We start from the raw sequence: 115343 nt of genomic DNA on the forward strand, positions 1-115343 counted from the left end.
GGACCCATCCAAATATTTTCCACTGTTCTTTCTTCATTTAATATATTAATAATCTTTGCTATCTCTATATGCTTTGAAGGTTCTCGAATTAACTTCTCAATCTTACTTACCGTTTCATCATCCACATTACAATGATATCTCGTTATACTCCCTTCACGAGTTCTGCCAAGAAAAAAACGTGGTGCTTTCGGATTTCCTTGTTCATTTACATATTTCATTTTTCCTACTTGATCATGAACAAATAAAACCTCTGCCTGAATTACTATTAAATCAAGTTTTGAGAGCCTCATTTTTATCCTCCTTATTTACTCCATATACCATCCATTCATAATCTATTTTTCATGTTCAAAATAAAAATCCCATTCAAATACACATTACTGAATCCATCATACTAACTGATTTCTTCATTCTGTCTATCTAAATGGGATTATTTTTCGTTTTTTACTCTACTGGTTGTTGTGGCTGTACTACTTCATTCGCTCCAGCTACCCTCAACATATTTACAATATCTTTAAAACCTCTTTTTTCAGCGTATTGCAGTGGCGTCAGATGTTCCTTGTTAGCCATGTTTACATCTGCACCGTGATCAATAAGCAATTGAATTACTTTCTTATGGTTTTCACTACCATTTCCTAATACAATTGCTTCTAATAGCGCTGTTCCACCACGTTCATTTTTATAATTCACATCAATATCTGTATGCTCTAATAATTCTTTAACAACCTCTACATGGCCACGTTCAGATGCAGAAATAAGTGCTGTCCCACCTGACCTAGTCGTTTCTTTCGTATTAACTCCTGCATTAATTAATACTTTTACAATATCCGTATATCCTTCTCTACTTGCATAAAGAAGTGGATTACTTTTTTTCTCATCTTTAATTTCAATATTAGCACCTGCACCAATTAATGCTTTAACTGTCTCTACATGGTTTTGGTACGTCGCTGCAAGGACAGGCGTTTCTCCGTTGTCACCTTCTACGTTTATATTCGCTCCATCCTGAATCAACTTCATAGCTGTCTCTGTGTCTCCAAGAGTAGCTGAAAGTAACAACTGTTTGTCCATTAAATTTATACTTTTCTCTTCTTTAGATTCTTCCTGTTCTTTATGCTTCTCTTTTTTCTTTTCATTTTTCACATGAACCGGTTTCGATTCTGGTTCTTCTTGCTTATCGCAAGCCACTACCGTCATTAAAAGTCCTAATAAAATACATAATAAAATTTTTTGTTTTCTCACAACTACAGCTCCTATGAAAGATAATGTTTTCTTAACCATTCCTCCATCACATACAATAACTCTTCTTGAGTACATTTATCCATAAGCCCTTTAGATTCCTTCTTTAATCGGATTATCTTAAGCTTATACTATGTTTCTCAACCTATTGAAATGATACGCCTGATGGCCCCATCATTAACATTATGAAGCAATTAGTTTAGCACGTTTTTACCGCAATTGTATACATTTCTAAAAAGTACATAAATGATTGCTTTAGGTTACTATATTCCATTGTAACCGTTCTGCTAAAAATTTTACACCTTTTCTATATTTGCACCTGAGTAATAATAGAAAAAGACAACTATATAGTTGTCTTTTTCTATTATTAATGATGTCCACCATGATTTCCTGCTTTCGGTTTCCCCATCATCTCTTTATTCATTTCCCATTTATGCTCTGCTAGCTCTTTATACGAAAGAACTTTCCCCTTATAGTTAGATACAAAGCTCTCTGCATCTTTTTTATTTTTAAATGAAATTACATTATAAGCCATCGGTGTCGTTATTGTTTTATCATATACGTAAGTAGCGTCTTCTAACGAAATCCAATCTTTCGAATCATAATCTCGGACAAATTTCTCTTTCGTCTTTTCATCTGAGTTGATCTCCACCCATTTATACATACAACCGATATCATCAAACTTTAACGCTTTTCCATTTTCTAAAATAATTTCTGTTGCAAATTGATTATCTGTTACCCCAATTTGGCAAATATCACATTTATCATGTTTCTCATCAATGGCAACAGCTGCTGTTTCCTTTTTCCCACACCCGACTACTGTAAATACGAAACATAAACATATAACAAGTACGACATATTTTACTTTCATCAATATTCCTCCCTAGAAACCTTATACTCCACGAAAAGAATACCAAAAGGTTGTGTGAGATTTGTGAAAAAACAATGTGCTTTTTGTAATATAGGAAACAAAAAAAGATGTGTAGTTATTTCTACACATCTCTCATCACTCGCAGCCTGTAATTAACAAATCATCTTCTAACTTAACTAATAATGTATTCGCACTAATTTCCTGTCCAACTTCTACATTTACCAATCTTATATTTCCACTAATCCCGACTGCAATTTTTTTTAGCTCACCGTCATTTTTTCGGATCATCAGTAATTTTTCCCATTCATATACGTAAGAAGATTCATTAATAAAAATCTCCTCTACTTTACCTTCATAAGAGCTATAAATCTCTTCAATTCTCGTTTTCATATAACATCTACTCCCTATTTCACACTTCACTATTTTCATCTTATTCTACCATTCTTACGAGGAGCGGCTTACTTTTTAAAAATTCAAATTAACTACCGTGAACAAAATGAACAAAATAAAAATTATGCTTCTAATGATGTTATTTTTCAAATTATTTACCATTTGAATAGATGCTTTTATTATAAATAAAAAACCTTTTTCTGAATTTTTATTCTATTTTGAAAGCGCAATCATTCTTTTGAGGGGGAAATTACATGTTAGCACTACTTGGATTTGCGATGGTATTTGTCTTTATGTTTTTAATTATGACGAAACGTATGTCAGCACTAGTAGCCTTAATATTAATTCCGAGTGTTTTTGCAGTAATTGGCGGATTCTATGCCAATATGGGACCTATGATGTTAGAGGGGATTCAAAAATTAGCACCTACTGGTATTATGCTTATGTTTGCTATTTTATATTTTGGAATTATGATTGATAGCGGTTTATTCGATCCTGTCATTAGTAAGATTTTAAAATTTGTAAAAGGAGATCCTTTAAAAATCGTTGTCGGAACGGCTATATTGACTATTATCGTTTCTCTAGATGGTGATGGTACAACAACATACATGATTACAGTTTCCGCAATGTATCCACTATATAAGCGCCTTGGAATGAACCCCCTCATATTAGCTGGAGTTGTTATGTTAGGGGCGGGGGTAACAAATCTTACACCTTGGGGTGGACCCACAGCTCGTGTTATGAGCGCACTTGGACTTGAGGCTTCCGAATTATTTACACCTCTTATTCCAGGAATGATTGCTGGTGCAATTTGGGTTGTTTTCGTTGCCTACTATCTTGGAAAAAAAGAAAGAAAACGTTTAGGTATTATGGATGTACAGTATTTAAAACAAATGCAAACAATGGATGAGCAAGCTGCAACTGTCGAAGCTGCAGCGCATAAACGTCCTAAACTTCTATGGATTAACTTTTTATTAACCGCTACATTACTTGTCTGTCTCATACTAGAAGTTATGCCGTTACCTGTTTTATTTACAGTCGCTTTTGCTATTGCTGTTATGATTAACTATCCACACTTAGAGCAACAGAAAGAACGTATTGCTTCTCATGCAGGGAATGTATTAGCAGTTGTTTCTCTCGTATTTGCTGCCGGTATTTTCACTGGTATTTTATCTGGAACAAAAATGGTAGATGCAATGGCTAACAGTGTAGTAACTCTTATACCAGATGCACTTGGACCACAACTGCCAATTATTACAGCACTTCTCAGTATGCCATTCACATTTTTCATGTCTAATGATGCATTTTACTTCGGGGTATTACCTATTTTGACGAAAGCTGCTGCTACTTACGGAATTAGTGCAGCTGAAATGGGACGCGCTTCCTTACTTGGGCAACCCGTTCACTTATTAAGTCCTCTTGTCGCTTCCACTTATTTATTGGTCGGAATGGCCAAAGTTGATTTCGGTGAACATCAACGCTTCACTTTATTGTGGGCCGTTGGAACGACAATGGTTATGTTAATTACCGGAATTGTAATTGGGATTATTCCAATATAAGACGCAAAAAAACAGTAGAAGAAATAAAATCCTCTACTGTTTTTTATTATGAAGAAGCAAGAAAATAACGTCTCTCCGGTCTCCCAACACTTCCATATATTAGCTCTGCGTGGACTTTCTTCCCAAATATCAAATACTCTAAATAGCGCCTTGCCGTTGATCGGCTTACTCCAATCATTGAGCTTAACATTTCTGCTGTAATCCCTTCTTCATTAACTGTCAACATATGCTTTTTTACTTTCGCTAAAGTATAAGGATCTATCCCTTTCGGGGCATATTCTATTTGATCTCCCTTCACGCCTCTTTGAGACCATAAATATTCAATTTGTTCCGTAGATAATTGATTGTTCTTCTTTAACTGTATAATCTTTTTTTGATAGCCTTCTAGACTTGCTTTAAATCGATCAAACATTAGTGGCTTTACGATATAATCTGTTACTCCGCCCCGCAGGGCGTGCCTCACTACATCTGTTTCCGATGCCGCTGTAATCATAATGATATCTGTATCGTGCAAATGATTCCTAATATATGTGACAAGTTCCGTTCCTTGCATATCAGGTAAGTACACATCTAATAACACGAGCTGTGGCTTCACAAGCTCTAGCCATTCTTTCGCTTGTTCTCCAGTCGTTGCCGTTCCAATTACTTTAAATCCCTCAATTTTTTCAGTAAAACGACGATGAATGTCAGCAATCCGAATATCATCTTCTACAATTAATACTTCAATCTCCTCACCCATTACTATTCGCCTCTCTCTTTCGGTAGTGCAATAATAAATAACGCACCACCTAAATCCCCTTTTTCAATTGCAATACTTCCATTTAAATCTTCTACTAACTCTTTCACTTTTGCTAATCCATACCCTCGCTCTCCTCCTTCTTTCGTCGAAAAGCTTTTATAGAATATACTAGTAATTATTTCATCATGAATTCCTTGCCCTGAATCTTCCACTTCAATTAATATTTCTTCTCCAATATCAGTTACAAACATCCTTACTTTCTTATCATTCTCTTCATTTTTTTCAATTGCTTCAAATGCATTCGTAATTAAATTTCCTAAAATAGAAACGACATAATTACTCTCAATATGTGGACTTAATTTGTCTAAACCACTTTCTCTATCTAGCATAAAATCAATCTTCAACTCTCGTGCTCTATTATAAAATCCAATTAAAATTCCACCTAGCCATGGATTTTGAATCCGCTTCATAATAAATTGAACAAAATCTTGATATACCGCTGTTTCCTTATGAATAAGCTCTAAAGCATCTTCGTATGATTCTAATTGGATAAGACCTGAAAGCGTATACAATAAATTGTTATATTCGTGCGTTTGCGCTCGTAATGCCTCTGTATATTGCTTCGTCTGAGATAATTCTGCTGTTAACTGATCCATTTCAGATTTCAAACGTAAGCTCGATACAACGCCAGTTACTTTATTCTTTACTTTAATAGGTAGACGGTTCGCAATAACAGCCTGTCCTTTTATATTTAATTGACGATCAAACTGTTCTTCACCAGTTTGAAGTACATCTAGTATCGTTGAATTAGGAATTACATTTAAAATAAATTCCCCAATAATATTTTGTTGCTTATCTAGCGAAAGAATATCATAAGCTGCTTGATTGACTAAACTAATCATGCCATTTTTATCGATTACAATAATCCCTTCACGTACAGATTGAATCACTGTACTATGCTCTTCATATAAAGATGAAATTTCTTCTGGTTCCATCCCGAACATCATTCTTTTTATACTTGCCGCTAAATATATAGAGCCAATTATCCCAATTAAAAGACCTATTATTGTAATCCAAAATACCCGCTTTCCATACACTTCTACTGCTCCATGAATATCAGCCATTGAAAACCCAACAGACACCACACCAATAATTTCATTTTCCTGGTTACGGACTGGGACTTTCCCACGCAATGAAGGGCCTAATGATCCATTAGCTTTAGAAACATAAGATTTCCCTTCTAATAAAACGCCTTTATTATCTCCGCCAACCATTTTTTCTCCTATTTTATCTCGCTCAGGATGCGCATAACGAATCCCCTCTTGGTTTCCAACTACAATAAAGTCAGCCTCTGTATCAATTCGAATTTTTTCTGCGATTGGCTGAATAATAGAAGCTGGATTTTCTTTTTGAAAAGCTTCCTGAATTTCTGGTATCGCGGCAACTGTTTTCGCAACATGCAAAGCTCGTTTCCCAATTTGCTCTTCTACCGTTTCAGATAATATGTAATAAAATAAATAACTCGTTAGCATAAGTACAACTAAAATAAGTGTACTTATAGTTAATGTAATTCTCGGTTGGAGTTTTAATTTTTTAAATTTCAAAACCATTCCCCTAACATGATTAAAGATAGAATTTAAAGAATATACAGTCTCTTTAACTATACTTAATCATAACACGGTTACTCTATATTTCTTTCTTTTTCTTCTCATAAAAAAAGAAACGAAGTAAAATTATTACCTCGTTTCTTAACATTCGTTATTACACTTTAAACTTACTAATCATCTCTTGTAATTCTTCTGCCATTTGTGATAAATGGACTGCTGCTGCATTTATTTCATCTACTGAAGCTAATTGTTCTTCTGAGGAACCAGCAATATTTTGAACGCTTGCTGCATTTTCTTCAATTGTAGCTGCAATTTCATTAATAGATGCACTTACTTGTTTTGCATCTACCGTCATTTGTTTTGCTACATCTACCATGCTATCAATTTGTAAAACTGTATCATTTGTAGACTTCAATATTTCGACAAAGCTTTGCTTCGTTTCATTTGCAACTACAAGTCCTGATTGTACTTCTGCTCCAACTTGATTCATAGAGCTTACTGTTTCTTTTATATCAAATTGAATCTCTTTCACTAGTTTCCCAATTTCCGTAGAAGACTGTCCTGATTGTTCTGCTAGCTTTCGCACTTCATCTGCTACAATTGCAAATCCTCTACCTTGCTCTCCAGCTCTCGCAGCCTCAATTGCCGCATTTAACGCTAATAAATTTGTCTGTTCTGCAATATGTTGAATTACTTCAAGGATTGCTCCAATTTGTTTCGACTTATCGTCTAACAAACCAATGATTTTGTCTGACTGTGAAACAGACTCATGAATTAATTGCATTTGATTCACAGTTTGTTCAACTAACTTCCCACCATTTTCAGCTTTTTTCTTCGTATACATAGAGGCTGTAGATACTAATGAAGAACTATCTGCAACACGCTGAATTCCTTCTGTAACTTCTTCTAACAATGTTGCTCCTTCTTCAACTTCTTTCGTTTGTATTTCTGCACCACTTGATACTTGCTCTATAGCCTGTGTAATTTGTTCCGTTGCTTCGCTTGTCTGCTTCATACTAGCTGTTAATTCTTCTGAAGATGCCGCTACATGACTTGCTGAAGTGTTTATATTGGAAATGACACTTTGTAACGATGCGGCCATCTCGTTAAAACTTTCTCCTAGCTGTCCAATTTCATCTTTAGAATGAACTGTAATTGATTCTGTTAAATCACCTTCACTAATCTTCTTCGATGATATGACAAGTTGTTTTAATGGTTTAATAATAGACGCAATTATGAAGTAAATTACAATCCCACCGATTATTAGTGAAATTCCAAGAACAGTTATTGTTTTATAGAAAATAGGTTCAGCCGCTTCGATAATTTCTTTGGAAGGCATAATTCCTGCTATTTTCCATCCAGTTTTCTTATTCGTTTTAAAAGTGATATTGCGATCTTCACCATCTAATGAATAATGAAAATCCCCAGCTTCCTGTTTATACAATTCTTTACTAAGTTTCTCTTCTAATTTCTCTCCTGGCTTCATTTTCGGGTGCGCTACTACATTTTTATCTTGATCAAATATCGCTACATATCCTTCCTTACCGATATTAACCATCTTGGAAGTAGTAACGATATCATTAATGATTAAGTCAATCCCAAGAACTCCACTTTTATCCTCGTTTTGTTTTGCTAGTGTAATAACAATATTGCCTGTCGTTTTTGACTTATATGGAGCAGTTACAATTACTTCTCCGCTTTTCTTCACTGCCTCTTTATACCAATCTCTTTCTGTAGGATTATATCCATCTGGCATCTGAATAACTGGTGATTGAATGAACTGTCCATTACTAGATCCTGTATAGATTGCTTCCATTTCTGGATGCAGTTTATTGTATTCTTCTAGTTTATTTTGTATGTTTTGAATTTGATCTGCTTGGTAACTTGATTGTGTAAATAATTTCGTAAAATAAGTTGCATCTATTTTTTTACTATCCAATTCCTTATTAATTACATTATCCAAAATTTTTATATTATCTTTCGCCGAGTTTAAAATTGTTTCATTAAAATTCGTCTTCGCCTGTTGATAAGACGTCCAACCAATTACAATACTTGGAAGAATTAAAATAATAATAAATGATACAAGTAACTTTGTTTTTAAACTACTACTCCTTAATTTCCCTTGAAACATACTTCTACCCCTCCATACCGTTTTAAATGTAATTAATTAACATTTAATCTTTCTATAAAAATAATACGATTTAAATGTATCGATGAGACTCTCTATCTTTTTATACATCTAAAGAATTGATACATATCTTTTTCATTCTATATAAATTAAATAATTAAAACAATGTATAAAAATGTATATTATTCGAAATATTATAATTCATAGGAGAACCTCTAGTATTTCACTTACTAGAGGTTCTTTCCACCTTACTATTCTTTATCTTTATCTTTTTCTACTTCTTTTTTCTCATCTTCTACTACAGATACAACAGGTTTATCACTTGATAATTGTTGTACCGCTCCTTTTCCTGCAAATCCTTCTAATAGCTCTTTTAAGTCAATGCCAGAAGAAGCTTTTAACGTTTCTTGCATCGTTGCCATTAAATCAGTCGCATAACCCGCAACTTTTCCGGCCCCGCTATTTTTACCACCGCCGCCTGTATCGACAACTGTGATTTTATCAATATTACTAAGCGGACTTGCAAGTTCCTTCGCATAACTTGGAAGCATTTTAAGAACCATATCCATAATTGCCGCTTGACCATATAATTCAAATGCTTCTGCGATTTTTTGTTTCGCTTCTGCTTCTGCTAAACCTTTTAATCTAATAACATCTGCCTCTGCTGTACCTTGCGCTTTTTGTACTTCCGCTTTCGCTTGACCTTGTGCTTTTTCAATTTCCGCCTTCGCTAAACCTTCTACACGTACTTCTTCTGCACGTGCTCTCGCTTCTGCTTCAATCTTATATTGATCCGCATCGGCTTTTTTAATTTGTTTTACTTTTTCTGCTTCCGCTGATTGCTCAACAGCATAGCGATCTGCATCGGCTTTTTTCTTAACTTCTGCATCATATTGCTTTTCACGACGCGCAATTTCTTTTTCTTCTAACTCAATTTGCTTTTCACGCTCAATGATTTTAACGCGCATTTGCTCTTCTGTAACACCTTGTTGTGCTTTCGCTTGTTGTAATTCGTAAGAAAGATCCGCATCTGCACGCGCTTGTTCTTGTTCTCTCTTATAAGACTGTACTTTTAATTCTTTATGTTTTTCAGCTTCAGCGATTTGTGCATCACGTTGATATTCTGCTTCTTTTGCCTCTTTTTCAGCACGTGCTTTTTCAATACGTGCTTCTTTTTCACGCTCTGCATTCGCAATTGTTGCATCACGCTTAACTGTCGCAATTTGCGGCTGACCAAGCGCATCTAAGTATCCGTTTTTATCCATTATTTCTTTAATTGTGAAAGAAACAATGCGAAGTCCCATCTTCTTTAAATCTGTAGACGCTACTTCATGTACCTTTTGAGCAAATTGCTCTCTATTACTATACGCATCTTCTACTGTCATAGAAGATAAGATAGCACGGAGATGCCCTTCTAAAACTTCTTTTGCTTCTATTTTTAACTCTTCTGTTTCTTTTCCTAAATATTGTTCAGCTGCTGTGGAAACTTCTTCAATTGTTGATCCCACTTTAATAATAGAAACACCGTTTACTGTGATCGGTACACCTTGTTTCGTATACGTATCACGTGTACCAACTTCTAATTTATAGTTTAATAAGCTTAAAGGCTCTGCTCTTTGCATAATTGGAACTACGAAAGTACCGCCCCCGCGAATAATCTTAATCTTCTTTCCATCATCAGTGGTAACTACATTCTTTCCTCCACCAAGCCAGTTCCCTGTAACAATTAACGCTTCATCCGGACCAACCGTACGATACTTCGTAATAAATACTAAAATGAGTAGAATTAAAATTGCGAGTAAAACTCCACCGATAATTAATGGAATCGTCATGTAAATTCCCCCTTATAATTTTGGTTTCTTTAAAGAATAAGCGATGTTTTGTACAAGTAAAACACCATCTTGGACTCCCTCGATAATAACCTCTGTTCCTTGCGAAATATCTTTTTTTCCAACAGTTTTAGCTGGGATTGCATTACTTCCAAATTGGGATGAAATTAATACTTCACCAAATCCTTCTGTAGGAATTGTCGTAATGACTTCTCCTTTACAACCGATAAATTCATCCATACGTTGTACGGTATTTTGTTCTGCTTCTGCAATCGGTTTTAAAATTAGTATTTTCATGATGAAAACACCGATAAAAGATATAGCAAATGCAGCCCCCAAAATAAGAATGCTATTAAAGGAAAATAAATATTCTCCTATATAACTAAGTCCACATAACATGGCGAAAAAACTAAGTAATAAAGTAACAACGGATACAGATCCGCCCCCAAAACTAAATATCGATTCAAATATATCTCCAAAAAAGATATAAATAACAGTGAGTATAGTAGCAATAATAAATCCATATAAATAAATTGTTTCAAGTGGATAACCAAACAAAGCCATTTCTTATCCCCCTCTCTTAAACAATCCCTTTTTTGTTATGTGTATGCCCCACCTCTTTCAAAGATTATCGTTCTTAATTTTCAGTTATTTCCCTTTTAAATAAAAGCCTGTAAGACAGGCCTCTAAAAAAGAACAGGAGAAACCTATTGTGACAGGCTCCTCCTAGAAAATAACCGATATATTATATATCTATATAATATACTATTTTCCACAAAAAGTAAAGTTAAACATACATTGGAAAAGCGCTTATTTTACTGACAATTCGTATGTTCCATCGCCATTATCATATTTATATACATACAAGTAATACTTACCTGGTTTTGCATTAAATTTTGCTTCTATATGATTCCCATTAGCTTGACCGTAAGCCGCATAATTTTGCATATCTGATTCATGGTGAAGTACCCATGTCATCCCAATTCCATACTCATTTAAAACAGAAATGTCGATATCTTTCGCTGATGCTACATTAAATGTATAAACATCAGTGTGGTCCCCGCCAATAAGACCACCTTTTATCTTACTATTTAGCTCGATACGATTTGCTTCCTCTGGACGATTATTTGGTTCTGATTCTGTTAAACTTCCATCTTTAATCGTAACAGTTGTTTCGCTTCTGCTCTCTTTTCCTTTATCGTCTTTTACTCTTAACGATACTTTATAAGAACCTTCTTTTTCATATACATGTACTGGATTCACTTCTGCACTTGTGCTTCCATCTCCAAGTTCCCATAAATAAGAAACAATTTTTCCATCTTCATCGTTTGAACCATCACTTTTAAATTGAATTCCCTCTTTTACAAGCCCATTATAAGGGCCATTTATATTAACTGTTGGAGCTTTATTTTCTCCATCATCTTTCGCAATTCCATGGAAGACTACATCATATTCAAATTCATTTGAACTATTCACACGATAATTAACGAAGTAAGCTGTAACAGTTTTGTAGCCACTCCATTCTTTTTGCGCCAATTGTTCTAAAGATTCATTTACTCTTTTACTCATCGCTTTCCAATCTTCTGATTCACCTTTTGTGACACTTCCTGTATACGTACCTTCTAATGTAAATGTATTAAAGAATTGAGAATTATGTTTTGTCATTTTTGTATCTTTCATAGGCAACGTATCACTAATTTCTTTCTTCACCACTGTTAATGACTTTGTTGCATGTTCAGCTAAATAATCATCAGCTACTTCTGGTACAGTGTATGTATCTTGATTATCAATTAACTGCTGCATATACTCTTGATACTCTTTATTTAACTTAGGATCTTTACTTAGATTTTCACGATATGCATCATAATTTTTCACGTCATTCGCACGAATCAAATCTTGAATTTTATCAAATGTTTCAAACTGATGCGTATATAAGTAAGACTGCAATGCGAACGAGTAATTATAGAAATCCCAAGAACCGTATTTAGCAAATAGTGTACGCTCTGCTGTATAACGGCTTGCAGGATCAGATGATAATCCGCTAATTATACTCTTTCTTGGTACAACGTTATTCGTACGAGTAGATCCTGCGAAAAACTCTGCATTTCCTTCTTGGAACCAAGTTAACCTTTCATTTTGATACATATCTCCTCTTCCAAATAGACCTGGTACTTCATATCTTCCTTGCAGGTAATGAGTAAATTCATGACGGAATAACTCTTCTAAACTATAAATACTTTGCTCTGGTGTACGCTCATATGTAAAGAATGTACCTGTCTCTTCAATATAAATTCCACCATTGTTTGTTTCATATCCATACAATTGTCTATTTAACTGATATTCATCTGGACTATTATAAATTACAATCGTTAATACATCATCCGCATTTCCTGGCTCTAACGCTTTGTCATTTCCAATTACACGATGATACTGTGCCTTTACTTCCTTCGCAGCCCAATATAGTCTCTTAATTTTTTCTTCTGATACTTTATCTCCTGTTTTGAACACAATTGATCCATCGTCGAATGTATACGTTTTTGGTAAGTATTGCTCTTTTCCTTCTTTACGTATTTTCTCTAAATCTACTGTATTCCCGCTATAATCTTTACCATTATAATTTGTTGTAATTTGTTCTACCGCAACAAAATACGGTTCACTTAAGCGCGGGCACATATGCATTGCTTGTGTAACAACCTCTAATCCTTTATTTGGATTGCTATGAAACTTCCCTAAACGGCTAGCAAAATAAATGCCATTATTAACGAGCCATTTATTTTCTGGCGTTACTTCATTTAGAAGAGCAATACGATTTATTTCATTAATAAACCCATCTACTTTTCCATACCACATCGTTTCATTCGCTTCTTTACGAGCCTCAGTTAAGTACGACTGTATATCATAGTCAATACCTTGCATAATATCGTATATTGCTTGTCCCTTCATTCGATCATTTACATAAGTAGTATAATTATCATTGTATTGCTTTAAAATATTCGATGCGTATTGAACCGTTTCAACATCGCTTGAAGCATTACTAATTAATTTACCGTATGCAGATACGACTGTATCTTGTTCAACTGTACCAAGCTTAAAGTTTGGATTTTTTGCGATTGCTTTTAAAGCAGGTAAACATTTATCCTGGAAGCTTCTTTCATTTAAGTCGCTTAATTCACTATTATAAAATGCAAGATAAAAAGCTGAACGCAACACTTCAGTAAACGTTTGAATTCCTTTTGAATCATCTTTCGTAAATGTACTACCTCTATGAGCTAATTCATCTATAATGGCTTGCATTTTTCCTTTATCTTTATAAAAAGCCTTTGCATCTTCATTAAACTGAAATAAGTCTGTAATTTGGTGCCACTTAATACTGCCTAACGTTTCAACTAATTCTTGATCATTCATTTTGTTTAAATCAGCCATTGAATAGCTTTCTTTAACTTGCTTTACTGCAGTTTTCTTCGTAATAGATGCTGGTCGCTGTGAAAAATCTCCTACTTTTAAACGTTCTTGAAATGATAAAGTTTCATCAACTTTTGAAATATGTCCAACTTCCTCTACCGACTTTTCAATTCCAACCGGTTTCGTTTTCAACACGTTATACGGTACTTTTTCTTCCGCTGCTGCATGAGTTTGAAGTGCCCCTAACGATAAAGCCATTGTACTAATGCTAAGCATCACTTTATTGATCTTTGATTTCTTGTTCATATCCTTGCCCCCTATTTTAATATTCCATTCAAGAATTTAACATAAAATCTGGATGTAACAATATAAAATGCAATATTTCATATTATTTCTTCCTATAATTTGTACATATCGTGAACGCATTGCTCTTTACCTCCCTAAAACAAATTACATCCTTTCACGTTATAAAAAGGGGAATTTTTTGACAATTAAAAACTTAATTGTTATGATTATTATAATTGTTAACTTTATTAAATAAGGGTGGGATTCTATGATAAAAAAAGAAAACAGTGTATTTTATATCTCCTTCTTGCTAACAACATTATTCATTATATGGGGAATTACCCCAGCAAGTTGGATACAAGGCTACGATTTACAAAGTGTTACATCTTCTTTAAACTCATTTATCCTCAATAAATTTGGGTGGTTTTACTCTCTACTTATGACTACAATGATTATTTTGGCTGCTTATTTAGCATTTTCTAAGTACGGTTCTATTCGTCTTGGTAAAGATGGAGAAAAGCCAAAATATAATTATCCATCTTGGCTATCCATGTTGTTTGGGGCAGGAATGGGAATTGGACTCCTCTTTTATGGAATCGCTGAACCGATTTCACATTTTACAGATCCATTAACAGGAAAAGCAGGTACAGAAGAAAGCGCCAAACTCGCTATGCAATATTCATTTTTCCACTGGGGACTCTTTCCGTGGTCACTATACGCAATGGTCGCTTTAACAATTGCATATTTCACATTCCGCAAACAAAAAGGTAGCACTATCGGGGCTACAGTTACTCCATTATTTAATCGATCGAAAAATTCTCGTATCGGAAAAACAGTTGATATTTTAGCTGTTTTAGCCACAGTGTTTGGCATTGTACCATCTGTTGGGATTGGTGCTCAACAAATTGCTGGAGGATTAAGCTATTTATTCCCTTCCATTCATAACACTTTACTTACCCAGCTCGTACTTATAGCTATCTTCGCTATTTTATATTTAACAAGTGCACAAACTGGCTTAGATCGTGGGATTAAATATTTGAGTAACTTGAATTTCTCTCTTGCAGGTATTTTACTCGTCTCCTTTTTATTTTTAGGGCCAACCGTATTTATTATGAAATATTTCACATCTACACTCGGTTCTTATATTGGAGCTTTGCCTAGTATGGGATTAAATTTAGGAGCATTTAATGAAAAATCTTCTTCTTGGATTGAAAACTGGACTATTTTCTATTGGGGATGGTGGATTTCTTGGTCTCCATTCGTCGGTACATTCATCGCTCGTATTTCTAAAGGGCGCACAATAAAAGAATTTATTTTTGGAGTTGTATTAGTCCCGACTCTTATCTGTACATTTTGGTTTGCAGTATTTGGCGGTACCGCTATCCATATGGAAATGTTCCAATCGCTTGGAATAGCTGATGAAATTGCAAAAAATGGTACAGAGATTGGATTATTTGCTGTTATTTCACATCTACCATTCTCTACATTTTTAACGATTATCGGGTTAATTTTAGTAGCCACATTTTTCGTTACTTCTGCTGATTCAGCAACATTTGTTGTTTCAATGCAAACGAGTAACGGAAGCTTATCACCGAAAAATAGTTTAAAACTTATATGGGGATTAACAATCGCGATAATTGCCGCTATTTTATTACAAGCTGGAGGATTAAATGCACTGCAAATAGCAGCTATAATTGCTGCGCTACCATTTTCTATCGTAGTCGTTCTTATGGTTATTTCACTCTTTAAGGAGCTTCGAAAAGAAGATGTTAATTTACAAGCAAAAGAAGTTCCGCAAAAAATAAAGAAGGTTATGTAACGATTAGCACCTCAAATTACTTCTAAATCCGTAATACCTGAGGGAAAAGTAGATTAATAAAACCCATTCTTATGAAATATAATTTTCATAAGAATGGGTTTTTTACTCTATTATATAGTGTTGTAAACATGCTTTCTCCTCAAAACCTACTTTCTTGTACAACTTCATAGCACCATCATTATTCGGATTCAAACATAGTTCTATCTCTCTCATCCCTTGAAAGGAGAAAATATACTGAATTGCTCCTTGTAATAACCGCTCTCCAACACCTTCTCCATCTATATCCCCCTTAAAAAAGACATTATCATAAGCCTATTTCAAAATGAAACTGCCATGATAATGTCTTCTCAAAAACTTATATAATTATTTTACAATATAATAAGATAAAACGTTATTTACTTCTTAAATAATCTCTTTCTAAATACAAACATACTCAGTGCCGAAAGAACTAATGCTACGCCTGAAAGTAACTTTGATGTATTCGCTTGTCCACCTGTTGCTCCTAATGATTTCTTACTTTCTTCCTGTTTATTAGCAACTGGTTTATTTTCTTTCACAACTTGATTATTCATGTTTTGTTCTTGGACTACTTCGGATGGATTTACTGCTTCTTTTGAACCCTCAATTTCTTTTCCTGTTTCTTTTACCTCCGCTTTCGACTCTTCAACTCCTGTTGTTGGCTCGTCCACTTCTTCTTTCGATCCTTCAACTTCTTTTATTGGTTCTTTCACTTTTTCTTTCAATCCTTCAACTTCTTTTGTTGGTTCTTTCACTTCTTCTTTTGCTTCTTCAACTTCTTTTACCGGCTTTTTTACTTCTTCTTTTGTTTCTTCAACTTCTTTTACCGGTTCTTTCACTTCTTCTTTTGTTTCTTCAACTTCTTTTACCGGTTCTTTTACTTCTTCTTTTGTTTCTTCAACTTCTTTTACCGGTTCTTTCACTTCTTCTTTTGTTTCTTTAACTTCTTTTATCGGTTCTGTCACTTCTTCTTTCGTTTCTTCAACTTCTTTTGTTGGCTCTTTTACTTCTTCTTTCGCTTCTTCAACTTCTTTTGTTGGTTCTGTCACTTCTTCTTTTTCAACTATATTTTGGATTACCGTTCCGTTAAAACTTATGCTAATTTCATAAGAATCTAAATCAAATTTATACACCTTTTTACCTGGGGTACTCCATTTTATTACTCCTTTATTAAACGTCCCTCCCTCACTTGCCAATTGAATATTTTCAATACTTTCTCCTTCTAAATCATATACAGGAACTTGAATTTCTTCGTTTATTTTTGCATCATTTAAAATGATATTTTGTCTTCCCACGTCAATTGTAAACCACTGACCTAATTGTATTAACGGCCTTACATCACGAATCTCATTTCCAGCTAAATTTAAGCTAAATAAGTTTAGCATGGAACCAATAACCGTTACATCTTTAATATGATTGTCCGCAAGATTTAACCACTGTAAATTTTCCAATGAAGATAGTGGTGTTATATCTTCAATTTGATTATGAGATACATTCACATTATTCAATTGTTTCAAGTTTGAGATGAACTCAATATTTTTCAGACCTACTCCTTCTAAAGTGAGTTTTTCTAAGTTCGTCATGTATTCTAAACCTGTTATATCTTTTATCTCATTTCCTTTTTCTTTAAGTATCTCTAATTTTTTAATCTGTAATAAATCTTCTTTTGTGATAGGAGCGTTTAAATTCTCTCTACCTAAATTCTCTTTATTAATATGTTGTTGTAAAGTTTTATCGAGAATTACATTTTGACTTTCTTTTTGTTTTTCAACTATATTCTGTATAACCGTGCCATTAAATCTTATTTTACTTTCAGTAGAATTAGTATCTAGTTTAAATTCATATATTTTTTCTCCAGGACTATTCCATTTTATAAATCCGTTATTCAGAGTAGCCCCCTCACTTTGTAGATTAATATTTTGAAGTGGCTCTCCTTTAAGGTTGTATACTGGGATTTTTATTTCTTCATCTACACTTGCTTCATTTAAAAAGATTTTTTGTCTTTGAATGTCAATTGAAATTCGCTTACCTAATTCCTCAACAGGCCTTACGTCAAAAATTTCATTTGCTCCAAGATTTATCTCATGTAAATTTGTTAAAGTGCTCAACGGCGATATATCAGAGATATAATTCTCTTCTAAATTCAGCACTTGTAAATTTCCTAATTGAGATAGTGATGATATATCTTTTATTTCACTATCAGAAATTTCTAGTTCAATAAGATTACTCATTTTACTAATAGATTCAACATTATTAATTTTATTGTTCCCTATCCATAATAGTTCCACATTATTTAATCGATCAATTCCCGTAAGATCACTGATTTGATTATTTGCTAAGTATAATTGTTTCATAGTTGATAATGTAAATAATGGGTGGATATCTTTAATGTTATTACCGATTAAATCTAATGTTTTAATTTTTTTCATTTTACTTAATGGTGTAAGATCAGAAATTTTATTATCTCTTAAAAAAAGCATATTAATATTCTCTAACTGCTCAATTGGGTGAATACTTTCAATTGAATTAGACGTTAAATCAACGTACTTCAAACCTCTCAATTTCGAGATGGCTGATATGTCTTTTACATTAGACTCTCGTAACGTCAACTTCTCTAAGTTTGTCATATACTCTAAACCAGTTATTTCATTTATTCCTTTACCTGAATAAATGGATAATGTTTTAATTTGTAATAAATCTTTCTTTGTGATTGGCGCATCTACATTATCTCTATTTAAGTTATATTTATTAATATATTTTTGTAATTGCTTATCTAATATTACATTTCCGTTTTCATCTTGTTGCTCCTCTTTATTTTCCTTTTGTTTTTCTGGAACATTGTTCTCTAAATTCAATGTATTTACTTCAAACTGTACTTGGTACTTATTATCATAGGCCATTGTTGGAATATAAATATGCATTCGCATATTATACCTTTTTCCTAATTCCCCTACTTCAAACTGAATCACTTTCGTTCCATTTTTCTTTTTATCTTCTGATATTACTTTCACATCATGAAACACACCTGGAGTATGAATATCCTCTGTTTTCAAGTATTGAAAGAAATCACTATCACTTAACGTTGCTGTTACAATTTTCTTTCCATTCTCAATTGTTAGTTTCGGATCCTTTATATAAACAGCTGCCATAGACTCTTCATTCGTTTTATCTTTATACGCTTTAATAACAGCGTCATATGTACCATCTTCTAAACCTTGTCCAGTTTTATTCGCCTCAATTGCTACTGCCGCTAAAGCAGGTGTTGAATAAACAGCAAACGGAAGTGATAACGCCGCCGCTATAATCATTGCATTTATACGTTTTCTTTTATTTTGTTTCAACTTTACATCTCCTCCAAAATATATAATTCGAAATGTAATCATTTCTCGAATAAATGATAATGATTTTCATTATCATTGTCAACTAGAAAAATAAAAAGTTTACAAAAAAAGAACCTCTTTACAAGAGGTTATGCCATTTTCTCACCTGATTCTTCTCTAAAAAAGCTTTTCATCGCATGAAATACGTCTGCTTTTTGCTTTAAAATATAGTATCTAAAGTTTTCATCTTTAATATTTTTATAGGCTGACATGAGTGTACTATGGCGGTTGTACTGGTTCACTTCCCCATACCCAAACATATTACACTTCTTCATTAATTCTTCCACAAGCTTTACACATCTAGCATTATCTGATGTTAAATTATCACCATCTGAAAAATGGAATGGATAAATATTATAGCGGTCTGGTGAATATTTATTATCGATTAGCTCGAGTGCTTTTTTGTATACGGAGGAGCAGATTGTTCCACCACTTTCTCCTTTTGAAAAGAATTCTTCTTCTGTAACGACTTTCGCTTCTGTATGATGAGCAATAAATTCAATATCAACTGTTTCATACTTTGTGCGTAAAAATCTTGTCATCCAGAAAAAGAAGCTACGTGCCATATACTTCTCCCACATTCCCATCGATCCACTCGTATCCATCATCGCTAAGACAACAGCCTTTGAATCTGGCTTTAATACTTCATTCCAAGTGCGGAACTTTAAATCTTCTTGATGAATTGGATGGAAAGATGCTTTACCACGCATCGCATTTCGTTTATATGCGGATATCATTGTTCGTTTCTTATCGATATTTCCCCATAATCCTGTTTTTCTAATGTCATTAAATTCAACATGTTCAATCCGGTTTTCATCTATTTCTTTTCTCTTTAAATTAGGCAGCTCTAACTCTCTGAAAAACGCTTGCTCTAATTCTAAAATAGAGACTTCAGCTTCATAGTAATCTTCCCCAGCTGCATCTCCTGCTCCTTGCCCTTTTCCTGGCCCTTTTTGTTTTTGACCACCTGATCCATCTCTCGCAACGACATCACCAACTTTGCTGTCACCGTTTCCTTGCCCAACATGTTTATTTTTATCATAATTGTATCTAATCTTATATTCATCTAGAGAACGAATTGGTATTTTTACAACATCCTTGCCATTAGACATAACTATACTTTCTTCTGTTACAAGATCGGGTAAATTATTCTTAATTGCCTCTTGTACTTTTTCTTGATGGCGCTGTTGGTCGTCATATCCTTTGCGATGGAGGGACCAGTTTTCCTGTGAAATCGTATAATTTGGTTGATTTTCTTCGCCCATTCCTTTCCCTCCTTACTGTAATTGTCTTCCTGTATGAACAGCAAGCTACAAATTTTGTTCTGTAATGTGCAAGCTAGAATATTTGAAAGGTAACTGCCCATAGAAAATCATCCCATAAACATTTATAACGTTTTTCATACAATACCCCGAGCATCCTAAACAAAATTTTGCCACTCACATAATAGAAAGAAATATTCAGCCACTGATAAGAAAGAAACACAATGCATTGTTGCACACATTTTTACTTTGCAACATATTGTATTGTGTTGGCTTTTTTCGTATGAATGGTTGGTTACTCTATCATATGCATATTGTAAAAATAATTGACAATAAATTCATGAAATTGCATCTTAATTTATTACATTTGGACAAGGTATGACACTTTACACACATATGAACGGATAATAAAACGCTGTCCCGCAAAATACAAGAGACAGCGTTTTGTTATCAAACTATCGGTTTAATAAGCTACCTACATAGCGTAGTAATTCATTTGCTGAAGAAGAATTATAGCCATGCTCATCAATTAAACGCGCAACAACATCATTGATTTTCTTAAGCTGATTTTCGTCTGGTGTTTTCGTTGATGTTGTAATTTTCACTATATCTTTTAAATCAGCAAATAGTTTTTTCTGAATCGCTTCACGAAGACGTTCATGTGAATTATAGTCAAAGCGTTTTCCTTTACGGGCATAAGCAGAAATGCGAATTAAAATCTCTTCACGGAATGCTTTCTTAGCATTTTCTGAAATTCCAATTTGCTCTTCAATTGAGCGCATTAATTTTTCATCTGGACTCATTTCTTCCCCTGTTAACGGATCACGTAATTTCGATTTATTGCAGTACGCCTCGACGTTATCTAAGTAATTATCCATAAGCGTCTTAGCTGATTCTTCATATGAATAAACAAACGCTTTTTGTACTTCTTTCTTCGCGATTTCATCGTATTCTTTTCTCGCTAATGAGATGAAATTCATATAACGTTCACGGTCTTCATTACTAATCGATGGATGCTGATCCAGCCCATCTTTTAAAGATCTAAGTACATCTAACGCGTTAATAGATGGTACCTCTTTTCGAATGATTGTAGACGAAATTCGGTTAATGACATAACGAGGATCAATACCCTTCATACCTTCATCTTGATATTCGCGTTGTAATTCTTCTACATCAATCGCATTATAACCTTCTACAGTTTCTCCATCATACAAACGCATCTTTTTAATTAAATCAATATCCGGACGCTTCGGATCTTTTAAACGAGTTAAAATAGTGAACATTGCTGCAACGCGAAGTGTATGTGGTGCAATATGAACATTCGACACATCACTTTCACGAATCATTTTTTCATAAATATGTTCTTCTTCACTTACGCGTAAATTATAAGGAACTGGCATTACAATAATTCTTGAGTGTAATGCTTCATTTTTCTTATTTGCTATAAATGAGCGATACTCTGTTTCATTTGTATGCGCTACAATTAATTCATCTGCTGAAATAAGCGCAAATCTTCCCGCTTTGAAATTCCCTTCTTGCGTAAGCGATAATAAGTGCCATAAAAACTTCTCATCGCATTTTAACATCTCTTGGAACTCCATCATTCCTCGGTTTGCCTTATTTAATTCTCCATCAAATCGATACGCACGCGGATCTGATTCTGAACCATATTCTGCAATCGTAGAAAAGTCCAGACTACCTGTTAAATCTGCAATATCCTGTGATTTTGGATCAGATGGGCTAAATGTACCAATCCCTGTACGGCGATCTTCAGAGAAGAAAATACGCTCTACAACTACATCCTCAATTCTTGATCCGTATTCTTGCTCTAGACGCATGACATTTAGTGGTGATAAATTCCCTTCAATTCTAACTCCATACTCATCAAAGAAATCATCTCGTAAATGATGTGGAATTAAATGCAGTGGATCCTCATGCATTGGGCATCCTTTAATTGCAAAAATTGCTCCGCGATCTGTTCTTGAATATGCTTCTAATCCTCGTTTCAACATCGTAACTAACGTTGATTTCCCTCCACTAACAGGACCCATTAATAATAAAATTCTTTTTCTAACATCTAATCGTTTTGCAGATGGATGAAAATATTCCTCTACAAGACGTTCTAGAGCATCCTCTAATCCAAAGAGCTGATTACTAAAGAAGTTATACTTTCTTCTACCATCAACTTCTTCAATTCCGGCATCTTTTATCATATTGTAAATGCGAGAGTGTGCTGTTTGAGCCACCCATGGTCTTTCTTTCACAAGCTCCAAATACTCCGCAAACGTACCTTCCCATTGTAAACGTTCTTCTGCTGCTCGATGCTGTTCAATCTTTTTTAGAATATCCATTATAGCTCCTCCCCCATCTCCTTGTTCAATCGGATTATTATAAAAGGTATGCTAGGATGTCCTTAAACATTCTTTAAATCAAAACGAAATATATAATAGCACGCTAAAATTCTCTCCAAAATTCAAAGAAAATTCTGTATAATATAGGTATTAACGTTTTTACACTGCTATTCATTATAAATAAATTCTTTTCTTCTAAGAGCCTTACATACATTTTGGGTAATAAATAAAACTCGTGAACCGAAAAAAGTAAGGAGGATATTAGTATGAAATTATTATTAATTTTAGGTGTATCACTCACATTTCTTACAGCTATTTTTACATCCGGTTACAATGACAAACCAGGTACACATAAAAAATGATGTGCTTTTAGCACATCATTTTTTTATGCATTATTTATAATACATATTTTCCATATCATATTTGGATAGTGGTCGGCTATAATAATAACCTTGTACAAGCTTCACATTCTTTTCTTTCAAAAACTGTATTTGCTCCTTTTTTTCTACTCCCTCTGCAATTACATTCAATTCTAAAGTATGAGCTAAATGAATAATTGCAGCTGTAATATTCGTATCACGTTCATCTATATGTATACCTTCCATAAAAGAACGATCAATTTTTAAAGTATCAATTGGATATGTTTTTAAGTAACTTAAAGATGAATAGCCTGTTCCAAAATCATCTAAATGAATCTTTAAATTTTGTTCTTTTAATTGTAGTAACACTCTCTTCGATATATCTTTATGTATAAGAGCTCCTTCTGTAACCTCTATCGCTAATAAATAAGCTGGTACATTGTACTTATTTAAAGCCCGTGTAATCATCTCTATTAATGTAATAGAGCGAAAGTGTCTAGCTGAAATATTAACTGCAATTGGGACCACTTCATATCCTTTATTTAACCATTCGCGCAGTTGCTGACACACTTGATTTACTACCCATTCATCGAGCTTAATAATAAATCCTGTTCTTTCTGCCAACGGAATAAATTGGTTTGGAGAAACAAATCCTAATTCCTTATTCTCCCACCTTATTAAAGCTTCCATACTAGCTATTTTTTTCGTTTCAATATTAATTTGTGGCTGATAATATAAGAAAAACTCGTTTTTTTCTATAGCACGATGTAACTGGTTTTCTATTATAAACCTTTGTTCACGCTCACAGTCTAATCCACTACAATAAAAATGATAATGTCCTTTTCCTTTGTCTTTTGCTCTTTCTAAAGCAGCATCGACTCTCTGAAATAGTATTTTTTCATCTTCTCCATCTGCTGGAGCCATTACAATTCCAATTGACGCACTTAAATATACATCTTCTTTCTCGATTACAAAATATTCACTAATATTTTTCAGTATGCTTTTTGCAACTTCCTCTACACATTCTTTCGTTATATTTTCTATCAACATAACAAATTGATCATCGTGTTCTCTAAATAAGTGCATACCTTCTATTTTTAGATTGCTTAAACATTCTGTAACTTTTTGTAATACATTATCTCCCTCTTTATGACCAAATGTATCATTAATAAGATGAAACTCATCCAAATCTATAAATACAAGCGCAAAATTTATACTCTCATTTAAAAAAGTATTTAACTTATTTGTACATGAAATTCTATTCATTAATCCCGTTAACTGGTCATAGTAAGCTAAATATTCTGTTCGCATTTCATTTAATACTTGCCTTGTAACATCTCTCGTAACGATATACACTCCAACAATTTCACCGTTCACAATAATCGGGATAGTTCTCAAAGAAATATATAGCTCGTACCCTTCTTTATGAACATATTTCTTTGAAACAATTTGTTTTGCTTTTCCTTGCATCGATCCCTTAAATATAATTTGAAAATCTTTTTCATATTCTTTATTAATAAATTCAAAAATAAATTTATTATTTAATTCCTCATACCGGTATCCAAATATTTCATACGTTGCCGGATTTGCATATGTAACTCTCCCTATAGAATCTATAGATATAATTGAGTCATTATTATATTCCAGTAACGACTTAAATAACATTTGTTTTTCCTCTATCTCTGTCTTCTCCTCAATTTGAGCTGTAATATCTCTTGTAATACAAATAACAAATTGACATATTCCTTCTTCATCGCAGACAGGATTAAGTGAAGATTCATAATGTATCTCACCTTTTGGTAATTTGACTACATCACAAAAAGTGTGTGCTTTCGCTTCTCTCACTACTTTTTCATATTGCCTTTGCAATATCCCCGCTATATCTTTTGGTAATACTTCTGCAAAAGTTTTTCCATAGCACTCTTCACTTAACCTAGCATAATCCATTCCTATTTTATTCACATACATATATTTAAACGTTTCATCATCAATAACTTTCAATATAAATACTAAATCTTGAATAGCATGTAATAACCCTTGTCTAATTAAATCCATATCTATCATACTTAAAAAGGTATTTTGATTACTATATTCTTCCTTCATATTTATCTCAACCCGTCTTATCTATTTTTAATCATATATCCCATTCTATATGATTATGTCCTCCCTTTTAAACGTATGATCACATATTATTTTTATTTTATAAAAAAAAGTCGCCATATGGCGACTTTTAATAAACGATTTCTAAATCTAATCCAGGGTAATTTTGTTGACGGAATGCTTCATAAATTAAAATTGCTGCTGTATTAGATAAATTTAATGAACGTACTTTATCTGTCATTGGAATACGTAAACAATGATCAAAGTTTTCTTCGATTACATTAGCTGGTAAGCCGTTTGTTTCTCTTCCAAATACAAAATAGTAATCCTTCTCGCGCTTGCTATAGTCAAACGCTGTATGAGCTTTCTCGCCATACTTCGTTAAATAGAAGAATTCACCATCTTTATTTTTTTCATAAAATTCTTCAATTGAATCATAATACGTAATTTTCACGTGCTGCCAATAATCTAATCCGGCACGCTTTAACATTTTATCATCCGTTGAAAATCCAAGCGGTCTAATCAAATGTAATTCTGTTCCAGTTGCTGCACAAGTACGAGCAATATTTCCTGTATTTGCTGGAATTTCTGGCTGATATAAAACAACATGTACTCCCACGCGATATTCACCTCTGTTTTTTGTCTACTACGTATTATACCACTTGAGCGAAAAATCTCTACCCATTAATAATATGAAAGAATTTATATTTCATTCGTGGTGTATATTTACTAGAGTCTTCATAGTTCCAATAACGTCGACGGCTATTCGCTGAATGTGCATTTACAAGCGGCATACCATCTGCATCTTTTGCTACTACAATCGTCGTATGATTCCATCTTCCGTCATCCTCGAAATCATAAGCAATAACATCTCCAAGAATAAGTTCTTCTGGCCTCTCTACCGCCTCTGCTCGAAGTCCTGTTGTAGCACCTGACAAATACCAATAAAAAGAATGTGCAACAGCCCAGCTCCAACTCCACTGATTCTCCCTTTGCCACCATCCTTTACGAATATTAGGATATCCGTTCATAGGTACTTCTCCAGTATGAAGACATTGAGAAATGAAATTCGTACAATTATCAGGGAAATTACGATACATAGGATTTCGGTCACCCCACCAACGCTCTGCATATTTCACTGCCTCTAAACGATTATACTGATAAGAACCGTACTTCTCTTTCGTAATTTCCCTTTCTAATGTCTCACCCATTCTAATTTCTTCTGACACTTCAATATCATAATCGCCTATAATCCGACTATTATTTAAACAAACTCTTCGTTTTAATTGTTCCTCTTCAATATAAAATAATTCTTTATGCTTAATTAAATATTTAAAATGTATTTGATAATCAATTTCTTGATGGTCATTACTATTTAATTGTCTAATGAAAGAAACATCCGCAATTGCTTTCACTATATGTGCACTACGCCTTTGAAACAATTGTTTCTTTCTCTGTGCCATTTGTAGTAAATCCTCAGCAATACCATCCACGTCTGTTCGTTTCTCTGTGATATATGCTAAAAACTGTTGTACTTGCTTTTCAATATTCATTTTTACAGCCATTTCGTTTCCCTCCCATATTACAATATGAAAAAGGGAAATATTATCTACTCTTTTTTCTGTGCTAACAATTCAAGCCCGCGATTCATTTCATGAAGTACTTCTTCATCTTTCTCACGTTCCATCGCTTTCTCAATCGCTTCGCCTACTCCATCTCCCCCAATTTTCCCAAGTGCCCATGCTGCCGTTCCGCGCAATACCGGTCTTGGGTCATCTTTCATAACACCAATTAAATCAGGAATTGCCGATGCTTCTTTAAAATGTGCTAATGCTAAAATCGCATTTCTTTGCAGTGGCTTTTTCCCTCTCCATGACCCTGACATAATCCCATATTTCTCTTTAAAATCACGATTACTAATTGTTAAAAGTGGCGTTAATAATGGTTTAACTAGCTCAGGATCCGGCTCCATCTCAGGATGATTATGAAAATCCATTCCTTTGTTTTTCGGGCAAACAGTCTGACACGTATCACATCCATATATACGATTTCCTATTTTATCGCGATATTCTTCAGGTAGGAATCCTTTCGTCTGTGTTAAAAACGCAATACACTTCTTCGAATCTAACTGTCCCCCCTGTATTAAAGCACCTGTAGGACAAATATCGATACATTTCGTACAGCCCCCGCATTGATCTTCTATCGGCTTATCTGGCGGGAATGGAACATTTGTAATCATTTCCCCTAAGTATACGTACGAACCGAATTCAGGTGTAATAATAGCACAGTTTTTCCCACTCCAGCCAATGCCTGCACGCTCTGATACAGCTCGATCACTTAATTCACCTGTATCAACCATGGACTTCACTTCTATATCTGGAAGTTTTTCAATTAAATATGCTTCTAATTTTTGCAAACGATCTCGTAAAACAAGATGATAATCTTGTCCCCAAGAAGCACGGCAAAAAATTCCACGGCGTTCTCCACGCTTACTTAATGGTGCATTTTTTAATTTTGAAGGATATGCTAAAGCAATCGCAATAATTGATTTAGCACCCGGTAATAAAAGTTGCGGATTCGTTCTCTTCTCTATATCAGGCTCTTCAAATCCAGATTGATAATTTAATTGTTGTTGCTGGATTAAGCGCTGCTTTAATTCTTCAAAAGGAGAAGCACTCGCAAAGCCTATTTTATCTATGCCAATTGTTTTACTATACGCAATTACATCTTGCTTTAATTGTTCAAAATCCACTCTTAATCGCCTCCTCAGATGAATCCATCATCCCTTATGTAACGACTTTATTGGTTAGTAATTCACTTTTAGAATACTATTATTTACTTCTATTTTCGCATGTAATTATATTTTTCAAACATTAAAAAACGCAATGCCTCGTTTATCTCGGAAACGAAACACTGCGTTGATCACAATTTATAGAAAAACATTTAATAAAATTTGGAGCGGGTGAAGAGAATCGAACTCTCGACCAGAGCTTGGAAGGCTCTTGTTTTACCACTAAACTACACCCGCAAATATGAATTACATATAAAATATTAGAATAACTTATGTAAAGTAGTATAGCATGTTAAAAAAATAGAGGCAAGAATTTTATCGAAAAAAGTCGAAAAAGTGATGAGAGATCTCATCACTTTTTCAATTCTTTATCAATGGCCTTCTTCATACTATCGAAATCAGGGTTTGCAAGATTTCCGTTTACATATACTGAAGGAGCACCTTGAACTTTTAATTTTTGAGCACGATCTGAATCTTTACGTACTTTTTCTTTAATTTCTTTACTGTGTAAATCTTTCTTAAATTGCTCTACATCAACTTTTGGAAGTTTCTCTTTCACAATGCTAAGAAGCAAATCTTCTGTAATCCATTCTTCCGTATCTTTCTTTTGATTTTGATAAATCTCATCATAGAAAATCCAGAATGAATCTTTATCTTGTTTATAAATTGCTTCACCAGCTGCTGCACCTAAATCCGAGTCTTTTCCGATAAATGGGAAGTTAATAAAATATAACTGCACTTTGCCTTTATCAATATACTCCTCTTTTAATCGAGGTAATACTGTTACATCCCAAGTACGACAAGCAGGACATTTGAAGTCTCCAAATTCAACTACCTTAACTGGAGCATCATCTTTCCCTAAAGATTGTTGCGTAGAATAAGCAAACATCTCATTCCCTTTATCTTTTTTGTCATTTATGATGCTATACGCAATTGTTCCAATTACAATCAATACTGCGATAGAAAAAACTATACCAAGAGCCATGAGTTTATTTGATTTCATATACATTCCTCTTTAATTTCATATTCTGTATACAGCATTGTACACAATACACATAATATCAACACTTATATACGTCACGCAATGAACACGCTCACATAAATTACAAAAACACAATAATTGTGACGATATTGTGTCACAATTTGTCACAATTTATTCAAAAAAAGAAGCTCCTCTGTAGGAACTTCTCTTAACTTACTGCTTTTTTACGCGCACTATTTAACATCGACTGCTCTATTTTTATATCATGACGAATTACTAATTTCTCACTAACTGCTTGAACATACTCATCATGGCTTATATAGCCTTCTTTCTCCATTAGTCTCAACACAACATTTCGTCTCTCTACTGCTTTATCATAATTTTGGGCAGGTGAGTAATAAGCAGGTGCTTTTACTACAGCAGCCATCATTGCACTTTCAGCCAACGTTAATTGGTTCACCTTTTTACCGAAGTAAAGGTTTGCTGCTTTTTCAATTCCCCATGCTCCTTCACCATAATAAATGTTACTTACATATAATTTTAAAATTTCATCCTTCGTAAATGTGCGTTCAATTTTTTTCGTATAAAAAATCTCTTTCCACTTACGAGAAAATGTACGCTCATTAGTTAAAAAAGCATTTTTAGATAGCTGCTGTGTAATCGTGCTTCCTCCTTGCACGACACCACCAGCCTTTATATTCTCAACAGAGGCCCTAATAATTGCTATATAATCTAAACCGTTATGATGATAAAATCTTTTATCTTCTGTCGCAATAAATGCATGTGTTAATGATTCAGGCACCTCTAACTTAGCCGGTACATGTAATTTACTAATGTCACTTTTCTCAATCATTACATTTCCAATGAATAATAACGTACAACTTAACAATAATAATAATATAATGGCTTTATAAAAAAGTTTAGTCATTGGATTTAATGCAACTTTTTGATGATAGTTCACCCTAGATAATACTCGTTCTTTCATCTTGAACACCTCTTTTCCACACAGCATATAACTCTTACTTTAAGAATACATTGTTGTAAAAAAATATCCCATCGATTTCTCTTACACGTACCTTACATCATTGTAAGGTATAAAGTGAAACTTTAATGAACCCTCATCAATCAGGGTTACTGCCCAGCAAATAGTGGGATAAAAAAGTATTGTATCACAGTCCTTTTTTATCTACTATTCATCTGAAATATTGAATATAGAATATAGATTATATTCAATCACGAATAACCAATAACAGAGTAAGCCTTAAGGCTATTATATTTTCACTTTACACTTTAATTATATCATCTACAAATATATATACTTTTGACTATCTAGTAATCTTAATGTATATAACATATACATTATACGGAACAAACGTTCTACAAATCAATACTAACACTATTATTATTTTGACCTTTTTCTTAAACAGTATACAAAAAAGAGTAGTGATTTGAATGTATCTCAAATCAGCTACTCTTTTCTTTACAATCTTCCTATTAAATTATATGGCTGTACTTCCCACGTTTCATACGGAATACAATGTGTTGCTCTCATTGCATCAAGCGTTCTGGATTTCATATGAGGACGCGTTATATACTCATCTATGTTCTCTTCATTTAAATCAACAAATTTAGCCTCTTGTATTTCTTCAGGTTGAATTTTGATTTCGCCACTCACATATGCTACTTTAAAAACAACAGCTAGAATGTGCATAGAGGCATTATAATAAACCCCGGTAATTCCGATAGACTTCACCGTTAACCCTGTTTCCTCTTTTATTTCCCTACAGACAGCTTGATCGAGTGCTTCTCCTTCTTCTACCTGTCCTCCTGGCATTTCCCACGTATCAGCTCGCCAGTGTACCTTTGTTAATAACACTTCATTTTTCTCATTTGTTAAATAACCTGCTACGGCAACTATATGCTTTGGTGTCTTATGTTCCATACTAAGCCTCCTAGAAATAATGGTTATTTCATATATCCCTATAAGCATATTCCTTATCTACACCAAAATACCTTTAATAATTCATCACCTTAATTAACTTCATAAAAAAAAGCCCCTATTCGTTAAACGAAAAGGGGCTTTCATCGTATTACTCTCCTAAGTCTACGTTGTGGTAAACTTGTTGTACATCTTCTAAATCTTCTAATGCATCAACCATTTTCTCAAATTGTACTTGAGCATCTTCAGGAAGTGTAACATCACTTTGTGCAAGCATTGTTAATTCTGCAACTGTAAATTCTTCAACACCAGCACCTTTAAGTGCAGATTGTACTGAATGGAATTGATCTGGTTCAGCATACACGATAACAGCATCTTCTTCTTCTAGAATGTCACGTGCATCTACATCTGCTTCCATTAAAATTTCAAGAACTTCATCTGATGTTTTACCTTCAAGGCCGATAACAGCTGTCGCATCAAACATGTAAGCTACAGAACCGTTTACACCCATGTTACCACTGTTTTTGCTAAATGCAGCTCGTACATCTGCTGCAGTACGGTTTACGTTATTTGTAAGTGTATCTACAATAACCATAGCTCCATTTGGTCCAAATCCTTCATAACGAAGCTCGTCATAATTTTCCTCTGAACCGCCTTTTGCTTTTTCAACTGCACGATCAATAATTGTTCTTGGTACATTGTATGTTTTCGCACGTTCTAATACGACTCTAAGCGCTTGGTTTGATTCTGGATCTGGCTCGCCTTGTTTTGCCGCCACATAAATTTCACGTCCAAATTTCGCGTATATACGGCTTGTATTTGCATCTTTTGATGCTTTTTTGTCTTTAATATTGTTCCATTTACGGCCCATACTTTCCACTCTCTTTCTCGTTTTAAATCTACATAAAAATATTAATATGAAATATAATGTGTGTTCAACACATTTTTAAAAGAAATATAAAAAGTTCATTTTTGATTCATATTACAAACATAATATAAATCACTATCATTTTGTTCTTTCGACAAGTTATATTATACATGAATTCCTAAGTTTATTACGAATTTTAGCATCACATAATATAATTTAACAAAAAAGACTCTAACATTTCTGTTAGAGTCTTTTTATATTGCCGATACCGATTTCCATAATATTCCCATAATTACTTTCTATTGCTGTATAATTAAAATAGGAAAAATTTTGAAGTAAGAATGGGGGAGAATTATTATGACACATTCAAAAGAGAAAAAATCACATGCTTTTAAAGGAATAGGAGAGAAGTTAAACCCAACTATCTATCAAGTAAGATTCATGAAATTAGATGAACCAATCCAATTTGAGGCGTTTCCTGAATTGAAGGAATTAGGGGACTGGTTAAGTACTTCAACGCAAATGTGGGCGTGCCACTCAACTATTTATAAGTACAACAGAGAAGAGTTTAAAAAGAAGTTTTTAGAAATTACAAACTTAACCGTTGATAATGTATTAATATCTACTGGTGGTGTCGGATTTAACTTCATGTCACCGGGGTGGAGAAATTCTCTCTAGAGTGCTCGAAGGGAATATTGTAGAATAACGCAATTAAAAGGATAAAATTGAATGTTTATTTTTATCCTTTTAATGTTTCGCAGTTTACTCACCGTACACTTTTTGTGCTTATTTTGTCATGTAATGAAAAGAAAACACAAAAAAACTCTATACTAATTGTATAGAGTTTTTTTACGACGTTCATGATACCGATGGTCGGGGTCGAACCGACACTCCCGAAGGAACACGATTTTGAGTCGTGCGCGTCTGCCAATTCCGCCACATCGGCATAAAAGAAAAGGCGGCAACCGGATTTGAACCGGTGATAAAGGTTTTGCAGACCTCTGCCTTACCACTTGGCTATGCCGCCATATTAAATTTTATTGGAGCGGAAGACGGGATTCGAACCCGCGACCCCAACCTTGGCAAGGTTGTATTCTACCACTGAACTACTTCCGCAAAAATGGCTGGGCTAGCTGGATTCGAACCAGCGCATGACGGAGTCAAAGTCCGTTGCCTTACCGCTTGGCTATAGCCCATCGAATTCTTACTTAATTATATGTAAGTATCAATTAAATTATTTGTAATTTTTAAAATAAAAATGGGGCGACTGATGGGAATCGAACCCACGAATGCCGGAGCCACAATCCGGTGCGTTAACCACTTCGCCACAACCGCCATGTTGTGTAAATATATTTGGCAGGGGCAGTAGGAATCGAACCCACACTGGAGGTTTTGGAGACCTCAGTTCTACCTTTAAACTATGCCCCTATGTAAATGGTGGAGGGGGGCAGATTCGAACTGCCGAACCCGAAGGAGCGGATTTACAGTCCGCCGCGTTTAGCCACTTCGCTACCCCTCCGAAACTTACATGGTGCCGGCTAGAGGACTTGAACCCCCAACCTACTGATTACAAGTCAGTTGCTCTACCAATTGAGCTAAGCCGGCGTATTTTATTAAAATAAATGGTGGCTCGGGACGGAATCGAACCGCCGACACGAGGATTTTCAGTCCTCTGCTCTACCGACTGAGCTACCGAGCCTTATTAAAATGGCGGTCCCGACCGGGGTCGAACCGGCGATCTCCTGCGTGACAGGCAGGCATGTTAACCACTACACCACGGGACCATTTGGTTGCGGGGACAGGATTTGAACCTGCGACCTTCGGGTTATGAGCCCGACGAGCTACCGTACTGCTCCACCCCGCGATAATACTATTCATATAAAATTCATATGGTGGAGGATGACGGGATCGAACCGCCGACCCCCTGCTTGTAAGGCAGGTGCTCTCCCAGCTGAGCTAATCCTCCGAAGTGGTGACCCGTACGGGATTCGAACCCGTGTTACCGCCGTGAAAGGGCGGTGTCTTAACCACTTGACCAACGGGCCAATATGTATGGCAGAGAAGAAGGGATTCGAACCCTCGCACCGCGTTAGCGATCTACTCCCTTAGCAGGGGAGCCCCTTGAGCCACTTGGGTACTTCTCTGTATGGCTCCGCAGGTAGGACTCGAACCTACGACCGATCGGTTAACAGCCGATAGCTCTACCACTGAGCTACTGCGGAATAATGAAGACAATTTGTATCTTATAAAAATTCTTTCTGTAAGTCAAGAAGTTTTTAACAACATCTTGTTCAAACGTGACATGTTTATAATATACTGGATTGCGTTTTTACTGTCAAGATGTTTTCGATATCGGTTTAAGTTTCCCTTTACACTTTCCGCAGACATATTTTTTTGTATTTATTTGACGCCTTCTTACATATTGAAGTAAACACTCCATACATTCATACTTATAAATCTTTTTTTCTTTCTCTTCATTAATCATTCGTTTACAAAAACGAGGTGCATTAACTTTCTTTAACAACTCACGGAAATCTCTGTCCCTGTGCTTATACCCTCTTCCTGTAATATGCAAGTGATAATGACACAGTTCATGTTTGATGATTCCGATTAACTCCTCCTTACCATACATTTCGTAATATCGACAATTCAGTTCAATATTGTGACTCTTCAACAGATAACGCCCACCAGTTGTACGCAGCCTACTATTAAACGTTGCTTTATGTAAAAACGGCATTCCGAAGTATTGTAGCGATACTTCTTCCACTAGCCGTTGAATTTCTTCCTCGTCCACTCTCATTCCTCCTAAACAAAAAAATATTTTTACACTTTTCACGCTTCTTATACATATATTAAATAGTACATATACCCATCCTCATTCAAGACGCGTGGTTTCTAAAAACACAACATGAATAGAAATCCACTCACCAACCTCTCATCAATAGCACTTTAGATTTTTGAGAGTAGGATTAAACAAGGAGGGATTCCTATGCCTACGTGGCTAAAAAAACAGATGCAACGTGCATATTTCGAAAAAAACCGGTATCAAATTAAATTGCTAAATGAATGCTGGTTTTATTATAGCAAAATACATCAAAACTCATAATCCATTACACTTTTTATTCTATAAAAAAAAGAGCAGTTTCATCTGCTCTCTTCTCTTACTATTCAATCGGCAACATAGATAGTGCAACGCGTCCTTTTTTTGTATCAATATCATCTACCCATACTTTTACAATTTGTCCTACTGATACAACATCTAACGGATGCTTTACAAACTGTTTACTAAGCTTAGAAATATGCACTAAACCATCTTGCTTTACGCCTACATCAACAAAAGCACCAAAATCAACAACGTTACGCACTGTTCCTTCTAGTTCCATACCACGTTTTAAATCTTCTAATTTCAAAATCCCTTTTTTCAGAAGTGGTTTAGGCAACTCATCCCTCATATCTCGTTCTGGACTAATGAGTGCATCTATAATATCAACTAACGTCGGCTCCCCAACTCCCGTTTCTTGAGACAACTTAGAAATCTCTACTTCTTCCAATCTCTTTTGTAATTGCGGTTGTCCTACGTCATCTATCGATAACCCTAAACTCTTCAATAACAATTCAACATTTTTATATTGTTCGGGATGAATACCTGTCCGATCTAATGGATTTGCTCCTTCTAATATACGCAAGAAACCTATACATTGTTCGTACGTCTTTGCACCTAAACGCGGGATTTTCTTTAATTCCGTGCGCTTTGTGAATTTCCCATCCTCTTCTCTCTTTGCCACAATATTTTTCGCAACAGTTTTCGATAAACCTGAAACATATTGTAACAATGCAACCGAAGCCGTATTTACATTAACCCCAACTTGGTTAACAGCTGTCTCTACTACAAATGTTAATGACTCATTCAATCTCTTTTGAGATACATCATGTTGGTATTGTCCAACCCCAACTGATTTAGGATCAATTTTCACAAGTTCAGCCAGTGGATCTTGCAGACGTCTTCCAATAGAAACGGCACTTCTCTCTTCAACTTGTAAATTTGGGAATTCTTCACGAGCTAAATCAGAAGCTGAATATACACTAGCACCCGCTTCATTTACAATAATATAAAAGACTTCCTGTTTCACACTTTGTAATACATCTACTATAAATTCCTCTGTTTCTCTAGATGCTGTCCCATTACCAATTGCAATCATTTCAACTTGATATTTATCTATAATAGAAAGAACTTTCGTTTTTGCGTCATCATATTTACGAACAGGCGGATGCGGATAAATAACATCAATATGTAGTACTTTCCCCGTATCATCTACTACAGATAATTTACAACCAGTTCTATATGCCGGGTCTACCGCTAGCACGACTTTCCCTTTCATCGGAGGTTGTAATAATAAGTTACGTAAGTTCTCAGAGAAAATATGTATCGCTTGTTCTTCAGCTGTTTCTGTTAATTCTTTACGAATTTCTCTTTCGATTGAAGATTGAATTAATCGTTTATAACCATCTTCAATCGCTAATTGTACATAATACGCACTTTTAGAATCGTTATCACGAATTACTTTCTTATATAAGAAATTTAATATCTCATCTACTGGTGGGACAACAGAAACTCTCAATATATCTTCTTTCTCACCGCGATTCATTGCTAATACACGATGTGGTACTACTTTTTGCAATGGTTCTTCATAACTGTAATACATTTCATATATATTCTTTTCATCTTTTTCTTCACCTTTTACAGACGAAGACATAATACCTTTTCTAAAAGTAATATTTCGAATCCAACTACGATACGTAGCTTCATCAGAAATCATTTCTGCAATAATGTCTTGTGCACCTTGTAAAGCTTCTTCTGCAGATTGCACTTCTTTCTCTGCATTAATAAATTCCACTGCCTTTTTAGCCGGATCTTCTTTCTTATATAACAACAACCATTCAGCTAACGGTTCTAACCCTTTTTCTTTTGCAATCGTTGCTTTCGTTCTTCTTTTCTCTTTATATGGACGATACAAATCTTCTACTTCCTGCAACTTTGTAGCTTTAACAATTTGCTGTCTCAGCTCTCCTGTCAGTTTTCCCTTCTCATCAATAAGACGAATAACTTCTTCCTTCCTATCTTCAAGTTGCATCATATATTGCCATCTCTCTAAAATCGCACGAATTTGCACCTCATCTAAAGAGCCTGTCCATTCTTTTCGGTAACGAGCAATAAATGGAACTGTGTTACCTTCTTCTGTTAATTGAATAACATGACGAACTTGCTTTTCGCTAAAGCCTAATTCTTTCACTAACATTTTCATTAACGCTTGTCGATTATCTACCATTTCCATATACAACCGTAACCTCCTCTATAATAAAAAAAGTTGCCCTTCAAAGAGAGCAACTTAAACTGCCGATTTAAAAATCTATTAGTCCTAAACTAATTTGTAACGCTTCATCTACACGACTCATCATCACTTCATCTAAATGAGTGATTTTGTCCGTTAAGCGTTGCTTATCGATTGTTCGAATCTGCTCAAGTAAAATAACAGAATCTCTCTCAAAACCATACTTTTTCGCATCAATTTCCACATGAGTGGGTAATTTCGCTTTTTGAATCTGTGCAGTAATAGCCGCTACAATCACCGTTGGACTAAAACGATTTCCGATGTCATTTTGAATGACAAGAACCGGACGAACGCCTCCTTGCTCAGAACCAACAACTGGGGAAAGGTCTGCAAAATACACGTCGCCGCGTTTTACAATCAAAATATTACCCCCCGCTAACTAAGCGTTCTACTGTATGAGCTGCTTCATACTCCGCTAAGAAAGCTTCAGATGCAATACCAAGATTAATTTTTCCCATTTCAATATACCCACGTCGCATTGATTCATGTTGGTAGCGTTTCTTCGTCTTATGTTGACGCAATAACAATTGTGTTGCCTGGCAAATTAGTTCATGGCGATTCTTATTCTCTTGTTTTCCAATTCCGTCCAATTCCGTTACCATTTGCTTTGGCAACCGAACCACGATTTCAGTAGTTACACTTGATTCGGACACAAAAATACACCTCCACCGTCAACTACACACCCAAATATATATATGACACCTATTGTAATAATACCATTGTATGGAGCCTGTTGCAAAGACTTCCTTATTCCTTGCTTATGTTTTCCAATTCATAAACAAAACATTCATCTTCTTAAATTTTTTATCTCATAACTAACTAAAAACAATAGAACTCCTCTTCAAAACTTACGTGTAACTTATATAAAAAATGATTATAAGTAAAAAGCTTCTCATCAAAAAGAGCCTATTATCCAGCAATGAACAGTCACTCCCATGACAAGAAGCAATCATACTACCTTCTATATATTGTTCAAGTAATTAATTATCTCTACAACCTTACCATTCCGTATAAATATTCTTGGCACACGGAAACTGATCGTTGCAATAATTTCATAATTAATAGTCCCTGAATATTCCGCAACCTCTGTAGCGCTAATATACTCATCTCCCTGCCTTCCAATAAGCGTAACTTTCGTACCAAGCGGCACTTCACAAGGAAGATGAATCATGAACTGATCCATTGTTACTCGCCCTACAATTGGTACCCTTTTACCATTTATAAGCACTTCAAATCCTTGTAATCTTCTAAGCCACCCATCTGCATAGCCAATCGCTACAGTTGCAATCCATTCTTCAGTTTTCGTTCGGTAAGTGACGTTATAACTAATTCCATCACCTTTAATCACCTGTTTAATATGAGCTACTTTCGTATGCAGTGATAGCGCCGGTTCTAATTCAAATGGTAAAAAAGGACGTATTTCTACAGAAGGAGATAATCCATACATTGCAATCCCAATTCGCACTGCATTAAATGTAATCCCTTGAAAACGTAACGTGGCAGCACTATTAGCTGTATGGACAAACTTAGGATCCACTCCGAATTCTTTCAACCAACTTAACTGCTCTAAGAACGTATTATATTGCTTATCAAAATACGAAGTCTCAACCTCATCTGCCGTTGCAAAATGCGTGTATACTCCTTCTAACTCTAAAAACGGTGCACCTTCTAAACTCTTTAAAAATGCTTTCAGTTCTTTTCTTTCACGTATTCCAATTCTCCCCATACCACTATCAAAGTTAATATGGAATTTCATTACAGATGAACCATCCCAAAGTTTAATTGCTTCGTCCACCCATTCTTTTTGAAAAACAGTTAGCGCTACATCATTTTCAGCAGCTACATTTACATCACGCGGCGGCGAGGGACCTAACACTAAAATCGGCACAGTAATACCAGCCCTCCGAAGCACTAAAGCTTCATCTAAAAAAGCAACTGCTAACCTTGTTGCACCCGCTTCTAATGCCGTTTTAGCCACCGGTACATAATCGTGCCCATATGCATTTGCTTTAACTACAGCAAAAATCTCTACATCACTTGGGATGAACTCTTTAATATGCGTAACATTGTTATAAATGGCATCTAAATCCACTTCCACCCAAGTGTCACGGTAAAATGGTGCTTCTTCCATAAATACACTTCCTTATACACGATATGCGAAGCTTATTCTTTTATATGCTTCTTTTATGAAATCCACCTTCAAACTAAGAAAAGACGTGGTGCACATATATCACCACGTCTAAGAAGTTTACTTCACCTGCTTCGCTGTAACTGAACGAGCAACCATTAGTAGCTCCTTCGGCTCTAAACCTTTAGACACGAGCATATATTCTACTCCGTTATGCGACCACGTTACAGAGTCTTTCGTCAATGCACCAATCGTAAACCCAAGATCAACGGGTTCTCCACTTACACTTACCGCTGATGAAGCCTCTGCAACTTTTGCCTTTTCTTGTATTAAAGTAAAGGATTTCTTATTTCCAGTGTATGTGAGTATCGCACGCTTGCCACTGTCTGTCTTCAACTCTTTTTCATCTTGCAGAGTCATACCTTGTGGTGTATCAAGTGGATACAAAATAGCAAACGGTTTGTCTTCTTTCGCTGTTGTTTGAACATCTACCTGCGCTCTAGACATATTTTGTTTCGTATCAAATGCACCTTTATCAAATTTCGCATCGAATTTCACCTTAGAGAAATCTACTTTTACAAGAACATTTTGATCATTATCCATTAACTTCACTGAAACTGGAGCCAAATCGCTCTTCTTCAGCGTAATCTCTTGTTTCGGCAACATATTTTGATGTTGATAGTTTGTTTTTGTTTTAAAAATATAATACTTATCTGTTTTCTCGAAAGTAAGATTTTTCTTATCCTGTAAAATATCTCTTACAAGTGATTCATATAAATAAGCCTGGCTGCTATTTTGCGGCCAATCACTTTGAAAACGGAAGCTCTTATTAAGTGCTGGCGTTAATACAAATACACCTTCTTCATTTCTTAAAATGATTTGGCTCTGATCTTTTTTTGCATTCTTTAAATTCACACGATAAAAAGACGGCTCCTTATGCCAAATCTCTACATTATACTCCTGAGGCTCATTTCCTGTTTTAATAGATAATTTCGCTTCAGCTTGATAACTTTTCATCCCTTTTACTTTCGCTTCTAAATCTCTCACGACATCATCTTGTTTCTTTTCCACACAACCCGCCAACACAAAAACGGTCAACAAACCGACAAGAACTAAAAACAGACGCCTTTTCATCACTTCAGCCCCTTTGCCCCTATAAATGAATGGAAGATGTACCTTCCTTATCGCTACCTCAAATATATGAGACAAAGATATAAAATATGCAGACTAGCGTGACGAGCTTTCTAAAACAACTTGAGCAACAGCAAATGCCTTACTATGACTAATTGATAAATGAACAATATACTCTGTACTTGTAATCAGAATCGGCTTACCTCTTTCATCATTTTTCACTTCAATATCTAAAAAGCTCACTTCTTTCCCGATACCAGTACCTACAGCTTTTGAATACGCCTCTTTCGCTGCAAACCTTCCAGCTACAAACTCTGTAAGACGACTTCCTTTCAGCTCCATAGCAACATTACGTTCATTTTCTGTTAAAATACGTTCCATAAATTTAAGCTTTCCATCTAGCATTTTTTCAATACGATTTAATTCAATAATATCGATTCCAATCCCTATAATCATTTCAAAATCCCCTTCTTCTATTTAACTTTCTTCTTTCATATTGATAAGAATAACAGAGAATCTTTCTGATGCAAAAGGGGTGATAGTAACCGTATGCTAATAAGATCTAATCAGATTTCTTTACAACCGACTATTCTCACCTTACTTTTTATTCACTTAGTCATGATGATATTAGGCGACTTTTTCCTCTTCCCACTGGCAGCCTCTAATGAATATATCGCTAAAGGAGAATGGTGGCGTATCATAACTTCCCTTCTGGTACACGTAGACTTACAACATTTTCTTTCTAATAGTATTTTTTTGTTTGCACTTGGTTCTTCTATCGAAAAGCAACTCGGACACTTTTCTTTTTTTATTCTATTTTTTCTTTCTGGAATTTCTGGAAATATTTCTTCTTATATTATTATGCCTCCTGAATATATTCACGCAGGTGCATCAGGTGGTATTTTCGGACTATTAGGCGCACAATTATTTTTATTGTACAATCGATACCGCTCTTCAAAACCAAAAGAAATTGCCATTTTCTCAATTATGATACTTCTATTACTGCTATTTACTTTCTTTAATCCTTCCGCCAATCCGATCAGTCATTTAACAGGTTTAATAACCGGCGGCATTTTAACTCCTTTTTTAACAAAAAAAAACGATGGTGCAAAGCTTATTTAATATAAAAGCTTGCACCATCGATAATTTCTACATCTACCTGTTCGCTTAAATCCCTCATTAATTGAAATAAAGACTCATCCTTCATCTTCGCCTCAATCATACAATCAATTTGCGGAACACTTCCCTTTATCCTTCTTAAAAAAGATAAAAATGCGTCTACATTAATATAATCAGCATGAGCTCTTGGATCTTTCCCCTCTCTAGGGCTAGAGATATGCATTTTAACTGGCAACAAAGATGTTTCCCACGTATGAACAACACGTGCCCAATCTTCATACCAATCTTCTTGCTCATTATTCATCATATGGTGATGCAAATCAAACACGACGGGAATATCTAGTTTTTCTCCTAAATATAATGTTTCCTCTAACGTAAAAGTTGTATCATCATTTTCTAATATAATCATTTCTTGAATACCCCTTGGGACATTAGACCAATTCTCTATAAAACGCTCTAATGCAAGTTCTTTATCTTTATACCCTCCTCCAACATGTAGTACACATCGTTGCTTATGTTCAATCCCCATGCCTTTTAATAATTTTTTGTGCATCTGCAATGTCTTTACAGATTGTTTAAAAACACTCTCCTCAGGTGAATTTAGTACAACAAAATGATCTGGATGGAAATCAATTCGCATATTCATATGAATTGCATATTCACCTAATTCTTTCAATTTTTCTTTTAAAGGACGAATATAGTTCCACTCTAGCAATTCCTCATGATTCGCTAAAGGAATGAGCTTAGAACTAAGCCGAAAGAAAGATATGTCATGTCCCTTATTATGCTTTAATAAACGTAAACAATTTTCCAAATTGGAATTAGCAATTCTTTCAAGTTTACGAATTGCAGCATCACGATCATCTATTTTCTGAAACTGTGCGTACGTCATCGTTTGAGATGGGGATGCATTCTTCAAATGCACACTCATCGCAACGTAACCAAGCCTTACAAGCATATAACAGCCCCTTTTCTATCATAACTACTATGTAGTATGCACAATTACAGAAATAAAAAAAGAGAATGCCAACAAAGGGCATTCTCTTTTTTATTAAGCTTGTGGACGGCTATGATGTTTTCTTTCGCCGCGTCCATTTGAAGATCCTGGGCGACCTTGACCTTCACCTCTACGACCACGACTACCACCATCACGATTACGATCACGGTTTCCATCACGATTGCGATCACGGTTTCCGTCACGATTACGTCCATCACGGTTACGACCATCGCCACCGCCACGTCCGTCACGACTACGATTACGGTTACCATCACGGTATCCGCCTCCGTTACCGCCACGTTTTTTAGAACCGCCACCTCTTGAAACAACTGGTGGTTCTGATGTTAAAGCGATCGGAGTTGTATCCGGCTCTTTAGTCATCATTTTTAAAGCAGCAGCTACTACTGTTACAGAGTCATTCTCTTCTAACATTTCTTCTGCAATACGCTTGTAGTATGATAAGTTCTCATTTTGGATTGTGCTTTGAAGTTTTTCAGCGATTAAACGTTGTTGACCTTCTAATGCCTCATCAAGTGTCGGTGCTTCCATACGATCAACTTTACGTTTTGTTGTACGCTCGATATTTTTTAATTGTCCTGATTCACGTGGTGTTACAAATAACATTGCAATACCTTTTTTACCTGCACGGCCAGTACGACCGATACGGTGAACGTATGATTCTGGATCTTGCGGGATATCGAAGTTGTATACGTGTGTTACGCCTGAAATATCAAGACCACGTGCAGCAACGTCTGTTGCAACAAGAACTTCAATAGCACCTTCTTTAAATTTACGTAATACAGACATACGTTTCGCCTGTGTTAAGTCACCATGAATACCTTCTGCTGCATAACCACGTAAGTTTAATGCTTCTGATAATTCATCAACACGACGCTTTGTACGACCGAATACGATCGCAAGCTCTGGAGATTGAATATCTAGTAAGCGTGTTAACACGTCAAACTTTTTCTTTTCTTGCACTTCTAAATAGAACTGCTGAATGTTTGGCATTGTTACTTCTTTTGCTTTTACTTTAATGTGTTGAGGCTCAGTCATGAAACGCTCAGCAATACGACGGATTGGATCTGGCATTGTCGCTGAGAATAATAATGTTTGATGTGTTTCTGGCACATCTGTTAAAATCGCTTCAATATCTTCAATGAAGCCCATGTTTAACATTTCATCCGCTTCATCAAGAACAACAGTCTCTACGTTTTGTAAGCGAAGTGTTTTACGGTTAATATGATCTAAAATACGACCCGGCGTACCAACAATAATGTGTGGGTGTTTTTTTAGAGCACGAATTTGGCGGTTAATATCTTGACCACCATAAATTGGTAGAATACGAACACGTTTATGTTTACCAATTTTGTATAGCTCTTCTCCAACTTGAATTGCTAATTCACGCGTTGGCGCGATAACAATACCTTGAACTGCTTCTTTATTTGTATCCACTTTATCTAATAGTGGTAATCCGAATGCTGCTGTTTTCCCTGTACCTGTTTGCGCTTGCCCAATAATATCCTTACCTTGCAATGCATGTGGAATTGTTTCAGCTTGAATCGGCGTAGCCTCTTCAAAGCCCATACTTTCAACCGATTGCAGTAAAGACTCACTTAATCCTAATTCTCGAAATGTTGTCAATGTTACTTCTCCTTTTCTATCCTATACTTATCATTTAAAAAAAGGCGTTTTCCGAATTTGTGGAAAAGCCCTTTTCCTGAATGCTCACGTATATAACCGGGCGTATATTCTTCACGAAAATACTTCTAAACGTTATTACACTTTATCAATTATAAGTTTTGTATGTGTAAAAAGCAAACCCAACTGTTACCTTATTTTATATTCAGGTCCTTTTTCTTTACTTTTATTTTTTTATCATTTACTGTAAGCGCTTATTATAAGTTTCTTCTATTTTCGTGACTATCATCCCTATTTATATACACCAATTATTTCAACATCGTAATTACTTCTTCTAATTTCATACCGCGAGATGCTTTTATTAATACAACATCTTTCGCATCGACTACTGCTTGTAAATCTCTTACTAACTCTTCTTTATTATCATACGCCTTTACACGTTCATTAGGGAAATTAATTTTCGCTCCTTCAGCAATTTGAGCTCCTAATCTACCGTATGTGAATACATGTGAGATTTTTGCTGGATCGATTAATTTACCTACCTCATAATGGAACTGCACTTCTTGATTTCCAAGTTCTAACATATCACCGAGCACAACGATTTTTTTAGTAAATCCATCTAAACCATTCATTAAATGGAATGCTGCCTCCATAGCCGTCGGACTTGCATTATAAGCATCGTTGATAATTGTTAATCCACTATCCGTTTTTACAATCTCCATACGCATGCCCGTCATTTGAAGTGTTACTAAACCTTGTTTCATTTCTTCCCACGTCACACCAAAATGTGTCGCAATTGCCATTGAAGCAAGTGTATTGTACACATTATGTTTTCCTAACACCGGTAGGTAGAATGAAATATTTTCATCTCTATTCATTTTAAAATGTGTCCCAGTTGCCTGTAATGTTACAGTCGTTGGATAGTAATCGTTGGCTCTTGCATCACCAAACGTAACTGTTTCCGCTGCTAAATTCATTTCAGGAACACGATTTGTTAATAAAGGCTCATCTCCATTATATACGAACACGCCACCTTCTTGTAACCCTGTAACAATTTCTAATTTCGCTTCAGCAATTGCCTCACGAGATCCTAAATCCATTAAATGTGCCTCACCAATATTCGTAATGATAGCTGCATTAGGACGAGCTAACTTAGATAAAAATTCAATCTCTCCTCGGCTTGACATACCCATTTCTAATACAGCTACTTCTGTATTTTCTTCTAAGTTTAAAATAGTGAGAGGTAACCCAATATGGTTATTGAAATTCCCTTCTGTTTTTTGAACTTTAAACTTAGTCGCGAGAATACTTGTCACAATATCTTTCGTGGATGTTTTACCGTTACTACCTGTCACACCAACAACTTTAACATCCAATTGATCGCGATAGTTTTTCGCTAACATTTGCAGTGCAGATAGCGTATCTTCTACAAAAATAACCGGAAGATTCTCGGGTGGATTTGCTACATCTTTCATCCATAATGTAGCTACAGCTCCATTTTCAACTGCTTTATCTACAAAAGCATGTCCATCGAAACGCTCCCCTTGAATCGGAACATATAAGTTTCCTTTTTCAATTTTTCTCGTATCAATAGACACGCCTTGAATAATAGTTCCCTCATATTGCTCTGCTAATCCAGTACCATTTACCATCTGTTCTACTTGCTTTAACATTCGCTTTATCATATAGAAACGCTCCTTACATAGAGGAAGCACTATTCCTACGAATAGTGCTTCCTCCTTTTTTTGTTAGATTGTATATTTAATTTTTTGTTTTTCTTCGTGACGTTCAATCGCTAAACGAATTAGCTCTTCGATTAACTCTGGATACGGTAACCCAGTATGTTGCCATAATAGAGGGAACATACTAAACGGTGTAAATCCTGGCATAGTGTTTACTTCGTTAATATACACTTCTCCGTCTTTCGTTAAGAAGAAATCAGCTCGTGTTAAGCCTGCACCATCTAATGATTGGAACGCAATAATTGCATCACGCTTAATCACATCAGATTCTTCTTCTGTCATTTCAGCTGGAATAATTAACGCCGTATCACCATCGATATATTTCGACTTATAATCATAGAAGTCCTTTTTCGGAACGATTTCACCTACAACTGAACATTTCGGCTCATCATTACCTAGTACCCCAACTTCTACTTCACGACCTACAATATTTTCTTCTACAATAATTTTGCGATCAAATTGGAATGCCTCTACAAATGCATTCTCAAGTTCTTCACGATTTTTACACTTATTAATACCAACACTTGAACCAAGGTTTGCTGGTTTTACGAAACAAGGATATCCTAACTTATCTTCTACTTTAGAATAAGCTTCCTGACGATCTTTTTCCCATGCACTGCGAATGAAAGACGCATATTTTGCTTGTTTTAAACCAGCCTCTGCAAAGATGTTTTTCATAACAACTTTATCCATACCAGCAGATGATGCTAGAACACCATTTCCTACATAAGGAATATTCATCAATTCTAATAATCCTTGAACCGTTCCATCTTCACCGTTTGGTCCATGTAGTAATGGGAAAATAACGTCAATAGCGTTTTCCTCAGAAGCTGCAGATGGAATAATCTCTGTACTTAATGATAACGGAGAAATCGCATTTTCTGCACCACTCATTTTTAAAGCTTCAACATCTGTTACTTCACCTTCAATACGCTCACCACGTACCCATTGACCTTGTTCTGTAATATAAATTGGATGAATCTCGAATTTATCTTGATTTAACGCTTTAATAGCAGCAAGAGCCGTCTGTAACGAAACTTGATGCTCAGCTGATTTTCCACCATATAATAAACCTAATTTAATTTTTGTCACTGAAATCACCCTAACCAATTGTTTTCATTTTTCTATTTTAGCACTTTTTATAAAAATAGGTAGTTCCTATTTGAAATAAAATGTAACTTCCACAAATAATTAAATGACACCACTTATTGGTTTTCTACACTTTTTCTATTCCACTACTATACAAAGGTGAATTTTAAAATGAAATGGTAATCCTATCTAGTTATGTACCTAAAATATGTAGAAATCCCCTTTTTTGTGTATGTCACCTATTTACTAAGAAGATTGTTTGGTTAGTGTATCTTTTTGCCTTTGCTCAACAAGGCGATCTAAAGAAATATATACAATACCTGCAACTACACATCCTACAGCTAAAATTGTAAATAGAAAGTGGCCAAGTAATCGATCTAATAAAAAGCCTCCCAAAAGTGGACCAAATGCGCTTCCTGTAATCCACTGCAAACTTGCAGCGCCCATATAAGTCCCTCTCAAATGCTCAGGGGCCAAGTTTGCTACAAATGTCATCTGTACAGGCGACATAATCATCTCACCTAACGTATATATAGCATAAACGAACAGTAGTGTTATTAAAATAACTGTAGCATTTGTATTAAACTCTCCAAACCACTTCGGTAACCACCCTATAAAAAATAATCCAATCCCGAACAAACATGCACCATATAACATCGTCTTCCCGACTGGTTTATCCGTAGCCCATTTTGAAATTTGAAATTGGAATAAAACAACTAATAGTCCGTTTAACGCCATTAAATATGGATATGGATTATTCGTTCCAAAAATACGCTTCATTTCGTTATCAAAATGTAGTGGCAACATGCCTTCTGTTTGAGAAAAACCCATCGAAATGATAATACCTGCTAATAAGTAAATCATTAATGCCTTATCTCGCATTACAATTTTCCAAACTGCCCCAGATTCCTTTTCTTTATGTTCTTCCTTATCTGTCCTCTTTGGCATCGTCTCTTGAATAAGAAGTAATACAAGTAACGCATAAAATAGCATTGTAGAAGAGGCAATAATAAACACAAGATTCTTTGACAACACAACTACTGATGCTCCCATTATCGGACCAATCGCAGCACCTATATTGTGTCCCATTCGTAATAAACCATATGCCTCTGTTCTTTTTTCTGGTGCCGTTACATCTGCGACCATAGCTGATGCAGCTGGATGAAATAAAGAATTACTCAATCCTAAAAAAATAGATAAAATTGCATATGGAATAAATCCTTCTATAAATAGAAAACCGAGCATTAATAATGCATTACTTGCCATAGAAAATATCATAATCGGCTTTCTTCCATATATGTCAGCAATTCTCCCTCCTATAAGTGACCCAAAGCTTGCAGCAATTGGAGAAAGCGCCATAATAACCCCAACTTCCAACAACGAATCTACCTTATCTTTTAAATATAATGCAAAAAAAGGCATTAACATCATCATTGCAATTCCATTTAACGTCTCTCCAATAAATCGAATCCATACGTTACGGTCCATCTCCCTTAACTCACGCCACGTATTTTTCATCATTTCACCCCTTTAGTTAACCAACAATTATCTTATAATAAGTTCAGAAGAATGTAAATTTTCAAATAAAAAAATCCATTCTAACAGAATTAGAATGGATTTTTCCGCTTATAAATTCGCAACATCTTCTTCTTTTTTACTATTATTTAAAGCACTATGTTTTCGGCTATATAAGAAGTAAACCGCTATACCAATAACCATCCATATCCCAAAACTAATCCATGCTGTCCCCGATAATTGAAGCATTAAGTATAAACAGAAAATCACCGTTAATGCTGGTAAAAATGGTACAAGCGGAGCCTTAAATGCCCTTGGTAAGTCTGGATGGGTTCTTCTCATTACAATTACCGCAACAGCTACGAGTGCAAATGCTGACAATGTCCCCATGTTTACAAGATGTGCTAAAACATTTAAATCTATTAATCCTGAAATCAGTGCCGCAATAATTCCCGTTGTCCATGTATTTAAAAATGGCGTTTTAAATTTCGGATGAACTTTAGCAAGACGCTTCGGTAATAAACCATCTCGGCTCATCGCATAAGAAACACGAACTTGCCCATACATCATAACTAGCATTACTGTTGTAATCCCTGTAATTGCTCCTACTGAAATTACCCCCGCTAAGCCATCTTGTCCAATAAATTGCAGTGCAAAAGCAACTGGATCTGATATATTTAGCTGGCCGTATGGAACAATTCCTGTCAAAATAAGCGAAACAACGATATAAAGAACTGTACAAATTAATAACGATGCAATAATACCAATTGGTAAATCACGTTGCGGACGTTTCACTTCTTCTGCCGCTGTTGAAACTGCATCAAATCCTATAAATGCGAAGAATACTGTGGCCGCTCCAGCCATTACACCATCTAAACCAAATGGCATAAAAGGCGTCCAGTTTTCAGGTTTCACATAATTAAAACCAGCAAAAATAAAAATAAGAACAACTGCTATTTTAATAAATACCATAATGTTATTTACTCGTGCACTTTCACGAACACCTCTAGATAAAAGAACTGTCATCACTAAAATAATTAGAACTGCAGGTAGATCAATTATTCCACCCTTTCCTGTACCAGGAGCCGAGGAGAGAATAGTCGGAATGTGGATTCCAAACCCCTTTAATAAAGATTGAAAATATGCAGACCAACCGTTTGCTACAGCAGATGTAGCAAGTAAATATTCAAGCATTAAGTCCCAGCCAATTAAAAATGCGAATACTTCCCCCATCGTCGCGTATGTATACGTATACACACTGCCCGATACAGGAACTGAAGAAGCAAATTCAGCATAACAAAATGCAGCAAAGGCACAAGCTAGCGCGGCAATCGCAAATGATAATATAATAGCTGGCCCAGAATGTTTCGCTGCCACAACACCCGTTAGAACAAAAATACCAGTTCCAACAATTGCTCCGATTCCAAGCATAGTTAAATCTAGCGCGCCCAATGTTCTCGCTAACGTTTTTTGCTTACTTTCTTGCATTAACTTTGCAATTGGCTTCTTTTGAAAAATTTGCTTCATCTTTCACTCCTCCAAGTTTTAAATTTTCTGAAAATTTTTAATTCGCTTTTTTATTTTACTCATTACGCTTTTCCTAGTCAATACTTTTGTCGAAACAAGTAGAAATTCTTCTGAATATGCACTATCCTTATCATTCTTTCTATATATCTTTCGACAACTCTTTTTGGTATTATTATACATGTCGATTCCACAAAAAAAGGCATGCTCCCTTATTGAGAGCATGCCTTTTTTTACTTATTTCACAGTATATGAACCTTGTTCAATCCAGCTATACATATACTTTTCATCTTCTGTTTCATGTGCTTGTTTTACAATACGAAGCGGACGGAATGTGTCTATCATAACAGCTAATTCAAGTGTCTCTTTCTTCCCTATACTTGCCTCTGTTTTCCCCGGATGCGGCCCATGGGGAATCCCGCTCGGATGAAGTGTAATAGAACCTTCTTCCACACCTTTGCGACTCATAAAGTTTCCTTCTACATAGTAAAGAACTTCATCACTATTAACATTACTATGATAATATGGTGCCGGAATTGACTCTGGATGATAATCGTATAAACGTGGTACGAAAGAGCAAATAACAAAATTATGCCCTTCAAATGTTTGATGTACTGGCGGTGGCTGATGAATGCGCCCTGTAATTGGTTCAAAATCCTCTACATTAAATACCCACGGATATAAATAGCCATCCCATCCAACAACATCTAACGGGTGGTGTCCTAAAACATGTTTATGCATATAGCCTCTTGATTTTGTCATTACGACAAACTCGCCTTTTTCATCATATGTCTCTAATTTTTCTGGACCACGAAGATCTCTTTCACAAAACGGACTATGCTCTAACAATTGTCCATATTCATTTCGATAACGACGCGGCGTTGTAATTTGGCTATTTGCCTCTACAACGAGAAACTTAGTCTCTCCTTCATCTGGAATAACACGATAAATCGTTCCAATTGGGATCGTTACATAGTCGCCCTTTCTATAGTGAATCGTTCCAAACATCGTTTCAATTTTCCCTGTTCCATAATGAACAAATAACATTTCGTCGCCATCACCATTACGATAGAAATAATCCATTTTTTCTGTTGGGCTCACTACTCCAATTAACAAATCTTCATTTCCAAGTATGAAATTTCGTCCACTTATTGCATCACCACTTTTTTTATTTTCTTTCGTTCGGAAGTGGCGATGAGAAAGAGCAACATCCTCTTCATACTGCAACTGACAAGAATGCGATAATGCAGAATGACCTACTTCTGTTGGCATATAGTGATGATACAAAATGGACTGCGTACCAGAAAATCCTTTCGTTCCCATTACCTGTTCACGATAAAGCGATCCATCTTTTTTACGAAATTGTACATGTCGTTTATGAGGTAGTTCTCCCATGTGACGATAAAACATGCCCATCACCCGCTTCCTTTTCTTTTTTGATCGTATTACGTAGTGTACCTAAACCAGTAATCGACAGCTCTACAACATCTCCATCTTGTAGCCACTCTTCTGTACCAAGTTCTAAAATACAGCCTGTTCCTACTGTCCCAGAACCAATCACATCTCCTGGATATAACGTCACGTCCTCTGAAGCACGTTCAATCATTTCAGCAAATGTATAGTAAATATCTTGGCAGTTTCCCTTTGATAATAGTTTTCCATTTACATGAGCAGTCATTTCTAAATCATATCGATCACCATTACGATAAACATCTAATTCCTCTTTCGTAACAAGATGTGCTCCTAACGAAGTTGCAAAGTCCTTTCCTTTCGCCGGACCGAGACCTACTTTCATTTCTGTTGCTTGTAAGTCTCTCGCACTCCAGTCGTTCATAATACAATAACCAAAAATATATTCCTCTGCTTGCTCACGAGAAATATTTCGCCCTTCTTTTCCTATGACGCAAGCAATCTCCAGCTCATAATCAAGCTTTTTAGACTTTTTCGGACCAATTACAAAATCACCGGAACCAATTACAGCACGATGATTAGTAAAATAAAAAACCGGAATATCGTACCATTCAGGCACAACATCTAGTCCTCTTCGTCCACGAGCTGTTTTTACATGTTGTTCAAATGCGTAAAAATCTCGAATACTACTCGGATTAGGAAGAGCAGCTGTCAATTGTACTTCTTCTAAAGCATATATACCCTTATTTGGATTCTTAATATTCCGTACTACTTCTACATACTCATCAGCTCTCTCTAAAAAAGCCATCATAGAAGAAGGGATTTTCCCTTCACTAGCAAGATTCATATCTATTACTTTGTCACCTTCAAGCCATCCAGCCCGTATTTCTTTTGAAGGAAGACGAAATGTAACAAATTTCATCCTGATTCCTCCTTATAAAAATGAAATTTCCACCAGCAAAGGGACTTTTGCTGGTGGATATAAATCTTATAAGTTTCCGCGACGCTCTTGTTCTCTTTCAATTGATTCGAATAACGCTTTAAAGTTTCCTTCACCAAATCCACGAGAACCTTTACGTTGAATGATTTCAATAAATAAAGTTGGGCGATCGACAATTGGTTTCGTAAAGATTTGTAGTAAGTAACCTTCATCATCACGATCTACTAAGATCTTTAATTCTTTTAATTTATCAATTTCTTCATCGATTTTTCCAACTCGTGCAGTTAACTCATCATAATAAGTATCAGGTGTATCTAAAAACTCCACCCCATTTGCACGAAGCGCTTCAACCGTTTTAACAATATCACTTGTTAATAAAGCAAGATGCTGTACACCAGCTCCATTATAGAATTCTAGATACTCTTGAATTTGTGACTTTCTCTTTCCGTCTGCTGGTTCGTTAATCGGAAACTTAATACGGCTTCCATTCGTCATAACTTTCGACATTAACGCCGAATACTCTGTACTAATATCGTCATCATCAAAATGAATCATTTGTTTAAAGCCCATGACATTCTCGTAATAACTAACCCACTCTTCCATTTTTTCAACATTACCAACTACATGATCGACAGCAATTAAGCCAGACTCTTCAAATGGAATATTAAACTCTACCTTTTGGAATCCTGGCATAAATGCCCCTTTATAATTTTTACGCTCTACAAGCGTATGAATTGTATCACCATACGTACCAATAACTGCTTTTTTCAATGTACCGTCCTCATCTGTTAATTCCTCTGGTGGAGCAATTGCGACGGCACCACGTTTCACTGCTTCTGAGTATGCTTTATCAACATCATCAACAAGTAGTGCCACATCCTTCACGCCATCACCATGAGTCTTTACAAACTCTGCAATACGATTTTCACTACTTAAAGCTCCAGACACAACGAAACGCATATTTTTTTGCACAAGAACATAAGATACCTTTTCACGGTTTCCAGTTTCTAATCCAGAGTAAGCCACAATTTTGAATCCGAATGCTCTCGCAAGATAATAACTCGATTGCTTTGCATTCCCTACGTAAAATTCCAAATGATCTACATCACGTACTGGAAAAAAGTCCTCCATTTGTGCAGCTAGCGTATCCATAGATTTTTGTTTCATAATATCTTCATCCCCCTGTAAATAGATTAAATGGTCCATACTTAATACCAACCGAAAACGCTTCCAACATAAATAAATAGAAATTAGTTAGCAAGCTAACAAATTCTGACCTTTAAAATTTTCTATCTTTTCTGTCAAATTCCTCTTTTTTTCTTACATATAAAATTCGACTTTTTTCTCTTTGAAATAAAGTTAAACTTTAATCAGCCCTCACCAATCGGGGTTTTACTCAGTGGATTTTTGATTATTCATTGAATCAAGTTTCAACCGCAGCGTCTAATTATTCATGAATGCTAAATAATGAGGTAACTTTAATACTTGAAGGTATATAAGAAGAAAATAAAAAAGACTCCAACATATTAAATACTTACTAATACGTTAGAGTCTTTATTTTTTTTGAATAATTGTATTTATATATATCATACTAATACACTTGCAAGGAATAGAATAAATGATGTTAATATTACCGCTCCACCTAAGGATCCTAATAAATCTGTTTTTGTTACTTGAAACACTTGTTCACTGTTCATATCCCTCATTCTCCTTCCATTTTTGTTTGATTTAAAACTTCTATTATACTAATACACTTGATAGAAATACGATTAATGCTGTTAATACTACTGCTCCACTTGCTGATCCTACGAAGTCACCTTTTGTTACTTGTAATACTTGCTTTTTCATATCTTTCATTCTCCCTTCTTTTTCTTTTGTTACAAAGTTTCTATTATACTAATACGCTTGATAGAAATACGATTAATGCTGTTAATACTACCGCTCCACTTGCTGATCCTACGAAGTCACCTTTTGTTACTTGTAATACTTGCTCTTTCATATCATTTATCCTCCCTTCTTTTTCTTTTGTTACAAAGTTTCTATTATACTAATACGCTTGATAGAAATACGATTAATGCTGTTAATACTACCGCCCCACTTGCTGATCCTACGAAGTCACCTTTTGTTACTTGTAATACTTGCTCTTTCATATCTTTCATTCTCCCTTCTTTTTCTTTTGTTACAAAACTTCTATTATACTAATACGCTTGATAGAAATACGATTAATGCTGTTAATACTACCGCCCCACTTGCTGATCCTACGAAGTCACCTTTTGTTACTTGTAATACTTGCTCTTTCATATCATTTATCCTCCCTTTTCATAAGTTATCTATATGTAATTTCTAAGAAATGTTTATTTCATAGTTTTTATGTTAACGTTACATTAAATTTGATAACGTAACGTTTGTAACATTAATGTAACATAACTATTGTTACGTTGCAATATAATAACGTAAAATTTATTACACTTTTTTTACGTTTTTTTATAATAATACCTAAAAACCTTTATTTAATGCGCTTTTCACTAAACTCATGTTTGTAACATTCTTGTAATATTATAGTCATAAAGTGAAATGTAGTCATCCTCCTCTCTATTTTTGTTACAAACAGTTTATTTAGTAACACTAAACCTATCTAATCTTTACTTACTTTTAATATGAGGTAAAATACCGTCTTTCCAAGATAAGTTTATATGTTTCCTCTATATAACTATGTATAATAAAAACAAAGAGGTGGTCATTTTGAAATTAATCGCATTAGATATGGATGGTACACTACTATCATCTAATCTTGAAATCTCCAAAGAAAACCTACAAGCAATCCAAACTGCACAAGAAGCTGGCCATATTGTAATGATTTGTTCTGGTCGTGCGAAAGAGGATGCTTTAAAGCTATTGGAAGAATATAAATTATCTCTTCCAGTCGGAGCAAGCAATGGGGCTATTGTTTATGTAGATGGAAAAGTAATTAACTCTCGTTGTATACAAAACGACAAAGTGTACAAACTTGCAAAATTACTAGAATCTGACGGTTTCCCATATAAGCTATATACGAATAAAGGAGTTTATTCTCCATATACATGGCAAGATCAAGTGATGCAAGCGTTCGAAGAAAATAAGCATGCGCTCGATGTTACATTAGAGGAGCTTGAACGAATTACAGAAAAGCAAAAGAAATCGAACCTAATTACTGATTTCAAAAAAATAGAAGATGTTGTAAATAACCAAGAACTAGAAATATCTAAATTCTTCATTTCAACATTTAATGCAGCGCATCGCGCACAGCTATTAAGCGTGTTACAAGAAGACGCTGATATTATGGTTACAGCATCAGCCCCTACTAACTTAGAAATTATGGATAAGAATGGACATAAAGGAAACGGGCTACAGCAGATGGCAGCTCATTTTAATATCCCTATTGAAGATACAGTTGCTATTGGTGATAATTTTAATGATGTACCAATGTTAGAAGTAGCAGGCTTATCTGTTGCAATGGGCAACGCTGAAGAAGATGTAAAAAAACTATGTGATGTTGTAACATTAACAAACAATGAACATGGTGTTTCTCATGCAATCGAGCAATTTGTATTGAAACAAACTTCATCTAGTAAATAAAAAAAGGACTCTTTCAATTTGAAAGAGTCCTTTTTTTATACATGATGACAAGAAACAAAATGATCATCACCAACATTACGAAATTCTGGTATTGTTTTTTTACAAACATCAGTTGCAAACGGGCAACGTGTATGAAAACGACAACCCGAAGGTGGACTTGCTGGACTTGGAATATCCCCTTCTAGTATAATTCGCTCTCGCTTCACTGTTGGATCTGGTATTGGAACAGCTGATAACAATGCTTTTGTATACGGATGTAGCGGATTGGTAAATAACTCATCACGCGGCGCCGTCTCCACAATTGTACCTAAATACATAATTCCGATTTTCGTACATAAATGTTCTACTACACTCAAATCATGTGAAATGAATAAATAAGATAATCCCTTTTTCTCCTGTAACTCACTAAATAAATTAATAATTTGTGCTTGGATAGATACATCTAGTGCCGCCACAGGTTCATCAGCTACAATGAATTCTGGATTTAATACCATAGCCCTTGCGATTACGATACGCTGACGTTGTCCACCAGAAAACTCATGGGGATACCGGTCAATATGATAAGGAGCTAAGCCACATAACTCCAATACTTCAATTACCTTTTCACGAACATTTTCTTTCGTCGCTAATCCGTGGGCCAACATCGGCTCTCCAAGCGCTTCACCAATTCTCATTCTCGGATTTAATGAGCTAAATGGATCTTGGAAAACGAGCTGCATATTAGGGCGATGTTTTCTCAATTCATCCTTGGATAAAGAATGAACATCTTTCCCTTTAAACTTCACTTCCCCCTCCGTTTTTTGAACGAGACGTAAAATTGTTTTTCCTATCGTTGTTTTTCCGCTCCCTGATTCACCAACGAGACCAAACACTTCACCTTTATTAATAGTAAAACTTACTCCATCAACTGCTTTTACATGCCCGATCGTTCTACTAAATATGCCACCTTTAATTGGAAAATATGTCTTTAGGTTTTTCACCTCTAATAATGGTTCACTCATTGTTCCGCACGCTCCTCATATAACCAGCAAGCTACTTTATGATTTTCATCATTTACATTTAGATTCGGGACTTCTTTTCCACATATTTCCATACGATGCTCACAACGCCCACTAAAGTAGCAAAACTCACCTAAACCAACTAAATTCGGAACTTGCCCTGGAATAGAATATAGTTTATCTATTCGTTTTCCCATTACTGGTTTTGATTTCAACAATCCTTTCGTATAAGGGTGTTTTGGATTTTGGAATATCTCTAGTACTGGAGCTTCTTCAATAACTTTCCCGCCATACATAACGACAACGTAATCAGCCATTTCTGCTACGACACCTAAATCATGTGTAATTAATAAGATCGACGTTTTAAATTCTTCTTTCACTTGTCTTAGTAAATCCAATATTTGAGCTTGAATCGTAACATCAAGAGCTGTTGTTGGTTCATCTGCAATTAATAACTTAGGATTACAACTAAGCGCAACAGCAATCATAATACGTTGTAACATCCCACCGCTCAGTTCATGCGGATAAGAATGAACAATTTCATCAGCACGGGCTATGCCAACTTTACGAATTAACTCAATTGCTTTCTTATATGCTTCATTTTTACTAAGTAATTCATGCTCCCTTAGCGTTTCTACAATTTGCTCACCTACAGTGAAGACGGGATTTAGCGATATCATCGGTTCTTGGAAAATCATCGCAATATCATTGCCTCGTAAACTACGAAGTTCTTTCTCTTTCATTCCTAAAAGACTTTTTCCTTCATATAAAATGTCTCCACCTACTACACTGCCAGATTCAGCAATAAGCCCCATAATAGATAAAGCCGTTACACTCTTCCCGCAACCTGATTCTCCTACTACACAAACCGTTTCACCTTCTCGAACAGCAAAGCTAACATGGTTTACAGCCTTCACTGTCCCTTCCTCTGTTTGAAAGTGTGTTTGTAAGTCTTTTAGCTCTACTACCGCTTTACTCATACATTCTCACCTACCGTCTCATCTTTGGATCTAACGCATCACGAAGTGCATCACCAAGTAAATTAATTGATACAACTGTTATAAAGATTGCAAAACCAGGCGGAATCCATAACCACGGACGCTTTTGGAAATCAATTAATGAGTTAGCTGCGCTAATCATGTTCCCCCATGATGGTGTAGGTGGGACGACGCCGAGACCTAAGTAGCTTAGCGCGGACTCACTTAAAATAGATCCAGCCACACCCAGAGTTGCTACAACAATAAGTAACGGAAAAACGTTAGGAATTAGATGATGAATGATTTTTCGAGAATCTTTTAATCCTAATACATCTGCCGCTTGCATAAAGGCTTGCTCCCGCAATGTTAAAATTTGTCCTCTCACAAGACGGGCAAGTCCTGGCCATCCTACTAAACTTAAAATAATCATTACAACATATAAACGGTACTCCGATGGTAATTTCCATTCTGATAAAATTGCTCCCATTATAATAAGTAGTGGTAATCCTGGAATGGACATTAACACATCTGCAACACGCATAATTAAATGATCTACAACTCCTCGATAAAAACCAGCAATTGCTCCTAATAGAGCTCCTAGTATAACGGATAGTAGCATCGACGCTAAACCGATTGTTAATGAAATACGCCCTGCTTGCATAAGTCTAGTTAAAATATCCCGTCCCAACTGGTCTGTCCCAAGCCAATGTGACAGGCTGGGTGGTTTATTAATTTGTGTTACTTGTACTTTCCCATCAGCATACGGTGAAAAGATTGGACCAATAAAACTAAATAAAAACATAAATATTAAAACGTATAAGCCACACAGTGCCATCTTATTTTTCTTGATTTTTTTATACGCTTGGCGCCATGGTGATGATTCATTTCTTTTTTTCCGTTCTTTCTTTTTCTCTATTATGGGTGTAATAGTCTCCATATCTTCCCCCCCTTACTTCAATCGAATTCTTGGATCAACAAACGCATATACAATATCAGCTAAGAAATTAGCCATAATTGTTAAACAAGAAAGAAACATTGTAAAGGCCATTAATACCGTATAATCACGGAAGTTTAATGCTTCTAATTGAATACTCCCAATCCCTGGCCAATTAAAAATCTGTTCAATAATAATAGCTCCTGAAAATAAACCCGGTAATTCAAAAGCGAGTAATGTAATTGCTGGCAAAATTGCATTTTTCAATGCATGTTTATAAATAACGGTCCTTTCTTTTAAACCTTTTGCACGAGCAGTACGAATATAATCTTGCCTAATAACATCCAACATGCCGGTTCTAAAATAGCGTGTTAACGATCCTACACCAAGAAGCGTTAAAATAAATACAGGTAGAATCATATGACGTAATACTTCTAATATGTATGCTATCCCCGTTGAGTTACTCCCAATATCAATCATGCCACCAATAGGTAATAACTTTAAATCAACTGCTAATAATTTAATTAAAAATAGTCCGATAAAGAATGATGGAAATGACATTGCTGCAAAGACACCGATTGTTACCAATCTATCAAACCAAGAATGCTGCTTTGTTGCAGAAATAACCCCAATAATAAGAGCAATAATCCAAGTGAAAAATAAAGCTGCAGCAGCAACAATAAATGTATTCCAAATGAATTTATTAAGTAATGAAGTTACCGGTTCTTGATACTGTAAAGAAAATCCAAAATCACCATGCAAAGCATTCACTAACCAATGAAAATACCTTTCAATAATCGGTTTATTTAAACCGTACAACTCTCTTAATTCTTGAGCTCTCTCTGGTGTTAATTTTGGATTTGAATCGATATAATCACCCGGTAAGAGTGCAAATAAGAAAAAGATAATAATAGACGTACCAAACAATGTAGGAATCATTTGTAGAAACCTACGAATGATATATGTTTTCACCTTTTGTCTCCCCAATCCTATTTACTTAAAAATAGAAGAACATTTTTTCAAAACAGCTACCATTCCATTGCTGTGTGAAAAAACGTCTTCTATTATTTAGGTCAACCCTTATTGTTCAATAGATAACACTGGTAAGTTGGAACTGATGCTATCGTACTTTTCTGGATCAATTCCTTTTATACGTGCATTATGAGCATAAAGTAGTTTACGATAGTTTAATAAAATAACTGGTGGATCATCACTTAACTCTTTATACAGCTCTTTATAAATCGCTTTACGTTTTTCAATATCTGTCGTTCCTATACCTTTTACAATCAAATCATCTACTTTCGGATTATTATAACCCGTATCACTTTTTGGATTAGTTGATAAGTACTCACTTACAACTTCACTTGGATCACTAATTCCTGGTGTTGAAACTGCCGCTAAATCGTAGTCACCTTTTCCTACTTTTGAAAGCATCGTATTAAAGTCCATCAACTCTGGATTTAATTCAACACCAATTTCTTTGTAACTTTCTTTTGCAATCGGAATAAAGATGTCATTTGTTTTACCTGTATTTGATGCGTAGTATGTTAATTTTAATTTTTGACCATCTTTTTCACGAACCCCGTCAGAACCTACTTTCCAACCAGCCTCATCCAATAATTTTTTAGCCTTTTCTACGTCATGCGGATATTTATTAATACCTTCTTCTGTATATGCCCATGAAACTGGAGCAATTGGTACGTTAGCGACAGAGCCATAGCCTTGTAAAGCTGTATCCACATACTTCTTACGGTCTAATCCATAAGTAAGTGCTTGGCGTACCTTTTTATCTTTCAAATACGACTTCTTATTATTTACATAGATATAAGCAATATCACTTGATGATTCAAGATTAATATTTGCAAACTCTAATCCTTTTAATTGGTCTATATTTTCAGGGTTCGCTCTAAACCCACTATAGTCCAGTTCACCTGTTTGGAATAATTGGAATCCAGTATCACCTGATGTGATTTTGTAAATAAAGTTTTTAATTTTTGGTTTACCTGCATAATAATTTTCGTTAGCAACAAAGCGGACTTCTTGACCTGGAACATATTTTTCAAATTTATATGGACCCGCTGCAATTGGTTGCCCATATAATGCTTTTAAATAGTCTAAACTTGTATTTTGTTTATAATCTTTTCCATAATAAGCTTTTGATAGCACTGGGCCACCTAAATTCGTTAGCGCCTGTGAATTAACTTTTTCAGTTGTAATTTTAATTGTCTGTGGATCAACAACTTGGATTCCTTCAATAGAAGTTGCTTTTCCTTCTTTATATTCTTTCCCACCTTTAACAGCATACTGAGCAATATCCAATCCACCTTCATACGCTTTATCATGAAGTAGTGTTAATGTAAATGCTACGTCATCCGCTGTTAGAGGCGACCCATCACTAAATTTTAAATTTTTACGCAAATGGAATGTATATGTTAACTGGTCAGCAGAAATATCCCATTTTTCTGCAAGATCCGGAACAGGTTTACTTTGTTTGTCTGTTGTTACTAATGAAGCAAAAATAACCGACGTTACATTTCCATCCCAACCATTATCTTGGAAATACGGAAGGAAAACTCCCCCTGGCTTAGAAATGGCTGTAATGAAAGTATCTTTTCGTTGATTTGCTTTCTCTGGACTTTTCTTTTTATCTGTAGCTGGAATTGATTCAATCTTAGAGTCTTTTAAATCCTGCTTTTTTACTGGTTCTGTAGAAGCCGTATCCTCCTGTCCTCCACAAGCAGATAACACAAGCGAACTACTCAGTAATACTGAAAATACACCAGCCCATTTTTTTGTCTTTTTCTTCATTGTCCCCACCCTAACTGTTTAATAGTTATACCCTTTGAACTTATTAGCTTATGTATGCCTCCCACAGCACATTTATAGCCAATCGGAAAAGTCGGTTTTAATCAGAAAAAAATAGATGTTTTTGAGGGGTAACAATCTTATTCCGACCTTTCCGGTAGACTTTATGGTTATCAGCTTATATCGTTCAGTATATTTTGTCAATTCTTTCTAAATAAATATTTTGAGAATTTTTCCAAAATTATCACTCTATCCTTATACTTTAAGAAAACTCAGCTATAATTCGTATTAAAAACTTAAAAATCTACTTCTATTTCTTCAGCATGAAACATAGAATACTAATAACCAATTACCAAAAAGGGGGCGAAAATATGGACAACCTATTCCAATACGTCCTGCACTACTTATTATTAACAATTATGATAGTCGGGGCGCTATTACTATTCCCGTTCTTCCCAAAGTTCGTCCTCTTTTTAGCTTTTTTTATCATGCTCGGGATCGCTATTATAATTTCAACGAGAGAAGATGCCACAAAAAAAGAGAGCAGAGTTCAGCGCGTAAAGCTGTAACTTTGCTCTCTTTTCGTTTTCAATCACTAGTCTCTGTTACACATATTTATCCCGCTCTTTGCCGGGCAGTAAGACCCACACTGATTAAAGTCTCACTTTATCTCTCGGGAAATAATTAGCCTTTGTTTTTGTGATTACTCCTATCGAAAAGCCACTAATGACATTTATTTTTCACCTTATCATTTCATATGTTTCACAAGCTATGCAAATTGAGGAACACGGATTTATCTAAGTTACTGTTTCACGTGAAACACATCGCTTCATTTAACCTTTAAAGAAAAATATCATTATGAAAAAGCCACTTCCTCCAGCAAAACTGAAAGGAAGTGGCTTTCTACTCTTTACTCCACAATATTCTCTAATTCATTATATAAATCTGCTCGTAACAACTCTTTCTTCGTTTTTTCCTCATATAATTTTTCAAGTTTTTCAACATCAGCTACATGTTCCATTTCACATTCTATTGCATATATATCTTCTTCTACATGCATTAACTCGTTTTCAATCTCTTCAAGATCCCTAGCTTCTTTCTCTTTTACAGGAACCGTTTCAACGCTCTTTCTCTCTTGGCGTTTCTGCTTTATTACTTGCTCCTCAAGCTTTTCTTCCCATTTTTGACGAGCCCATGCATAGTTTCCTGCAAACTCAAATAATTTACATTCATCAATCCAGTACGTCTTTTCAAATAACTTATTTAAAAAATAACGATCATGTGAAACAGCTAGGATTGTTCCATTATATTGTTCAAGGGCTTCCTCTAAAACTTCCCTTGATTCAATATCAAGATGGTTTGTCGGCTCATCTAAAATTAGAAAATTGATGTCTTGATACATAAGTTGCGCAAGTCTTAACCTCATTTTTTCTCCACCGCTCAGTTGCGTTACTTTCTTAAATACTGCTGGACCATAAAATAAAAACTTAGCCAATATATGTCTTGCTTCTCCTTCGGTTACAGCTACATACTCTCTAAACGCTTCCAATACATTACTCTTCACATTTCCATACGTATGCTGTGATAAATAACCAATTTTGACACTACTACCAATTCGAATTTCACCAACATCTGGATTTATTTCTTCTAATAGTAGTTTTAATAATGTAGTCTTTCCTGTACCATTACGACCAACGATAGCCGCACGCTCTTGAAAACGAACATGTAAATTCGCTTGTTCAAATAAAGGTCGGTCAGCAAAACCTTTACTCACTTCTTTCATTACAACAACATCTTTCCCACTTCTCTCTTGCCCTTCAAACTGAAGCCCCATCTGTTTTCGTTCTAAAATCGGCCTCTTTAACTTCTCTATGCGTTCTAACGCACGTTCCATATTTCTCGCTCTTTTATGCAATCCTTCATTCGGAGGATTTGCTTGATTTGCCCATTCACGTAGACGCTTAATTGCTTCTTTCATTTTCTTTATTTTCTTTTGCTGCTCCTGATAAGCTTGAAACTCTTGAAGTAATCTTTCTTCCTTCTCCTCAACGAACTGAGAATAATTCGTATGGTACACGTGAATTTCTCCATCTTCCAAATCAAAAATTTTCGTTACAACTTCATCAAGGAAATAGCGATCATGTGAAATAACCATAACTGTTCCGGTGTATTCTTTTAAAAATTGCTCTAACCATTCAACTGCAAATAAATCTAAATGATTTGTTGGTTCATCTAATAGAAGTAAATCTGGTTTCTGCAATAGCATATATGCAAGACTTACTTTCGTCTGTTCTCCTCCACTTAATTCCGTAAATACTCTTGAAAATAAATCTGTCACTTGTAAGCCATTTGCTACCTTCATTATATTTGCCTCGATTTCATAACCACCGAGAAACGCAAATTTTTCTTGAATGACTCCGTACCTCTCCATTAACTTTTCCAAATCAGATTGTTCCTGTTCCACCGCCATATTTTTTTCTAAATCATGCATTTCTTTTTCTAATTCCTTTTCTACTTTAAAAGCGGAACTCAATACATCATATACAGTCATGGCCTCATCAAACTTCGGAATTTGTGCGACATGACCAATACGTGTACCTTTCTTCATATGAATGGCTCCTGCATCCAAACTCTCCATTCCCGTTAGAAGCCCAAAGATTGTTGTCTTCCCACTACCGTTACGACCAACTAACCCAACACGTTCACCATTCTTTATCTCAAGCGATATATTTTCAAATATGATGTTTCCACCGAAAGATTTCGTTACATTATTTACACTACAAATAGTCATTTTCCGTACTCCTTTCAATATAAAAAACCATGAGAAAGAAACATTCCCCATGGTTTTCGGCATAGAAAAAGGAAGCCAAATAGCTCCCTTTTCACACGTTTATTAAAAATGGGTGAAGAGATTTCTATCGTTCAATAGCCACTATGCAATTGTTAAAAAAGGGCATACGTATCCCGTTAACAACTACATCATGAAAAATCGCACGACAAAAATAGATAAAATCTAAAAATTTGGCACGCGCAGCTAAAGAACGTTTCATCTCATTCACCCCTTTCGTACGGAATTTAATACTTACTTCTTTATTATACTTCCCTATTTCATGTTTGAATAGTCATTTTTCTGAAAATAATGAAGATAGACTAAACATTTCAATCAGTGACATCAAATCTTACGAAACTGTTATGTTCACGTAATAGAAAGCGATAGTACGAAAAGATGCCTCCCTATACAATAAAGATGTAAACAAGAGAGACAAACAAAAGGAGGAAACAAACATGATGAAAGAAATCGTAAAAGCAATCTTTGAGGTATTAGTGAACGGACAAGCAGTTGTAAAAGAACTAAATGAACTATAAAAAGGAGTGAAGAAATATGATGAACATGGTAAAAATGATTTTACACGCTTTAGTCGATGCAAAAGCAGTTAGCCAAGAATTAAACCAACAATAAAAAGGGGTATATGAATATGAAGAAAGCCATTATTATAATTGCAAGCACAGCAATTACTTTATACACAATAAAAAATAGAAAAAAGAAAAATAATGAAAATGTTCTATATTATCCATACACACTATTAGAGAAAAAATAAAAGACAAGGTACCCTATCGTAATGAGGATATCTTGTCTTTTATTTTTTCCATATTGCCTTTAGAGGATTTCCTTCTCCTTTTCCCGAATGTATTAAGCGGGATTTTTACACATATTTTAAAGGGGCATATATACAAATGGATACACAACAACTATATTTTTTAAACGATATCGGTAAACAAAAACCAGAAAGTATTCGGAATAGAAGCGCTGCATGTCCATTTTGCGATAGAAAACATTTAACGGATATTTTAGCAACTGATGGTTCTATTATTTGGTTAAAAAATAAATTCCCTACATTACAACATACATTTCAAACGGTGCTAATCGAAACGGATAATTGCGAAGATCATATCGCAACATATACAGAAGAACATATGAGAAAATTAATGCAATTTTCTATTCAACATTGGTTACACTTACAGAACAACGAAGAGTTTGCATCTGTGATTTTATACAAAAATCATGGTCCATTTTCAGGCGGAAGTTTGCATCATGCACACATGCAAATTATCGGAATGAAACATGTAGATTATCTTGAAAATATTGAAGAAGAAAATTTCCAAGGGGTAATTGTTCAAAAAAATGAACGCATTGAGCTTAATATTTCAGAGCGTCCCATTATTGGCTTCACTGAATTCAATATAATGATTGATAATATTTCATATATAGATGAAATGGCAAATTACATTCAGCAAACTGTACGTTACATACTGACAGATTTCCATAAAGGATGCAGTAGTTATAACTTATTCTTCTATTACTTAAATGGAAAAATTATTTGTAAAGTTGTTCCTAGGTTCGTCGTTTCACCATTGTATGTAGGATATAAAATACCTCAAGTTTCTACAAAACTAGAAGAGGTGAAAATACAACTCACACAGTATTTCACGAAAGAAAAGGATGAAATTATTCATAAAAAAACAGAGTAGGTATAGAAAACCTACTCTTTTATTACACCTTTATTTCGATAGTACACATCTTCTAATCCGATGTTATACTTCATGTTATTATCCGTCCACTCTGGCCCTAAATTCCCTGGCCATCCAGATGTATTCGCTATATATTTCAGTAATGCAAAATCAGTCAAACCTTTTTGCACCCCACGCTTATATCCTTTCATCAAATGCGGCATGGCAATTTGTGCATTTGTACGTGGATCTTTCAGCTCATCATCAGTTAAATGTTCTGGTGCAAGCCCGCCACCGCGGTGTAGTTGAAACAATCCGAATGAAGTTCCATTATCTCCAACACTTCTTGGATTTAATCGACTTTCATGCTCAGCAATTGTAAGAGGTATCCATTCTGGAAGATTTACTTTCTTCGCTTCCTCTATAATGATTTGTTTCACCTGTTTTGCTTCTTCTGAATCAACATAGCTTGTTCTATTCACTAGCTTATCCATTCCTTCAGACTTTCCTTGGAAATATAAATACACTCCAAGAACAACTAAAAATCCTACAAAGAATTTCTTCACTACCTCTACCTCTTTCTCCGCTGAAATTTGTCCCCTTTCAGCCTTCCCTTTACAATTACCTACATTCTATTACTCTTTTATCATAGCAAATAACTATACATATTATCATCATGCTTTAGACCGATTTTGTGAAAAAACAGCTGGTAAATACGTGCAAAAATGTAACTTTCATAGACTATAACGCATTTATTGTATATAATTGTAAACTGAACTCTATATATAGAATAGGAGCATACAAAATGAAAAAATGCCTAACACTCTTGTTCAGCATTTTACTACTCATCCCTACCTACACCTCTGCACAAACATCATCAAAACCAAAAGTACTTGTTTTGTATAGTACACAAGACGATAAAGTTTCAAATAATGTCCAAATCCTTAATACTCAATTAGGACATTTTACAAATGATATAACCGTAAAAAACTTAAAAGAAGCAACTTCAATTAATAACGTATCCTCCTATACACATATTGTTTATATCGGTGAAAAAAAAGAAGCGTTTTCTGATGAAACGAAACAATTTCTAGAAAACTTCTCCGGCCCTGTATTAGTGTTAGGACAAAATGTTGAACAATTATCTAACCGTTTTTCTTTCATTACATTGAAGAGCGACGATATACGAGTTAATAAAATTGAATATCCAGACAAGAAGCTAAAAAACATCTTAGAAGAGGAACGATTAATTCAATCGTTTGATACAAATGGAACTGTGCTTGCTAACGCTTTAAGCTCAAATAACACTAATCCACTAATCGTTCAGCATGAAACATCTTATTATGTTGCAACACCTAATCTCTTTGACTGGATGTCTCATTACGTCGGTGAAATATTATTTTCTTATTTTGACCAAAAACCAACGACAAATAAAGTTGAAGCTTATTTACGTCTTGAGGATGTTCACCCAGCAGCGGATATAAATCAATTGAAAGAAATTGCTCAGTTACTAAAAGAGAAAAAGATCCCTTATATGATTACTGTTATTCCGGTATATAAAGATCCAGATACAGGAAAGATAATACATTTAGAAGATAAACCAGAACTAGTTGATCTTTTACGCTCTATGCAAGATGATGGTGCGGCAATTATTATGCATGGTTATACTCATCAATTTTATGACAGTGAAACAGGTGAGGGCTTTGAATTTTGGGATGTAAAAACAGATCAACCAATTCGCCAACCGAAACATGAAAAACCGAAGACAAAAGATGACTTTCCAAATGTAGAGGCATATAACCAATATGTAAAGAAAGGGGAAGAGTTTGAAGAAAAATATACGAAAGATCATATCGAAAAAGGCATTAAGGAACTTGTAGATGCCAAACTATACCCCGTTGCCTTTGAAGCACCTCATTACACGATGTCTCAAAAAGGATATGAAATATTATCAAGATACTTTTCAACTTATGTAGGACAACTACAGTTAAATGATACAACTTGGAAGTCCATGCACTCACCACATTATACAAGTACTCCGTCATTTTTACATGGAATGAAACTATTGCCTGAAACAGTTGGATTTATTGAAGAAGATAAGCCACAGTCTATTGCTAAAATGAAAGAACGTGCTGTATCTGTTTCTAAATTATCCGATGGAGTTATCGGTGCATTCTATCATCCTTACTTAGGTGTGAAACCATTAAAAGAAGTATTAAAGAATCTAGAAAGCATTCCAAACATAGAATGGATTGATTTACAAAAGGAAACGAACGAAGTAAAAATGAAAGATATTCATATTACTACGAATAAAGACGGCATTCACGTTGAAAAACCAACAAGTGCAAATGACGTAATCGATTACATAAAACAATATGGATTTTTCCTTGTACTTGGGTTCATTATCATCGTCTTTCTATTATTATTAAGACGTGCGAAAAAATTAGAATCCTAATACAAAACCACCAAGCAGAATGCTTGGTGGTTTTTTTATCCTATATCAAAACGTGGCATATTATTAACAACCCATTGATCATTTTCATAAATAAATTTAACTTCTACTTTTTCCGTTACATGATTAAAACTATAATTCTCCTATCCTTTCAAATAAAATCGACTTGTATTTTCATATATTGTTTCTGCAACCTTATCAATGGATATGTTTTTTATAGAACTAATTTCCTTTAATACCTCTCGAATCATTCTTGGATGCGTTATAACACCCTCTTGAAATTCCCACGGTCCATCTGTTTCTACCATCATATATTCAAGCGGATAATACGAAACGATTTTTCTAATCTTCTCCTTATGTAAAACATCCGGTGTAATCGAAATATAATAATCATTTCTCATCATCCGTTTCATTGTTTCATCGCTTCCTTTAAACCAATGGAAGTGTGCACGTGAAACTTTATATTTCTCTAGCAAATCACATACAATGTCAGCATCTTCATAAACTGCGTGTAATACAATCGGCAAATTATACTTACTAGCTAGTTCTATAAATTTTTTCAATACAGCTATGTATGGATCTGCAGCAATTCTTTCATCTTCTTTTCTCAAATAATAGGGCAAACCTACTTCACCAATCGCAACAATTTCCTCTGCGTTCTGTTCAATAAGTTGATAAATCTGTTCACACTCTTCTTTATGAATCTGTTGCTCTGGATGAAACCCTATCGCTGGATATATAAAGGGATACTTCTTCGCTAAAGATAACGTTTCCTTACAAGATTGATAATTCATAGATACCGCAATAAGCCCCTTTATTTCATTACTATTTTCCACCTCTTTTAGTAATCTGCTCTTCTCTTCATCCTTATATTGATCAACATGTATATGACTATCAATCCATTTCATCTTTATGCCCCCATAAAAAAAACAAGAAAGGACTTCCTTTCTTGTTTTAGCATCTATATTATTTAACAATTAAGTTTGTTATGATATCAAATAATCCAATACACACTACGGCAACAGTAAAGTAGCTACAGAAATCTTTAATTGGTAACTTCACTACTTCTTCTTTACGCATCCCATTTTTCTCCCTTCTTACTAGATCCCTAATTATTTTTCTATCTGTATCTATTATGCAAAAAATATGACAAATTTACTATCGAATTAACTTACGTAAACCTTACAATGTTGTAAGGTTTTAAAAAAGATCCCCATCTTTATTCAGATGAGGATTATTAAAAATTAGTTGGTTTTTCATTCTTCATTACAAACAGAAAGTAATACATTGAGACTTTCTAGTTACACTATATGAAAATTACTATCTTTTAACTATCGAATTACATTACAGAAGGCTTACATGTTTGTAAGTTATGTGTAATGTAATTCGATAGTTCCCCTTACTTATATTTCGTACAATAAAGTTAGAAAGTAAGCCAAATAAGAAGAACAATCACATAACCAAATTACATTGCTAGTAGCTACTCTTCTTATACCTTTCACCCATGCTACTACAATGTACCCCCTTCCCCTTTATATAACAAAAAAGCCTTAGTCTATATGGACTAAGGCTTTTTTGTTAACCTTTAAAATACCCTTACCCAGTATTTTTATTTTCGACAAAAAATAGCTGGGGGTATATTTCGCTATCTCACCGTTAAAAGTTTACTCTTCGCATTTATAGGAATATTTGCAACCTCAATCTCTTCAATAGACTCACCGTAACGCCCTTTTGCAAAAACCTTTAATGCTTCATCTCTCTTTAACATATGCTTAACCGTTTTCTTTATTTTCTGCTCTCTACCACGTTCATCGAATGCAATAAATTCATATTCATACCACTCATCACCGATATGCTGACCAATTGTATTCACAACCGTATAGTATTCTTTCGTCTTATAAAATGGATTATATTTATCGATAACCGGTCCAAGTTTCGTAGGCAGCAACATTACTACTATCACTATCATCGCTATTATAGTAGTGATCATTTTTTTCTTCATAATAAACATTCCTCCTCTGCAGGATATATATACATCCATTTTAAAAAGGGGGAATAAAATCTACTATTGAATCTCCTTACATTACACTTACATTTTTGTAAGAATAAAAAAGGTGAACGAATTTACTCGTTCACCTTTTAGCTCGCTTTAAAACCACCACCCAGTACATCACGTACATCGTGAATAACAACGAAGGCATCTTCGTCTACTCGGCTAATAACTTGTTTTAACTTAACAAGCTCTTGTTTATTAATAACAACATATAATACTTCTTTATTCCTACCAGTATATCCACCGCGTCCTTCTAATACAGTAACACCGCGCGTCATATTTTTCGTAATAGCCTCTCGAATTAAGTCTGGTTGATTTGAAATAATCGTAACAGCCGTTTTTGTATCCATTCCTTCTACAATAAAATCAATCACCTTCGCTCCGATAAATACAGCTACAAGCGTATACATTGCTTTTTCTTGCCCTATTATAAATACAGAACCAGCAATTACAACGATATCAATAATAAGCACGCCTTTTCCGACGCTCCAACCTAAATATTGATTTGCTAACCGAGCTAGGATTGCTGATCCTCCCGATGTACCTCCAGCTTTGAACATACAGCCTAATCCAATACCTACAAATAAACCAGCAAATAAAGCTGCTAATAATGTATCGCTATTTACATGATACTCAATATGTTCTGTAACGTATAAAAACAAAGATGTTTCTACAATCCCTAAAATTGTATAGACCATCGTTTTCTTATCAAAAAATTTATAACCAACGGCTAGTAAAATTGCATTTATAGCAAAGTTCACAATCCCTGGTGACCAATCAAATAAATAGTACGTAACAACCGTTAAACCAATAATTCCACCCTCCGATAAACGGTTTGGAATTGCAAAGTAATTAATACCAATTGCGAATAATAATGAACCAATTGTAATTAGTGTTATTTCCTTTATACGTTGATTAACCATAGTTCATACCCTCCCCCCATTTGACATTGTATCACTATCTCCTAGAGGTTTAGAAGTTGTTTTTATTCAGCATTTTCCCTCTTAAAGATCGAGATATTATGTTTAAACAGAGGGGTGATTAATTATTCACATTCGCTCTAACTGCACGGACAAAGTGCTCCACATTCCCTTTCTGAATATACTTAGCGCGAATGGTTTCATGATTACAAGTAAATTCAAAATATGGCCGGAAATCTATGCTATCTATATGCAAATATGAATACTCTTGAAATGTTGCAGGATAGTACGGAAATTTCCCGTAAAACAGGAGACGTCTAGTAGTGGCAACAAAAATTCCATGTTGATACGATAATATAAAATTATCCTTCTCAACTATCCCTACCACAAAAGCCAGAATCTTTTCATCATCATCTACATACTTTTTCATACTCGATAAAAGTTCATTCATGCATATTCCTCCAAATTCTATTCACTGCATTAACACTTGAAAAGAATCCATGGATTATTACAGACCGGTTTAACTCCTTTATAAAGTATGAAACGCGTTTCCTGTCAAAGATATTTCAAAAAAATAATCCGTTATGCGATTATACACATAACGGATTACGATTAAACTGTAGAGCGTTCCACAAGTTCGTATGGAATTTCCAGCTTTTCTTGTTCAGAACTCTCGTCATTCACTTTTCTATGCAACATTTCAAAAGCAGTTTTCCCTATCTCCTTTAAATTTTGATCAATAGTTGTCAATTGTAACACTTGCGAGATGGGTTGATTATCAAAGCCAATAATCGCTAAATCCTCAGGAACTTGAATCCCTAATTTTTCAACCTCTGTCATAACCCCAATCGCAACTTCATCACCTGCTACTATTAATGCTTCAGGAAGATCCTGCATCTCTTTTAACTTATGAGCCACTTTTACACCATCTTCTAGTGTAAAACATTCTGTAAAAATCCATTCTTCATTAACCTCTTCGTCTATAGATTGCAATTGCTGTTTATAAACATCAAAACGCTTTTGACTACTCGGCCCTAATTTTCTTCCCGTACAATAACCAATTTTTTTATAACCTTTCTCAATCAAATAATCCATTCCTAATTGAAAGGCCGCTGAATGATTCGTATATACACTTGAGATGTTTGAAATATCATTATCTTCACAAGCAATTATTGTGCCGTAAGAAGCATACGGTTTTATCGTTTCCCAATCATTTGCACGTGAACAAATAATAAGACCATCCAATTGTTTTGTTTTTAACATATGTAAACTTTTCATTTCTTCTTTTTTATTATAATTCGTTTGGCAAAGTAGCACCCTGTAATTATGCGCTAACGCAGTCTCCATCATTCCGCTCACCATCGCATCAAAACACGGATGATTAATATACGGTAAAATCACACCAACAATATTCGTTTTTCCTTTTGATAAATGAACAGCATTTGCGTTTTGCGAGTAATTCAATTTCTCAACTATCTCTATAACCGCTTTTCTTTTTTCTTCACTTACATATGGGTGATCATTCAACACTCTCGAAACAGTCGTAACTGAAACTCCCGCCATCTTTGCAATATCTTTAATATTAGCCATACACTCACCTCTACCTTTAACTTAATGAATCTCATGAACATATGTCAAATCTTCTTATCATTACACCTTCATTCGTTTCTCTTACAAAAGTGTAATTTTTCTGTAAGCTAATTCGATAGTTACTTTCCGCAACATTTCATACAATTGAGTCAGAAACAGGGTAACAACTATTCGAAAAGGAGCGGATTAATATGATGAACAAAATGAAAACGAACAATTTCTTAAATACAATGGGCATGGTATTTTCCGCTCTTATCGACGCAAAAGCTGTTGCTTCTACATTAAACAAGTAAGGAGAATATATTATGAATAACATCACTTTTAACAAATTAGATTTTTTAGGACTAGCTAGTGGCTCTCTTCTTCTTACTGCTTTTATTTACGCCGCTACGCTTGTATAACTTTGTGTCCCCTTTCCCCTTTATTATAAATAGTAATAGAAAAGACGACCGTCTATGCCCGGTCGTCTTTTCTTATTTTTGATTTGATTGCAAAGCTTCTTTTAACTTCTCAAACTTCTCATTTAATTGATCTGTCATCATTTTCATAGCGGTTTTTCGATCTATTTGTTCTCCAGCCTCAATTTGAATTGGATCTCCAAAAATCAATTGTGCCTTTTTCCCCTTTATTAATTCTTTTACACTTGATGGACCAACATAAGCTGCTGGTACTAACGGAACATTAGAACGCATCGCAATTGTCACAGCACCCGCTTTTAATGAAACATCTTCCGCTGATCTTGTTCCACTCGGAAAAATCCCTACTACCTTTCCTTCTTTTAATAAACGTGATGGAATTTTAAGTGTACTTGGTCCTGGATTCGCACGATCTACAGGGAATGCATTTACATTTTTAAAGAACCAATTTTTGAATTTCCCTTCAAATAATTCTTTTTTGGCCATGTAATGAATTTGAGTTGGATACATCCCTGTAGCTAACATTAATACATCCATAAAACTTGTATGTGTACATGCAACAACATACGGTCCACCTTCTGGTAGCTTTTCTCTTCCTTGTACTTCTACTTTCCCAGCTGTTTTAAATATATATTTCAACAAAAATGTAATTGGTTTATACATTTGTTTCGTTCCTTTCTAAACATCCGAAGTATAATCATATTCTTATAATAATTATAACACTAAGTTTTAGGAGTTGGTAATAAAATTAAGAATGAATTGTTAAATTTCAATTCTTACAAAAGTGTAATTTTCTTGTAAGCTAATTCGATAGTTACTTCTTACTATATTTCATACAATTAAGTCAGAAACAGGGCAACAATTATTCGAAAAGGAGTCGATTAATATGATGAACAAAATGAAAACGAACAATTTCTTAAATACAATGGGCATGGTATTATCGGCTCTTTTCGATGCAAAAGCTGTTGCTTCTACATTAAACAAGTAAGGAGAATGTATTATGAATAACATTACTTTTAACAAATTAGATTTTTTAGGATTAGCTAGCGGCTCTCTTCTTCTTACTGCTTTCATTTACGCTGCTACGCTTGTATAACTTTGTGTCCCCTTTCCCCTTTATATAGAAAAAGACGACCGTCTATGCCCGGTCGTCTTTTTAATTTTTTCTTTCTTTCAACTCTTTTAAAAGCTGTATCAGCTCAGCTTGTTGTTTTATCTTTTTACGACCATTTCGATTAATTGCTGCAAGCTCACAGGCAACTCCGACGGCGAAGAAAAACAATAAACTTTCTAACATGTGAAATCCTCCATTTGCCTATTAAACAGCTTGACGTAATTGTTCTTCTTGTAAAACTCTCTTATTTATATTTTCTTCTTTTCTCTGGCAAACGTTATTGCGAATAAGTGCTGCAATAACAAGTACAGTCCCTATAATATCAAACATTGTGATCTGATACCCTTGCATCATCATAATAACTAAAGTCGTAATTGGTACAAAATTAATAAATAAAATCCCATTAATGGATGATAAAATTTTCACACCGTAGTTCCAAGCAAGTAGCGCTACAATACCTGGCAATGTCATCATAAATAACAAATCATACTTCACAATAGAAATCGTTCCCATACTAGGAACTGAAACATATCCAAGCGACGTAATAATTACCGTTATAATTCCTGTAACAGTCGTACCGAATACACACGTCAACGTAGAATAACGTAATGTTGACCAATCACTACACGTTTGACCACCCATCGTATAAATAACCCAGCCTACAACACCAATAAATATAAATGCTAATGAGAACATATTATCTTTCAATGTTACAAAGAAACTCATGTCACCTTTTGTAATAACAAACACAGCTCCTACAAAAGCAATAACCATACTCGTTATCATATACTTCTTCGGTTTTATATGCTTATATCCCCATAAAATACAAATAGAAATCATCGGCATAAGTGATTCCATAATGGAAGCTACCATTACACCCGACTTACCCATTAACATTTGCCCTAAAAATATGAGGACATTATATACTGTAAATGCCATCGTTCCAAAAAAGACGAGTAACTTTCCTCTTCCCTCTAAACGAAATGCCTGTTTTCCTTCTTTCATTAACAACAATACAATCAGCATTATCGCCACTGCTCCATAGCGAATAAGCGAAAAATAAAATGGATCTATGTATTCTAGCGCATGATCAGCAACTGGAAACATCGCTCCCCATGACATACTCGCAATTAAACACGCTAAAGCCCCTATTATCATTTGACCTCTTCTCACCGCAATCCCCCGTTTCTTTCTATTTGCACAAAGAGAATTGTAAAAGAAAAAATATATCACGTAAAATGATTCAAAATGATGTTAACTATCATTTATAATGATAGTTAACATCAAGGGGGATTACAAAATGGAATTACGAGACTTACAAATCTTTAAAAGCGTTGCCGACCAGGGTAGTGTAAGTAGCGCAGCAAAGGAATTAAATTATGTACAATCAAATGTAACTGCACGTATTAAACAACTAGAAAACGAATTAAAAACCCCACTCTTTTACCGCCATAAACGAGGAATGACTTTAACAGCTGAAGGAAGAAAAATGCTCGTTTATGTTAGTAAAATTTTGCAAGATGTCGACGAACTAAAACAAGTATTTTTAGATAGCGAAACACCTTCTGGTATATTAAAAATCGGTACAGTCGAAACAGTAAGTACACTACCTACCATTTTATCTTCTTACTATAAAAGCTATCCGAATGTCGATTTATCATTACAAGCGGGTCTAACAGAAGAATTAATTAGAGAAGTACTTGATCATCAATTAGATGGCGCCTTTATATCAGGTCCTATTAAACATCCACTAATCGAACAATACGATGTTAGTACAGAGAAATTAATGCTTATAACACAAAATAAAGCCTTTCATATAGAAGAATTTACAACAACGCCTCTACTCGTTTTTAACCAAGGATGTGGATACCGCTCCAAACTAGAACGTTGGCTTAAAGATGAAGGTTTGCTACCAAAAAGAATTATGGAATTCAATATATTAGAGACAATATTAAACAGTGTTGCACTCGGTCTCGGAATTACACTCGTACCACAGTCTGCTGTCCATCATCTTTCTAAAGCAGGTAAGGTACATTGTCATGCAATCCCTGAAAAATACGGCAGTATTTCAACGGTTTTCATACGCCGTAAAGATAGCTATATGACGAATTCAATGCGTAGTTTTTTAAAAACAATTGAAGACCATCATCATATCAATATGCTGTGAAAGACATTCTTACATGAATGTCTTTTTTTCTTACAAAAGTGTAAGTCTTTCGTAAGCTAATTCGATAGTTGCAAGTAGCCATATTCCCTATAATTAAGACATAAGCAGGGCAACAACAATTCGAAAAGGAGCGGATACGCATGATGAACAATATGAAATCAAATAAATTTTTAAATACAATGGGCATGGTGCTATCCGTACTTGTCGATGCAAAAGCTGTTGCAACTACATTAAACAAATAAGGAGAGATTATAATGAACAACATTACTTTCAACAAATCGGACTTTATCGGACTTGCAAGTGGAGCTACTCTTCTTACGGCTTTCATTTATACACTTGCTCAAGGTCTTGTTTAACACTTTGTTTCCCCAAACCCCTTTATATATAGAAAAAGCTGCTCGTCTTATAGACAAGCAGCTTTTTAGTTTGTTTCATATATAATTTGACCCGTTTTCGTAATATCATATCCGCCAATCGCATTTAATTCATTATGAAATTCTTCCGATTGCAGAATGTCTTTCACAACTTCAATCAACTCTTCATTTTCTTTATTCTTCAAAATTACTAAATCATACTGTTCTTTCATGATTGGAATAAAGTCCACATTTACAATTTGCGAAAACTTTTCTGAACCTACTCCTACATCAGCTTTTCCATTTGCAACTCGCGTGGCAACACCAAGATGATTCGATTCTTCCCATTCATATCCACTAATATCAGCTTTATTTAATTTTTGGATTCGTAATTGTTCATCCACTAACACTCTAATACCAGAACCCTTTTCTCGATTCACAAACTTTATAGTGGACCCGGATATGTCAGCCCATGTCTTTATTTTCTTCGGATTTCCTTTTTGAACATAAAATCCTACATTTCTGGACAATAAATTAATCATAAGACATGGCTGTCCTACTAAAATACGTTTTACGTAAGGAATATTATATGTACCCGTTTCACCATCAAACAAATGCAAACTAACGATACTTCCTTCTCCTTGATACATTTTCACTAAACTCGTTAAGCTACCTTGATACGCTCTTAAAACATTAGAACTTGGCAAACGATTTTCTATACGTTTAGCTAACATATCTAACGTTAGTTCTTGACCACTAATAATACACGTGTTCAAGATACTACTACCATCGTTTTTTACAGGATTAACTTGTACTTTTCCTGTTTTCATTTGCTTTATATATTGATCTAAATCTGCTGCATCAATGCGCATCTGTCTACCAACTCTATAAGAAGGAAGTTCTCCTTTTTTAATTAAGTCGTATACAGTTAATTTTGATACTTTTAATCGCTTTGCTACTTCTTCCGTTGTGTAGGAATGATGATCCATAGACGATTCCTCACTTTCTCCTTTCATTGTAACAAAGAAAAGAATATTTCTCCTATTTTTTAAAAATAGATATATGTTCAAATTATATTCAATTATAACTAATTATATTTAGTTATATTTAGTTATAATTAGATGTGTCAAAATGAAAGGGGATTTTTTTATGAATAAATTTACATTACGTTCCATCGGGGCACTTATACTTTCTTTCCTTCTTATATTTAACGCTGCTTGTACAAGTGGGGAAAAGCATACAAAGTCAGCTGCTAAAAAGGATAAAACAGTTGAACTCACTATCTCAGCTGCTGCAAGCTTACAAGATGCATTAAAAGAAATCGAAAAACAATATAAAGAAAAAGAGCCAAATATCAAACTTTCTTTTAACTTCGGTGCTTCTGGAGCACTTCAACAACAAATTGAACAAGGTGCACCTGCTGATTTATTCTTCTCAGCAGCAGAAGATAAATTCCAAACCCTTGTAAAAAAAGGATTCATTAATGAAAAAGAAGGGAAAAATCTTCTTGGAAATGAACTAGTTCTAGTCATCCCTAAAGATAGTTCTCTTACAAAATTTCAAGATTTAAAAGATGAGAAAATCAAAAAAATTGCACTTGGTACACCTGAATCTGTACCTGCTGGAAAATATGCAAAGGCTTCTCTAACACACGAAAACCTTTGGAATGATGTTCAAAATAAAGTCGTATTTACAAAAGATGTTCGCCAAGTGTTAACATATGTAGAAACAGGGAATATCGATGCTGGTATCGTATACAAAACAGATGCTCTCATTTCAGATAAAGTAAAGATTGGTGAAACAGCAGCAGCTACTTCTCATGAGCCAATCCACTATCCTTTAGGTGTTATAAAGGAATCTAAACATAAGAAAGAGGCGACTTCATTTTATGAGTATTTGCAGTCAAAAGATGCACAATCTATCTTTAAGAAATATGGATTTACAGTCCTGTCGTAATTACTATGAGCATTGATGCTATTATATCGCCTGTCTTTCTATCTTTAAGAGTAGCTGCGTGTGCCACTATTCTCGTTACAATTTTAGGGACGATTGTCGGGCGAGCACTAGCTCGCTCCTCATGGCGATATAAAGTACTATTAGAAACCATATTTTTATTACCAATGGTACTTCCACCAACTGTTATCGGCTTCTTTCTCATTATCATCTTTGGAAACAACAGCCCGATCGGAAGGTGGGTTGAATCATTATTTCAGCAGTCTATTATGTTCACATCTACCGCTGCGATCATCGCTTCTACAGTTGTTGCATTTCCGCTTATGTACCAATCAGCGAAAACGGGATTTTCTATCGCAAATGTACAAATTGAAGAAAGTGCTCGTGACCTTGGCGCAAGTGAATATCAAGTTTTTCTGCACGTTACACTTCCGCTCGCATTTCCTACATTACTAAGCGGGATGATTTTGAGCTTTGTCCGCGCGCTCGGTGAGTTTGGTGCTACACTCATGTTTGCCGGGAATATCCCTGGTAAAACACAGACAATCCCGACTGCAATTTACATGGCCATTGACGCAAGTAATATGCAACTCGCATGGACACTTGTAGTTATTACTATCGGTATGTCACTCGTATTTTTACTATGTATTCAACTTATTAATAAAAGAATTACTAACTCTTAAAGCAGCTTTTTTCGAAGCTGCTTCTTTATTTCTTAGGAAATAAAATATACCACCGGGAAATAACTGAATTTTACCTCTTATTTAAATATACATTTTATTTGAATTCACTTTCTAAAATAGGCAATTTCCTGTTATTATATGGAGGTGTTTCAAAAAATGAAGAAATGAAAACGCATTTATATCGTGAATTCTTCATCCTGTTTTAGCGATCGGTAATCTTCTACTCTATTAGTGGGGCATTACCGATCGTTAGAACGATATGTAACTATATTGGTATAGCAAACCGAAGGGAGTCTTGTAATGGACATTTTATTAGCGCTTCTTCCTGCAATTGCATGGGGAAACATCTTATTAGTAAGCGTAAAAATGGGCGGTGGTGCATATAGCCAAACGGTAGGTATGACAATCGGTGCTCTATTCTTCGCAACAATTATGTATGTATTTACTCAACCAGCTTTAACAATGACAATCTTAGTTGTTGGTTTTATTTCAGGTTTATTCTGGGCTTTAGGACAAGTAAACCAATTAAAAACAGTTGAAAAACTAGGTGTTTCAACTACTGTAACGATTTCTACTGGTATGCAACTTGTTGCAACTTCTATCTTTGGGGTTATCGCTTTCCGTGAGTGGACTACTACTACGACGATCATTCTGGGAACGATTGCAATCCTATTAATCGTAGTTGGTGTTGTATTCACATCATTAGATGATAAAGAAAATGCTCAGCCACCTGGACAATTGAAAAAAGGACTTCTTACTTTAATTGTTTCTACTTTCGGCTATCTTGTATATGTAATTATTATTCGTTGGTATAATATTGATGGTTGGTCTGCTATTTTACCACAAGCAGTTGGTATGTTTGTTGGTGCGGTTGTACTGACGTCTAAACATAAACCATTTAACAAATATGCAATCCGTAATGCTTTGTCTGGTTTACTATGGGGAACTGGAAACTTATTCTTACTTCTTTCATTACCACGTGTTGGAGTAGCAACAAGCTTCCCATTATCTCAAACTGGAATCGTTATCTCAACATTCGGTGCGATTGTATTCTTAGGTGAAAAGAAAACAAAACGCCAATTGATCTTTATTGCACTCGGTAGTGTTTTAATTATCGGCGGCGCTGTATTACTTGGTATGACAAAAGCATAATCTTATATTCTATTAATAAACCCCTGAAGCATATATGCTTCAGGGGTTTTTCAATTCTAATTATTTTCTAGATATAATTATCTGTATGTTCTTGTCCCTTATAATTGCTCTTCCACTCTAGCAAACCAGCTACACATATAAAGAGATTAATAACAGCTAATATTAGCATAACGTATAAACCAGTAGAAATATAAATTACAATGCTAACTACGTTATATAAAATCCACAAATGCCAGTTTTCTAATATTTTTCGACTTAACATAAATTGAGCCACTAGTCCCAATACGGCATTTAAAGCGTCTAAATATGGACTTGTTGACTCCAAATAACGGACTTGATAATAACCCCAACCAATCCAAGCAACTAAAATAAAACTTATATAAAAGGTCCACCCTTTCAAATCTAAACGAACTGTTGCTTTTACCTCTCCCTCCCCACTTCGTGCAATCCAATAATACCAACCATATACGTTAAAGATAAATTGAAAAGCGGCTAATACTGCCATTGCATATAAACCTTGTGTAATAAAAATATATAGAAATACCGCCACAGTAATCATGCCAAATAAAAAGTTGGATACTTTTTCTCTCGCTAATAACCAAACATTAATGATCCCCATAATTGATGCGAAAATTTCAATATAACTCGATTGAATATACAATCCAATTAATACACAAATAATACTAGAAACAAGTAAAAAAAGTGGACTTCTAACCATATTTATCTCTCCCCAGATGTGTAATAAATTCCCTATTACCAGTATAAGGAATAGCCCTTTCCTTTACCATGAATTTCCGCCTTCTCATTATCCATTCCATCTACGGTAAGTCTTTTCTTTTTACAAAATTCTCTTAAAGATGATATCGTTTTTATAACATATCTCTACTAGAAAGGAATAAAGGATATGCCTAACAAACATCGAATTTTATTTATTGGTGCTGGTCGTATGGCAGAAGCTATATTTTCCGGATTACTTAAAACAAGCAAAGAGTACATCGAAGAAATTATCATCTCTAACCGAAGCAACGTAGAAAAGTTAGAACAATTACAAAGGCGATATAATGTGTATATTACAACGGATTGGAAGCAGCATATTACATCTGTCGATACGGTTGTTTTAGCAATGCCACCTTCTGCTCATGAAGAATTATTAGCTGAGCTATCTCCGTTAATATCAAATCAACTTGTCGTAACAGTAGCAGCTGGCATTGGACCATCTTATTTAGAAGCTAGACTCCCAAAAGGCACACCTGTTGCTTGGATTATGCCTAATACAGCTGCTGAAATAGGAAAGTCTATCTCCTTATATACAATGGGACAATCAGTAACCGAGATGCATCAAGAAACCCTGCAACTGCTTTTAAGAGGTATTGGTACTTCGCAACTTTGTACTGAGGAAGAAGTTCATCAGCTTACTGCAGTTACTGGAAGTGCACCAGCCTTCCTTTATTACTTTGCTGAAAGCTTAATTGAAGCAACAAAAAGTTATGGAGTTGATGAAGAAACCGCAAAACATCTTGTCATTCAAATGATTTCTGGCTCTGCTTCTATGCTCGAACAAACGCAAAATCCAGCTAACCTCCGCGAACAAGTAACAACGCCAGGTGGTTCCACAGCTGAGGGTCTCAAAACTTTATACGAATATAATTTTTCAGAGGCAATTCAAAAAGCAGTAGAAGCAACAAACAAAAAAGCTAGGGGGAAATAATATGATTTTAACAAGTTTGAAAGACTATACAACATTACATAACGGTGTAAAAATGCCTTGGTTTGGTTTAGGTGTTTTTAAAGTAGAAGATGGTTCAGAAGTAATTGATTCTGTAAAAGCAGCAATTAAAAATGGCTACCGCAGCATCGATACTGCAGCAATCTATCAAAATGAAGAAGGCGTTGGGCAAGCGATTCGTGAATCCGGTGTTTCACGTGAAGAATTATTTATTACCTCAAAAGTATGGAATAGCGATCAAGGATATGAAACAACACTTCAAGCATTTGAAACTACATTAGAGAAATTAGGTCTAGAATATTTAGATTTATATTTAGTACATTGGCCTGTAAAAGGGAAATATACTGAATCATGGAAAGCATTAGAAACACTTTATAAAGATGGCCGTGTTCGCGCTATCGGTGTGAGTAATTTCCACATTCACCACTTACAAGACGTATTTGAAATTGCTGAAATTAAGCCAATGGTCAACCAAGTGGAATACCACCCACGTTTAGCACAAGAAGAGTTACATGCATTCTGTAAAGAACATAATATCCAGCTTGAAGCTTGGTCACCATTAATGCAAGGACAACTACTAGATAATCCAACGTTACAAGAAATTGCGACAAAATATAATAAATCAACTGCGCAAATTATTTTACGTTGGGATTTACAAAACGAAGTTGTAACAATTCCCAAATCAATTAAAGAACATCGCATTATTGAAAATGCAAACATCTTCGACTTTGAATTAAGTGCTGATGATATGAAAGCACTTCAAGCTTTAAATGAAGATCGTCGCGTTGGTCCAGATCCAGATAACTTTAACTTCTAGTAGAAAAACCACTGCCATATGCAGTGGTTTTTTTATTTCAGAAAACTGAAAATTTAAACTATATTTCATTTAGTTGACACTTCATTATTCAAGGTGTAAGATTTTGAATTATCAAAGAAACACAAAAATTAATAAAATTTATTCGTTTACTCATTGTATCAAGAGAGGTGGAGGGACTGGCCCTTTGAAACCTCGGCAACAGGTTCATTTTGAATACTGTGCCACTTCCTGCAAGCTTTATGCTTGAAAGATAGAATGAGGGACTTCGTTTATATACGGGTGCATAACTTGTACGTAAAAATCCCTCTTTCTCAATATGAAAAGAGGGATTTTTTATTTTTCATTTCCCTCATCATCATCCAAACTTAATTATTTAGGAGGAAAATCAAATGAAAAAGAAGTTTGTACCCGGTATTGCATCAGTTGTAGGAGTAAGTATTTTATTAACTGGTTGCGGTAGTTATAAAAACGAAGCGAGCGGAGCAAATGCAAAAGACGAGGCACCTAGTAAACAGGTTTTAAACTTATCTTCACCTACTGAAATACGAACAATGGATACGGCTCGTGCTACAGATACTGATTCTGGTCAAGTAATGAGAAACGTATTTGAAGGTTTGTATAATCTTGGTGAAGGTAACAAACCTTTCCCTGGCGTTGCAAAATCTCATGAAGTAAGTGGCGATAAAACAAAATACACATTCCACCTACGAGATTCAAAATGGTCAAACGGCACTCCTGTTACAGCGAAAGATTTTGTGTTCGCTTGGCAACGTGCCGTAGATCCAGCAACAGCCTCTGAATATGCATTTCTATTCTTTGATATTAAAAACGCAACAAAAATTAACAACAAAGAACTTCCAGCCGACCAACTTGGTGTAAAAGCAGTTGATGAACATACGTTTGAGGTAGAATTAGAGCGTCCTGTTCCTTATTTTATTAGCTTAACAGCGTTCCCAACATTTCTACCAATTAATGAGGAATTCTTTAAAGCACAAGGTGATAAGTACGCTTTAGAAGATAATACAATCTTGTACAATGGAGCTTTTACACTAAGCGATTGGAAGCACGAACAAAGCTTTAAATTCAAGAAAAACCCTACCTATTGGGATAAAGATACTGTCAAACTAGAAGAAATCAATTTTAACGTCGTAAAAGAAAAATCAACAGAAGTAAATTTATTCGAGTCAAAACAATTAGATCGTATAAAACTAACATCTGACTTCGTCGATAAATATAAAAAGGATGCTAACTTTAAAGAACGTCCAAACGTAGGCGTACAATTTTTACGTATGAATCAACAAAACAAAGTGCTTCAAAACGTTTCTGCACGCCAAGCAATTGATCAAACAATTGATAGAAAATCCTTTGTAAATACGTTATTAAATGATGGATCTACACCAACATTTGGTCTCGTTCCAAAAAACTTTGCAAAAGGACCTGAAGGAAAAGACTTCCGTACTGCAAACGGCGATTTAACAAAAGTTGATACAAAATCTGCACAAAAGTTATGGGAAAAAGCTAAACAAGAGCTTGGTTCTGAAAAGATAACATTAGAATTATTAACGAGTGATGCTGACCTTGATAAGAAAACTGGTGAATTCTTAAAAGGGCAACTAGAAAAGAATTTAGATGGATTAACAATAAATATAAAACCGCAACCGCGTAAGCAACAAGTTTCGCTTTTATTAAAAGGTGACTACGAAATCGGAATTGACGGCTGGAGCCCTGACTTTGCGGATCCAATTACATTCCTTGAGCTATTTACAACGAATAACCCTTATAACTTAGATCATTACTCTAATAAGGAATTCGATGAAACAATAGCAAAAGTGAAAACAACTTTAGCTGGTGATGAAAAAGCTCGCTGGGAAGCATTACTAGAATCCGAGAAAATATTATTTAAAGACTCTGTTATCGCTCCTCTTTACCAAAAAGGCGAATCTTATTTAGAACGTTCTTATGTGAAAGGAATTGTGCAAGTAGACTTTGCGGGTCAATTAAACTTCAAGTGGGCAAAAATTGAAAAATAAAGTAAAACCGTAATAAGTGGGGGTTCTTCATCCCCACTTATTATTAGCCCACATCAATTGTTTTTTTAGCAAAATATATTAAAAGCAGGTTCTCTCACACAAGAGAATTTACTTTTTTAATATATTATTCTAAGAAATTAACATCCTATTTTTATTATTGACATATAGTTCTTTCCAGTGTTAATATTCTAAATAATCAAAGAAACAAAATATTTCACCATCAAAATATAATGTCTACTAAGTTGAAACATATAACGATAGATTATAGCTCAACATGTATATACATATAGAACACCTGATTACCTATAAACAAATATTTATAATAGGTTCTATCTCCTTCTATAGCTACTTCAAGACATGGACATTATGACGTTACGAACAACACATTTAGGGAGGAACGAACAATGAAGAAAAAAGTTGTACCTGTTGTTGCATCTGTTTTAGGGGCAAGTCTATTACTAACTGCTTGTGGGGGAAATAAAGATAATGCAGGCGGAGCGAAAGCAAACGATAAAGTACCTGATAAACAAGCAATTAACTTATCATTCGCTTCAGAAATTCCAACAATGGATGTTGCAAAAGCAACGGATGGGGAATCCATGAATGTAATGCGCAATGTTTTTGAAGGTTTATATGCAATGGGAGAAGATAATAAACCGATTCCTGGTGTTGCTGAGTCGGTTGACATTAGTCCCGATAAAACAAAATATACATTCCATCTGCGTAATTCAAAATGGTCAAACGGTACTCCTGTTACAGCAAAGGACTTCGTCTTTGCTTGGCAACGTGCCGTAAATCCTGATACAGCAGCTGAATACGCATTCTTATTCTTCGATGTACAGAATGCGAAACAAATAAACCAAAAGCAATTACCAATTGATCAACTAGGGGTCAAAGCTGTTGATGACAAAACGCTAGAAGTACAACTAGACCGTCCTGTTCCTTACTTCTTAAGCTTAACGACATTCTCAACATTCTTGCCAATTAATGAAGAGTACTTAAAGTCTCAGGGCGATAAATACGGTTTAGAAACAAATCATTTAATTTACAACGGTGCTTTCACATTAGATAACTGGAAACACGAACAAAGTTTCCAATTGAAGAAAAACCCTAACTATTGGGATGCTAAAACGGTAAAATTAGAAGAGATCAACTTCAATGTCGTTAAAGATAAGTCTACAGAAGTGAACTTATATGATTCAGGACAAATTGATCGCGTTGCTTTAACTGCAGAGTTTGTTGATAAATATAAGAGCGATCCAAACTTTAAGGAACGCGCTGAAGTCGGCATTCAATTCTTACGACTAAATCAGAAAAATGAAACATTAAAAAATCAACATGCACGCCTTGCTATTAACGGCGCAATGAATAAAAAGGCTTACGTAGAAACAATTTTAAATAACGGTGCTATTCCAGCTGAAGGAATGGTTCCTGCGAAATTTGCAAAGAGTTCAGAAGGCAATGACTTCCGTAAAGAAAATGGAAATCTAGTCAAGGATGATGTGAAAACAGCGAAAGAAAACTGGAAAAAAGCAAAACAAGAACTTGGTACTGACAAAGTAACAATCGAACTATTAACAAGTGACAATGCTTTAGCTAAAAAGACTGGTGAATATTTAAAAGGTGAGTTAGAAAAGAACTTAGATGGATTAACAGTGAATTTAAAACCGCAACCACGTAAACAACAGGTGAAACTACTATTAAGTGGTGACTATGAAATTGGTATTGACGGCTGGGGCCCTGACTTCGCTGATCCAATTACATTCTTAGATTTATTTACAACAGATAGTGCTTATAACTTCGATAAGTACTCTAACAAAGAGTACGATGAGCTCATTCATAAAGTGAAAACAGATTTAGCTGGCGATGAAAAAGCACGCTTTGAAGCAATGAAGCAAGCTGAAAAAATTCTATTACAAGACGGCGCTGTCGCTCCTTTATACCAACAAGGTCGTTCTTACTTACAACGCTCTTTCATTAAAGGACTTGTAACGACTGACTTCGGCGGTGAATTTAACTATAAGTGGACAGAAGTTGCAAAATAACAAAAGTAAAAAGGTATCCTACGAAGGATACCTTTTACTTTTATACAACTTTAACTACAGAGCTTCCTCTTCCCTTTACCATTCCTTTTATAGCTAAAGTCGTCACTGCTACTAATTGTGTAACCAATACAATAACTAATAATGAAATAATATTTCTCTCTAAACTAACTCCTCCGAATATTATTGTATAATAGCCATTTGCTGCATATGTTGCTTGAAATAATTCACCGATCGTTTGATACGTTTTAGAAAGCATTTCAGTACCTCCTCACAACTTCAATTTACCATATACATACAAATCGTTTTTGATTTAAATTGCGGATTAGCCCTCGTGACTGCAGGATAATAATTTATTTTCAACACATACATAATTACATGTTTTTGGGAAAAACTTGTATAGAACGAATTTACATAAGGAGGAATTTATAATGAGAATTCTACTATCAGTTTTATTAGCTCTTATGCTAGTACCTGCATTAACAGGATGTAAAGCTCCTGCAAAAGAAGACACAACTTCTAATAAAAAGACGACTGAAGAAGCAAAAAATGAGGCTCCTGCAGATTTAAAACTAAACTTCAATGAATTCGATTTAAAGGCAGACTACCAAGATACAAAGAAAGACTACGAAGCAGACTATAAAAATGTAGCAGCTGATAAGAAAATGGAAGCAAAAATTGAAGATCATAAAGCAGATGTAAAATTAACAGGAGACGAGGCTATCAAAAAATTAAGCCCACTTCTACAAGAATTAAAATTTGATAAAGATACTCCTGACCAAGAAGTAATCGATCAAGTAGTGAACGTGTTCAAACTTGATAAAGACTATCAAAAATTCGATTTAGAAGTTGTCTTCTCTGATGGAACGAAAAAAGAATATAAAAGAGAAATAAAATAAAGAAGTAGGCGGTTGCCTACTTCTTTATTTTTTAATTTTTGCGTATCTTAATTCTGGACTAGAACCAATAATGAATTGGACACCGGATACTGATGATTTTTGTAAATATGAGGCACTTGGGAAAATAATTGGGATTAATGGTGAATCTGTAAACATAATATCTTCCGCTTTATGTAATAATTCAAAGCGCTTATCCTCGTTTTGTTCAACTTTTGCTTCTTTTATTAAAGCGTCAAATTCTTTATTATGCCATTTTGCATAGTTATTCGGACCATCACCTGCATATAAATCTAGTTTAGTAATTGGATCTAATAAAGAGCCGCCCCATCCCATATAAGCTAATTGGAAATCACTTTGCTTGTATGTGTCGATGTAACTCTTCCACTCTTTATTTTCTAATTTAATATCTACGCCAAGATTTTTCTTAAACATTTCTTGCATTGCTTCTGCTACTTTTTTATGTTGTGTATCTGTAGTGAATTTTAATGTTACTTCAGGTAATGTAGACCAACCTTGTTCTTTCATGCCTTCTTCTAATAACTTTTTCGCTTCTGCTGGATCAAATTTAACGTAATCACCTTTTTCTTTACGGAAATCACGGCCACTTTGTGTTTTTGCTCCTTCTGGAACGAATGCATATGCTTCTTGCGCATTATTTTTATACAGTTTTTCAACGATAAATTTACGATCAACCGCTAATGAAAATGCTTTACGTACCTTCGCATTTGTAAACGGCTCTTTTTCTACGTTAAACGAATAAATATAAGATGAGAATCCTGCAACACGCTTATATTCTTTATTTCCTTTTTCTTTTTCAATCATCTCTTGTGGTAAACCACTTAGTAAATCTAATTCTTTTGATTTAAATAATTGATACGCTGTTTTAGAGTCTGGAATAATACGAAACTCAATTTCTTTTAATGTTACCTTTTTATCATAGAATTCTTTATTTTTTTGTATTGTAATAGCCTGGTTATGCTTCCACTCTTTTAACGTGAATGGCCCATTCGTAATTAACTCTTTTGGATCTGTTTTTAATTTATTATTATCATCAATCGACTTTTTAGCTAATGGAATAAATAGTGAGCTTGCTAGTTTTTGTTTAATAGAAGCAACTGGGTGTTCAAGGGTTACCTTTAATGTTTGAGGATCAACAACTTGAATACCAACTTGCCCCTCTTCACCTTTTCCAGTATTATACGCCTCTGCCCCTTTAATAAAATACATTTCTGTCGCATTCATAGAACCCGTTTTTGGATTTAATAATCGCTTCCATGCAAATTCAAAATCATTTGCTGTAATAGGCGAACCATCTGACCATTTAATATCTTTCTTCAAATGAATTGTATATTCAGTTCCATCAGCATTTACTTCTTCTTTCTCCGCTAATTCATTTTGATATTTCCCATCACTATCTTGCGTATATAAACTTGAAAACAACTGCCCAATTATATAACCTGACGTGCTATCTGTTGCAATAGCAGAATCAAGTGTGTATGGATCACTACTAATATTCGTTACTAATCGATCGCCTTCTCCCTTACCAGCACTCGCCTTTTGCGTCTCTTTCTTACCGCAAGCGACCGAAGTAATCGTTAAAACAGTCATAATGATAAACAGTAAAAACTTCTTCATCCTACATTCTCCTTTAACCCGAAATTTTTGGTGTTGATGCTAACAATGTTTTTGTATAAGAATGTTGTGGATTACGGAACACTTCGTCCGTATTTCCAAATTCAACAAGTTCTCCTTTATATAAGACAGCCACTTTTTCACATAAATAGTGAACCATCGGCAAATCATGTGCGATAAATAAATATGTATAGCCTTGTTCCTTTTGAATTTTTTGCAGCAGATGTACAATTTGAATTTGCAATGAAACATCTAATGCTGAAATTGGTTCATCAAGAATCAATACTTCTGGCTCACACAATAACGCTCTTGCAATAGCGATACGTTGACGTTGTCCTCCGCTAAATTCATGCGGATAGCGATCAATATATCTTCTATCTAATCCAACACGCTCTAGCGCATCACCCGCTACTTTATCCTTCAACCCTTTATCACCTAAACCGAATGAAATATAACCTTCCGTTACGCTATCGCGTACTTTCCAGCGCGGATTTAATGCAGCTGTAGAATCTTGAAAAATGAACTGTACTTTCTGTAAAAAATCTCGCCTATGAGCTGACTTCAGCATGTGAACGACTTGACCGTTATAATCAATTTCACCAGACGTTGGACTCTCAATCCCTGCTATGAGCTTTCCAAGTGTTGTTTTTCCTGAACCACTTTCACCAATAATGCCAAGTGTTGTTCCTTTCGGGATAGAAAGTGATATATCTTTTAACGCTGTGATTTCTTTACTTCTACTTCCATACGTTTTTGTTACTTGTTTTACAGTAATTAAATCTGTCGTCATGAAGCATTCACCTTCTCTTTTGATTTCGCTTTATTATGCTCCAGAACATGCTGCCAGCAATGTGAACTATGCTCCTTAGAATACGTTGTTCTCTCTGGGAAACGATGAATACATTCTTTTATCGCTACTGGACAACGATTTACAAAAGGACAACCAAAGCTATTTAATGTTTCAATGGAAGGTGTCGTTCCTTCTATAGCACGTAATACCTTTTCGGAATCATCCATATTCGGAATTGCTTGTAATAAGCTTTTCGTATATGGATGTTTAGGAGAACCTATTACCTCCTGTATCGTTCCTTTTTCAACGACACGTCCCCCGTACATAACAACTACTCGATCAGCTACCTCACGTACAAGTGCCAAATCATGTGTAATTAATAAAATACTCGTATTTTGTTTTTCTTTTCTTTCTTTTAATAGCCCCATAATTTGTTTCTGAATCGTTACATCTAACGCTGTTGTCGGCTCGTCTGCAATTACAAGCTTTGGATGACAAGCAAACGCAATTGCTAAACAAATACGCTGCCTCATCCCCCCGCTTAATTGATGTGGGTACTGTTCAAAGCGTTTCTCTGCTTCATGTATCCCTAAATCTGTTAACAAGTTAATCGCAATTTCCTTTGCTTCTCTTTTCGACTTTTTCCCATGTTGCAAAACTACTTCTGTAATTTGTTTGCCTACCTTCATCGTTGGGTTTAAAGATGAAAGCGGATCTTGAAATATAAAGGAAATATCTTTTCCGCGAATTTGATTCCATTCTGACTCTTGTAAATTCGTTAATTCCTTTGCTTGGAAAGCTATATTCCCATCATCGATATGAATTGATTCTTGATTCAAGCCGATAATGGATTGTGCTGTGACACTTTTTCCTGAACCACTTTCTCCTACAAGTGCAACTATTTCACCTTCGTTAATAGAAAAGGAAACATGTTTCACAATTGCTTGCTTACTATTCTCTTTTTCAACGGCTAACGTTACGTTTTCTAAAGATAAGAGCTGTCCCATGTTTTTTCTCCTTTCGATTCCGTTTTACGATTTTGGGATCAATTGCATCTTGCAAACCATCACCAATTGCATTAAATGCGAACATAATGAGTGCAATCATGATTGCTGGGAAAAATAGCTGCCACCATTCTCCGCTCAATAATGTCCCGAGTGCATCATTCGTCATCGTCCCCCAACTTGCCGCTGGTGATTGTACCCCAAGTCCTATAAAGCTTAAAAATGATTCTGAAAAAATAGCTGCTGGAATTGTAAATGATAAATTGACGATAATAATCCCTGTTAAATTCGGAATTAAATGCCCATATATAATTTTCAGATGTGATGTACCTAATCGCTCCGCTGCAATAACAAACTCTCTTTGTTTTAAAGATAAAACTTGCGCCCTAACGAGACGTGCCATACCAATCCATCCTGTTAATGCAAGGGCGATGATAATGGTAAAAAGACCTGGTTTCATAACAATTAATAGTAAAATAACAATTAATAAATATGGGATACCGTATAACACTTCGATTCCTCGTATAATCCACTCATCAATTAATGTCCCAAGGCGATTGCGCCCTCTCACATATCCACTAAATCCACCAATCAGTACACCAAGCCCTATATCGAGGGCAGCTGCTACTAATCCAACTGTTAGTGAAATCTTCCCACCAGCCCAAGTACGTGCCCAAATATCTCTCCCTAGATCATCTGTTCCAAACCAATGTTCACTACTCGGCGGTAAATTTGTTGCCTCTTTTACTTGTTCACTCGCAGTGAATGAAGTTAAACTTTCGCCAATAAGCGAGAAAACAATAATTAGCAATAACGTCACTGTTCCTAAAACTGCGATTGGATTCGATATAAACTTACGAAACACTTCTTTCTTTCTGCTAATTGTTTGCTGATTTTTATTTATCGTTAATTCTTTTTTCTCTTCTTTCGTTAATAACTGTTCATTAATCTCATAAGCTCCCATTTAAATATCCCCCCCTCCTTATGTAATAGAACGAATACGCGGATCAACAATGCGATGAATAATATCTGTAATGAAAATACAAGCAATTAATAATGCACTATAGAAAATTGTTGTTCCCATAATCACCGGATAGTCTCGGTTAAAAATACTATCTACAAAATATTTTCCTAGGCCAGGAATTGAAAAGATTTTTTCAATAACGAAAGTCCCTGTTAAGAGTCCAGCCATTAACGGTCCAACAAATGTAAGTACTGGAACAATCGCATTTCGAAGAGCGTGTCTTATAATAATCTTCTTAATTGGTATACCTTTTGCTCTTGCTAGCTTAATATAATCACTCTGCAGTACTTCGATCAGATTAGAACGAACAAACCTTGTAATAACTGCGATTGGCCCTAACGCTAATGCAAAGGATGGCAATACCGTATGTTCGAATGTTCCCCAAGAGGCTACTGGTAAAAACTCAAATTGGATAGCGAATACTTGTATAAATAGTGGTGCTAAAATAAAACTTGGAATAGAAATACCTAAAATTGCGAGCAAACTCACACTATAGTCAATTACTCTCCCATGATATAGAGCAGCAAATGTCCCTGCCGCAATTCCTACTAACAATGAAATAACAAGTGCTTGTAGACCAATAATTGCTGATGGACCAAAGCCAGTTGTTATAATTTCTGATACACCTTGCCCGGTTGATTGAACAGATTCACCAAAATCAAAATGAACTACACCGTCTAAATAAGCAACATATTGATTCCATAACGGTTCATCAAGGTGATACTTCGCTCTCATGTTTTGGATCACTTCTTCAGGAAAGATTTTTGCATCTGATGAAAATGGATCTCCCGGAATAATATGCATAATTAGAAATGTCACTGTCGTAATAACCCATAGTGTGAACACCATAACCGATAATTTTTTAATTACATACACTTCAATAACCCCCTAAACACATGAATTTACTTTGTTTTATGAATGTACTTTTTCCATTACTCCCTTTTCTCTTTTTAGAATACAAAAAGCCTTGATCTTAAAAAATAAGATCAAGGCTTAACAAACAAAGGCCCATCACTTATCTTTCAAGACTTGCTTGCTGGAATTAGCACGGTGTTCCTATTACAGAACCCGCTGCTGAGGTGTCATAGGGCCAGTCCCTCTACCTCTCTGGATAAGTAAATTGCTATATTATTATTTGGTTCAAATTGTATATTTCGAATTATAATTCTGAAAAATTGAAAAGTCAATCAAATTGGATAAATTTAGAAAAATCAGTTTTTAATTCATTTATCGAAATTACAGTTTTCGGCTTATAATAAAAAGAAATGATGTTAAAGGAGTTATAAGATGGACCCCTTACTTCTTGCTACTATAGGATTACCCTTAACAATCGTTATACTTGTCATCATCGGCTCCTATAAACTCTTTATTAAAAAGAAACGTATTACTTCTTTTTATACTCCTTTCGATAATATTACCGGGCAAACTATTTCCGAATTTCACGAAGAACAGAAAATATTAGTATCTGAGGATGAAGACGGAGATGGCAAGAAGAAAAAATAACCTTGCACAGGCAAGGTTATTTTTTCGTTTCTGCTTGAAAACGTTTATAGTATGTCGATGCTGTTGCAAAGTTAATTTCTATATCACGAATCAACGATGAATCTTCTTCTTTAGCTAACTTCTGTAATTTTTTCATCGCTTGTTCTGATTCATTCAAGAAACCAACATATACCTCATGTTCTTGCTCTTTCGACTTCGGAACACGAATTTCTTTACGTATATGATCAATATCTTCTAACATGCTCGTTGTTACCTTTTGCACGTCTTCTTTATATGTAGCATTCGTTATTTCCTTACCGCCCTTTTCTTTTGCCACTTCAAATAACTGCAGTGCTTTATTAATTTCTTTATTCATTTTTATATCGTATTTTTCATGTACTGCAAGGTATTCTTTCACCTCTTCTGTTTGTTCAGTAGATTGCTCTACCTTTTCTTTCGGTTCTTTCGTATCTTTATTTCCATTACATCCTGCTAGAAGGATCATACTTCCCATTACAGCAATACCCAAAACCTTCTTCATCTCTTCTTCTCCTTTTATCTACAGCTATTACTCATTATAGTTTCTTTTATCTCCACTTGTTATTATACCGAGAACACCCTACTTTTTACACTTAAGACGACATCGTAATATATATACCAACATGTTTGTCACAGTATCGTCACTTTATACAAATAACTTTTGCAATGCTTTACTACATCACCTTACAAAACTGTAAGCACACATAAAGAACAAACCATGCTAGACTTACATATGCATAACGCAAACATATGTAAGGTTTTAAGGAGAATCATCTATGTACAACACAATGCCTTTTATGGGAGAAGATATTTGTGTCCTTATTCGCGAAAAATCACTTCATATCGAAAATACAGAGAGCCTTCGCCGCGTATTAAAGAAGAAGCATGCTCCATTTAAGTTAGCTCAATATTTAAAACAACAACATACAAATCAATTTCATACCGTGCTAAATATATCGGATAAATCATTAACAATCGAAATCATCGGTCATGTCTACATTGGAAACTTTGCAGATACCTTAAAGGAAATTCCACGTATACCGAAGATTGCTCCTATTATCGTTAAAAAAGCGTATAAAATTACTGACCATACCGATATTATCGACTGTGGGGAAAAAGAAGTCGATAGTAATCGCTGGGTGTGGGATAAACTTGCTGTTTTATATGATACGATCATGAATAATATGTATGAGGTATTTCAAAGAAATGAAAAAAAGAACTGATTCAAACATTCCCTTTGAATCAGTTCTTTTTTGTTAAGCCTCTAAATTTTGTCTTTGTTGCAGTTCAAACTGCTTCTCACTTCTTCTGGCCATAAATAGATAACATAATACTGCTCCTACTTCACAAAGCGCAATAACAACACCCATCGGTAACGCTGTATTACTCCCACCAATACCTACTAGCGGAGCGACAAGCGCTCCTGAAATGAACTGTAATAAGCCTAATAAAGCTGAAGCTGTTCCTGCAGCTTGCTTCTGATTTCTCATCGCTAATGAGAACCCAGTTGTTGATACAACCCCGACACTTGATACAACAAGGAATAACGAACATAAAACACCGATTAAACCTATTCCTAGTACGATTGTCAATAGTAAAGATAGGCCACCAACAGCTGCGATAATAATACCAGCAACAAATAATGTCTTCTCATTCACTTTCCCCGCTAAACGACCCGTTACCTGACTAGCAATAATAATACCGATGCCGTTAATCGCAAAGAATAAACTAAATTGCTGTGGTGATGCTCCGTATATGTTCTGCAACACAAATGGTGAGCCCGAAATGTATGCAAACATTGCCGCTGTTACTAATCCTTGTGACAATGCATATCCCATAAACAGACGGTCCTTTAACAATTTTCCGTACGTCGCCAAAGTCCCTGACAAACCACCCGTTTCTCTTTCTTCAGGAGGTAATGTTTCACGCAATACAAAAGTAGCTGAGATTAACATGAATACGCTAATTGCTCCAAGAACGATGAAAACACCGCGCCACGTTGTAAACTGTAATAATTGTCCCCCAATAATCGGTGCCAAAATAGGTGCTGCTCCGTTTACTAACATAAGCAGTGAGAAAAACTTCGTCATTTCAGAACCTGAGTACATATCACGTACCATTGCACGTGATATAACAATCCCGGCTGATCCTGAAGCTCCTTGTAGGAAGCGCAATAATACTAATGTCCAAATAGATGGCGCAACAGCACAAAGTAAAGAAGAAGCAACATAAATAATAAGAGCAATAATAAGTGGTTTGCGTCTTCCATAAATATCGCTAATTGAGCCAACAAATAATTGTCCTACTGACAGCCCAAGCAAACAAGCTGTTAATGTAAGCTGCGCTAGGGATGCACCTGTTTGCAAATCATCCGTTAACTTCGGTAATGAAGGCAAATACATATCAATAGATAATGGCCCAATCGCCGTAAGTGTTCCTAATACAAGAATCATCCATAACCTGTTTGCCTTTACAGGTTTGTATATTTCGTGATTAACTTCATTCACTTTTTCAATTCACCCTTTCCTATACACACTGAATCGTAACAATTATAGTTACATCATAAACATACGTCAAGTACAGCGCATTTTCCTCTTTCATAATGTAAAAAAAAGCGATAGAAATTCTATCGCTTTACTTTTTCACATTGCTATTCACAAATTTAGATACCGAGGCCATCGTCTCTCCTGTATCTAAATATGTAATTTGAATTGGGTCTCCTACTTCTGTAAACATAGCATACGGGAATTTCTTCACTGGTATCATAAATACCTTTTGTTCATTCTCTAAAAGTACGTACACGATTGTATTTTCACCTGATTTCTCTTTATATACACGTTGTACAATACCTTCTTTTTGCGCTTCTTTTCCTGTTGAGGTTGGTCTAAAGGTATCACCATTACCGCTCATTACGTTTTTATAATTCTCAAGCGCTTCTTTCTGCGTCGAACCTGTCGCAAATATTTTTGCATTAGCAGCATATACAACTGTATGTGCACGTACTAGGCCTCCGTCATCAACAACCGGAATAATCCAAGCTGGTTTTCCGTATACGTTATAAATGACAGGCATTGTCCCATGCCATTTCTCTCTCTTAAAGGAATTATCCACTACTTCTGTAGCTGCTGAACCATCCATAATCCCCTTCACTTCTTTTCCATTATAGTAATATAGCTTGCCTGTGCGTGCATCTACTAATGAATAGCCTAGGGCTGAATCTACTCCTTCTTTTGGAGAAGTAAAGTCTGTAAAATAATACAGTGTTCCATCTTTACCAAAGATCGGGGTCACGCCTTCTTTCGTTCCCCACTCAGTCGGAATTTTCATATCTGTTTGTGAGAATTTCGTATTCCAAAATCCGTGAATATATTTACCAAAGTACGTATTTAACGTAGATGCAGTCTCATGATTTAATACACCATCAACAAATTTAGGTGCCTTTCCTTTATCATATCTTTTCACTTCTCCTGTTTGTGCATCTACTACGACAACACCTTCTACCTCAAATCCAGATCTTCCTGAAATAAATTCACCATACGTCATTGTATAATATGGTTTTCCTTTATCATCAACCTCAAATTTAGGTTTTCCTTTAAAGATTAAATTTGGTTCTGCTTGCCTTACCACACGCTCTAAATTATTACCAAAAAACATGCTTGGCACATATTTCATTTTATAACCGAGGTGCAGTTTCGCTTCCGCATCAGGATTCGTACCTGACATCGTTACATACCCTGGAATTGTCTCAGCTTTACGCGCTTTAAAAAATCCTGAAACTTCAATCGGCGCTACATATAAAGCTTCGCCGTTTACCATTTGTGGCGTTAATTCTCCTAGCTCAAAATAAGCTACTTTCGGAATATCACCAAATACTTTTTTCATCTTATTCTCCGCTGTCTTTGGCGGCACTGTAAACGGCTGGTCATTTTCAGTAAATGGCTCTGAAATATCTTTCTCTATCTTAACAACAGAATCATATTTCTTTTGCGAGATTACTATATCGTGCAAATAACCAAAGTAGCCGTAACTTGCGAGTAAAATAAACATTAGAAGTCCTTTTAATGTACCTTCTAATTTCCCTATTTGATCTTGTGAAAATAAAACAAGCCCAATTAAAATTGCTACTGCAACAGAATAATGAGTAAGAATCGAGTCTACTCGATCATCAATTAGCCAAAAGTATTCATAGATTGCAATACCTATCCAAAATAAAACAGGAATAACTAAAATAGATGATTTCTTACCCTTTACAACCTTCTTATCTCCCTTCTTATCCACTGCTCGAAGCTTACTACTACTTCTTGTCCATGGAATCAAAAACAAAGTAAGAATAGCTAAAACTACAAATTTCATCAAAGGTACTGTCCCCTTTTCTTTTGTATTCCCTTTTAGTATAACAAATAAAGGGTATTAAGGTGAAAATAGGAATAGTTATATTTTTTTACTACTTAATACAATCCCGCTCACTACATATAGAATAGATGCAATATAAAAAATTGTACCAATCGTAAAGAAATCTACTAAATATCCCGTGGCAATAACCGCTACTGCTCCGCCAATGGATGTCCACACATGGTATTTTCCAATCTCATAACCAGCCTTTTCCTGCGCAACCTTTCGTGCTAATGAAGTCTTCTCAGTATTACGCTGCACAGCACCTAAAACTCCCATTACAATTTGAAGAATATACACATGCCATACTTCTGTGGCAATCGGAAAGCAAAGCATTAAGATTGCCATGGACCAAGCGTATATGATTAATAATTTTTTATCACCTACTTGATCAGATACCTTTCCCACTAGTGGATATACAAGTGCTGATGTTAAAGCAAATAAGCCATACGCCCAGCCAAATTGCGAGAAGCTATTTCCAACGTTTCGAAGTAATAATATATAAAAAGGAAATACCATACTTCCTGCCATCATGATAATACTTTGCGAAGCCACAAATCTTCTATATGTCATTTCGTATACTCCCTATAAAATAAATTAACAAATCTCTCTTCTGAATCTACTTCCTTCTTTTTCTTGAGAAATTCTTCAATACGAGGATATGCCCTTTTTAACTGCTCTTTCGTTGGATAAGAATAGTACGGCAAATAGTAACTACCGTTATGCTTTAAAGTAACATCAATCATCTTCCGAATGACATCCTCTGTTTTCTTTATCTCACTCTCTGAGCGTCCCTGGTTAATCAAAAGAACCAGCGCAAACATATCATCTTTCGCATAGGACAAAACTGCATTTTCATTCTTTTCCACGTAACGAATCGTAATGTTGAGTAAATTAAACTCTTCTTCATTTAATGCGTTACGTAAATCATCTATATACTCCGTGAAAGCATCTATAGGCACAAAATATTCTTGTAACACTTCGGTCCTATTTGGATTTTCATATTCCATAAAAGCACTATCTGATCTCATAACATTATTACGCGTCTCATACTTTCCATCTGTACGTTCAAAATAACCTCTTTGTATATCCCAAAATGTATTCTTTCCCCAATCACTATAACGTGATAACCCAAGTAAAAATTTAGGTGCAGCTATAATATTTTCTTCCTTTAATTCACTGTACTCTTCTCTCATATTTTGATTTTGTGCCAAAGTATAATCCGTCACATACATCTCTTTTAAAAATGAATTTGGAGCAACAGAAATACGCGCTAAGTGCATACGAACATTCTCATCTCTTTTCACTTTCTCTTTGAAATAAGATGCGTATTCTTTATAATCTATCATTCTCGTGTGCATTTCATATAATTCATCATCTGTTAACTTCAGCGTCACATCTAAAATAACTCCAAATAAACCGTAACCCCCAATGACATATGGAAATAACTCTGCATTTTCTTCTCTACTTACATTACGTACCGTTCCATCTGCCATTAACAATCTAAATGAATCTACTGTATCAATTAGTGCCTCATGACGAATATCACGCCCATGTACATTTACACTTAATGAACCACCAACAGTAAAAATATTTTGAGACTGCATGACCTGTACCGCAAGGCCATATGGATTTATTTTCTTCTGAATATCATTCCACGTGACACCACTTTGAACTGTAATACGCTTCTTCTCTGGATCGAATTCTAATATTTTATTATATCCTTTCATATCGAGCATCGTGCCATTCGGATAATATGTCTGTCCTCCTTGGCTATGTTGCATGCCTGCAATGGAAATTTTCTCTCCTGAAACTTTTGCATCTCGCACTAATTTTATTAACGAGTGCTCTTCCGTAGCACTTTCAACACGTTTTATTTTTGTCGGAAGCAATTTACCTACATCACTCATAATAGGATGATCAATTTGTTTTTTATACGTATGTACAGACGTTGCAAGCAAAACCGTATATGCGACAATGACCACTGCTATCTTTCTTTTTTTCAAAGGACACTCTCCTTATTAGCAACAAAAAGAGATACCCGTTCTTTCAGGTACCTCTCTTGACAGTGATTACTTTGCTGCTGGCAATTGTATTGGATCAAATTTATCATACGATGTAAACTTCGCATCCGTAATAATGTGCGCTTTATCCTTACCATTGCTACTCATAACCATATCTATCTTTGCTGATTCATATTTAAAATTTTTTGTAATAATATATTCCCCATCTATTTCTTCTATCTTTGCATTTTGGCCTTGTAGCATTTGTTTCTGCTTTTCATCCATACTAGCTAGCATACTCTCTGTCTCTTGCCCTTTTAATGCAAACTTCAGCTTATAATTATCTCCACTTTTCTCCATCTTCACTTTATTTAAAATTTCCGATGGAATCTCTAAATTATCTACCATTCCTTGAGTCGCGTTCATTCCGTTAGCATTTAATTGTTCCTCTGGTACAGACATCACTTCACCCGTATTAGGATTTTTCACCTGACCAGCAATTTTGCCACCTACATCATAAACAACAACCTCTGTACCAGAAACATTCATTTCAGAACGAGAATTTTTTTGCTTCGGCTCTAATTGCATTTTGGCCTTTATTACATTCATCTCTGTTCCTTCAGCCTTTATTCCCACATCATATGTCATCGTTACATTTTCTTCGTTTTTAAAAGCTTCATTCGCTTTATTGAAAACATCCTTCGCTGTTAATTCCTTTTCTTTCTGCACAGCTTCTTTTTTCGGCTCATCAGTCTTTTTTGTTTTCTCATTACTACACCCTACTCCTAGACCGACTGCAAGTACTAAACTTGAAATTAAAATAAATTTTTTCATAACGTCCCCTCCTTCCCAAAAATAATATCATCTCTTTTCCTATGAAATCTATATAATTCGTAATATTTATCTTTAAATTTATTTCCTATATAGCAACATGTTTGAGAAAAAGTTTAAATATGATGTAAATAATAACAACTCATTTCAGGAGGTCATTATGAAAGCGATTATTTGCACAAAGTATGGACCACCTAATGTTCTCCAGCTTCAAAATGTAGAAAAGCCTAAACCTAAAAAAAATGAAGTATTAGTTAAAATTCACGCAACAAGTGTATCGACTGGAGATTGTAGAATACGTGGCTTTAATAGCCCCCTCTTATTTTGGATTCCTATGCGGATCATATTAGGTTTCAGAAAACCGAGAAAACCTATACTTGGCGTAGAGTTGTCCGGTGAAATCGAAGACATTGGATCAGATGTAACACAATTTAAAAAAGGTGATCCAGTTTTTGCATTAACAGAACTAAATCTTGGTGGTTATGCCGAATACACATGCGTGCATGAAAGTGGATTAATAGCATTAAAACCTACCAATGTGACCTATGAAGAAGCTGCCGTTATTCCTTTTGGCGGAACTTCAGCATTGCACTTCCTTAGAAAAGGACAGATAAAAAAAGGGCAACAAGTACTTATATACGGCGCCTCTGGGTCAGTAGGGACAGCTGCCGTACAACTTGCTAAATACTTCGGGGCGACTGTCACAGCCATTTGTAGCAGTTCGAATTTCGATTTAGTAACAGCTTTAGGTGCAGACAACGTAATTGATTATATGAAAGAAGATTTTACTAAGCGGGGCGATCACTACGATATTATATTTGACGCAGTTGGAAAATATAATAAGTCTCTTTGTACAGATGCATTAATGCCTAATGGAAAATATGTATCTGTGAACGGAATGATGGCAAAGGTCAGTAAAGAAGATATGAACCTACTAAAACAACTAGCTGAAACAGAAAAGCTAAAACCTGTTATTGATAGAACTTACCGATTAGAAGAAGTTGTAGAAGCCCATACGTATGTAGAAATGGGCCATAAGAAAGGAAATATTTCGATTACCTTAAAATAAAATATATTCTGAAAATATTATTGACAATTCTTTTTGTACGATTTACTATTAGTACCATATTCAAAACTACATACACATACTCTTATCAAGAGTGGCGGAGGGACTGGCCCGATGATGCCCGGCAACCGAGCTTATGACGTATAAGCTAAGGTGCTAATTCCTGCAAAACGAGTTTTCGTTTTGGAAGATAAGAGAGGAATCTATTTCGTCTATTCGGCACCTCTCTTATTTTTGGGAGGTGCTTTTTATTTTGGAACGTATATGAAGGGGGATTTATAGATGAAAAAGGTATTATTAAGCATTGTAAGCGGAGCAGTATTATTATTAGGCGCATGTAGCGCGAGTTCAGATAAAGAGGTAAAAGCATTAGACGAGAAAAAGATTACTGTCGGTGTAACAGGTGGACCACATGAACAAATTTTTGAAAAGGTAAAAGAAGTTGCAGCAAAAGATGGTCTGGAAATTGACATAAAAGTATTTAATGATTATGTAGCGCCAAACGTATCTTTAGATGAAAAAAGCCTTGATGTAAATAGCTACCAAACAAAATCGTATTTAGATGTATTTAAAGCTGAACGCAATATGAAATTAGCTGAAGTATTTTCAACAGTAACATTCCCTATGGGCGTATATTCTAAAGATATAAAAGATGTAAAAGACTTAAAAGACGGCGATGCAATTGCTGTACCAAATGACCCAACGAATGAACTTCGAGCTTTAAAATTATTTGAAAAAGCAGGGGTTTTAAAAGTTGATCCAAAGGCTACAGAAAAAGCGACTGCAAAAGATGTAATTGAAAATCCAAAAAAATTAAAGATTGTCGAATTAGAGGCATCTCAATTACCAACGCAACTAAGTGAAGTGAAAGCAGCTGCAATTAACACAAACTTTGCATTAGGTGCAAAATTAAGTCCAGCGAAAGATTCTATTTTCCGCGAAGGAAAAGATTCACCATATGTGAACTGGGTTGTTGTTCGTACTGAAAATAAAGATGATGCCGTTGTAAATAAATTAAAGAAAGCTTATCAATCTAAAGAAGTAAAAGAGTTTATCGAGAAAAAATTTGATGGTTCAGTTTTACCATCTTGGTAGGAGCTGACGATAATGATTGAATTAAAAAACATATCCAAAGTATTTACAACAAAAAAAGGAAATGTTGAGGCTCTTAAGTCTACTTCCCTTAAAGTAGAAAAAGGCGAGGTATTTGGAATCATTGGGTATAGTGGCGCTGGTAAAAGTACATTGATTCGATGTGTAAATTTATTAGAAAAACCAACGACAGGAAATATCATTGTAAACGAACAAGACTTAACAACGTTATCGACAAAAGAACTAGCAAAAGCGAGACAAAAAATCGGAATGATCTTTCAAGGATTCAATTTACTTAAAACTGTTAGCATCTATGAAAACATTGCATTACCTTTACGCCTTGCTGGTATTCCAAAAGTGGAAATTAAAAAAAGGGTAGAAAAATATTTACGCATTGTCGATCTTTTCAATCGAAAAGATGCTTATCCAAGTGAACTTTCTGGCGGTCAAAAACAGCGCGTTGCAATTGCACGTGCACTATCACATGAGCCTGAAGTGTTATTAAGTGACGAAGCAACGAGCGCTTTAGATCCAGAAACAACTGATTCTATTCTTGATTTGTTATTAAAGATTAACAAAGAAATTGGAATTACGATTTTACTCATTACACACGAAATGAACGTTATCCAACGTATATGCGACCGCGTTGCCGTTATGGAACATGGATCTGTAGTCGAAAGCGGGACTGTGAAAGATATTTTCACAAACCCACAACATGTAACAACGAAGAAATTTGTAAATAGCGCCTTTGCAGCTAAAATTCCAGAAGAGGTACAGAAAGAACTACAGAATACTGGAGAAATTGTAACACTTTCATTTATTGGTACTACTTCAGGTGAACCTGCCTTAGCTGTTGCCACAAAACGTTTCCAAGTGTATCCGAATATTTTATCCGGTAATATTACGCAGTTAAAACATGAAGCATATGGGAAACTAGTCGTTCATATGCAAGGAGAACAAAATGAAATCCACCGTGCTTTATCATTTTTACAAGAGCAAGGAATGATTGTAGAAGGAGGTAGAACAGATTATGGGAAACAAGTCCTTTTTGGATGAATGGGGTAAAGTCATATGGGAAGCCACAATTCAAACCTTTCAAATGACATCTATTTCATTACTCATCTCAATCCTTATTGCACTGCCACTTGGCGTCACACTTGTTTTAACGAGACCTGGTGGGCAGCGTGAAAATAAAATCATCTATCCTATTCTTAATACAATTATTAATATCATTCGCTCTCTTCCATTTATCATTCTATTATTCTTCATCTTACCTTTTACAAAGTTTCTAATGGGAACATCCATTGGCGTACAAGGTGTTATCGTACCTCTTGTCGTCTTCACAGCTCCTTATATCGCACGTTTAATGGAGACAGCTTTACTAGAAGTAGATCGCGGTGTCATTGAAGCCTACCAAGCGATGGGCGTTTCTACTATAAAAATCATTTGGCACGTTATGGTGAAAGAAGCTCGTCCCTCCCTTGTACTGGGATTAACAATTGCAACGATTGGCTTAATCGGCGCAACAGCAATGGCTGGTCTTGTAGGTGCTGGCGGGCTAGGGGACTTAGCATATCGCTTCGGACATTTACGCTATGAACCTGAAGTAATGTATGTAACCGTCTTTATTCTAATTATCCTCGTTCAAGGATTACAGTCTTTAGGGAATGGTGTTGCAAGAAGACTGAAGAAAGATTAAAAAAGAAGGTATCTCACTGGAGTGAGATGCCTTCTTTTTATCTTTTAAATCCACCTTCTGAATGAATAACTTGCCCCGTAATCCACTCAGCTTCTTCACTTACTAAAAATTTAATGAGTCTAGCTGCATCCTTTGGCTCACCAATTCTGCCAAAAGGAAACATCAGCTTTAACCCTTGTTTTATCTCTTCATTCATCCATCCTGTATCGGTTGGTCCTGGATTAATTGCATTCACTGTTATTCCTAAATGAGCTACCTCTGCTGACAACGTACTAGTAAGAGCATCAATAGCTCCCTTCGTTGTCGCATAAGCTAGTTCTCCTGCCATAGGACCTTGAAATTGCCCCGAAGTAATATTAACAATTCTACCACCAGATTTCTTATCAAATCCTCGGACAAATTGACTACTGAGCAATGTAGTCGCACGAATATTCACCATATAATGCTTATCTAATTCTTCAGCAGTCAACGTAGAGAAATCATTATTCGTAGAATATGCTGCATTATTAATTAATATATGAGGGTACCCTAATTGTTCAGTAACTTTATTTAAAAGCTCTTTCGGTGCATCATTCCGAGTTAAATCTAACTCCATGCTCAATACTCTAACACCTTTTTGTAATAGCTCTTCTTTTAATTGTATTTGTTCATTTTTATCAACGCCCCAAGGCATCTCTTTATCATAATCCGTCCAATACGTAAAAAATATATCGTATCCTGCCGCAGCTAATTCTTTACAAATCGCTGCTCCTATACCGTCTAGACGACTTACGCCTGTAACAACTGCTACTTTATTTTTTAATTGGTTCATCATATACTCCTCCAAGTTTAAAGGACGCATATTTTATATAAGAGATATAAATTTCCCCACCTAGACCTCTGTCCTTACAAAAGGGATGTACAAGCCAACTATGCAGTCCTTGCATGATTTACAAATAGCTAAATAAACCCTCACTTATGAGAGAAAAATTCATCTATCCAATTTCTAATCATTACAAGTTCATCCACATATCGAGTCCTTGTCTCCTTTCCATATATCTCTGTTTCTATCATACCAATATGATGTACTATTTCAAATGATAAAAAAATAAAAACCAATATTCCATTCCAAACTTCTATCTAATTTATTATATTATAATATAATAAATAATGGAAACAATCAGAAAAATACTGGTAAATATTGACTAACCTTCTTATAATAAAACGTGGGGCTAATGTGAGAATTTAGTTTTAAACAAATAGGGGGAAGAAACATGTCAAAAAAATTACTTTCTTTATTTTCTGCAGTAATCGTAGCAGCTTTTGTAATAACCGGCTGTGGTCAAAGCGATACGACAAATAAAGAACAAAAAGAGAATGCAACAAAAGAAAGCAAAACGGAAAAAACAGATACAACGAAAGAAAGTAAACCTACTGAAAAAAAATCCGAAGATAAAAAAACTGAAGATACAGCTACTGGATCAAGCGACTACTCTAAGCTGATTTCCTATATGGAAAAAGAAACAGGTGGTAAAACAAAAGTTCTTTTTGAAAATAAAGAACCACAAGTCTATAAAGCTGAAGATGTTTCAGTTTCAATGAATAGTTACACATTAGTTGAATTAAATGGATTCCATACAAACTTCGATATTCCGTTTAATCGTCAAACAGAAGGCGGAGTTATTCTTGTGAACTACAGCGTAAAAAATAGTTCAGCTAAAGATATTTATTATATGCCAGCATTGGACATGTCATTTACTGGCGCGCAGAAAGCATATAGTAACTATAAAGATTTAATTCCAAAAGAAGATCAGCTCCCAACTAAACTTGCTCCAACGAATGATTACTTAGTAAAAGCAGGAGAAACTATTTCTGGTTATATCGCTTATCCATTCGGAAAAGATGATCTAGCGAAAATTTCAAGTCTCTCAACAGTCTCAGTCACAGTCCCAACTGCACAAGCTAATAAAGGAAAATTTGATGCTCCAATCGGAAATCCTGGAAGCTTTTCATTAAGTTTAAACAAACAGGGTGCTGAAAAAGTTGCAACAGATAATACTTTCTACCAAGATAAAGCTACAGCTAATAACATGGGCGATAAAAAAATGTTAAAAGAGAAATCAAGTATTAATAACAGCCAAGAATTAGGCGCTGTTAATGTTACATTAGACGGATACCAATTCACTCAATTCACACCAAATTCTGTCGAAGCTCCACGCTTTGCAAATTTTAAAAACGGTCTCGTTCTATTAACAGTAAAATTCAAGCTTGATAACAAAGATGTTCAAGACGTTTCACTATCTCCTATAAGCTCTACATTAAGAGTGAATGATGGTACACAATATACGATTAATGAAGGTATGCTACTAAATTACGACTATAACGCTGCAGTTAAAACTGGAACATCTGGAGAGTTACTACAAGTATATATTTTAGATCAAGAGCAGTATGAAAAGATTTGGAAAGACAAAAGCTTTGAGATTGAGTTAGGACCTATGAGAAATAAAGAAGCTAAAGATATTTCACAAGGTAAAAAAGCTAAATTTACATTACCTAAATAAATTACTAAATATATAATAGAAAAGGCATATAACATATGATTGTTATATGCTTTTTCATTTTATAAAAACACCATTTTTGTTCACACTTTATCCATTGTGAATTTTTTCACAATGGATATATAATAAACTTGTAGATACAATATTGGAGGGATTTCAATGATTATCAATTTTTTAAGAACTGATAAACGTGCTACTTTCATATTATTACTTTTACGGCTTTACATAGGGTATACATGGCTCGCTGCTGGGATAGGCAAAGTCTTCGGACAATCTTTTGACGCAAGTGGTTTTCTAAAGGGCGCTATTGCTCAAGCATCAGGTGACCACCCTGCAGTACAAAGTTGGTGGGCAGATTTTCTTCAACATTTTGTTCTTCCAAACGCAGACCTATTTAGCTTTTTAGTTCAATGGGGAGAAATTTTAGTAGGTCTAGGTTTAATTTTAGGCGGATTAACAAAAACAGCTGCATTTTTCGGAATCATAATGAATCTTTCATTTTTATTAAGCGGAACTGTTAGTGTAAACCCAAACCTACTTATTTTGACTATGTTCATTTTAGTTGCAGGGCAAAACGCCGGACGTATTGGATTAGATGGCTATGTTTTCCCTAAACTTTTCCGTAAAAATAACCACGGAACATATAAATTAAGTAAAACTGCGTAGTAACAGTTTACTTTTAAAATATAAATAAGAAAAAGAGCCTGAGTATAGGCTCTTTTTCTTATTTATCCTAATTTAAACTTTTAACGAGCCACGAAAACCTCTGGCAGCATAGTAAGAGTCTGCTCCATTGTGGTACACGAAAACATGTCCGAAGCGATAATCGCAAAATAGAGCACCACCGAGTTCTCGAATATCTGAAGGTGTTTGTACCCAACTTGATGATTTCATGTCAAAATCCCCAATTTGTTGCAATTCCCGATATTGTTCTTCCGTTAATAGTTCAATGCCCATAGCATTTGCAACATCAATAACGTTATTTTCTGGTTTATGTTTTTTTCTTGATTCTAACGCTTCAAGATCATAACAAAGACTTCTGCGGCCTTTAGGACTCTCCTTTGAACAATCATAGAAAGTATATTCGTCCTTTTCTTCATCATAACCGACAACATCCGGCTCACCGCCAGTTACTTCCATTTCGTTAAGTGACCATAATTTTTCAGCATTAGCTTCTATCTTAGCTTCAACCTTAGCCCATTCAAGACCTTCATGGCGGTTCATATTTTTCTCAAAACGAGCTTGCAATACTTTCAATAACTCTTCACGTTTTTCTACTAGTAAGTCATTTTTATTTCCTGTCATATTAGTCCTCCCTGATGTGTGTACGGATAGTAGTTTAAGTATATATTTTATAATAAATCATCTCAAGATGAAGACCGTTTCAACCTTATGTCTTGTACAAACATCCATTATAAAGTTCTAAAACCCTCCATACTTTCTCCAAGAATATAGTGTGAAAACCACATCAAATTCTGCTTCATAATAGCTACATTCATTCCCGGCTGATTAGGACTATATGCCATTCCTTTAAATATAATTAATTCTGTATCCACTTCCATATCCATTAATCCTTGATATAGATCATATGCATTTGTAATTGGAATTCTTGCATCCTTTTCTCCATGCTGAATTAAGGTAGGCGTACAAGCTGATTTAATATACGTCATAGGTGATGTCTTCATATATATCTCTGGATCATTCCATGGAGTATTTCCTAAATACATTCTAATAAAGTAAGGTATATCTGTATTTACATAATGGTTACTCCAGTTAGTAATTCCACCGCCCACTGAAATCGCCTTAAATCTACTACTAAACGTAGAACAGAAAGCGGATATATATCCTCCGTTACTCCACCCCATAACTCCTACTTTATCTTTATCTACAATCCCTTGATCAACTAGTTTATCCACTCCAGATATAATATCATCGTAGTCAGCAATTCCTTGTTTTCTATAATTTTCTTTTAAAAATTCATTACCATAACCTGAACTTCCTCTATAGTTTGGTTCTAAAACTATAAAGCCTTTTTCGATAAACTGTTCAATAGGATATTTCTCATTAAAACAGTCTGAAAATATCGGGAAGGATGCCCAAGCCGGACCGCCGTGAATTACTACTAATAAAGGATATTTTTTATTTATATCAAACTCTACTGGGGTTGATATAACCCCTTCTATTTCAAGACCATCACTACTTTTCCATGAGATGATTTCCCTGTTACTTTTAAGTTTTCCTTTAAAAAATCTATTTTCATCCGTTATTTTTTTATCGTCTAAATAGATTTCAAAAGTTTCATTTATTCTAGCCTTATTATAGGATATATGTTTTCCATCTTTTGTTATAGAAGCATCCATTATAAAGCCATCTACTTTTTCGCTTAATATTTCCACAGTGCCATCTTCAGCTAGCAACCCAATAAGATAATTCGTTTTATTCTGCCATCTAATTAAAATCCCTTTAGCTGTCCACTGTAATGGCATAACCGTACTATCAAAATCTGTTAAAGGTTGAATTAGCTCTCCATTATGAATATCATATATCTCTAACGTACTATCTTGTATATAGTTTCTATAGTAATCCCTCTCTCTTATGCTTGCTGTGTAACATATTTTACTGCCGTCAGGAGAAAAGCAAACACTCCCTCCCAACAATTTATCCACATTCAGCTTTTGTAGCTCTCCAGCTTTAATATGGAGTATGTATAGATCTCCATTTATATAATCTGCCATATTTGAGCTTGGTGTCGCCATAAATACAACCTTTTTACCATCATTTGAAATATCAAATTCATGGATATGAAAATCCTTACCATCAGTTAATCGATAAACAACTTTGTTCTCGTGTTCATCTGTATCACTTTGTATCACCTTTTCTATTTCAATGTAATATAAACAATTATTCTGGTGTTCCTTACTTACATGATGGAAATCTCCATATAATTCCTTACGTTTCTTTATTTCCTCACATTCTTTTGACTGTGCAACATAATAAAAACCTTTACCAGCAGGATCCCATTTGAATGTACTAATTCCTTCCTTCTCATCAGTAATTTGAACCTCGCTATAACCATCTAGCGACTTAACAAATATCTGATTTTTCCCATCACCAACTGGACTAAGATATGCGATACACTTAGCATCTGGAGACCATAATGGGTGTGTACTATCTATATCCCCATTTGATAATGGGTAACTCTGCTTCTTATCTTTTTCATATATCCATACATGATTCCTATATGTATTGTCTTTCCAATCAGCCGTCTTCTTTACAAATGCTACGTTTTTACCATCATCACTTATGTTTGTACTTGATAAGGTTGGTAATGAAATAATCTCTTCTATACTTAGATATGTTTTTTTAATCGTTTTCATCAATATCCCCCCTGAAATGTCCATAAATCTCTCGTCTCTTTTTGTCGTAATAAAAGAAATTGTTCATGAATACTTAAAATAATAACGGAAAATTCAGATAAATAAAAGTGAATTGGATAAAGTAAAACTTTAATTCTATAGGGTTCTATCCACTTACCAATTCTAGATATTATTTTTCGACACAAAAACACCCCTTTAGATAAAATATCTAAAGGGGTACAAATTTGTAAATTTATTTTAAAGCTACAACTATATTTATTAACCTACCAATCTCCTACTCAACAGTAACAGACTTAGCTAAGTTACGTGGCTTATCAACGTCACACTCGCGGTGAAGTGCTGCGTAGTATGAGATAAGTTGTAATGGAATAACTGCTACTAGCGGTGCTAGTGCTTCGTGTACAGCTGGTAATACGAAGCTGTCTCCTTCCATTTCTAAGCCTTTCATTGAGATGATACATGGATTAGCCCCGCGTGCTACTACCTCTTTCACGTTGCCGCGAATTCCAAGGTTTACGTGCTCTTGTGTAGCAAGTGCGATAACTGGTGTACCGTTTTCGATTAAGGCGATTGTACCGTGTTTTAACTCTCCTCCAGCGAATCCTTCTGCTTGGATGTAAGAGATTTCTTTTAGTTTTAACGCACCTTCTAATCCTACGTAGAAGTCTACGCTACGTCCGATGAAGAAACAGTTACGCGTTGTCGCTAAAAATTGTTTTGCTAATGCGTCCATTTCTTCTTTTTGATCACAAAGTTCTATCATTGCATTTGCTACAAGTCCTAGTTCGTGTGTTAAATCGAAATCAAGAACTTCACCTTTTGCTTTAGCAATGTCAGCTGCTAAAATTGAAAGTACTGCAAGCTGTGCTGTGTAAGCTTTCGTTGATGCAACTGCAATTTCTGGTCCAGCGTATAACGGAAGTGTATAATCAGCTTCACGAGAAAGCGTAGAACCAGGCACGTTTGTAATTGTTAATGCTTTATGCCCCATTTCATTTGTTTGTACAAGTACTGCACGGCTATCAGCTGTTTCACCACTTTGTGAAATGTAAATGAAGAATGGTCTTTCTGTTAATAATGGCATGTTGTAAGAGAATTCACTTGCTACATGCACTTCAACTGGCATTTTTGCAAACTTCTCGATAAATTGTTTTCCAACAAGACCTGCATGATAACTCGTTCCACATGCAATGATGTAAATACGATCGCTATCTAAAATCGCATTGCGGATGTCTTGATTTAATTCAATTTCGCCATTTTCATCTTGATACTTTTGAATTATATTACGGATTACAAGTGGTTGCTCATCGATTTCTTTAAGCATGAAGTGAGGATATGTTCCCTTTTCAATATCACTTGCGTCTAATTCCGCTGTAAACGGTGCACGTTCAATCGTTTCACCTTGTAAGTTTTTAATTGTAATACTTTCTTTCGTTACGATTACGATTTCTTTATCCATTAACTCAATAAATTGATCTGTAACTTGTAACATCGCCATAGCGTCGCTTGCCACAACATTAAAGTTGTCACCAACACCTACTAATAGCGGGCTTTTGTTTTTAGCAACATAAATCATGTTTGGATTTTCAGCATCAAGTAATCCGATTGCATAAGAGCCATGTAAAAGAGATAGCGTATTACGGAACGCTTCTTCTACACTTAATCCTGTGCTCACTTGTTGTTCCATAAGCTGTACAATAATCTCTGTATCTGTTTCACTTACGAACGTTACATCTTGTAAATATTCCTTTTTCACTAATTCATAGTTTTCAATTACACCGTTATGAACTAGTGTAAAGCGTTTTGATGTACTTTGATGCGGATGCGCGTTTACTTTACTTGGAACACCGTGTGTAGCCCAGCGTGTGTGTCCGATACCTACGCTTGCTGCTACGTTCTCATCTACGATTTCACGAAGTTTTGCGATACGGCCTTTTTCTTTGTATACAACAACACCGTTATCTGCTTGTACTGCAATACCTGCTGAATCATATCCACGATATTCTAGCTTTTCTAAACCTTTTAATAAAATTTCCTTTGCATCTTGCTCTCCAATAAATCCTACGATTCCACACATGTTTAGTCGCCGTTACAAATGCTTACACTGCTCTGCGAACATGTAACGACATAGTCCGATACCATTTTTATTTATACTAAAAAACGGATTACATATTGCTAGCCCTGTAAGCTTGTAACGGCTTTCACCTTCCTCTCGATTGGGTTTAAGTCCGTATATACTTATACAGCTAGTTTTCATCCGTTCCTCTTCTCTCATCACACTTTCACCTTTGTCCACTAAGTCACCTTAATGATTTAAGTAAAAGTTTGCGGTTGTGATGAACAACCGGGAGTCATCCGCCGAAATCTCGATAAACCCCACCTCGTCAACTACACTATTTGTAGTTCTGGCGCTTTTATAATTTACAATATTTCCTTTGAGAAAAAGAACAAGACCATCTTATAACAAACATGGATAAACCGTCAATGAAATTTTTTTCATCGTCTATAAAACATATGAAAAAGGAGCACTTTTTGTGCTCCTTTTTCATATAAATTCAGCTAATTACTCAGCGCCAACTTCGGCTTTCACAACTTCTACAATGCGATGTACATATGCATCACAAACTTCTTGTGTTGGTGCTTCTGCCATTACACGAATAAGTGGCTCTGTTCCAGATGGACGAACAAGAATACGGCCATCACCGTTCATTTCTTCCTCTACAACACGAATAATTTCTTTAATTTTTTCATTTTCTAATGCTAATTTTTTATCTGTTACACGAACGTTTACTAGCAATTGTGGGAATTTCGTCATTTCTCCTGCAAGCTCAGATAATGGTTTTTTCGTCATTTTCATGATGTTTACAAGTTGAAGTGCACTTAACATTCCGTCACCAGTTGTAATGTAATCAAGTAAGATAATATGGCCTGATTGTTCTCCACCTAAGTTGTAACCACCGCGTTTCATCTCTTCCATTACATAGCGGTCACCAACTGCTGTTTTATCACTTGTAATATTGTTTGCTTCAAGTGCTTTGTAGAAACCTAAGTTACTCATAACAGTTGAAACAACTGTATTATGTTTTAATTGACCAGTTTCTTTCATGTACTTCGCACAAATAAACATAATTTGATCACCGTCAACGATGTTTCCTTTTTCGTCTACAGCAATTAAACGGTCGCCATCGCCATCAAAAGCAAGTCCGATATCCGCACCTTTTTCTTTTACCAATTCAGCTAAGCCTTCTGGATGTGTCGATCCTACACCCTCGTTAATATTCATACCGTTTGGAGAAGTTCCCATTGTTGAAATATCAGCTTCTAGGTCTGCGAATAAGTATGGAGCTAGAGAAGAAGTTGCACCATGTGCACAATCTAAAGCGATATGTAGGCCAGAGAAATCTTCTTCAACAGTTTGTTTAATGTACTGTAAATATTTTTGTCCACCTTCAAAGTAATCGCTCACTTGTCCAAGATTAGTACCTGTCGGACGTGGTAGTTCATCAACTTCTTTGTCTAATAAAGCTTCAATCTCAGCTTCTTGCTCATCTGTTAATTTAAAGCCGTCTGAACCAAAGAATTTAATACCGTTATCTTGTACTGGATTATGAGATGCAGAAATCATAACACCT

108 protein-coding genes, 16 tRNA genes, 2 pseudogenes and 3 riboswitches (2 of these 129 running past the window's edge) are annotated in these 115343 nt (G+C 35.1%); of the genes and pseudogenes, 30 read left to right on the forward strand and 96 right to left on the reverse strand.

What is annotated here, in order from left to right; translation table 11 throughout:
* The 4 genes from ACTJJY_RS13975 to ACTJJY_RS13990 all read right to left on the reverse strand — a co-directional run.
* Positions 1-290, reverse strand: the beginning of a protein-coding gene (locus ACTJJY_RS13975) for a GNAT family N-acetyltransferase (protein ID WP_440605756.1). Its footprint begins 391 nt before the window's first position; 290 of the gene's 681 nt are visible here — the first part of the coding sequence; its start codon is at positions 288-290; its stop codon lies off the left edge, out of view.
* A gap of 151 nt (positions 291-441) precedes the next feature.
* Entirely contained in the window at positions 442-1311 is an 870-nt protein-coding gene (locus tag ACTJJY_RS13980) for an ankyrin repeat domain-containing protein (RefSeq protein WP_000287336.1), read from the reverse strand.
* A 289-nt stretch (positions 1312-1600) separates the two neighbouring features.
* Positions 1601-2104, reverse strand: coding sequence for a nitrous oxide reductase accessory protein NosL (locus tag ACTJJY_RS13985; protein WP_440605757.1), 504 nt, complete (start codon positions 2102-2104; stop codon positions 1601-1603).
* A 135-nt stretch (positions 2105-2239) separates the two neighbouring features.
* Positions 2240-2494, reverse strand: coding sequence for a hypothetical protein (locus ACTJJY_RS13990; protein ID WP_265939108.1), 255 nt, complete (start codon positions 2492-2494; stop codon positions 2240-2242).
* A gap of 254 nt (positions 2495-2748) precedes the next feature.
* Here ACTJJY_RS13990 and ACTJJY_RS13995 point away from each other — a divergent pair, with 254 nt between their 5' ends.
* Entirely contained in the window at positions 2749-4053 is a 1305-nt protein-coding gene (locus ACTJJY_RS13995) for a CitMHS family transporter (RefSeq protein ID WP_440605758.1), read from the forward strand.
* Positions 4054-4099: 46 nt separating this feature from the next.
* Here the strand turns inward: ACTJJY_RS13995 and ACTJJY_RS14000 are convergent, their stop codons facing one another.
* The 7 genes and pseudogenes from ACTJJY_RS14000 to colA form a co-directional block, all read right to left on the reverse strand.
* A complete protein-coding gene (locus ACTJJY_RS14000; protein ID WP_440605759.1) occupies positions 4100-4792 on the reverse strand; it encodes a response regulator in 693 nt (230 codons plus the stop codon).
* Positions 4793-4794: 2 nt separating this feature from the next.
* Positions 4795-6402: an ATP-binding protein gene (locus ACTJJY_RS14005; protein WP_440605760.1), complete on the reverse strand. Its 1608-nt coding sequence runs from the start codon at positions 6400-6402 to the stop codon at positions 4795-4797.
* 151 nt (positions 6403-6553) lie between these two features.
* Positions 6554-7501, reverse strand: a complete 948-nt coding sequence (locus ACTJJY_RS14010) for a methyl-accepting chemotaxis protein (protein ID WP_423249892.1) — start codon at positions 7499-7501, stop codon at positions 6554-6556.
* Positions 7496-8530 (reverse strand): annotated as a pseudogene (locus ACTJJY_RS14015) (HAMP domain-containing protein); the annotation flags it as partial. The gene ACTJJY_RS14010 and the pseudogene ACTJJY_RS14015, both read right to left, overlap by 6 nt.
* Before the next feature lie 248 nt (positions 8531-8778).
* On the reverse strand, positions 8779-10359 hold the full coding sequence (locus tag ACTJJY_RS14020; RefSeq protein WP_098379449.1) for a flotillin family protein: 1581 nt from the start codon (positions 10357-10359) through the stop codon (positions 8779-8781).
* 12 nt (positions 10360-10371) lie between these two features.
* Positions 10372-10920, reverse strand: coding sequence for an NfeD family protein (locus ACTJJY_RS14025; RefSeq protein WP_440605761.1), 549 nt, complete (start codon positions 10918-10920; stop codon positions 10372-10374).
* Positions 10921-11166: 246 nt separating this feature from the next.
* Positions 11167-14064, reverse strand: a complete 2898-nt coding sequence (gene colA, locus ACTJJY_RS14030) for a collagenase ColA (RefSeq protein ID WP_440605762.1) — start codon at positions 14062-14064, stop codon at positions 11167-11169.
* Between the two features lie 247 nt (positions 14065-14311).
* Between colA and opuD the strand changes: the two genes are divergently transcribed.
* On the forward strand, positions 14312-15862 hold the full coding sequence (opuD, locus tag ACTJJY_RS14035; protein WP_440605763.1) for a glycine betaine transporter OpuD: 1551 nt from the start codon (positions 14312-14314) through the stop codon (positions 15860-15862).
* A 102-nt stretch (positions 15863-15964) separates the two neighbouring features.
* Here the strand turns inward: opuD and ACTJJY_RS14040 are convergent.
* The 13 genes and pseudogenes from ACTJJY_RS14040 to ACTJJY_RS14100 form a co-directional block, all read right to left on the reverse strand.
* Positions 15965-16135, reverse strand: a pseudogene (locus ACTJJY_RS14040) (GNAT family N-acetyltransferase); the annotation flags it as partial.
* 122 nt (positions 16136-16257) lie between these two features.
* Positions 16258-19221, reverse strand: coding sequence for a leucine-rich repeat domain-containing protein (locus tag ACTJJY_RS14045; protein WP_440605764.1), 2964 nt, complete (start codon positions 19219-19221; stop codon positions 16258-16260).
* 128 nt (positions 19222-19349) lie between these two features.
* A complete protein-coding gene (yhbH, locus tag ACTJJY_RS14050) occupies positions 19350-20525 on the reverse strand; it encodes a sporulation protein YhbH (RefSeq protein ID WP_000503516.1) in 1176 nt (391 codons plus the stop codon).
* A 452-nt stretch (positions 20526-20977) separates the two neighbouring features.
* A complete protein-coding gene (locus ACTJJY_RS14055; RefSeq protein ID WP_377825923.1) occupies positions 20978-22873 on the reverse strand; it encodes a PrkA family serine protein kinase in 1896 nt (631 codons plus the stop codon).
* Between the two features lie 392 nt (positions 22874-23265).
* Positions 23266-25335 (reverse strand): sensor domain-containing protein, encoded by a 2070-nt coding sequence (locus tag ACTJJY_RS14060; RefSeq protein WP_440605765.1) that lies wholly within the window; start codon positions 25333-25335, stop codon positions 23266-23268.
* A 127-nt stretch (positions 25336-25462) separates the two neighbouring features.
* Positions 25463-25951, reverse strand: a complete 489-nt coding sequence (gene trmL, locus ACTJJY_RS14065) for a tRNA (uridine(34)/cytosine(34)/5-carboxymethylaminomethyluridine(34)-2'-O)-methyltransferase TrmL (RefSeq protein WP_000538147.1) — start codon at positions 25949-25951, stop codon at positions 25463-25465.
* Between the two features lie 58 nt (positions 25952-26009).
* Positions 26010-26897, reverse strand: a complete 888-nt coding sequence (locus ACTJJY_RS14070; RefSeq protein ID WP_440605766.1) for an amidase domain-containing protein — start codon at positions 26895-26897, stop codon at positions 26010-26012.
* A gap of 44 nt (positions 26898-26941) precedes the next feature.
* The gene (queG, locus tag ACTJJY_RS14075; protein WP_000345209.1) at positions 26942-28084 is read right to left on the reverse strand and encodes a tRNA epoxyqueuosine(34) reductase QueG; all 1143 of its coding nucleotides are present in this window, start codon (positions 28082-28084) and stop codon (positions 26942-26944) included.
* 202 nt (positions 28085-28286) lie between these two features.
* Positions 28287-28360 (reverse strand) — tRNA-Gly (locus ACTJJY_RS14080).
* Positions 28361-28475: 115 nt separating this feature from the next.
* A complete protein-coding gene (locus tag ACTJJY_RS14085; protein ID WP_053565313.1) occupies positions 28476-29126 on the reverse strand; it encodes a DsbA family protein in 651 nt (216 codons plus the stop codon).
* Positions 29127-29313: 187 nt separating this feature from the next.
* On the reverse strand, positions 29314-30090 hold the full coding sequence (locus ACTJJY_RS14090; RefSeq protein ID WP_000664715.1) for a transglycosylase domain-containing protein: 777 nt from the start codon (positions 30088-30090) through the stop codon (positions 29314-29316).
* Positions 30091-30585: 495 nt separating this feature from the next.
* Positions 30586-31047 (reverse strand): NUDIX hydrolase, encoded by a 462-nt coding sequence (locus ACTJJY_RS14095; protein ID WP_440605767.1) that lies wholly within the window; start codon positions 31045-31047, stop codon positions 30586-30588.
* A gap of 148 nt (positions 31048-31195) precedes the next feature.
* Positions 31196-31915 (reverse strand): YebC/PmpR family DNA-binding transcriptional regulator, encoded by a 720-nt coding sequence (locus ACTJJY_RS14100; protein ID WP_000532949.1) that lies wholly within the window; start codon positions 31913-31915, stop codon positions 31196-31198.
* 354 nt (positions 31916-32269) lie between these two features.
* Here ACTJJY_RS14100 and ACTJJY_RS14105 point away from each other — a divergent pair, with 354 nt between their 5' ends.
* Positions 32270-32590 carry a DUF3884 family protein gene (locus tag ACTJJY_RS14105; RefSeq protein ID WP_106823268.1) on the forward strand — a complete coding sequence of 107 codons (321 nt, stop codon included), beginning with the start codon at positions 32270-32272 and terminating at the stop codon, positions 32588-32590.
* A gap of 186 nt (positions 32591-32776) precedes the next feature.
* Here the strand turns inward: ACTJJY_RS14105 and ACTJJY_RS14110 are convergent.
* The 16 genes from ACTJJY_RS14110 to ACTJJY_RS14185 form a co-directional block, all read right to left on the reverse strand.
* Positions 32777-32858 (reverse strand) — tRNA-Leu (locus tag ACTJJY_RS14110).
* A 10-nt stretch (positions 32859-32868) separates the two neighbouring features.
* Positions 32869-32939, reverse strand: a tRNA-Cys gene (locus ACTJJY_RS14115).
* A 14-nt stretch (positions 32940-32953) separates the two neighbouring features.
* Positions 32954-33028: transfer RNA gene (locus ACTJJY_RS14120), tRNA-Gly, on the reverse strand.
* A 5-nt stretch (positions 33029-33033) separates the two neighbouring features.
* A tRNA-Gln gene (locus ACTJJY_RS14125) sits at positions 33034-33108 on the reverse strand.
* Positions 33109-33171: 63 nt separating this feature from the next.
* Positions 33172-33247 (reverse strand) — tRNA-His (locus tag ACTJJY_RS14130).
* Positions 33248-33266: 19 nt separating this feature from the next.
* Positions 33267-33340 (reverse strand) — tRNA-Trp (locus ACTJJY_RS14135).
* A 7-nt stretch (positions 33341-33347) separates the two neighbouring features.
* A tRNA-Tyr gene (locus ACTJJY_RS14140) sits at positions 33348-33431 on the reverse strand.
* 10 nt (positions 33432-33441) lie between these two features.
* Positions 33442-33517: transfer RNA gene (locus ACTJJY_RS14145), tRNA-Thr, on the reverse strand.
* An 18-nt stretch (positions 33518-33535) separates the two neighbouring features.
* Positions 33536-33611, reverse strand: a tRNA-Phe gene (locus ACTJJY_RS14150).
* Positions 33612-33620: 9 nt separating this feature from the next.
* Positions 33621-33696 (reverse strand) — tRNA-Asp (locus ACTJJY_RS14155).
* Positions 33697-33699: 3 nt separating this feature from the next.
* Positions 33700-33776 (reverse strand) — tRNA-Met (locus ACTJJY_RS14160).
* Between the two features lie 26 nt (positions 33777-33802).
* Positions 33803-33878 (reverse strand) — tRNA-Val (locus ACTJJY_RS14165).
* A 4-nt stretch (positions 33879-33882) separates the two neighbouring features.
* Positions 33883-33957, reverse strand: a tRNA-Glu gene (locus ACTJJY_RS14170).
* An 8-nt stretch (positions 33958-33965) separates the two neighbouring features.
* Positions 33966-34056 (reverse strand) — tRNA-Ser (locus tag ACTJJY_RS14175).
* 3 nt (positions 34057-34059) lie between these two features.
* Positions 34060-34134: transfer RNA gene (locus ACTJJY_RS14180), tRNA-Asn, on the reverse strand.
* Between the two features lie 113 nt (positions 34135-34247).
* Entirely contained in the window at positions 34248-34706 is a 459-nt protein-coding gene (locus ACTJJY_RS14185; protein WP_440605768.1) for a SprT family protein, read from the reverse strand.
* A gap of 195 nt (positions 34707-34901) precedes the next feature.
* Here ACTJJY_RS14185 and cmpA point away from each other — a divergent pair, with 195 nt between their 5' ends.
* On the forward strand, positions 34902-35018 hold the full coding sequence (cmpA, locus tag ACTJJY_RS14190) for a cortex morphogenetic protein CmpA (RefSeq protein ID WP_001143640.1): 117 nt from the start codon (positions 34902-34904) through the stop codon (positions 35016-35018).
* Positions 35019-35076: 58 nt separating this feature from the next.
* Here cmpA and ACTJJY_RS14195 read toward each other — a convergent pair whose 3' ends face one another.
* The 6 genes from ACTJJY_RS14195 to acpS all read right to left on the reverse strand — a co-directional run bounded on the left by ACTJJY_RS14195 (position 35077) and on the right by acpS (position 41017).
* Positions 35077-37245, reverse strand: coding sequence for a Tex family protein (locus tag ACTJJY_RS14195; RefSeq protein WP_440605769.1), 2169 nt, complete (start codon positions 37243-37245; stop codon positions 35077-35079).
* Positions 37246-37312: 67 nt separating this feature from the next.
* On the reverse strand, positions 37313-37663 hold the full coding sequence (ndoA, locus tag ACTJJY_RS14200) for a type II toxin-antitoxin system endoribonuclease NdoA (protein ID WP_000635965.1): 351 nt from the start codon (positions 37661-37663) through the stop codon (positions 37313-37315).
* A 4-nt stretch (positions 37664-37667) separates the two neighbouring features.
* Positions 37668-37955, reverse strand: coding sequence for an antitoxin EndoAI (locus ACTJJY_RS14205; RefSeq protein ID WP_000004570.1), 288 nt, complete (start codon positions 37953-37955; stop codon positions 37668-37670).
* Between the two features lie 308 nt (positions 37956-38263).
* The gene (alr, locus tag ACTJJY_RS14210; protein WP_000390593.1) at positions 38264-39433 is read right to left on the reverse strand and encodes an alanine racemase; all 1170 of its coding nucleotides are present in this window, start codon (positions 39431-39433) and stop codon (positions 38264-38266) included.
* Positions 39434-39550: 117 nt separating this feature from the next.
* On the reverse strand, positions 39551-40501 hold the full coding sequence (locus ACTJJY_RS14215; RefSeq protein WP_440605810.1) for a LolA family protein: 951 nt from the start codon (positions 40499-40501) through the stop codon (positions 39551-39553).
* Positions 40502-40657: 156 nt separating this feature from the next.
* Positions 40658-41017 (reverse strand): holo-ACP synthase, encoded by a 360-nt coding sequence (gene acpS, locus ACTJJY_RS14220; protein WP_440605770.1) that lies wholly within the window; start codon positions 41015-41017, stop codon positions 40658-40660.
* A gap of 93 nt (positions 41018-41110) precedes the next feature.
* Here acpS and ACTJJY_RS14225 point away from each other — a divergent pair, with 93 nt between their 5' ends.
* Positions 41111-41683, forward strand: coding sequence for a rhomboid family intramembrane serine protease (locus tag ACTJJY_RS14225; protein WP_440605771.1), 573 nt, complete (start codon positions 41111-41113; stop codon positions 41681-41683).
* Here ACTJJY_RS14225 and uvsE read toward each other — a convergent pair.
* The 14 genes from uvsE to ACTJJY_RS14295 form a co-directional block, all read right to left on the reverse strand.
* On the reverse strand, positions 41676-42638 hold the full coding sequence (gene uvsE / locus ACTJJY_RS14230) for a UV DNA damage repair endonuclease UvsE (protein ID WP_000961146.1): 963 nt from the start codon (positions 42636-42638) through the stop codon (positions 41676-41678). The two genes, ACTJJY_RS14225 and uvsE, sit on opposite strands and share 8 nt — an antisense overlap.
* A gap of 93 nt (positions 42639-42731) precedes the next feature.
* Positions 42732-44321, reverse strand: coding sequence for a DEAD/DEAH box helicase (locus ACTJJY_RS14235; RefSeq protein WP_000206602.1), 1590 nt, complete (start codon positions 44319-44321; stop codon positions 42732-42734).
* Between the two features lie 305 nt (positions 44322-44626).
* On the reverse strand, positions 44627-46003 hold the full coding sequence (gene murF, locus ACTJJY_RS14240; protein ID WP_000595969.1) for a UDP-N-acetylmuramoyl-tripeptide--D-alanyl-D-alanine ligase: 1377 nt from the start codon (positions 46001-46003) through the stop codon (positions 44627-44629).
* Between the two features lie 63 nt (positions 46004-46066).
* Complete coding sequence (locus ACTJJY_RS14245; protein WP_071731892.1) at positions 46067-47152, reverse strand: D-alanine--D-alanine ligase; 1086 nt, start codon at positions 47150-47152, stop codon at positions 46067-46069.
* A gap of 243 nt (positions 47153-47395) precedes the next feature.
* Positions 47396-48667: an MDR family MFS transporter gene (locus tag ACTJJY_RS14250; RefSeq protein WP_043315020.1), complete on the reverse strand. Its 1272-nt coding sequence runs from the start codon at positions 48665-48667 to the stop codon at positions 47396-47398.
* A 108-nt stretch (positions 48668-48775) separates the two neighbouring features.
* Positions 48776-50191, reverse strand: a complete 1416-nt coding sequence (locus ACTJJY_RS14255) for an amino acid permease (RefSeq protein WP_000809361.1) — start codon at positions 50189-50191, stop codon at positions 48776-48778.
* 234 nt (positions 50192-50425) lie between these two features.
* On the reverse strand, positions 50426-51598 hold the full coding sequence (locus ACTJJY_RS14260; RefSeq protein ID WP_014481934.1) for a homogentisate 1,2-dioxygenase: 1173 nt from the start codon (positions 51596-51598) through the stop codon (positions 50426-50428).
* On the reverse strand, positions 51564-52520 hold the full coding sequence (locus tag ACTJJY_RS14265; protein ID WP_440605772.1) for a fumarylacetoacetate hydrolase family protein: 957 nt from the start codon (positions 52518-52520) through the stop codon (positions 51564-51566). The genes ACTJJY_RS14260 and ACTJJY_RS14265 overlap by 35 nt, the downstream gene beginning before the upstream one ends.
* 66 nt (positions 52521-52586) lie before the next feature.
* Complete coding sequence (hppD, locus tag ACTJJY_RS14270) at positions 52587-53705, reverse strand: 4-hydroxyphenylpyruvate dioxygenase (RefSeq protein ID WP_000810920.1); 1119 nt, start codon at positions 53703-53705, stop codon at positions 52587-52589.
* Between the two features lie 419 nt (positions 53706-54124).
* Entirely contained in the window at positions 54125-54235 is a 111-nt protein-coding gene (locus tag ACTJJY_RS14275) for a DUF3948 family protein (RefSeq protein WP_001083691.1), read from the reverse strand.
* 43 nt (positions 54236-54278) lie between these two features.
* Entirely contained in the window at positions 54279-54395 is a 117-nt protein-coding gene (locus ACTJJY_RS14280; RefSeq protein ID WP_440605773.1) for a DUF3948 family protein, read from the reverse strand.
* A gap of 34 nt (positions 54396-54429) precedes the next feature.
* Positions 54430-54537 carry a DUF3948 family protein gene (locus ACTJJY_RS14285; protein WP_000664237.1) on the reverse strand — a complete coding sequence of 36 codons (108 nt, stop codon included), beginning with the start codon at positions 54535-54537 and terminating at the stop codon, positions 54430-54432.
* A 43-nt stretch (positions 54538-54580) separates the two neighbouring features.
* The gene (locus tag ACTJJY_RS14290) at positions 54581-54697 is read right to left on the reverse strand and encodes a DUF3948 family protein (RefSeq protein ID WP_000654250.1); all 117 of its coding nucleotides are present in this window, start codon (positions 54695-54697) and stop codon (positions 54581-54583) included.
* Positions 54698-54731: 34 nt separating this feature from the next.
* Positions 54732-54839 carry a DUF3948 family protein gene (locus tag ACTJJY_RS14295; protein WP_000664237.1) on the reverse strand — a complete coding sequence of 36 codons (108 nt, stop codon included), beginning with the start codon at positions 54837-54839 and terminating at the stop codon, positions 54732-54734.
* 441 nt (positions 54840-55280) lie between these two features.
* On the opposite strand from ACTJJY_RS14295, the gene ACTJJY_RS14300 reads away from it, so the two are divergent.
* Positions 55281-56153 (forward strand): Cof-type HAD-IIB family hydrolase, encoded by an 873-nt coding sequence (locus ACTJJY_RS14300; RefSeq protein ID WP_440605774.1) that lies wholly within the window; start codon positions 55281-55283, stop codon positions 56151-56153.
* A gap of 35 nt (positions 56154-56188) precedes the next feature.
* Here the strand turns inward: ACTJJY_RS14300 and ACTJJY_RS14305 are convergent, their stop codons facing one another.
* The 5 genes from ACTJJY_RS14305 to ACTJJY_RS14325 form a co-directional block, all read right to left on the reverse strand.
* Positions 56189-57154 (reverse strand): ABC transporter ATP-binding protein, encoded by a 966-nt coding sequence (locus ACTJJY_RS14305; protein ID WP_098125797.1) that lies wholly within the window; start codon positions 57152-57154, stop codon positions 56189-56191.
* A complete protein-coding gene (locus ACTJJY_RS14310) occupies positions 57151-58131 on the reverse strand; it encodes an ABC transporter ATP-binding protein (RefSeq protein WP_440605775.1) in 981 nt (326 codons plus the stop codon). The genes ACTJJY_RS14305 and ACTJJY_RS14310 overlap by 4 nt, the downstream gene beginning before the upstream one ends.
* A 10-nt stretch (positions 58132-58141) precedes the next feature.
* Positions 58142-59065, reverse strand: a complete 924-nt coding sequence (opp4C, locus tag ACTJJY_RS14315; protein ID WP_000447957.1) for an oligopeptide ABC transporter permease — start codon at positions 59063-59065, stop codon at positions 58142-58144.
* 12 nt (positions 59066-59077) lie between these two features.
* Positions 59078-60034, reverse strand: coding sequence for an ABC transporter permease (locus ACTJJY_RS14320; RefSeq protein ID WP_000860687.1), 957 nt, complete (start codon positions 60032-60034; stop codon positions 59078-59080).
* 108 nt (positions 60035-60142) lie between these two features.
* A complete protein-coding gene (locus ACTJJY_RS14325) occupies positions 60143-61870 on the reverse strand; it encodes an ABC transporter substrate-binding protein (protein ID WP_000730676.1) in 1728 nt (575 codons plus the stop codon).
* A 368-nt stretch (positions 61871-62238) separates the two neighbouring features.
* Between ACTJJY_RS14325 and ACTJJY_RS14330 the strand changes: the two genes are divergently transcribed.
* Positions 62239-62436 carry a hypothetical protein gene (locus ACTJJY_RS14330; protein WP_440605776.1) on the forward strand — a complete coding sequence of 66 codons (198 nt, stop codon included), beginning with the start codon at positions 62239-62241 and terminating at the stop codon, positions 62434-62436.
* Positions 62437-62777: 341 nt separating this feature from the next.
* Here the strand turns inward: ACTJJY_RS14330 and abc-f are convergent, their stop codons facing one another.
* Complete coding sequence (gene abc-f, locus ACTJJY_RS14335) at positions 62778-64709, reverse strand: ribosomal protection-like ABC-F family protein (protein WP_440605811.1); 1932 nt, start codon at positions 64707-64709, stop codon at positions 62778-62780.
* Between the two features lie 73 nt (positions 64710-64782).
* Positions 64783-64917, reverse strand: a complete 135-nt coding sequence (locus ACTJJY_RS14340) for an RAxF-45 family protein (RefSeq protein WP_098268924.1) — start codon at positions 64915-64917, stop codon at positions 64783-64785.
* A gap of 420 nt (positions 64918-65337) precedes the next feature.
* Between ACTJJY_RS14340 and ACTJJY_RS14345 the strand changes: the two genes are divergently transcribed.
* Complete coding sequence (locus ACTJJY_RS14345) at positions 65338-65466, forward strand: hypothetical protein (protein WP_001998915.1); 129 nt, start codon at positions 65338-65340, stop codon at positions 65464-65466.
* A gap of 136 nt (positions 65467-65602) precedes the next feature.
* The gene (locus ACTJJY_RS14350; protein ID WP_440605777.1) at positions 65603-66397 is read left to right on the forward strand and encodes a DUF4931 domain-containing protein; all 795 of its coding nucleotides are present in this window, start codon (positions 65603-65605) and stop codon (positions 66395-66397) included.
* 11 nt (positions 66398-66408) lie between these two features.
* Here the strand turns inward: ACTJJY_RS14350 and ACTJJY_RS14355 are convergent, their stop codons facing one another.
* A complete protein-coding gene (locus ACTJJY_RS14355) occupies positions 66409-66942 on the reverse strand; it encodes a transglycosylase SLT domain-containing protein (RefSeq protein WP_440605778.1) in 534 nt (177 codons plus the stop codon).
* Between the two features lie 239 nt (positions 66943-67181).
* On the opposite strand from ACTJJY_RS14355, the gene ACTJJY_RS14360 reads away from it, so the two are divergent.
* Positions 67182-68831, forward strand: coding sequence for a DUF2334 domain-containing protein (locus ACTJJY_RS14360; RefSeq protein ID WP_440605779.1), 1650 nt, complete (start codon positions 67182-67184; stop codon positions 68829-68831).
* Positions 68832-68971: 140 nt separating this feature from the next.
* Here the strand turns inward: ACTJJY_RS14360 and ACTJJY_RS14365 are convergent, their stop codons facing one another.
* The 5 genes from ACTJJY_RS14365 to ACTJJY_RS14385 all read right to left on the reverse strand — a co-directional run bounded on the left by ACTJJY_RS14365 (position 68972) and on the right by ACTJJY_RS14385 (position 73391).
* Entirely contained in the window at positions 68972-69736 is a 765-nt protein-coding gene (locus ACTJJY_RS14365; protein WP_440605780.1) for a TatD family hydrolase, read from the reverse strand.
* Positions 69737-70473: 737 nt separating this feature from the next.
* Positions 70474-70830 carry a YxeA family protein gene (locus tag ACTJJY_RS14370; protein ID WP_000728423.1) on the reverse strand — a complete coding sequence of 119 codons (357 nt, stop codon included), beginning with the start codon at positions 70828-70830 and terminating at the stop codon, positions 70474-70476.
* A 137-nt stretch (positions 70831-70967) separates the two neighbouring features.
* Positions 70968-71804, reverse strand: coding sequence for a YitT family protein (locus ACTJJY_RS14375; protein ID WP_098612385.1), 837 nt, complete (start codon positions 71802-71804; stop codon positions 70968-70970).
* Between the two features lie 118 nt (positions 71805-71922).
* Positions 71923-72252, reverse strand: a complete 330-nt coding sequence (locus ACTJJY_RS14380; protein WP_440605781.1) for a PH domain-containing protein — start codon at positions 72250-72252, stop codon at positions 71923-71925.
* A gap of 161 nt (positions 72253-72413) precedes the next feature.
* Positions 72414-73391, reverse strand: a complete 978-nt coding sequence (locus tag ACTJJY_RS14385; protein ID WP_440605782.1) for a LacI family DNA-binding transcriptional regulator — start codon at positions 73389-73391, stop codon at positions 72414-72416.
* A gap of 305 nt (positions 73392-73696) precedes the next feature.
* Between ACTJJY_RS14385 and ACTJJY_RS14390 the strand changes: the two genes are divergently transcribed.
* The gene (locus ACTJJY_RS14390; RefSeq protein ID WP_001060007.1) at positions 73697-73792 is read left to right on the forward strand and encodes a DUF3948 family protein; all 96 of its coding nucleotides are present in this window, start codon (positions 73697-73699) and stop codon (positions 73790-73792) included.
* Positions 73793-73864: 72 nt separating this feature from the next.
* Here ACTJJY_RS14390 and ACTJJY_RS14395 read toward each other — a convergent pair whose 3' ends face one another.
* A complete protein-coding gene (locus ACTJJY_RS14395) occupies positions 73865-74470 on the reverse strand; it encodes a lysophospholipid acyltransferase family protein (RefSeq protein ID WP_440605783.1) in 606 nt (201 codons plus the stop codon).
* Positions 74471-74807: 337 nt separating this feature from the next.
* Between ACTJJY_RS14395 and ACTJJY_RS14400 the strand changes: the two genes are divergently transcribed.
* Complete coding sequence (locus tag ACTJJY_RS14400; RefSeq protein ID WP_001060007.1) at positions 74808-74903, forward strand: DUF3948 family protein; 96 nt, start codon at positions 74808-74810, stop codon at positions 74901-74903.
* A gap of 60 nt (positions 74904-74963) precedes the next feature.
* Here the strand turns inward: ACTJJY_RS14400 and ACTJJY_RS14405 are convergent, their stop codons facing one another.
* Both ACTJJY_RS14405 and ACTJJY_RS14410 read right to left on the reverse strand, forming a co-directional pair.
* A complete protein-coding gene (locus tag ACTJJY_RS14405; RefSeq protein ID WP_000894065.1) occupies positions 74964-75104 on the reverse strand; it encodes a YrzO family protein in 141 nt (46 codons plus the stop codon).
* Between the two features lie 21 nt (positions 75105-75125).
* Positions 75126-76094 carry a DMT family transporter gene (locus ACTJJY_RS14410; RefSeq protein WP_002004285.1) on the reverse strand — a complete coding sequence of 323 codons (969 nt, stop codon included), beginning with the start codon at positions 76092-76094 and terminating at the stop codon, positions 75126-75128.
* Between the two features lie 127 nt (positions 76095-76221).
* Here ACTJJY_RS14410 and ACTJJY_RS14415 point away from each other — a divergent pair, with 127 nt between their 5' ends.
* Both ACTJJY_RS14415 and ACTJJY_RS14420 read left to right on the forward strand, forming a co-directional pair.
* The gene (locus ACTJJY_RS14415) at positions 76222-77088 is read left to right on the forward strand and encodes a LysR family transcriptional regulator (protein ID WP_000423031.1); all 867 of its coding nucleotides are present in this window, start codon (positions 76222-76224) and stop codon (positions 77086-77088) included.
* Positions 77089-77342: 254 nt separating this feature from the next.
* Positions 77343-77444, forward strand: coding sequence for a DUF3948 family protein (locus tag ACTJJY_RS14420; protein ID WP_001060018.1), 102 nt, complete (start codon positions 77343-77345; stop codon positions 77442-77444).
* A gap of 65 nt (positions 77445-77509) precedes the next feature.
* On the opposite strand, the gene ACTJJY_RS14425 is transcribed toward ACTJJY_RS14420, so the two are convergent.
* Positions 77510-78430, reverse strand: coding sequence for a substrate-binding domain-containing protein (locus ACTJJY_RS14425; protein WP_145959721.1), 921 nt, complete (start codon positions 78428-78430; stop codon positions 77510-77512).
* A 160-nt stretch (positions 78431-78590) separates the two neighbouring features.
* Between ACTJJY_RS14425 and modA the strand changes: the two genes are divergently transcribed.
* The 3 genes from modA (at position 78591) to ACTJJY_RS14440 (ending at position 81229) form a co-directional block, all read left to right on the forward strand.
* Positions 78591-79397, forward strand: coding sequence for a molybdate ABC transporter substrate-binding protein (gene modA / locus ACTJJY_RS14430; protein WP_440605784.1), 807 nt, complete (start codon positions 78591-78593; stop codon positions 79395-79397).
* 5 nt (positions 79398-79402) lie between these two features.
* The gene (modB, locus tag ACTJJY_RS14435; protein WP_440605785.1) at positions 79403-80077 is read left to right on the forward strand and encodes a molybdate ABC transporter permease subunit; all 675 of its coding nucleotides are present in this window, start codon (positions 79403-79405) and stop codon (positions 80075-80077) included.
* A gap of 300 nt (positions 80078-80377) precedes the next feature.
* Positions 80378-81229, forward strand: a complete 852-nt coding sequence (locus tag ACTJJY_RS14440; protein ID WP_101168464.1) for a GRP family sugar transporter — start codon at positions 80378-80380, stop codon at positions 81227-81229.
* A gap of 67 nt (positions 81230-81296) precedes the next feature.
* Here the strand turns inward: ACTJJY_RS14440 and pnuC are convergent, their stop codons facing one another.
* The gene (gene pnuC / locus ACTJJY_RS14445) at positions 81297-81947 is read right to left on the reverse strand and encodes a nicotinamide riboside transporter PnuC (protein WP_440605786.1); all 651 of its coding nucleotides are present in this window, start codon (positions 81945-81947) and stop codon (positions 81297-81299) included.
* Positions 81948-82133: 186 nt separating this feature from the next.
* Between pnuC and proC the strand changes: the two genes are divergently transcribed.
* The 4 genes from proC to ACTJJY_RS14465 all read left to right on the forward strand — a co-directional run bounded on the left by proC (position 82134) and on the right by ACTJJY_RS14465 (position 87847).
* Entirely contained in the window at positions 82134-82937 is an 804-nt protein-coding gene (gene proC, locus ACTJJY_RS14450) for a pyrroline-5-carboxylate reductase (RefSeq protein WP_440605787.1), read from the forward strand.
* Between the two features lies 1 nt (position 82938).
* Positions 82939-83772 carry an aldo/keto reductase gene (locus tag ACTJJY_RS14455; RefSeq protein WP_440605788.1) on the forward strand — a complete coding sequence of 278 codons (834 nt, stop codon included), beginning with the start codon at positions 82939-82941 and terminating at the stop codon, positions 83770-83772.
* 152 nt (positions 83773-83924) lie between these two features.
* Positions 83925-84029: riboswitch (SAM riboswitch) on the forward strand.
* A gap of 132 nt (positions 84030-84161) precedes the next feature.
* Positions 84162-85802 carry a peptide ABC transporter substrate-binding protein gene (locus ACTJJY_RS14460; protein WP_440605789.1) on the forward strand — a complete coding sequence of 547 codons (1641 nt, stop codon included), beginning with the start codon at positions 84162-84164 and terminating at the stop codon, positions 85800-85802.
* Between the two features lie 404 nt (positions 85803-86206).
* Complete coding sequence (locus ACTJJY_RS14465; RefSeq protein ID WP_440605790.1) at positions 86207-87847, forward strand: ABC transporter substrate-binding protein; 1641 nt, start codon at positions 86207-86209, stop codon at positions 87845-87847.
* Positions 87848-87887: 40 nt separating this feature from the next.
* Here ACTJJY_RS14465 and ACTJJY_RS14470 read toward each other — a convergent pair whose 3' ends face one another.
* The gene (locus tag ACTJJY_RS14470; protein ID WP_000949587.1) at positions 87888-88103 is read right to left on the reverse strand and encodes a hypothetical protein; all 216 of its coding nucleotides are present in this window, start codon (positions 88101-88103) and stop codon (positions 87888-87890) included.
* Between the two features lie 172 nt (positions 88104-88275).
* On the opposite strand from ACTJJY_RS14470, the gene ACTJJY_RS14475 reads away from it, so the two are divergent.
* Positions 88276-88743 carry a YusW family protein gene (locus tag ACTJJY_RS14475; RefSeq protein ID WP_440605791.1) on the forward strand — a complete coding sequence of 156 codons (468 nt, stop codon included), beginning with the start codon at positions 88276-88278 and terminating at the stop codon, positions 88741-88743.
* Between the two features lie 24 nt (positions 88744-88767).
* Here ACTJJY_RS14475 and ACTJJY_RS14480 read toward each other — a convergent pair whose 3' ends face one another.
* Genes ACTJJY_RS14480 through ACTJJY_RS14500 form a run of 5 tightly spaced genes read right to left on the reverse strand, consistent with a single transcriptional unit; the run spans position 88768 to position 94069 of the window.
* Positions 88768-90378: a peptide ABC transporter substrate-binding protein gene (locus tag ACTJJY_RS14480; protein ID WP_440605792.1), complete on the reverse strand. Its 1611-nt coding sequence runs from the start codon at positions 90376-90378 to the stop codon at positions 88768-88770.
* Between the two features lie 13 nt (positions 90379-90391).
* On the reverse strand, positions 90392-91165 hold the full coding sequence (locus tag ACTJJY_RS14485) for an ABC transporter ATP-binding protein (RefSeq protein WP_440605793.1): 774 nt from the start codon (positions 91163-91165) through the stop codon (positions 90392-90394).
* A complete protein-coding gene (locus ACTJJY_RS14490; RefSeq protein WP_440605794.1) occupies positions 91162-92172 on the reverse strand; it encodes an ABC transporter ATP-binding protein in 1011 nt (336 codons plus the stop codon). The genes ACTJJY_RS14485 and ACTJJY_RS14490 overlap by 4 nt, the downstream gene beginning before the upstream one ends.
* Entirely contained in the window at positions 92129-93133 is a 1005-nt protein-coding gene (locus ACTJJY_RS14495) for an ABC transporter permease (protein ID WP_440605795.1), read from the reverse strand. The genes ACTJJY_RS14490 and ACTJJY_RS14495 overlap by 44 nt, the downstream gene beginning before the upstream one ends.
* Before the next feature lie 18 nt (positions 93134-93151).
* Complete coding sequence (locus tag ACTJJY_RS14500) at positions 93152-94069, reverse strand: ABC transporter permease (RefSeq protein ID WP_440605796.1); 918 nt, start codon at positions 94067-94069, stop codon at positions 93152-93154.
* A gap of 136 nt (positions 94070-94205) precedes the next feature.
* Positions 94206-94311, reverse strand: a riboswitch (SAM riboswitch).
* A 169-nt stretch (positions 94312-94480) separates the two neighbouring features.
* On the opposite strand from ACTJJY_RS14500, the gene ACTJJY_RS14505 reads away from it, so the two are divergent.
* On the forward strand, positions 94481-94696 hold the full coding sequence (locus ACTJJY_RS14505; RefSeq protein WP_000371395.1) for a DUF3951 domain-containing protein: 216 nt from the start codon (positions 94481-94483) through the stop codon (positions 94694-94696).
* A gap of 16 nt (positions 94697-94712) precedes the next feature.
* Here the strand turns inward: ACTJJY_RS14505 and ACTJJY_RS14510 are convergent, their stop codons facing one another.
* Positions 94713-95216, reverse strand: coding sequence for a hypothetical protein (locus tag ACTJJY_RS14510; protein ID WP_440605797.1), 504 nt, complete (start codon positions 95214-95216; stop codon positions 94713-94715).
* 274 nt (positions 95217-95490) lie between these two features.
* Between ACTJJY_RS14510 and ACTJJY_RS14515 the strand changes: the two genes are divergently transcribed.
* Entirely contained in the window at positions 95491-95937 is a 447-nt protein-coding gene (locus ACTJJY_RS14515; RefSeq protein WP_440605798.1) for a hypothetical protein, read from the forward strand.
* Positions 95938-95970: 33 nt separating this feature from the next.
* Here the strand turns inward: ACTJJY_RS14515 and ACTJJY_RS14520 are convergent, their stop codons facing one another.
* From ACTJJY_RS14520 to ACTJJY_RS14540, 5 genes are all read right to left on the reverse strand, one after another.
* The gene (locus ACTJJY_RS14520) at positions 95971-97230 is read right to left on the reverse strand and encodes a multidrug effflux MFS transporter (RefSeq protein WP_223266695.1); all 1260 of its coding nucleotides are present in this window, start codon (positions 97228-97230) and stop codon (positions 95971-95973) included.
* A 118-nt stretch (positions 97231-97348) separates the two neighbouring features.
* Positions 97349-99067 carry a DUF3981 domain-containing protein gene (locus ACTJJY_RS14525; protein WP_440605812.1) on the reverse strand — a complete coding sequence of 573 codons (1719 nt, stop codon included), beginning with the start codon at positions 99065-99067 and terminating at the stop codon, positions 97349-97351.
* A 78-nt stretch (positions 99068-99145) separates the two neighbouring features.
* Positions 99146-99679 (reverse strand): MFS transporter, encoded by a 534-nt coding sequence (locus tag ACTJJY_RS14530; protein ID WP_000222367.1) that lies wholly within the window; start codon positions 99677-99679, stop codon positions 99146-99148.
* Positions 99676-101112: an FAD-binding oxidoreductase gene (locus ACTJJY_RS14535; protein ID WP_141550445.1), complete on the reverse strand. Its 1437-nt coding sequence runs from the start codon at positions 101110-101112 to the stop codon at positions 99676-99678. Before ACTJJY_RS14535 ends, ACTJJY_RS14530 begins: the two co-directional genes overlap by 4 nt.
* Positions 101113-101178: 66 nt before the next feature.
* Entirely contained in the window at positions 101179-101943 is a 765-nt protein-coding gene (locus ACTJJY_RS14540) for a hypothetical protein (RefSeq protein WP_440605799.1), read from the reverse strand.
* A 157-nt stretch (positions 101944-102100) separates the two neighbouring features.
* Here ACTJJY_RS14540 and ACTJJY_RS14545 point away from each other — a divergent pair, with 157 nt between their 5' ends.
* From ACTJJY_RS14545 to ACTJJY_RS14560, 4 genes are all read left to right on the forward strand, one after another.
* Positions 102101-103009 (forward strand): NAD(P)-dependent alcohol dehydrogenase, encoded by a 909-nt coding sequence (locus tag ACTJJY_RS14545; protein WP_000643858.1) that lies wholly within the window; start codon positions 102101-102103, stop codon positions 103007-103009.
* 79 nt (positions 103010-103088) lie between these two features.
* Positions 103089-103203: riboswitch (SAM riboswitch) on the forward strand.
* Between the two features lie 85 nt (positions 103204-103288).
* Positions 103289-104101: a MetQ/NlpA family ABC transporter substrate-binding protein gene (locus tag ACTJJY_RS14550; RefSeq protein WP_000756981.1), complete on the forward strand. Its 813-nt coding sequence runs from the start codon at positions 103289-103291 to the stop codon at positions 104099-104101.
* A 12-nt stretch (positions 104102-104113) separates the two neighbouring features.
* A complete protein-coding gene (locus tag ACTJJY_RS14555) occupies positions 104114-105154 on the forward strand; it encodes a methionine ABC transporter ATP-binding protein (RefSeq protein WP_440605800.1) in 1041 nt (346 codons plus the stop codon).
* Positions 105129-105797 (forward strand): methionine ABC transporter permease, encoded by a 669-nt coding sequence (locus ACTJJY_RS14560; protein WP_098288496.1) that lies wholly within the window; start codon positions 105129-105131, stop codon positions 105795-105797. The genes ACTJJY_RS14555 and ACTJJY_RS14560 overlap by 26 nt, the downstream gene beginning before the upstream one ends.
* A gap of 37 nt (positions 105798-105834) precedes the next feature.
* Here ACTJJY_RS14560 and ACTJJY_RS14565 read toward each other — a convergent pair whose 3' ends face one another.
* Entirely contained in the window at positions 105835-106611 is a 777-nt protein-coding gene (locus ACTJJY_RS14565; RefSeq protein WP_440605801.1) for an SDR family oxidoreductase, read from the reverse strand.
* Between the two features lie 439 nt (positions 106612-107050).
* Here ACTJJY_RS14565 and ACTJJY_RS14570 point away from each other — a divergent pair, with 439 nt between their 5' ends.
* Together ACTJJY_RS14570 and ACTJJY_RS14575 are read left to right on the forward strand one after the other, a co-directional pair.
* Positions 107051-108337: a DUF5068 domain-containing protein gene (locus ACTJJY_RS14570; RefSeq protein ID WP_440605802.1), complete on the forward strand. Its 1287-nt coding sequence runs from the start codon at positions 107051-107053 to the stop codon at positions 108335-108337.
* Positions 108338-108493: 156 nt separating this feature from the next.
* Positions 108494-109000, forward strand: coding sequence for a DoxX family membrane protein (locus tag ACTJJY_RS14575; protein WP_440605803.1), 507 nt, complete (start codon positions 108494-108496; stop codon positions 108998-109000).
* Between the two features lie 72 nt (positions 109001-109072).
* On the opposite strand, the gene ACTJJY_RS14580 is transcribed toward ACTJJY_RS14575, so the two are convergent.
* From ACTJJY_RS14580 to glmM, 5 genes are all read right to left on the reverse strand, one after another.
* The gene (locus ACTJJY_RS14580) at positions 109073-109639 is read right to left on the reverse strand and encodes a DUF4256 domain-containing protein (protein ID WP_440605804.1); all 567 of its coding nucleotides are present in this window, start codon (positions 109637-109639) and stop codon (positions 109073-109075) included.
* A 107-nt stretch (positions 109640-109746) separates the two neighbouring features.
* Positions 109747-111711: a S9 family peptidase gene (locus ACTJJY_RS14585; RefSeq protein ID WP_440605805.1), complete on the reverse strand. Its 1965-nt coding sequence runs from the start codon at positions 111709-111711 to the stop codon at positions 109747-109749.
* Positions 111712-111985: 274 nt separating this feature from the next.
* Positions 111986-113788 (reverse strand): glutamine--fructose-6-phosphate transaminase (isomerizing), encoded by a 1803-nt coding sequence (glmS, locus tag ACTJJY_RS14590; protein WP_440605806.1) that lies wholly within the window; start codon positions 113786-113788, stop codon positions 111986-111988.
* A 12-nt stretch (positions 113789-113800) separates the two neighbouring features.
* Positions 113801-113986 (reverse strand): hypothetical protein, encoded by a 186-nt coding sequence (locus ACTJJY_RS14595; protein WP_001206405.1) that lies wholly within the window; start codon positions 113984-113986, stop codon positions 113801-113803.
* A 288-nt stretch (positions 113987-114274) separates the two neighbouring features.
* Positions 114275-115343, reverse strand: partial view of a phosphoglucosamine mutase gene (glmM, locus tag ACTJJY_RS14600; RefSeq protein WP_000521476.1) — the 3' portion only. The gene runs 278 nt beyond the window's last position; 1069 of the gene's 1347 nt are visible here — the last part of the coding sequence; its start codon lies beyond the right edge, outside the window — the gene reads right to left on this strand; its stop codon occupies positions 114275-114277.

It is taken from the genome of Bacillus sp. 22475 (genome assembly GCF_052044835.1).
Lineage (GTDB): Bacteria > Bacillota > Bacilli > Bacillales > Bacillaceae_G > Bacillus_A > Bacillus_A cereus.

Bases quoted from the DNA above. Each gene is read 5' to 3' on its own strand.
- ACTJJY_RS13980 (WP_000287336.1), bottom strand. From the start codon at position 1,311: ATGTACTCAAGAAGAGTTATTGTATGTGATGGAGGAATGGTTAAGAAA.
- ACTJJY_RS13985 (WP_440605757.1), bottom strand. From the start codon at position 2,104: ATGAAAGTAAAATATGTCGTACTTGTTATATGTTTATGTTTCGTATTT.
- ACTJJY_RS13990 (WP_265939108.1), bottom strand. From the start codon at position 2,494: ATGAAAACGAGAATTGAAGAGATTTATAGCTCTTATGAAGGTAAAGTA.
- ACTJJY_RS13995 (WP_440605758.1), top strand. From the start codon at position 2,749: ATGTTAGCACTACTTGGATTTGCGATGGTATTTGTCTTTATGTTTTTA.
- ACTJJY_RS14000 (WP_440605759.1), bottom strand. From the start codon at position 4,792: ATGGGTGAGGAGATTGAAGTATTAATTGTAGAAGATGATATTCGGATT.
- ACTJJY_RS14005 (WP_440605760.1), bottom strand. From the start codon at position 6,402: ATGGTTTTGAAATTTAAAAAATTAAAACTCCAACCGAGAATTACATTA.
- ACTJJY_RS14010 (WP_423249892.1), bottom strand. From the start codon at position 7,501: ATGGCCGCATCGTTACAAAGTGTCATTTCCAATATAAACACTTCAGCA.
- ACTJJY_RS14020 (WP_098379449.1), bottom strand. From the start codon at position 10,359: ATGACGATTCCATTAATTATCGGTGGAGTTTTACTCGCAATTTTAATT.
- ACTJJY_RS14025 (WP_440605761.1), bottom strand. From the start codon at position 10,920: ATGGCTTTGTTTGGTTATCCACTTGAAACAATTTATTTATATGGATTT.
- colA (WP_440605762.1), bottom strand. From the start codon at position 14,064: ATGAACAAGAAATCAAAGATCAATAAAGTGATGCTTAGCATTAGTACA.
- opuD (WP_440605763.1), top strand. From the start codon at position 14,312: ATGATAAAAAAAGAAAACAGTGTATTTTATATCTCCTTCTTGCTAACA.
- yhbH (WP_000503516.1), bottom strand. From the start codon at position 20,525: ATGGGCGAAGAAAATCAACCAAATTATACGATTTCACAGGAAAACTGG.
- ACTJJY_RS14055 (WP_377825923.1), bottom strand. From the start codon at position 22,873: ATGGATATTCTAAAAAAGATTGAACAGCATCGAGCAGCAGAAGAACGT.
- ACTJJY_RS14060 (WP_440605765.1), bottom strand. From the start codon at position 25,335: ATGAAGGAAGAATATAGTAATCAAAATACCTTTTTAAGTATGATAGAT.
- ACTJJY_RS14070 (WP_440605766.1), bottom strand. From the start codon at position 26,897: ATGGCTGTAAAAATGAATATTGAAAAGCAAGTACAACAGTTTTTAGCA.
- ACTJJY_RS14085 (WP_053565313.1), bottom strand. From the start codon at position 29,126: ATGAAATCAAATAAACTCATGGCTCTTGGTATAGTTTTTTCTATCGCA.
- ACTJJY_RS14090 (WP_000664715.1), bottom strand. From the start codon at position 30,090: ATGAAAGAACGAGTATTATCTAGGGTGAACTATCATCAAAAAGTTGCA.
- ACTJJY_RS14095 (WP_440605767.1), bottom strand. From the start codon at position 31,047: ATGGAACATAAGACACCAAAGCATATAGTTGCCGTAGCAGGTTATTTA.
- ACTJJY_RS14100 (WP_000532949.1), bottom strand. From the start codon at position 31,915: ATGGGCCGTAAATGGAACAATATTAAAGACAAAAAAGCATCAAAAGAT.
- ACTJJY_RS14105 (WP_106823268.1), top strand. From the start codon at position 32,270: ATGACACATTCAAAAGAGAAAAAATCACATGCTTTTAAAGGAATAGGA.
- cmpA (WP_001143640.1), top strand. From the start codon at position 34,902: ATGCCTACGTGGCTAAAAAAACAGATGCAACGTGCATATTTCGAAAAA.
- ACTJJY_RS14195 (WP_440605769.1), bottom strand. From the start codon at position 37,245: ATGGAAATGGTAGATAATCGACAAGCGTTAATGAAAATGTTAGTGAAA.
- alr (WP_000390593.1), bottom strand. From the start codon at position 39,433: ATGGAAGAAGCACCATTTTACCGTGACACTTGGGTGGAAGTGGATTTA.
- acpS (WP_440605770.1), bottom strand. From the start codon at position 41,017: ATGATTATAGGGATTGGAATCGATATTATTGAATTAAATCGTATTGAA.
- ACTJJY_RS14225 (WP_440605771.1), top strand. From the start codon at position 41,111: ATGCTAATAAGATCTAATCAGATTTCTTTACAACCGACTATTCTCACC.
- uvsE (WP_000961146.1), bottom strand. From the start codon at position 42,638: ATGCTTGTAAGGCTTGGTTACGTTGCGATGAGTGTGCATTTGAAGAAT.
- murF (WP_000595969.1), bottom strand. From the start codon at position 46,003: ATGATAAAGCGAATGTTAAAGCAAGTAGAACAGATGGTAAATGGTACT.
- ACTJJY_RS14250 (WP_043315020.1), bottom strand. From the start codon at position 48,667: ATGAAAAATACGTGGCGTGAGTTAAGGGAGATGGACCGTAACGTATGG.
- ACTJJY_RS14255 (WP_000809361.1), bottom strand. From the start codon at position 50,191: ATGAAGCAAATTTTTCAAAAGAAGCCAATTGCAAAGTTAATGCAAGAA.
- ACTJJY_RS14260 (WP_014481934.1), bottom strand. From the start codon at position 51,598: ATGTTTTATCGTCACATGGGAGAACTACCTCATAAACGACATGTACAA.
- ACTJJY_RS14265 (WP_440605772.1), bottom strand. From the start codon at position 52,520: ATGAAATTTGTTACATTTCGTCTTCCTTCAAAAGAAATACGGGCTGGA.
- hppD (WP_000810920.1), bottom strand. From the start codon at position 53,705: ATGAAACAAAAATCTATGGATACGCTAGCTGCACAAATGGAGGACTTT.
- ACTJJY_RS14275 (WP_001083691.1), bottom strand. From the start codon at position 54,235: ATGAACAGTGAACAAGTGTTTCAAGTAACAAAAACAGATTTATTAGGA.
- ACTJJY_RS14280 (WP_440605773.1), bottom strand. From the start codon at position 54,395: ATGAAAGATATGAAAAAGCAAGTATTACAAGTAACAAAAGGTGACTTC.
- ACTJJY_RS14285 (WP_000664237.1), bottom strand. From the start codon at position 54,537: ATGAAAGAGCAAGTATTACAAGTAACAAAAGGTGACTTCGTAGGATCA.
- ACTJJY_RS14290 (WP_000654250.1), bottom strand. From the start codon at position 54,697: ATGAAAGATATGAAAGAGCAAGTATTACAAGTAACAAAAGGTGACTTC.
- ACTJJY_RS14295 (WP_000664237.1), bottom strand. From the start codon at position 54,839: ATGAAAGAGCAAGTATTACAAGTAACAAAAGGTGACTTCGTAGGATCA.
- ACTJJY_RS14305 (WP_098125797.1), bottom strand. From the start codon at position 57,154: ATGAGTGAACCATTATTAGAGGTGAAAAACCTAAAGACATATTTTCCA.
- ACTJJY_RS14310 (WP_440605775.1), bottom strand. From the start codon at position 58,131: ATGAGTAAAGCGGTAGTAGAGCTAAAAGACTTACAAACACACTTTCAA.
- opp4C (WP_000447957.1), bottom strand. From the start codon at position 59,065: ATGGAGACTATTACACCCATAATAGAGAAAAAGAAAGAACGGAAAAAA.
- ACTJJY_RS14325 (WP_000730676.1), bottom strand. From the start codon at position 61,870: ATGAAGAAAAAGACAAAAAAATGGGCTGGTGTATTTTCAGTATTACTG.
- ACTJJY_RS14330 (WP_440605776.1), top strand. From the start codon at position 62,239: ATGGACAACCTATTCCAATACGTCCTGCACTACTTATTATTAACAATT.
- abc-f (WP_440605811.1), bottom strand. From the start codon at position 64,709: ATGGGGAATGTTTCTTTCTCATGGTTTTTTATATTGAAAGGAGTACGG.
- ACTJJY_RS14340 (WP_098268924.1), bottom strand. From the start codon at position 64,917: ATGAAACGTTCTTTAGCTGCGCGTGCCAAATTTTTAGATTTTATCTAT.
- ACTJJY_RS14345 (WP_001998915.1), top strand. From the start codon at position 65,338: ATGAATATGAAGAAAGCCATTATTATAATTGCAAGCACAGCAATTACT.
- ACTJJY_RS14350 (WP_440605777.1), top strand. From the start codon at position 65,603: ATGGATACACAACAACTATATTTTTTAAACGATATCGGTAAACAAAAA.
- ACTJJY_RS14360 (WP_440605779.1), top strand. From the start codon at position 67,182: ATGAAAAAATGCCTAACACTCTTGTTCAGCATTTTACTACTCATCCCT.
- ACTJJY_RS14365 (WP_440605780.1), bottom strand. From the start codon at position 69,736: ATGAAATGGATTGATAGTCATATACATGTTGATCAATATAAGGATGAA.
- ACTJJY_RS14370 (WP_000728423.1), bottom strand. From the start codon at position 70,830: ATGAAGAAAAAAATGATCACTACTATAATAGCGATGATAGTGATAGTA.
- ACTJJY_RS14375 (WP_098612385.1), bottom strand. From the start codon at position 71,804: ATGGTTAATCAACGTATAAAGGAAATAACACTAATTACAATTGGTTCA.
- ACTJJY_RS14380 (WP_440605781.1), bottom strand. From the start codon at position 72,252: ATGAATGAACTTTTATCGAGTATGAAAAAGTATGTAGATGATGATGAA.
- ACTJJY_RS14385 (WP_440605782.1), bottom strand. From the start codon at position 73,391: ATGGCTAATATTAAAGATATTGCAAAGATGGCGGGAGTTTCAGTTACG.
- ACTJJY_RS14390 (WP_001060007.1), top strand. From the start codon at position 73,697: ATGAATAACATCACTTTTAACAAATTAGATTTTTTAGGACTAGCTAGT.
- ACTJJY_RS14395 (WP_440605783.1), bottom strand. From the start codon at position 74,470: ATGTATAAACCAATTACATTTTTGTTGAAATATATATTTAAAACAGCT.
- ACTJJY_RS14400 (WP_001060007.1), top strand. From the start codon at position 74,808: ATGAATAACATTACTTTTAACAAATTAGATTTTTTAGGATTAGCTAGC.
- ACTJJY_RS14405 (WP_000894065.1), bottom strand. From the start codon at position 75,104: ATGTTAGAAAGTTTATTGTTTTTCTTCGCCGTCGGAGTTGCCTGTGAG.
- ACTJJY_RS14415 (WP_000423031.1), top strand. From the start codon at position 76,222: ATGGAATTACGAGACTTACAAATCTTTAAAAGCGTTGCCGACCAGGGT.
- ACTJJY_RS14420 (WP_001060018.1), top strand. From the start codon at position 77,343: ATGAACAACATTACTTTCAACAAATCGGACTTTATCGGACTTGCAAGT.
- ACTJJY_RS14425 (WP_145959721.1), bottom strand. From the start codon at position 78,430: ATGGATCATCATTCCTACACAACGGAAGAAGTAGCAAAGCGATTAAAA.
- modA (WP_440605784.1), top strand. From the start codon at position 78,591: ATGAATAAATTTACATTACGTTCCATCGGGGCACTTATACTTTCTTTC.
- modB (WP_440605785.1), top strand. From the start codon at position 79,403: ATGAGCATTGATGCTATTATATCGCCTGTCTTTCTATCTTTAAGAGTA.
- ACTJJY_RS14440 (WP_101168464.1), top strand. From the start codon at position 80,378: ATGGACATTTTATTAGCGCTTCTTCCTGCAATTGCATGGGGAAACATC.
- pnuC (WP_440605786.1), bottom strand. From the start codon at position 81,947: ATGGTTAGAAGTCCACTTTTTTTACTTGTTTCTAGTATTATTTGTGTA.
- proC (WP_440605787.1), top strand. From the start codon at position 82,134: ATGCCTAACAAACATCGAATTTTATTTATTGGTGCTGGTCGTATGGCA.
- ACTJJY_RS14455 (WP_440605788.1), top strand. From the start codon at position 82,939: ATGATTTTAACAAGTTTGAAAGACTATACAACATTACATAACGGTGTA.
- ACTJJY_RS14460 (WP_440605789.1), top strand. From the start codon at position 84,162: ATGAAAAAGAAGTTTGTACCCGGTATTGCATCAGTTGTAGGAGTAAGT.
- ACTJJY_RS14465 (WP_440605790.1), top strand. From the start codon at position 86,207: ATGAAGAAAAAAGTTGTACCTGTTGTTGCATCTGTTTTAGGGGCAAGT.
- ACTJJY_RS14470 (WP_000949587.1), bottom strand. From the start codon at position 88,103: ATGCTTTCTAAAACGTATCAAACGATCGGTGAATTATTTCAAGCAACA.
- ACTJJY_RS14475 (WP_440605791.1), top strand. From the start codon at position 88,276: ATGAGAATTCTACTATCAGTTTTATTAGCTCTTATGCTAGTACCTGCA.
- ACTJJY_RS14480 (WP_440605792.1), bottom strand. From the start codon at position 90,378: ATGAAGAAGTTTTTACTGTTTATCATTATGACTGTTTTAACGATTACT.
- ACTJJY_RS14485 (WP_440605793.1), bottom strand. From the start codon at position 91,165: ATGACGACAGATTTAATTACTGTAAAACAAGTAACAAAAACGTATGGA.
- ACTJJY_RS14490 (WP_440605794.1), bottom strand. From the start codon at position 92,172: ATGGGACAGCTCTTATCTTTAGAAAACGTAACGTTAGCCGTTGAAAAA.
- ACTJJY_RS14495 (WP_440605795.1), bottom strand. From the start codon at position 93,133: ATGGGAGCTTATGAGATTAATGAACAGTTATTAACGAAAGAAGAGAAA.
- ACTJJY_RS14505 (WP_000371395.1), top strand. From the start codon at position 94,481: ATGGACCCCTTACTTCTTGCTACTATAGGATTACCCTTAACAATCGTT.
- ACTJJY_RS14510 (WP_440605797.1), bottom strand. From the start codon at position 95,216: ATGAAGAAGGTTTTGGGTATTGCTGTAATGGGAAGTATGATCCTTCTA.
- ACTJJY_RS14515 (WP_440605798.1), top strand. From the start codon at position 95,491: ATGTACAACACAATGCCTTTTATGGGAGAAGATATTTGTGTCCTTATT.
- ACTJJY_RS14525 (WP_440605812.1), bottom strand. From the start codon at position 99,067: ATGAAATTTGTAGTTTTAGCTATTCTTACTTTGTTTTTGATTCCATGG.
- ACTJJY_RS14530 (WP_000222367.1), bottom strand. From the start codon at position 99,679: ATGACATATAGAAGATTTGTGGCTTCGCAAAGTATTATCATGATGGCA.
- ACTJJY_RS14540 (WP_440605799.1), bottom strand. From the start codon at position 101,943: ATGAAAAAATTTATTTTAATTTCAAGTTTAGTACTTGCAGTCGGTCTA.
- ACTJJY_RS14545 (WP_000643858.1), top strand. From the start codon at position 102,101: ATGAAAGCGATTATTTGCACAAAGTATGGACCACCTAATGTTCTCCAG.
- ACTJJY_RS14550 (WP_000756981.1), top strand. From the start codon at position 103,289: ATGAAAAAGGTATTATTAAGCATTGTAAGCGGAGCAGTATTATTATTA.
- ACTJJY_RS14555 (WP_440605800.1), top strand. From the start codon at position 104,114: ATGATTGAATTAAAAAACATATCCAAAGTATTTACAACAAAAAAAGGA.
- ACTJJY_RS14560 (WP_098288496.1), top strand. From the start codon at position 105,129: ATGGGAAACAAGTCCTTTTTGGATGAATGGGGTAAAGTCATATGGGAA.
- ACTJJY_RS14565 (WP_440605801.1), bottom strand. From the start codon at position 106,611: ATGATGAACCAATTAAAAAATAAAGTAGCAGTTGTTACAGGCGTAAGT.
- ACTJJY_RS14570 (WP_440605802.1), top strand. From the start codon at position 107,051: ATGTCAAAAAAATTACTTTCTTTATTTTCTGCAGTAATCGTAGCAGCT.
- ACTJJY_RS14575 (WP_440605803.1), top strand. From the start codon at position 108,494: ATGATTATCAATTTTTTAAGAACTGATAAACGTGCTACTTTCATATTA.
- ACTJJY_RS14580 (WP_440605804.1), bottom strand. From the start codon at position 109,639: ATGACAGGAAATAAAAATGACTTACTAGTAGAAAAACGTGAAGAGTTA.
- ACTJJY_RS14585 (WP_440605805.1), bottom strand. From the start codon at position 111,711: ATGAAAACGATTAAAAAAACATATCTAAGTATAGAAGAGATTATTTCA.
- glmS (WP_440605806.1), bottom strand. From the start codon at position 113,788: ATGTGTGGAATCGTAGGATTTATTGGAGAGCAAGATGCAAAGGAAATT.
- ACTJJY_RS14595 (WP_001206405.1), bottom strand. From the start codon at position 113,986: ATGAGAGAAGAGGAACGGATGAAAACTAGCTGTATAAGTATATACGGA.